The organism is Niabella digestorum, from assembly GCF_036409055.1.
Classification (GTDB): Bacteria; Bacteroidota; Bacteroidia; order Chitinophagales; family Chitinophagaceae; genus Niabella; species Niabella composti.
In genome coordinates this window covers 115343-230685 of the sequence record NZ_JAZGLY010000001.1, presented here as the reverse complement: position 1 = coordinate 230685, position 115343 = coordinate 115343, and the positions used below count along the sequence as shown (strand labels likewise).

93 protein-coding genes (2 of these 93 running past the window's edge) are annotated in these 115343 nt (G+C 40.7%); 36 read left to right on the top strand and 57 right to left on the bottom strand.

Annotated elements, in window-relative coordinates:
- The 5 genes from mutY to V2H41_RS00950 all read left to right on the top strand — a co-directional run.
- Positions 1-935, top strand: partial view of an A/G-specific adenine glycosylase gene (gene mutY / locus V2H41_RS00970; RefSeq protein ID WP_330973241.1) — the 3' portion only. Its footprint begins 121 nt before the window's first position; the window shows 935 of its 1056 coding nt (coding positions 122-1056); the start codon falls outside the window, past its left edge; the stop codon is at positions 933-935.
- A gap of 120 nt (positions 936-1055) precedes the next feature.
- Positions 1056-1484: a single-stranded DNA-binding protein gene (locus V2H41_RS00965; protein WP_330973240.1), complete on the top strand. Its 429-nt coding sequence runs from the start codon at positions 1056-1058 to the stop codon at positions 1482-1484.
- A 79-nt stretch (positions 1485-1563) separates the two neighbouring features.
- Positions 1564-2910: a gliding motility-associated protein GldE gene (gldE, locus tag V2H41_RS00960; RefSeq protein ID WP_330973239.1), complete on the top strand. Its 1347-nt coding sequence runs from the start codon at positions 1564-1566 to the stop codon at positions 2908-2910.
- Positions 2911-2954: 44 nt separating this feature from the next.
- Positions 2955-3545 carry a DUF3109 family protein gene (locus V2H41_RS00955; protein WP_330973238.1) on the top strand — a complete coding sequence of 197 codons (591 nt, stop codon included), beginning with the start codon at positions 2955-2957 and terminating at the stop codon, positions 3543-3545.
- Between the two features lie 31 nt (positions 3546-3576).
- Positions 3577-4959: a LutB/LldF family L-lactate oxidation iron-sulfur protein gene (locus V2H41_RS00950; protein ID WP_330973237.1), complete on the top strand. Its 1383-nt coding sequence runs from the start codon at positions 3577-3579 to the stop codon at positions 4957-4959.
- A gap of 2 nt (positions 4960-4961) precedes the next feature.
- On the opposite strand, the gene V2H41_RS00945 is transcribed toward V2H41_RS00950, so the two are convergent.
- Positions 4962-7151 (bottom strand): S9 family peptidase, encoded by a 2190-nt coding sequence (locus tag V2H41_RS00945; RefSeq protein ID WP_330973236.1) that lies wholly within the window; start codon positions 7149-7151, stop codon positions 4962-4964.
- A gap of 166 nt (positions 7152-7317) precedes the next feature.
- Positions 7318-7791: a DUF4920 domain-containing protein gene (locus V2H41_RS00940; protein WP_330973235.1), complete on the bottom strand. Its 474-nt coding sequence runs from the start codon at positions 7789-7791 to the stop codon at positions 7318-7320.
- A 73-nt stretch (positions 7792-7864) separates the two neighbouring features.
- Between V2H41_RS00940 and V2H41_RS00935 the strand changes: the two genes are divergently transcribed.
- From V2H41_RS00935 to V2H41_RS00925, 3 genes are all read left to right on the top strand, one after another.
- On the top strand, positions 7865-8467 hold the full coding sequence (locus V2H41_RS00935) for a DUF6580 family putative transport protein (RefSeq protein ID WP_330973234.1): 603 nt from the start codon (positions 7865-7867) through the stop codon (positions 8465-8467).
- 150 nt (positions 8468-8617) lie between these two features.
- Entirely contained in the window at positions 8618-10816 is a 2199-nt protein-coding gene (locus V2H41_RS00930; protein WP_330973233.1) for a hypothetical protein, read from the top strand.
- Positions 10817-10854: 38 nt separating this feature from the next.
- Positions 10855-12621: an ABC transporter ATP-binding protein gene (locus V2H41_RS00925; protein ID WP_330973232.1), complete on the top strand. Its 1767-nt coding sequence runs from the start codon at positions 10855-10857 to the stop codon at positions 12619-12621.
- Positions 12622-12625: 4 nt separating this feature from the next.
- Here the strand turns inward: V2H41_RS00925 and V2H41_RS00920 are convergent, their stop codons facing one another.
- From V2H41_RS00920 to V2H41_RS00910, 3 genes are all read right to left on the bottom strand, one after another.
- Complete coding sequence (locus tag V2H41_RS00920) at positions 12626-13360, bottom strand: YoaK family protein (protein ID WP_330973231.1); 735 nt, start codon at positions 13358-13360, stop codon at positions 12626-12628.
- A gap of 115 nt (positions 13361-13475) precedes the next feature.
- A complete protein-coding gene (locus V2H41_RS00915) occupies positions 13476-15161 on the bottom strand; it encodes a ribonucleoside-diphosphate reductase subunit alpha (protein WP_330973230.1) in 1686 nt (561 codons plus the stop codon).
- 117 nt (positions 15162-15278) lie between these two features.
- Positions 15279-16253, bottom strand: coding sequence for a ribonucleotide-diphosphate reductase subunit beta (locus V2H41_RS00910; protein ID WP_330973229.1), 975 nt, complete (start codon positions 16251-16253; stop codon positions 15279-15281).
- A gap of 451 nt (positions 16254-16704) precedes the next feature.
- Between V2H41_RS00910 and V2H41_RS00905 the strand changes: the two genes are divergently transcribed.
- Positions 16705-17193: a GNAT family N-acetyltransferase gene (locus V2H41_RS00905; protein ID WP_330973228.1), complete on the top strand. Its 489-nt coding sequence runs from the start codon at positions 16705-16707 to the stop codon at positions 17191-17193.
- A gap of 43 nt (positions 17194-17236) precedes the next feature.
- On the opposite strand, the gene purH is transcribed toward V2H41_RS00905, so the two are convergent.
- Together purH and V2H41_RS00895 are read right to left on the bottom strand one after the other, a co-directional pair.
- Positions 17237-18763, bottom strand: a complete 1527-nt coding sequence (gene purH, locus V2H41_RS00900; protein WP_330973227.1) for a bifunctional phosphoribosylaminoimidazolecarboxamide formyltransferase/IMP cyclohydrolase — start codon at positions 18761-18763, stop codon at positions 17237-17239.
- A 32-nt stretch (positions 18764-18795) separates the two neighbouring features.
- Entirely contained in the window at positions 18796-20868 is a 2073-nt protein-coding gene (locus V2H41_RS00895) for a ComEC/Rec2 family competence protein (protein ID WP_330973226.1), read from the bottom strand.
- Positions 20869-21121: 253 nt separating this feature from the next.
- Between V2H41_RS00895 and atpA the strand changes: the two genes are divergently transcribed.
- The 6 genes from atpA (at position 21122) to V2H41_RS00865 (ending at position 27764) form a co-directional block, all read left to right on the top strand.
- Positions 21122-22705 (top strand): F0F1 ATP synthase subunit alpha, encoded by a 1584-nt coding sequence (gene atpA / locus V2H41_RS00890; protein ID WP_330973225.1) that lies wholly within the window; start codon positions 21122-21124, stop codon positions 22703-22705.
- Positions 22706-22811: 106 nt separating this feature from the next.
- Positions 22812-23522 (top strand): LytR/AlgR family response regulator transcription factor, encoded by a 711-nt coding sequence (locus tag V2H41_RS00885; RefSeq protein ID WP_330973224.1) that lies wholly within the window; start codon positions 22812-22814, stop codon positions 23520-23522.
- Positions 23523-23524: 2 nt separating this feature from the next.
- On the top strand, positions 23525-25651 hold the full coding sequence (locus V2H41_RS00880) for an ATP-binding protein (RefSeq protein ID WP_330973223.1): 2127 nt from the start codon (positions 23525-23527) through the stop codon (positions 25649-25651).
- A gap of 59 nt (positions 25652-25710) precedes the next feature.
- Positions 25711-26118 carry a hypothetical protein gene (locus tag V2H41_RS00875; protein ID WP_330973222.1) on the top strand — a complete coding sequence of 136 codons (408 nt, stop codon included), beginning with the start codon at positions 25711-25713 and terminating at the stop codon, positions 26116-26118.
- 19 nt (positions 26119-26137) lie between these two features.
- Positions 26138-27052 carry a hypothetical protein gene (locus V2H41_RS00870; RefSeq protein WP_330973221.1) on the top strand — a complete coding sequence of 305 codons (915 nt, stop codon included), beginning with the start codon at positions 26138-26140 and terminating at the stop codon, positions 27050-27052.
- Between the two features lie 208 nt (positions 27053-27260).
- Positions 27261-27764 carry a hypothetical protein gene (locus V2H41_RS00865; RefSeq protein WP_330973220.1) on the top strand — a complete coding sequence of 168 codons (504 nt, stop codon included), beginning with the start codon at positions 27261-27263 and terminating at the stop codon, positions 27762-27764.
- Here the strand turns inward: V2H41_RS00865 and pdxA are convergent.
- Positions 27724-28815, bottom strand: a complete 1092-nt coding sequence (gene pdxA, locus V2H41_RS00860; RefSeq protein WP_330973219.1) for a 4-hydroxythreonine-4-phosphate dehydrogenase PdxA — start codon at positions 28813-28815, stop codon at positions 27724-27726. The two genes, V2H41_RS00865 and pdxA, sit on opposite strands and share 41 nt — an antisense overlap.
- A gap of 175 nt (positions 28816-28990) precedes the next feature.
- Here pdxA and rsmA point away from each other — a divergent pair, with 175 nt between their 5' ends.
- The 4 genes from rsmA to V2H41_RS00840 all read left to right on the top strand — a co-directional run bounded on the left by rsmA (position 28991) and on the right by V2H41_RS00840 (position 31757).
- Positions 28991-29743 carry a 16S rRNA (adenine(1518)-N(6)/adenine(1519)-N(6))-dimethyltransferase RsmA gene (gene rsmA / locus V2H41_RS00855; protein WP_330973218.1) on the top strand — a complete coding sequence of 251 codons (753 nt, stop codon included), beginning with the start codon at positions 28991-28993 and terminating at the stop codon, positions 29741-29743.
- A gap of 22 nt (positions 29744-29765) precedes the next feature.
- A complete protein-coding gene (locus V2H41_RS00850; RefSeq protein WP_330973217.1) occupies positions 29766-30698 on the top strand; it encodes an NAD(P)-dependent oxidoreductase in 933 nt (310 codons plus the stop codon).
- Positions 30699-30822: 124 nt separating this feature from the next.
- A complete protein-coding gene (greA, locus tag V2H41_RS00845) occupies positions 30823-31296 on the top strand; it encodes a transcription elongation factor GreA (RefSeq protein ID WP_330973216.1) in 474 nt (157 codons plus the stop codon).
- Between the two features lie 71 nt (positions 31297-31367).
- Entirely contained in the window at positions 31368-31757 is a 390-nt protein-coding gene (locus V2H41_RS00840; protein WP_330973215.1) for an HIT family protein, read from the top strand.
- 35 nt (positions 31758-31792) lie between these two features.
- Here the strand turns inward: V2H41_RS00840 and V2H41_RS00835 are convergent, their stop codons facing one another.
- Positions 31793-32959 carry an MFS transporter gene (locus V2H41_RS00835; protein WP_330973214.1) on the bottom strand — a complete coding sequence of 389 codons (1167 nt, stop codon included), beginning with the start codon at positions 32957-32959 and terminating at the stop codon, positions 31793-31795.
- Between the two features lie 134 nt (positions 32960-33093).
- Between V2H41_RS00835 and V2H41_RS00830 the strand changes: the two genes are divergently transcribed.
- Positions 33094-33687, top strand: coding sequence for a 5' nucleotidase, NT5C type (locus tag V2H41_RS00830; RefSeq protein ID WP_330973213.1), 594 nt, complete (start codon positions 33094-33096; stop codon positions 33685-33687).
- A 49-nt stretch (positions 33688-33736) separates the two neighbouring features.
- On the opposite strand, the gene V2H41_RS00825 is transcribed toward V2H41_RS00830, so the two are convergent.
- Complete coding sequence (locus V2H41_RS00825; RefSeq protein ID WP_330973212.1) at positions 33737-34381, bottom strand: MBL fold metallo-hydrolase; 645 nt, start codon at positions 34379-34381, stop codon at positions 33737-33739.
- Positions 34382-34515: 134 nt separating this feature from the next.
- Here V2H41_RS00825 and V2H41_RS00820 point away from each other — a divergent pair, with 134 nt between their 5' ends.
- On the top strand, positions 34516-36981 hold the full coding sequence (locus tag V2H41_RS00820) for a DUF5686 family protein (RefSeq protein WP_330973211.1): 2466 nt from the start codon (positions 34516-34518) through the stop codon (positions 36979-36981).
- On the opposite strand, the gene V2H41_RS00815 is transcribed toward V2H41_RS00820, so the two are convergent.
- Entirely contained in the window at positions 36982-37239 is a 258-nt protein-coding gene (locus tag V2H41_RS00815; protein WP_330973210.1) for a SemiSWEET family sugar transporter, read from the bottom strand.
- A gap of 90 nt (positions 37240-37329) precedes the next feature.
- On the opposite strand from V2H41_RS00815, the gene V2H41_RS00810 reads away from it, so the two are divergent.
- The gene (locus V2H41_RS00810; protein ID WP_330973209.1) at positions 37330-37701 is read left to right on the top strand and encodes a septal ring lytic transglycosylase RlpA family protein; all 372 of its coding nucleotides are present in this window, start codon (positions 37330-37332) and stop codon (positions 37699-37701) included.
- A 6-nt stretch (positions 37702-37707) separates the two neighbouring features.
- On the opposite strand, the gene metH is transcribed toward V2H41_RS00810, so the two are convergent.
- The 19 genes from metH to V2H41_RS00715 all read right to left on the bottom strand — a co-directional run bounded on the left by metH (position 37708) and on the right by V2H41_RS00715 (position 66093).
- Positions 37708-40389, bottom strand: coding sequence for a methionine synthase (metH, locus tag V2H41_RS00805; RefSeq protein ID WP_330973208.1), 2682 nt, complete (start codon positions 40387-40389; stop codon positions 37708-37710).
- Positions 40390-40463: 74 nt separating this feature from the next.
- Positions 40464-41486: a homocysteine S-methyltransferase family protein gene (locus V2H41_RS00800; protein WP_330973207.1), complete on the bottom strand. Its 1023-nt coding sequence runs from the start codon at positions 41484-41486 to the stop codon at positions 40464-40466.
- 521 nt (positions 41487-42007) lie between these two features.
- On the bottom strand, positions 42008-42421 hold the full coding sequence (locus tag V2H41_RS00795; RefSeq protein WP_330973206.1) for a hypothetical protein: 414 nt from the start codon (positions 42419-42421) through the stop codon (positions 42008-42010).
- A 23-nt stretch (positions 42422-42444) separates the two neighbouring features.
- Positions 42445-43230 (bottom strand): BspA family leucine-rich repeat surface protein, encoded by a 786-nt coding sequence (locus V2H41_RS00790; protein ID WP_330973205.1) that lies wholly within the window; start codon positions 43228-43230, stop codon positions 42445-42447.
- Between the two features lie 1020 nt (positions 43231-44250).
- Positions 44251-47175 carry an outer membrane beta-barrel protein gene (locus V2H41_RS00785; protein ID WP_330973204.1) on the bottom strand — a complete coding sequence of 975 codons (2925 nt, stop codon included), beginning with the start codon at positions 47173-47175 and terminating at the stop codon, positions 44251-44253.
- Complete coding sequence (locus V2H41_RS00780) at positions 47172-48416, bottom strand: 6-bladed beta-propeller (RefSeq protein WP_330973203.1); 1245 nt, start codon at positions 48414-48416, stop codon at positions 47172-47174. Before V2H41_RS00780 ends, V2H41_RS00785 begins: the two co-directional genes overlap by 4 nt.
- Positions 48417-48556: 140 nt before the next feature.
- Positions 48557-51145, bottom strand: a complete 2589-nt coding sequence (locus V2H41_RS00775) for a TonB-dependent receptor (protein WP_330973202.1) — start codon at positions 51143-51145, stop codon at positions 48557-48559.
- A 290-nt stretch (positions 51146-51435) separates the two neighbouring features.
- The gene (locus V2H41_RS00770; RefSeq protein WP_330973201.1) at positions 51436-53031 is read right to left on the bottom strand and encodes a TSUP family transporter; all 1596 of its coding nucleotides are present in this window, start codon (positions 53029-53031) and stop codon (positions 51436-51438) included.
- 3 nt (positions 53032-53034) lie between these two features.
- Positions 53035-53886 carry a serine O-acetyltransferase EpsC gene (gene epsC / locus V2H41_RS00765; protein WP_330973200.1) on the bottom strand — a complete coding sequence of 284 codons (852 nt, stop codon included), beginning with the start codon at positions 53884-53886 and terminating at the stop codon, positions 53035-53037.
- Positions 53887-53954: 68 nt separating this feature from the next.
- Positions 53955-55619 carry an assimilatory sulfite reductase (NADPH) hemoprotein subunit gene (gene cysI, locus V2H41_RS00760; protein ID WP_330973199.1) on the bottom strand — a complete coding sequence of 555 codons (1665 nt, stop codon included), beginning with the start codon at positions 55617-55619 and terminating at the stop codon, positions 53955-53957.
- A gap of 67 nt (positions 55620-55686) precedes the next feature.
- Positions 55687-57390: a diflavin oxidoreductase gene (locus V2H41_RS00755; RefSeq protein ID WP_330973198.1), complete on the bottom strand. Its 1704-nt coding sequence runs from the start codon at positions 57388-57390 to the stop codon at positions 55687-55689.
- A complete protein-coding gene (cobA, locus tag V2H41_RS00750; RefSeq protein ID WP_330973197.1) occupies positions 57380-58261 on the bottom strand; it encodes a uroporphyrinogen-III C-methyltransferase in 882 nt (293 codons plus the stop codon). The genes V2H41_RS00755 and cobA overlap by 11 nt, the downstream gene beginning before the upstream one ends.
- 44 nt (positions 58262-58305) lie before the next feature.
- Entirely contained in the window at positions 58306-59547 is a 1242-nt protein-coding gene (locus tag V2H41_RS00745) for a sulfate adenylyltransferase subunit 1 (RefSeq protein WP_330973196.1), read from the bottom strand.
- Between the two features lie 123 nt (positions 59548-59670).
- Complete coding sequence (gene cysD, locus V2H41_RS00740) at positions 59671-60579, bottom strand: sulfate adenylyltransferase subunit CysD (protein ID WP_330973195.1); 909 nt, start codon at positions 60577-60579, stop codon at positions 59671-59673.
- Positions 60580-60627: 48 nt separating this feature from the next.
- Positions 60628-61320 carry a phosphoadenylyl-sulfate reductase gene (locus V2H41_RS00735; RefSeq protein WP_330973194.1) on the bottom strand — a complete coding sequence of 231 codons (693 nt, stop codon included), beginning with the start codon at positions 61318-61320 and terminating at the stop codon, positions 60628-60630.
- A 66-nt stretch (positions 61321-61386) separates the two neighbouring features.
- Positions 61387-62022: a peroxiredoxin gene (locus V2H41_RS00730; RefSeq protein ID WP_330973193.1), complete on the bottom strand. Its 636-nt coding sequence runs from the start codon at positions 62020-62022 to the stop codon at positions 61387-61389.
- A 114-nt stretch (positions 62023-62136) separates the two neighbouring features.
- On the bottom strand, positions 62137-64398 hold the full coding sequence (locus tag V2H41_RS00725; protein WP_330973192.1) for a tetratricopeptide repeat protein: 2262 nt from the start codon (positions 64396-64398) through the stop codon (positions 62137-62139).
- A gap of 120 nt (positions 64399-64518) precedes the next feature.
- Positions 64519-65325, bottom strand: a complete 807-nt coding sequence (locus V2H41_RS00720) for a helix-turn-helix transcriptional regulator (RefSeq protein WP_330973191.1) — start codon at positions 65323-65325, stop codon at positions 64519-64521.
- Positions 65326-65364: 39 nt separating this feature from the next.
- A complete protein-coding gene (locus tag V2H41_RS00715; RefSeq protein WP_330973190.1) occupies positions 65365-66093 on the bottom strand; it encodes a LytR/AlgR family response regulator transcription factor in 729 nt (242 codons plus the stop codon).
- A 208-nt stretch (positions 66094-66301) separates the two neighbouring features.
- Here V2H41_RS00715 and V2H41_RS00710 point away from each other — a divergent pair, with 208 nt between their 5' ends.
- The 6 genes from V2H41_RS00710 (at position 66302) to V2H41_RS00685 (ending at position 70985) form a co-directional block, all read left to right on the top strand.
- Positions 66302-66955, top strand: coding sequence for a hypothetical protein (locus tag V2H41_RS00710; protein ID WP_330973189.1), 654 nt, complete (start codon positions 66302-66304; stop codon positions 66953-66955).
- Between the two features lie 228 nt (positions 66956-67183).
- Positions 67184-67528: a hypothetical protein gene (locus tag V2H41_RS00705; RefSeq protein WP_330973188.1), complete on the top strand. Its 345-nt coding sequence runs from the start codon at positions 67184-67186 to the stop codon at positions 67526-67528.
- A 137-nt stretch (positions 67529-67665) separates the two neighbouring features.
- Positions 67666-68283 carry a hypothetical protein gene (locus V2H41_RS00700; protein ID WP_330973187.1) on the top strand — a complete coding sequence of 206 codons (618 nt, stop codon included), beginning with the start codon at positions 67666-67668 and terminating at the stop codon, positions 68281-68283.
- Between the two features lie 352 nt (positions 68284-68635).
- Entirely contained in the window at positions 68636-69343 is a 708-nt protein-coding gene (locus V2H41_RS00695; RefSeq protein ID WP_330973186.1) for a hypothetical protein, read from the top strand.
- A gap of 112 nt (positions 69344-69455) precedes the next feature.
- Positions 69456-69947 (top strand): hypothetical protein, encoded by a 492-nt coding sequence (locus tag V2H41_RS00690; protein ID WP_330973185.1) that lies wholly within the window; start codon positions 69456-69458, stop codon positions 69945-69947.
- A gap of 147 nt (positions 69948-70094) precedes the next feature.
- Positions 70095-70985, top strand: coding sequence for a hypothetical protein (locus V2H41_RS00685; protein ID WP_330973184.1), 891 nt, complete (start codon positions 70095-70097; stop codon positions 70983-70985).
- Positions 70986-71342: 357 nt separating this feature from the next.
- On the opposite strand, the gene V2H41_RS00680 is transcribed toward V2H41_RS00685, so the two are convergent.
- The 3 genes from V2H41_RS00680 to V2H41_RS00670 are packed head-to-tail and all read right to left on the bottom strand — an operon-like array spanning position 71343 to position 74612.
- A complete protein-coding gene (locus tag V2H41_RS00680; RefSeq protein ID WP_330973183.1) occupies positions 71343-71750 on the bottom strand; it encodes an RrF2 family transcriptional regulator in 408 nt (135 codons plus the stop codon).
- Between the two features lie 29 nt (positions 71751-71779).
- Positions 71780-72775, bottom strand: a complete 996-nt coding sequence (locus V2H41_RS00675) for a cation diffusion facilitator family transporter (RefSeq protein ID WP_330973182.1) — start codon at positions 72773-72775, stop codon at positions 71780-71782.
- A 43-nt stretch (positions 72776-72818) separates the two neighbouring features.
- Complete coding sequence (locus V2H41_RS00670; RefSeq protein ID WP_330973181.1) at positions 72819-74612, bottom strand: LptF/LptG family permease; 1794 nt, start codon at positions 74610-74612, stop codon at positions 72819-72821.
- A gap of 23 nt (positions 74613-74635) precedes the next feature.
- On the opposite strand from V2H41_RS00670, the gene V2H41_RS00665 reads away from it, so the two are divergent.
- Positions 74636-75238, top strand: coding sequence for a hypothetical protein (locus V2H41_RS00665; RefSeq protein ID WP_330973180.1), 603 nt, complete (start codon positions 74636-74638; stop codon positions 75236-75238).
- Positions 75239-75264: 26 nt separating this feature from the next.
- Here V2H41_RS00665 and V2H41_RS00660 read toward each other — a convergent pair whose 3' ends face one another.
- Entirely contained in the window at positions 75265-75642 is a 378-nt protein-coding gene (locus V2H41_RS00660) for an START-like domain-containing protein (RefSeq protein WP_330973179.1), read from the bottom strand.
- Between the two features lie 216 nt (positions 75643-75858).
- On the opposite strand from V2H41_RS00660, the gene ffh reads away from it, so the two are divergent.
- The 3 genes from ffh (at position 75859) to V2H41_RS00645 (ending at position 86790) form a co-directional block, all read left to right on the top strand.
- The gene (gene ffh / locus V2H41_RS00655) at positions 75859-77199 is read left to right on the top strand and encodes a signal recognition particle protein (protein ID WP_330973178.1); all 1341 of its coding nucleotides are present in this window, start codon (positions 75859-75861) and stop codon (positions 77197-77199) included.
- A 379-nt stretch (positions 77200-77578) separates the two neighbouring features.
- Positions 77579-86260 carry a glycoside hydrolase family 94 protein gene (locus tag V2H41_RS00650; protein ID WP_330973177.1) on the top strand — a complete coding sequence of 2894 codons (8682 nt, stop codon included), beginning with the start codon at positions 77579-77581 and terminating at the stop codon, positions 86258-86260.
- A 41-nt stretch (positions 86261-86301) separates the two neighbouring features.
- Positions 86302-86790, top strand: coding sequence for an META domain-containing protein (locus tag V2H41_RS00645; protein WP_330973176.1), 489 nt, complete (start codon positions 86302-86304; stop codon positions 86788-86790).
- A 77-nt stretch (positions 86791-86867) separates the two neighbouring features.
- On the opposite strand, the gene V2H41_RS00640 is transcribed toward V2H41_RS00645, so the two are convergent.
- Together V2H41_RS00640 and V2H41_RS00635 are read right to left on the bottom strand one after the other, a co-directional pair.
- The gene (locus V2H41_RS00640; RefSeq protein WP_330973175.1) at positions 86868-87380 is read right to left on the bottom strand and encodes a hypothetical protein; all 513 of its coding nucleotides are present in this window, start codon (positions 87378-87380) and stop codon (positions 86868-86870) included.
- Positions 87381-87668: 288 nt separating this feature from the next.
- Positions 87669-89039 (bottom strand): M20/M25/M40 family metallo-hydrolase, encoded by a 1371-nt coding sequence (locus V2H41_RS00635; protein WP_330973174.1) that lies wholly within the window; start codon positions 89037-89039, stop codon positions 87669-87671.
- Between the two features lie 178 nt (positions 89040-89217).
- On the opposite strand from V2H41_RS00635, the gene bshA reads away from it, so the two are divergent.
- The gene (bshA, locus tag V2H41_RS00630) at positions 89218-90345 is read left to right on the top strand and encodes an N-acetyl-alpha-D-glucosaminyl L-malate synthase BshA (protein ID WP_330973173.1); all 1128 of its coding nucleotides are present in this window, start codon (positions 89218-89220) and stop codon (positions 90343-90345) included.
- Between the two features lie 45 nt (positions 90346-90390).
- On the opposite strand, the gene V2H41_RS00625 is transcribed toward bshA, so the two are convergent.
- A complete protein-coding gene (locus tag V2H41_RS00625; protein ID WP_330973172.1) occupies positions 90391-92196 on the bottom strand; it encodes an ABC transporter ATP-binding protein in 1806 nt (601 codons plus the stop codon).
- Positions 92197-92415: 219 nt separating this feature from the next.
- On the opposite strand from V2H41_RS00625, the gene hflX reads away from it, so the two are divergent.
- From hflX to V2H41_RS00610, 3 genes are all read left to right on the top strand, one after another.
- Entirely contained in the window at positions 92416-93603 is a 1188-nt protein-coding gene (hflX, locus tag V2H41_RS00620) for a GTPase HflX (RefSeq protein ID WP_330973171.1), read from the top strand.
- A 44-nt stretch (positions 93604-93647) separates the two neighbouring features.
- Entirely contained in the window at positions 93648-94862 is a 1215-nt protein-coding gene (locus V2H41_RS00615) for a DNA polymerase III subunit (RefSeq protein WP_330973170.1), read from the top strand.
- Positions 94863-95091: 229 nt separating this feature from the next.
- Positions 95092-96282, top strand: coding sequence for a PSP1 domain-containing protein (locus V2H41_RS00610; protein WP_330973169.1), 1191 nt, complete (start codon positions 95092-95094; stop codon positions 96280-96282).
- A 10-nt stretch (positions 96283-96292) separates the two neighbouring features.
- Here V2H41_RS00610 and acpS read toward each other — a convergent pair whose 3' ends face one another.
- From acpS to miaA, 20 genes are all read right to left on the bottom strand, one after another.
- Positions 96293-96667 carry a holo-ACP synthase gene (gene acpS / locus V2H41_RS00605; RefSeq protein ID WP_330973168.1) on the bottom strand — a complete coding sequence of 125 codons (375 nt, stop codon included), beginning with the start codon at positions 96665-96667 and terminating at the stop codon, positions 96293-96295.
- A gap of 29 nt (positions 96668-96696) precedes the next feature.
- Complete coding sequence (gene yidD / locus V2H41_RS00600) at positions 96697-96927, bottom strand: membrane protein insertion efficiency factor YidD (protein ID WP_330973167.1); 231 nt, start codon at positions 96925-96927, stop codon at positions 96697-96699.
- A complete protein-coding gene (gene rnpA, locus V2H41_RS00595; protein ID WP_330973166.1) occupies positions 96902-97303 on the bottom strand; it encodes a ribonuclease P protein component in 402 nt (133 codons plus the stop codon). Before rnpA ends, yidD begins: the two co-directional genes overlap by 26 nt.
- Positions 97304-97403: 100 nt before the next feature.
- The gene (gene rpmH, locus V2H41_RS00590; protein WP_330973165.1) at positions 97404-97559 is read right to left on the bottom strand and encodes a 50S ribosomal protein L34; all 156 of its coding nucleotides are present in this window, start codon (positions 97557-97559) and stop codon (positions 97404-97406) included.
- Positions 97560-97704: 145 nt separating this feature from the next.
- Positions 97705-98547 carry a glutamate racemase gene (gene murI, locus V2H41_RS00585; protein ID WP_330973164.1) on the bottom strand — a complete coding sequence of 281 codons (843 nt, stop codon included), beginning with the start codon at positions 98545-98547 and terminating at the stop codon, positions 97705-97707.
- Between the two features lie 78 nt (positions 98548-98625).
- The gene (locus V2H41_RS00580; protein WP_330973163.1) at positions 98626-99168 is read right to left on the bottom strand and encodes an OmpH/Skp family outer membrane protein; all 543 of its coding nucleotides are present in this window, start codon (positions 99166-99168) and stop codon (positions 98626-98628) included.
- Positions 99169-99294: 126 nt separating this feature from the next.
- Positions 99295-99807, bottom strand: coding sequence for an OmpH/Skp family outer membrane protein (locus V2H41_RS00575; protein WP_330973162.1), 513 nt, complete (start codon positions 99805-99807; stop codon positions 99295-99297).
- 152 nt (positions 99808-99959) lie between these two features.
- A complete protein-coding gene (locus V2H41_RS00570) occupies positions 99960-102698 on the bottom strand; it encodes a BamA/OMP85 family outer membrane protein (protein WP_330973161.1) in 2739 nt (912 codons plus the stop codon).
- A gap of 191 nt (positions 102699-102889) precedes the next feature.
- A complete protein-coding gene (locus tag V2H41_RS00565; RefSeq protein ID WP_330973160.1) occupies positions 102890-103639 on the bottom strand; it encodes an isoprenyl transferase in 750 nt (249 codons plus the stop codon).
- A gap of 56 nt (positions 103640-103695) precedes the next feature.
- Entirely contained in the window at positions 103696-105231 is a 1536-nt protein-coding gene (locus V2H41_RS00560; RefSeq protein ID WP_330973159.1) for a S10 family peptidase, read from the bottom strand.
- A gap of 18 nt (positions 105232-105249) precedes the next feature.
- Entirely contained in the window at positions 105250-106140 is an 891-nt protein-coding gene (locus tag V2H41_RS00555; RefSeq protein WP_330973158.1) for a hypothetical protein, read from the bottom strand.
- Positions 106141-106213: 73 nt separating this feature from the next.
- On the bottom strand, positions 106214-107401 hold the full coding sequence (gene kbl, locus V2H41_RS00550) for a glycine C-acetyltransferase (protein WP_330973157.1): 1188 nt from the start codon (positions 107399-107401) through the stop codon (positions 106214-106216).
- Between the two features lie 83 nt (positions 107402-107484).
- Positions 107485-108642 carry a DNA polymerase IV gene (gene dinB / locus V2H41_RS00545; protein WP_330973156.1) on the bottom strand — a complete coding sequence of 386 codons (1158 nt, stop codon included), beginning with the start codon at positions 108640-108642 and terminating at the stop codon, positions 107485-107487.
- 73 nt (positions 108643-108715) lie between these two features.
- The gene (locus V2H41_RS00540) at positions 108716-109183 is read right to left on the bottom strand and encodes a DinB family protein (RefSeq protein WP_330973155.1); all 468 of its coding nucleotides are present in this window, start codon (positions 109181-109183) and stop codon (positions 108716-108718) included.
- A gap of 19 nt (positions 109184-109202) precedes the next feature.
- Positions 109203-109736, bottom strand: coding sequence for a ribosome maturation factor RimM (gene rimM, locus V2H41_RS00535; protein WP_330973154.1), 534 nt, complete (start codon positions 109734-109736; stop codon positions 109203-109205).
- Positions 109737-109872: 136 nt separating this feature from the next.
- A complete protein-coding gene (gene rpsP / locus V2H41_RS14005) occupies positions 109873-110352 on the bottom strand; it encodes a 30S ribosomal protein S16 (protein WP_330973153.1) in 480 nt (159 codons plus the stop codon).
- Between the two features lie 214 nt (positions 110353-110566).
- Entirely contained in the window at positions 110567-113713 is a 3147-nt protein-coding gene (locus V2H41_RS00525) for an ATP-dependent helicase (protein ID WP_330973152.1), read from the bottom strand.
- 95 nt (positions 113714-113808) lie between these two features.
- Positions 113809-114246 (bottom strand): hypothetical protein, encoded by a 438-nt coding sequence (locus tag V2H41_RS00520; protein ID WP_330973151.1) that lies wholly within the window; start codon positions 114244-114246, stop codon positions 113809-113811.
- Positions 114247-114249: 3 nt separating this feature from the next.
- Complete coding sequence (locus V2H41_RS00515; RefSeq protein ID WP_330973150.1) at positions 114250-114684, bottom strand: hypothetical protein; 435 nt, start codon at positions 114682-114684, stop codon at positions 114250-114252.
- Positions 114685-114756: 72 nt separating this feature from the next.
- A protein-coding gene (gene miaA / locus V2H41_RS00510; RefSeq protein ID WP_330973149.1) for a tRNA (adenosine(37)-N6)-dimethylallyltransferase MiaA crosses the window boundary here: on the bottom strand, positions 114757-115343 show its 3' portion. Its footprint extends 322 nt past the window's final position; 587 of the gene's 909 nt are visible here — the last part of the coding sequence; its start codon lies beyond the right edge, outside the window; its stop codon occupies positions 114757-114759.

The window sequence follows — 115343 nt, the reverse complement described above, 5'->3', positions numbered from 1 at the left end:
AACAAACTAGGGTTGAACAAGGTTGGGAATACTATACCCGCTTTATTACCACATTCCCCAGTGTTAAAGAGCTAGCTTTGGCTTCCGACAAAGAGGTTTTTAAATTATGGGAAGGGTTGGGTTATTATTCCCGCTGCCGTAACCTGATAGCCACTGCACGACACATCTACCAAGAAAGAAATAGTGTTTTTCCTCAAACTTACGAAGAAATTCTTAAGCTTAAAGGTGTTGGGCCTTACACTGCTGCCGCCATTGCTTCTTTCAGCTATAACCTCCCTTATGCCGTAGTAGATGGCAACGTACAACGAGTACTGGCGCGGATATTCGGGATCGAAGACCCTATTGATAGTACATCCGGCAAAAAGAGATTTCATGCGCTGGCTCAAGAACTTCTGGATAAAAAAAATCCGGCTATATACAATCAGGCTATCATGGACTTTGGTGCCACCGTATGCAAACCCCTCCAGCCATTATGTTCCCAATGCCCTTTTGCATCGGACTGTGTGGCATTCAAAGAAAATAAAATTGCCCAATTTCCCGTGAAAAGCAAAAAACTTATTATCAAAAACCGATATTTCTATTTCTTTTTTATTCGCTGCCGTAACAAAATTGCCATCCGGGAAAGACTAACAAAAGATATATGGCAGCATCTGCACGAATTTCCCTTGATGGAACTGGAAAAGGAAGGGAGTTTAAATACAGCATTAGATGCCGCCCGCCAGGCAGGATGGTTCCATGCCAAAGATTTCATAAGTTCCATCAGTAATACCTATAAGCAAAAACTTACCCATCAGCACATACATGCCGTATTCATTACTGTTCAGGTAGGCAGAATACCCTCTACTCTTAAAAATTATGACTGGGTGGAGGCTGATAAGCTCGCACAATATTCCTTTCCGAAGGTGATTAATGATTTTCTGAAAACAGCCTTATAACCCCCTATTTTTAATAACTCCCTGATATAAAATGATTGATTTTTTCAAATAGCTAAAAAAAATTAATTTTAATGTGCATTTGGATATATACATACTACTTAAGAATTAAATGATACTTACATGAGAGGTGTTAATAGGGTAATGCTAATCGGGAATTTAGGAAAAGATCCTGAAGTACAGGTTCTGGAAGGGAATATCGCTGTAGCCAAATTTCCGCTCGCCACAACAGAGACTTTTAAAGATCGTACAGGCAAGTTAGTATCTCAAACAGAATGGCACACCGTCGTACTATGGAGAGGGTTAGCAGAGCTTGCCCAGAAGTATCTTCACAAATCCAGTCTGGTATATATCGAAGGCAGATTACGTACCCGAAGCTGGGAAGATAAAGATGGTGTAAAAAAATACATCACTGAGGTGGTAGGCGAAAATCTGATAATGCTGGATAAAAAAAGCGAAACTGCCTCTCACGAACAGGACGAAGCCAATTCCAGTACCAGCGGTCCTACTGATGCTCCCGGTGAAAACACCCCAGAACAGCCAGGCTTTTAAATTTTCATTAATAGTAATAATATTGCATCTGGATTAAGTAATAGGCATTTTTGTTTTCAGTTCATCAACAGTTAAAGTTTTGTATACCCTATTTTACGCTACTCTATATAATAGCCTGGGACAGCTACAATTAGAGGCTAGTACGCAAAGCAGCACCTTATTGGTAATAGGTCTGTTGGTGCTTGTTTTTTTATCCTTTTCCGTATCCGGATCTCAGGCAGCCATCTTTTCGCTAAGCGAAAAAGATATTGATGTTTTAAAAACCAAACAACAACAACCTGCCGCACGCAGGATTATTGATTTACTGGATGAGCCTAAGGAGATATATACTTCCATGCTCATCTCCAAAACGATTTTGAATATCTGCCTTATTATTTTAACCAATTATCTTATCAATCTATACTCACCACCTGAGTATTTTCATAACATTTACTTTATCATTCTCAAATGGCTTTTAATTGCCTTTCTGATTATTTTTCCGTTGGAAATTTTTCCGCGTGTATGGGCGCGGCAAAATAGTCTTCGATTTGCTTATGAGTGGCCAATTCTGCTCTTCACAGTAGAAGTAATGCATCTGTTATTAAGACGCATCAGTAAAAGCATTGTATTAGTAGCCGACAGCATTGGGAAAACTATAGGAACCGATAACGCCGAGCAAAATAGTTTGCAAGAATTTGACGAAGCCATTGATGTACAGACTGATGAAGAGGCCTCTCCCGAAGAGAAGAACATCATGAAAAGCATCGTGAAGTTTGGCAAAATTTCGGTGAAGAAAATCATGCGCAGCAGGCTGTACGTAAGTGGTGTTGAATATAATACTCCATTCCCCGAACTGGTTAAAAAAATTCAGGAATTACAATACTCTCGCCTTCCGGTGTACAAGGAAAACTTGGATGAAATAGAGGGTATTATCAATACCAAAGACCTGATCCCACATCTCTATGAGGAAGATTTCGACTGGCATTCCGTTATCAGGCCCCCATACTTTGTGCCCGACTCAAAACTCATCGAAGATTTGCTGCTAGAGTTTCAGAAAAAACGCCTGCACTTTGCAATAGTAGTGGATGAGTTTGGCGGTACCAGCGGTATTGTGACACTGGAAGATATTTTGGAAGAAGTTATTGGCGATATTAAAGATGAGTTTGACGAAGTAGAAGACGATAACAAAAAAGTGGATGATAACACTTATATCTTGGAAGGCAGTACCATGCTGCACGATGTATGTAAAACATTGTCAATTCCTACCAATACATTTGATAAAGTAAGAGGAGATAACGAATCGTTGGGCGGTCTTATTAACGAAATCGCCGGCGATTTGCCACAGGCAAACTCGATAGTTACTTGCGGGGATTTTGAATTCACCGTTCTGGAAACAGAAAGAAACCGTGTGAAAAAAGTAAAAGTCGTTATAAAACCCCGCGAATAGGTCTGCAAAGCATATTAAAGAATTACCTTCGCACCAAAAAGACAATGATAATTATAGACAACAAGATCATAAGTGATGATATTGTGGAGGCTCAGTTTGTCTGCGATCTTACCAAATGCAAAGGAGGCTGCTGTGAAGAAGGAGATGCGGGCGCCCCACTTACAGAGGAGGAACTAAAAGAGGTTGAAAATAATTACGACGCTATAAAACCTTATCTGACTCAGGAAGCCATTAATCATGTAGAGAAACATGGTAAGTACTACCATGATCAGGAATTTGGATGGGTGACACCTGTCCTGCCACAGGATAATGAGATATGCGCTTACGCTTTCCGCGAAAAAAACGGATTAATAAAATGCGCATTTGAACAGGCTTATAATGAAGGTAAGATCAAATGGAAAAAACCCATCAGCTGTCATCTCTATCCTATAATAGCCTATCGTGGCAAATACGGCGATTACGAACGGCTGAATTATGAGCCGCGTAAAACCCTGTGCAGTCCTGCCTGCAAACTGGGTAAACAATTGAAGGTTCCCGTATATCAATTTTTAAAAGAACCTCTGATACGTAAGTACGGCGAAGAGTTTTATTCTATATTGGAAAAAGTTGTAGCGTCGCAGGAAAAAGAAATGTAACGCTTATTTATTCACTAATAAGCTCAAAAACATGTCACAAACATCCGACATCTTTCATAAAAAAAGTAAAGAATTAGCAGCCGACCGGGCTCACCGAGAAGTAATCAATTTTAATATCGGTAAGTACAATGCAGCAGTTCCCGGAGGGAAAAAACAATATATCAACCTAGACCTAGCTCGCGAGCGCGCCAAGAACATCAAGTGGAAGGCCATTGAGACTCTGGACCAACAACTGGAGAACTTTGAGTATCACATTACCCAAAGAGGTGCCAAAGTAATCTGGTGCGAAAACGCTCAGCAGGCTGCAGAAGCAGTAGTAGCCATTTGTAAAGAAAAAAATTGCAAAACGCTCGTTAAGAGCAAAAGCATGGTAACCGAGGAAATCCACCTCAATCAGCATCTTGAAGAAAACGGTATTGAGAGTGTGGAAACCGACCTCGGAGAATATATTCAACAATTAGCAGGCGAGCCGCCCTATCATATCGTAACACCGGCAATGCATAAAAGCAAAGAAGATATTGCCAGATTGTTTGCCGAAAAACTGGGAACAGATCCTACACTGAACCCGCAACAGCTGACATTGGTAGCCCGCGAAAAACTCAGACAAAAATATGCCGAAGCCGAAGTAGGTGTGACCGGCGCCAATTTCATTATTGCAGATATAGGAGGAGTTGCCGTTACCGAAAACGAAGGCAATGCAAGGCTAAGCTGTTCCATGCCTAAAACCCATATTGTTATCGCCGGAATTGAAAAAGTAATTCCTTCGTTCAGTGATTTAGCTTTATTCTGGCCGCTACTAGCTACATATGGTACCGGTCAGCGTATTACATCGTATAACACTATCATTACGGGACCACGTCAGCCGGGAGAAGCAGATGGCCCGGAAGAAATGTATGTGATCCTGCTGGATAACGGTCGTACAAATATTCTGGCCAATGAAAAAACCAGAGAAGCCCTATACTGCATTCGTTGTGGTGCCTGTCTGAACGCTTGCCCGGTTTATAAAAATATTGGAGGACACACTTATGCCACCACGTACAGCGGCCCTATCGGTTCGGTAATTACACCCCATTTGAAACCGATGAAAGAATGGAAGCATTTAAGCCATGCGTCATCGCTTTGTGGTAATTGTACCGAAGTTTGTGCAGTAAAAATCAACCTGCACGAATTGCTCCTCGAAAACCGTCATGAAGCACAACAGCAAGGCCACACATCGTTCTCCGAAAGAATGGTGTGGAAAGTATGGAAAACCGCCATGCTGAAACGCAAGCTGATGAACAAGGGCAACGGCGGGCTGAAAAGTACACTAATAAACACTTTTGCAGGGGCTTGGACCAAAGACCGCAGCCCCCTCCGCTTTCCCCCAAAATCGTTCAATGAACTGTGGGAAGAACGACGCAAACACAATATATAATACTATCTCGCTCCGGGCGGACAGTGCTGTTTCAGATAATTAGTGTACAAGGTTGATAAATGCTCCCAAGTACCCTGTCCTTCCGATATGCTGTGCGAACGATTGGGATAACTCATCAGTTGAAACTGCTTATTATGTTTGATTAATTCATTGATGAGCATTTCGGCGTTATTGTAATGTACATTATCGTCGCCGGTACCGTGTATGTACAGCAAGTTACCTTTTAGATTTTTTGCGTGTGTAAGCGGTGATCCTTCTATATACGGACGTTCATCCATTTGAGGCACACCTGAATAACGCTCCTGATAAATATTGTCGTAGGTACGCTGGTTTACTACTGCCGCTACGGCGATACCTGTTTTATAAATTTCGGGATATTGGAATAACAGATTTAAAGTAGTAGAACCTCCTCCACTCCATCCCCAAACTGCGACACGGCTGGTATCGATATAAGGCTTCATACGAAATAAAGCCTGAGCAGCCATTGCTTGATCACGAATATTCAAAATTCCAATGTTTTTATACAGCGCCTTACGCCATGCACGGCCTTTAGGTACAGGAGTCCCCCTACTATCTATAGACACGTATATGTAACCATCGGCAGCCATATTTCCTTTGTAAAGAAAATTATACCCGGCACCAAATTTATCCTGCACAGTTTGACCTGCCGGCTCGGTGTAGACGTAAAATACAATGGGATATTTTTTAGTGCTATCAAAATTCTGAGGCTTCAGCATCCAGGCATCCATTTCCACGCCTTCCTCCGTAGTAATCCTCAAAAACTCTAGGTTTGGTTTGTTGGCTGCACTACGGGCAATAGCTTGGCTCACCTCATTGGCTCCTTTCAAACTTTTATGTGACGGAAGCTCAATCCACGCGGATATAGGGCGCACATAATAATTGGTAAACTGATGCAACGCATATTTTGCATTGGGCGAAATGTGGTAATTATTAGTCCCCGACATGTCGGCCGGCGTAATTCTCTCCGGCTTACCTTTTCCGTTCAGCAACGTACGATAAAGATATTTCTGTGTAGCATTTTCGGGCGAGGCCATAAAATAAATGTACCCTCCTTTTTCATCGATTGCGCAAATATCCATTACGTCATATGTGCCGGGTGTAATAAGGGTTTCTTTTTTGCCATCGCGACTAATACGATACAAATGACGCCAACCATCTTTTTCTGAAGCCCATAAAAATTCCTTCCCGTCGTTTAGCCAATCCCAACCTTTGTTGGCATAATCATGATCCCAAAAAGGCATAATGTCAATCCATGCTTCATCCTGCTCTTTGTATATTTCTTTGGACACCCCACTCTGCACATTACACAGCATCAGTCGGCTCTCGTTTTGCTGGCGGTTCAGCTGCTGAATGATAAGCTCGGTATTATTGGCTGCCCAGTCCATACGAGGTAGATAGGTGCCCCATGTAGGATCATCAGGAATGGACATCCATTTGGTACTAGCCGACTCAATATCTACCACACCGATTTTATATAAAGAAGGTTTTTCTCCCACTACGGGATACTCGATAGGTATCAGCTTAGGATAAATTGAATCGGTGTTGTTGACCATGTGATATACTTTGGTATCGCCTGTAATAATTTGCCAGTAAGCAATTTTTTTACTATCGGGCGACCAACGAAAACCATCGCGACAATAAAACTCTTCTTCATAAGCCCAATCAAAAGTACCGTTGATGTGCTTCCGATCTCCACCTATAGTCATCGGTTTAATGACTCCTGTGGCCAAATCTTCTACGTAGATATTATATTCCGACACATAAGCTACTTTGGTATTATCAGGAGAAAACTTGGCAAACATTAAAGATGAGGCAGGTAGTGTGCGGCCCAACCGATGCAATTTCTTATCGCTGATATGATAGACCCAGTAATCGCCGCGGGTATCATCGCGCCATACGCGTTGAGTATTGGTATATATCATTATTTTTTGCTCATCAGAGCTTACGGTGAAGCTTCTTATTGCAAGTGGCTTTGATGCCCCTGCTGGAATGAGTTTTTCCTTAGCCACAAGCACCGTAGATGTTTGCTGCGGCAACACATATTTTACAATATTTCCCTCTTCTGCTTGATAATAAGCATTGCCATCTGGAGCCCACACAATATCTTGAGCTTGGCTAAGATGTATGCTGCTTACGATAAGGATACAGATGTAAAGTATTTTTCTAAACATGGAATATAATTTTTAAAATGTCTTTGGTGTTTAGCCGCTAAGATATTTATTATTGACGTACTGTTATACTGCATGATAGTGTGGCTCTTTTAACCCATTTATCTAAAAGCAAAAGAGGAATGCATTTTTGGCTACATTCCTCTTTTCGCATTATTCGGCAGATAAATTATTTCACCACCAAAACACCGTCGGCCAAAAATCTTACCTGCTTTTCGGGCTTAGTAATAGCATCTATTTCAGCCTGACTTTTTTTGGCATCCTGTGCATAATGTTTCAGTTCAGCCACAGAAACTTCTTTTTGTGTAGCGATACCATCCAGTACTACCGTTTTTCCTACAATATCAGTAGGTACAAAAAATGCATAATCCTTGAAGCGAACAAAAACAGTACTCTTATCATCCAGCTCTACATTCATCCAGCATCCCTTTTTCGGACAGGAAGACAATACTTTACCAACTACTTTGGCATCAATAGTATCTTTTTGGGAAAGTAACTTATTAAAGTCCACGGCTTTTAAAGTTCGCTCCGCTGTAACTTTCTTTCCATAGGTATCTCCCGGATTGGCAGGACCTGCAGGAGGTTGTGCCTGAACGAGCAAGCCACACAACACTAAAACAACAGTCGTAACTATATTTTTCATAACAGATGTTTAATTATATTGTAAATTTATAAAACTATTTACTTTTGTAGCCATACAAATAAAATTCCGGCTCATGAACAAGATAAGCATGCGCACTCGTATTATCGTTGTAATGATAGTTTTAGCGGCATTAAGCAGACTACTGCCGCATCCCTATAATTTCTCACCATTAGTAGCTATGGCGCTGTTCGGTGGAGCTATGTTTCAAAACAAATGGCAGGCCTATTTAGTGCCCATTGCCGCTTATCTGGTTTCTGATATAGCCTTGCAGATGACTGGAAAAATGGGGATATATAGTTTCTCACAACCTTTTGTACTTATTTCTCAGGCTTTTGTATACGTTAGCATGCTGCTGGTTACTTTATTGGGCACCAGCCTACATCAGCCTAAAACTGTAAAAATATTAGGTTACTCACTTACTGGTTCTACAATATTTTGGGTGCTTTCTAATTTTGGAGTGTGGTTCGGAAATCATTTTGCAGCCGGTACTATTTTGTATGAACCCGGGCTTACTTTGGGTACAACCTACCTGAGAGCGCTGCCTTTTTATAATACCATGAGTAGCGAGCTGTTCCTGAACGCTTATCTAGGCGATTTATTCTACGCTGCACTGCTATTTGGTGTATTTGCCTTAATTCAGAAAAAATACCCGCAACTCAGCTATTCTCGCATTTAATAAGTCCATTGAAGACAAATATTATTGAATGTTGTAAAAAGTAGTGGATATCGACTGCTTTTACGCAACCCTATTATGTCTTCAACCATCTTTTAACTTTTTACGTTTATATATCGGGTTACCTTTGTCATTACGATTAATATTAGCATTATGAGTGGAAAGGCACTGTTGAATATATTTATTTCGTTAGGTATTGCTTCCGGAGTTTTTGCACAGGGTTCCAACGAACCTAAAATCAACATTCCCATCAACCGGCAGTTGTTTCATGATAATATTGTGAAGGAAAAACAATTGTTGCTAGGTAGCGATGGTAAGATGGATAATGAATTTACCATCGAAAGCAATCTCGATATAGCCCAACTAGCTACACAAGCCATTAATCATCAGGTAGATGCAATCAGGTTCATGATAGAAACCGATTCTAAAATTGATGCCCGTCTCAAATCGGGCTATCTGGTAGGCCTAGCTAATATTTTGCGTCACATGCGGCAGGGCTGGCTAAAAAGACAAGTAAATCCCTCACATTTTGCACAAATCTTTTCGGTTTACAAAAAGCTCATTGAAGTAAATACCGAAAAAAAATCAATCATCCCTTATGTTGAGCATTTCCCTTACGATATAGCCTATACGGCTACTTTACCGCGGATTTTTGAGGAAAACCCCAGCTATAATGAACTTAAAGACCTACTACTTGTAAAATTTGCAGCACAATATCCCGATAAAACATTTCAGGAACTTTCCAAATATCCCGACTCCAAACATGCCGATAGCCTTATAAAAGCAATCGGCAGGCAGTATCCTGAACAACTTTATTCGTATGCACAGGCAGGTAATGCTCTGAGCCGAAGAATCAAGAGTATTAAAGAGGATACCTTCGTAAAAACGGTAGTAGAATTATCAGAAATGAAAAGCGGGCAAATCTATTTTCCATTCCTAGACAACCTAGTGAAGGGTAAAATTACTATTGCCGAACTGGATGCTGCCAAAGATGATAGGCTGAAATATTATCGTCTGCTTGTAAAAACACAGATGGATTACGCACGCCGTGCCTTGAACGGGGATATCGCCATTGGTTTTAAAGAGTTGACAGCACGTCTGCAAAGAAAGGGTAATGATGAGTTCGTAAATGAAATTAATGCATTACACGAATCGCCCAACGCCATTCGCTTCAAATGTTTGCAACCTTTAACTGCTCAAGAACTATATTATCTGGCTGTATTTTCTGACGGATTGATTTATACCAGTAGCTATACGCAGGGGGTATTTCCGCTCATGATGAGCAAAATCAACAATAGAGGAGACTCTCTGCTGATGAGCGTATCATTCGATCATTACAGGAAGTTTATCCGCCAGGCTGCAGGATATAATACATTAAAAACCTTCTTTTCAACATTTCCTAATAAGAAAGATGCTAGTGATTTAATGACCGCCTTTGTAAACGGCTTGGAAAAAACCAAAGGACTGGAAGACGGCGTAGATGTAGCCGACTCTTATGCCAGCCTTTACGAAACCATGCCCGAGTTGGCTAATCAGATGCTAAAAAACGTAAAGGCTAATTACGAACGCAATCTGAAAGCCAACAACCGAAGAGGTATTGCTATTTATAATATTCTGTACAAGCTCTTCCTCTCTGCCGATCCTAAACAAAACATCGATTTGACCAAAGAGTTGGGTATCCCTCCGGTATACAATATCCCATTCCAGAGTTTCACCAACGAAAAAGGGGAAGTCATTACTCAAATGTTCTTTTATGGTGATGAGGATGGTATGATGGACTTTGACATTTTTGTGCGCACCTTTGCCAATGACCCCAAATGGAAGCTGGATCAGAGCAATAGTAAATTTGTGGTAGCTAAAACTACCAGTGGAGCACCTGTATACGTATTCGCCAATAGACCTTTACCTAATACAGAAGACCAGGATTATGTAGCGCAGAACGCTATGCAGGAATATTTGGAAAAAAATAACCTTGCACCTACCGTTACTTTCCACAGAGGGCACAGCTATCACGCGCCTACCAGTGTAAGTTATATTACACCTACATCACGCGTAGTATTCATGGGATCCTGCGGAGGCTTTTTCCTGATTGATTCTATCTTGAAAAAATCTCCCGATGCTCATATTATATCTTCCAAACAAACCGGCTATCGGGACATTAATCTTCCGTTCATCCGCATATTCTTAGAAAATCTGCGTCAGCGTAAGGATATTGATTGGATACCTTTCTGGAAAGAGTTCCGTGCCGCAGCACATATTACAGGTATGGAAGACTACATTCCTCCTTATAAAAATCTGGGAGCATTGTTTATCAAAGCGTATAAAAGGGCCACCGGAGAAGAAGAAATGTAGTAACTTGTAAACTAAACCGGCGATAGCGGTACATTTTAATGCAGAATAAAAAATCATTTTTTGATCTCAGCAAACTGCGGCGCATTTTTCAATATGCGGCACCGTACAAAGCAAGGTTTTATTGGTCGGTAGTGCTGGCAATTGTACTGGCCCTTATTACCCCCGTAAGACCCATGCTCATTCAGCTTACGGTAGATAAATACATAGCGCAGTCCTTAAAGGAAATGGTCGTATACATTACGATCATTCAGATAGGGATTATACTTATCGAAACCGTAATGCGCTTTGCGTTTACTTTTACAACAGCCTGGCTGGGGCAAGCCGTAGTAAAAGATATGCGTTTAGCAGTATACAAAAAAATTCTGGGGCTTAACCTGAGACAATTTGATAGAACACCTATTGGCACCCTTACCACACGCACGATCAACGATATTGAATCTATTAACGAAATTTTTTCCGACGGGTTGATCCCTATCATTGCCGATTTACTATCCATTGTTTGCGTGCTTACCTACATGTTTTGGGTGGATTGGAAACTCACGCTCATTGCGTTAATTCCCTTCCCCATCATGATTATTGCTACGTACTACTTTAAGGAAAGCATCAACAAATCATTCTTTAAAGTAAGAAATGCTGTAGCAAGATTAAATGCCTACGCACAAGAGCATCTCTCCGGAATGGGTGTGGTACAGGCTTTCACCGCAGAAAAGAATGAGTTTGAAAAATTCAGGGCAATTAACAAACAGCATCGTAATGCCAATATCAATGCCATATTTGCGTATTCGGTATTTTTTCCGGTAATTGAAATTGTATTGGCCCTTTCTATAGGATTAGTTGTCTGGTACACTGCTCAAGAAGCATTGCATTTGCAAAAAAGCCAGCAAGGTGTTATTGTTTCGTTTATCCTTTGTCTGAATTTATTGTTCAGACCATTAAGGATGATTGCAGATAAGTTCAACATTGTTCAGATGGGTGTGATCGCTAGTGACCGCATTTTCACAGTGTTGGATAACGATGATGAAGAAAAAGTTCCGCAAGGCGGCTACTTACAGCCGCCCACTCGTATGCAGGGAAAAATCAGCTTTCAAAACGTAAGCTTTGCTTATATAGATGAGCATTGGGTATTGAAAGATGTGAGCTTTGAAATTAAACCTGGAGAAACCGTTGCCATTGTAGGACATACCGGCAGTGGCAAGACTACCATCATCAGCCTATTGACTCGTTTCTACAATATCCAAAAAGGTCGGATAGAGATTGATGGATATGACATTAATAGGCTCTCACCGGAATATCTTCGTGAAAACATCAGTGTGGTGCTGCAGGATGTGTTTTTATTCTCAGGGTCTATCATGGACAATATCACATTGCGTAATCCCAATATCACTAGGGAACAGGTGATCGCCGCTGCAAAAATGATCGATCTGCACGATTTCATTATGCAACTACCCGGCAATTACGATTATAATGTAAAAGAACGTGGAGCTACACTGTCTTTGGGGCAAAGACAACTGCTATCGTTTATTCGTGCCATATTGTACAATCCATCCATTTTAATACTAGATGAAGCTACCTCATCCATCGATACGGAGTGTGAAATACTGATACAGAGGGCCACAGAAAAACTAATTCATGGCCGCACTTCTATTGTCATTGCACACCGTCTGAGTACGATTCGCAAAGCAGATAAAATACTGGTATTGGACAAAGGCGTATTAAAAGAAATGGGCACCCACGAAGAATTATTGGCCAAAGGCGGTTACTACGCCCGTTTACACAAAATGCAGTTTGAAAAAGAAGCAGTATAAAAATTTACGCCTTATCCTTGGCGTCGTATCGGCGTTTCCATTTAATCAATTGAAGTTTTACACTGTCGTAATATAATCCCGCCAGCAGTATTAGCGCCGGTATTACCAACGCATAAATCCTCATATACGAATAGAGTATGCCACCCGCTATGCCACCGATAAAGAAAAATAAAATGATGCGCCATCTCAAGCGGATTACCGAAAACAGCCGCTCTTTTTGTTCTTTCTTTTTATAGAAGAATAACTGCGACATTTCAATTCCCAGATCGGTAAAAAGTCCGGTGAGGTGAGTGGTTCTTACTAATGCACCGGAAATTCGCGTCACCAGTGCATTCTGCAAGCCCATTGCAAAAAGCAGCCAACAGGCAATAAAATTAGGATGCTGCATCGTAAAGGTGGGACCACATAGGGCAACCATTAACAAAATAGCACTTTCACATAAACCGGGTAACACATAAATATAACGATCGCCGCGCTTCATCATGCTTTCCATCATAAAGCTGGAAACAAAGGCACCCAGAAAAAAACAAAATACATAAAAAAAATAAACAAAGCCTTTTGAAAACTCAAGCCTAAATACTTCATCAACAAAAAAGGCAAAATGACCTGTAACATTGGTAGTAAGACGTTGTACAGATAAAAATCCAGTAACGTTTACCACACCTGCAACAAAAGATAGCAGGGAAGCTATCTTTTTGTTATGACTGATTGTTCTGCTTTTTCCCCGATGTCTGAACATGTGTTACTCAAAGGCCCTCGCGTTTTACAGGCATCGCAAAGTTACAAGTTAAGAGGGTTTCATCTTTTGTAAGCAGCAATAAAAAACCCGGCTTAAGGCCGGGTTGTTAAATGTTTTAGGCTTCGCAACTTGTACAACTTACCAAACTTGTAACCAACTCTTTCGAAACGCTTTGGCTACGCTGATAATAAAGCGTTTTGATTCCCAATTTCCAGGCTTCAATAATCAGCATATTCACGTCCTTAACCGGAAGGTTACTAGGAATGTTAAGATTCAAGCTTTGTCCCTGATCTATATATTTCTGGCGAATAGCAGCCTGTTGAATAATCTCTAACTGACTAATCTCTCTGAAGGTTTTAAACACGGCTTTCTCTTCAGTAGTCAGTTGGGGCAGATGCTGCACACTTCCGTGATTCAGCATAATACTGCGCCATGTATCTTCATTATCGATTCCTTTTTCGGCCAGCAGTTTTTTCAAATATTTATTCTGACGCATAAAGTTACCTTTAGCGAGACCAGCCTTGTAATAGTTACTGTTGAAGGGTTCGATACCGGGTGAGGTCTGTCCTAAAATAGCCGAAGAAGAAGTAGTAGGAGCTATAGCCAGCAAGGTAGTGTTACGGCGCCCATAACCCTTCAGTAATTCGGGTTCTCCGTAAATGCGTGCCAGATCAGCCGTAGCCTTTTCAGCCTTTTCTCTAATATCAGAAAAAATCTGTGCCGTAAGCTGTTTCGCACGCATACCTTCAAAGGGAATCATGTTGCGCTGTAAATAGGAATGCCACCCTAACACACCTAATCCTAAGGCTCTGTGGCGTTTTGCAAATCTATTGGCGCTGGCCAGATAATAATTATTTTCGGTTTTGTTGATAAACTCCTGCAGCACGGCATCGAGGAAGAAGATGGCCAAACGCACAGCATCGGTATCTTTCCACTCGTCGTAGAGTTCCAGGTTTAATGAAGATAAGCAGCATATAAAGGACTCATCAACTGTTGAAGGCAGCATAATCTCGGAGCAAAGATTGCTGGCCTTAATGATGTAATTCTGATCTTTATATACCTGCGGCTTATTACGGTTAACGTTATCAGTAAAGAATATATAAGGCAGCCCTTTCTCCTGACGGCTTTCCAGTACTTTAGCCCAAATGGTTCTTTTTTGTCTGTCGCCGTCGATCATATCTTGCATCCAATAATCAGGTACGCACACACCAAAGAAAAGATTCTGAATTGGATGGCCGATACTTTTAATCTGCAGAAACTCTTCAATATCCGGATGATCGATATCCAGATATGCGGCAAAAGCCCCGCGGCGTACACCTCCCTGAGAGATGGTGTCCATCGCCGTATCAAACAATCGCATAAAGCTTACCGCTCCACTACTCTTGCCATTATCAGTAACAGAGCTACCACGGCCACGCAGCTCACCAAAATAGGCTGATGTACCGCCCCCGATTTTGGTCTGCATGATTACTTCACCCAATTTATGTGTAATGCCTTCGATATTATCAGGCACATGCACGTTGAAGCAGGATATGGGTAGCCCACGCTCGGTACCCATATTGGCCCAAATCGGAGAGCTCAGGCTCATCCAACCACGCTCCACCATTTCCATGAATGCCTCTTTCAGCTCGGGCTTATACAAACGTTGCGCTGCAGCCGTACATACACGTTCAATAGCTCCTTCTACGGTTTCACCCTTCAGCAGATATCCACGGTTCAGAATCTGTTCACTTTCTTCATTTTTCCACCACATCTTCTCTGTAACCGGTGCATTCTGTATTATTGGTTCCAATACTTCCATTTTCTTAAGATTTTAACACGTTTGTATAATGAGTTTATATGGCAAGCAGCTCTTTCAGTATTCATCTCTCCCATCCGATAAATTACCGGCATTTCCACCTTTCTGAATACAATGGCATTAGAACAGATCGTCTGCTGTAATGCTTTTATCGTGCTTCGTATAATCCACGGGACGTTTTGCAAAGAAATCGTCCAGACTATTGGCAAATACTTCCTCCTCGAACCAACGCATCGGGCGATACTGCTCAGGGCTGATAAAGTAGATGGAGGACATGCCTATTTTATTCAAACTATCATCTACACGATATTTGATAAAATTGATGAGATCTTTCTTATTGAGAATATCCACGTCACCTTCTTCAAAGATCCATTCTATAATTTCTTCCTCAATTTCGATAGACTCTTTTACCATGTCGGTAATGCGAGACAGCGTTTCGTCGTTCAGTACTTCAGGATATTCTTCTTTTATTTTATTAATAAGATAAATACCCGCATTAGCATGAATTTGTTCATCCACCGAAGTCCATGCAATAATGTTGCTTACATTCTTCATCCAGCCTTTGAATCGGGTAAAGGAAAGTATAATAGCAAACTGGCTGAACAAGGATACGTTTTCTATCAAAATGGTAAACAAAATCAGAGCGAGGCTGTACTCCTGCTTATCGTTGGATTTGGTGTTTCGCAACACGTTCGACAAATAGTCGATACGACGTTTGATACTCGGAACCTTAATGAGTTCTTCAAATTCATCGTTATACCCCAGCACTTCCAGCAGACGAGAATACGCCTCACTATGACGAAACTCACACTCGGCAAAGGTGCTACCCAGTCCATTCAGTTCCGGTTTGGGAAAATGATTGTACAGATTGCCCCAGAATGTTTTTACGGCTACTTCTATTTGGGCGATAGCCAGCAAAGCCCGTTTTACCGCATTGCGCTCCGGATAGGTAAGGTGACTGTGGAAATCCTGCGTATCGGCAGTAAAATCCACCTCGGAATGTACCCAGAACGACTTATTAATTGCCTCGGTAAATTGCAGTACTTCCGGGTATTCAAAAGGCTTGTAATTAACACGTTTATCAAACAGTCCCATATCTAAATCATTTATGCCTTTCGGCAGTTTTTTAAAATATATTAGGGCGACGAAGTACCTTAAGCCTTACAGGCTTTCAAAAAAAAACCAAGCTTTACAGCCGATCCCTTCTTATTAGATTCTTATTTTTTACAGTAAGATTTGTACTCTCTTTCTCATCGGCATCCACCCTTGTGCACCGCATATTACAGCATCGGAGAACCAATTGCACTCGGGTAGCAAATCCCTAATGTGTATACAAATTAATCGCATAAAAAAGAGAAATTCTAAAGTTGTTATACACATGATGTGAGAAACTTTGGTTGTTTTTTTGCAATCTTGGCATGCATGCGGATTACAGCCCATACATATAATTTTTTTATAAATTCTGCTGCATTTACTGTCATACATGCGTTATAGATTGGTAATAAAAACATAACCTTCTAAACTTTTAAATTGTTATACTGATAAGATGATAATCAGAAAGATCAAAGAATCTGACAACCCTATACTCGCCCAAATAATACGTGACACATTTGACGAGTATAATGCTCCTCGACCAGGTACCGTTTATACAGATCCAAGAACAGACAACCTGTATGATTTGTTTAAAACCCCTCGCTCCGTATTATGGGTTGCGGAAGTAGATAATGAGGTTGTAGGAAGTTGCGGCATTTTCCCTACCGAAGGCTTACCGGCAGACTGTGCAGAACTAGTAAAGTTCTATCTGAAAAAAGAAGCCCGAGGTGTGGGTGTAGGAAGAGCACTTATGGAAAAAAGTGTTCAATCCGCCATCGAGATGGGATACAAACAGCTTTATCTGGAAAGCCTTCCTCAATTTTCGGGGGCCGTTAAAATGTATGAAAAGCTTGGGTTTACGCATCTCGACCACCCTATGGGGCAATCGGGACATGTGACCTGCAATATATGGATGATAAAAAATTTAGCCCCTATCTCCTAAGAAAAAGGGGCTATTTATTTTCAATGAGATTATCAGTAACGATTTAATGCTTGAAATGTCTCATACCGGTAAGTACCATGGCTAGGTTATTTTCCTTACAATAATCGATTGAGTCCTTATCGCGGATGGAACCGCCCGGTTGAATGAAAGCTGTTACTCCTGCCTTGTGCGCAATCTGCACACTATCATTAAAGGGGAAGAATGCATCACTAGCCAGTACAGCGCCGTTCAGATCAAATCCGAATTGCTTTGCTTTTTCAATGGCATGACGCACGGCATCTACCCTGCTCGTTTGTCCGGCACCTTTACCTACTAGCTGTTTATTTTTTACTAATGCAATAGCATTCGACTTCAGATGCTTACAAATGATGTTGGCAAACTCCAGATCAGCTTTTTCCTGCTCAGTAGTAGCTCTGCCTCCCTCCTCTTTCCAATCGGTATAATTACCTTGGTCGGTTGCCTGTACCAGTACTCCGTTAAGTACTGATTTGAACTGTTCTTTGGATTGAGGCAATTGCTTTAATTGAAGTAATATTCTGTTTTTCTTTGACTTTAGAATATTAAGAGCAGCCTCTTCAAAGCCTGGAGCTATCAGCACTTCAAAAAAGATTTCATTAATGGCATTAGCCGTATGCTCATCCACAACACCGTTGGTCACCAACACGCCGCCAAATGCGCTTTCCGGGTCGCCCAGTAAAGCGGTACTCCAAGCGTCGGCAGTAGTTTTGCGAGCAGCAACCCCACATACATTGGTATGTTTAATGATGGCAAATACCACATCTCCACCCTGCGGGAACTCAGCAATTAACTGCACGGCAGCATCTACATCCACCAAGTTATTATACGAGAGTTCCTTTCCGTTCAGCTGAGTAAACAATTGTTCCAAATCGCCGTAAAACACGCCAGGCTGGTGCGGATTTTCGCCATAGCGCATGGTTTTAGGCTTAGGCTCTGAATGGAGGAAATATTCCGCTTCCAGATTATTAGTATTAAAATATTTAGAAATAGCTACATCATAGTGGGCTACTATCTCAAATGCTTTTGCAGCAAAGGCTTTACGTTGTTCTAAGGTAGTTTCGCCGTTTTGGGTTTGCAGCAGTTCGGTTACAGCGGCATAATCTTTTTTAGCAGCCACTACCAACACATCTTTAAAGTTTTTCGCAGCCGCACGAATCATGGATGGTCCACCTATATCTATCTTTTCGATGATTTGCTTCTCATCATTTGTAGAAGCTACCGTTTCTTCGAAAGGATACAAATCCACAATCACTAGGTCAATCTCAGGAATTTTGTATTGAGCCATTTCCTGCACATCGGTTTCCACATCACGTCTGCCTAAAATACCTCCGAACACAGAGGGATGTAAGGTTTTTACACGGCCGCCCAGAATGGAAGGATAGGTGGTAAGACTTTCCACCGGCACCACCTGAACTCCCAAATCTTCAATAAACTTTTGCGTTCCTCCGGTGGAGTAGATGGTAATTCCCAGACGGGCTAACTCTTTTACAATAGGCTCCAGACCGTCTTTATAAAATACTGAAATGAGTGCTGATTGAATTTTTTTATTCATGATTTTGAGAAATGAGCCGCAAAAGTACGCTATTAAAAATTCATGACAAAAGCCCCATCCGCAACTGTATAATGAAAAGGCACCTGTAATGAATCGCAAACGCGCTTCCAATAGCGTGCTTTCCCCGCCGGCACAGAGCCATCGGCTACAATATGCTTTGGAGTTAGCTGGTTAAAAAATTTATCAGTTGTTATGCGAGTATTGCCCGAAAACACTACAATATCAACTGGTATAGTGCCACTTAGATTGGTTTCATTAAGTGCTTCATTTATCCATAAAACCTTCTTGCCCTGAAAAATGATGGCATTTCCATGGCGAGAAAATCCTGCCATCACCTCCGAACGACGCACGCGCTGAAAAGTGCGGGCCGGATGCAGGGTAAATGTTTGCACCGCAAAATCCTGAAAGGCTGCATTATCACCGACTGCATAAAAATTTCTTCCACCAATAAAGTCCATCACACCATAGCGGGGAATATGATATACTACTATTTTACGTTGCCTGTCTACCTCATAAATAGCCCAGGCTCTTATGGCCCAAAAAAGAAATATGGCGGCTAGCGCTGTCCATAAGCCCGCCTTATTTTTTTCTCTCAGCCAAAAAAACATTGCTGCTATAACAATATATAATAATACTGTTTGCCCGACACCTATCTGTATTCCCGACCATACGGCCAAAGGAAAGGTGCCCATTATTTCAATAAATGAATTCAGCCACCATATTAATCCTTCAAGAATCTTACCCATCTCTACTGCCAACAGCCGAACGGGTGCTATTACTGTGAGCAACAGTGTGCCCACGAGTACCATGCTGGATGCCGGCACCACTACCAGATTGGCCAGTAAAAAATAAATGGGGAACTGATGAAAGTTGTAAAGCGCCAGAGGCGTAGTAAGTATTTGTGCAGCCATACTTACTGATGCTAGTTGCCATACTTTATTTAAAATTTCGTTTCGTACATACAGTAAATTATAAATCGGTTTATAAAACACTACAATACTCAACACCGCCATATAGGAAAGCTGAAAGCCTGCATTCCACAGCCAGTAAGGATTATAACAAAGCTGAAAAAAGGCCGCAGCTGCAAGGATATTATAAATAGAGGTATTGCGATTAATTTGTCTGCCTATCGTAATAAAGGTAAACATTACAGCTGCTCGTACCACAGAAGCCGCTCCCCCAGCTACAAACGCAAAACTCCACAAAATGAGCAGTACAAGTAGGGTGTGCAGCCATCGGGTAGTACTTTTTCTTAATAAAGGCTGCAATACGATATTGATAACCCAATACAGCATCGCTAGGTGCATCCCTGATACAGCAATTACATGCACCACGCCGGTATTGGTATAAGCCTGCAATAGTTCCTTATCTAAATCTTCTCTGTATCCAATAAGCATCGCTTCGGCCAAACCTTGCTCCTTCGGATCTTTGATATATTGGCGGATGGTCTGCAGCACATAGCTTCTCATCTTGAAAATCAGCTTCTTCCAAGCCGAAATATTGTTTTCGGAGAGCTTTACATATTCCGTATCTGTCAGATAAATGGTATGGGTAATTTCATTGAAAAGTGCATACCTTTTATAATCAAATGCTCCGGGGTTACCTGTATTACGAATTTCCTGCAACGACTTTTGAAAAAGTAGTTGGTCGCCTGCCTTTAAATGAGCATTGCAGCTGTCTTTGCTGAAATAAATAATAATACGCCCTCTTACTTTTTGTTTACTATCCTCCACAATACAGTATTGCACTTGAGCTTCAGCTTTATAAGAGCGTTCCTTCTCTACAGGAAACTCCTGTAAGACGGCCACAATAGCCTGCTCTGCGCTGTAGTGATGCCCCATCCATAAAGGGTGATTGCGGACATCTTTGATATATGCCAATAACATCCCTACTGCGAGCATAGCAGCACCTAGTCCGGCACCGCTCAGCCAACTATACTTCCATCTCGCAAACCCTTTTAATAAAGAAAAAAAGCTATAAAGTGTTCCCCCAATTAATAGAATCAAGACTCCTATCTTGCCCGGCGGCTGCAGGTACCACTGAATGAGAATGCCCGATGCAAAAGGAATGAGCAGCTTTACAAATGGATTTTGCCTCAAAAACATTTCATCCCTCCATTTTTGATGGTATTTTCCTTAGGTTAAAAATCAGGCTCCACTTGGCAAATCTCCCATCGCTCCGAAATTTTTCATAAACCTACTAAAAATGAGCAACTTATCATATTAAATAAAAAAATACTTTCATCCCGCTTGAATGCCTGTACATTTTTTTGTTATAAACTTCCGATTGCCTACTTTTGCAGCCTGAAAAAACGCTGTATTGCAGCAACCACAATAAATTTTTAAAACAAGAATATATATGCCTGAAATTAAACCCGACGAAATTAGTGCCATACTAAGGGAGCAGTTAAGCAATTTTAATGCTCATGCCGATTTAGAAGAAATAGGAACTGTACTTCAAGTGGGCGATGGCATAGCCCGTGTATATGGACTTGGAAACGTTCGCTATGGTGAGCTAGTTGAATTTGAAAATGGGGTACGCGCCATTGCGTTAAACCTTGAAGAGGATAACGTAGGTGTGGTACTGATGGGTGAAGGCAAGGATATTAAAGAAGGTTCCAAAGTACGTCGTACCGGTCAAATCGCTTCTATCAAAGTAGGCGAAGGCATGGTAGGACGTGTAGTAAATACGCTGGGACAGCCCATCGATGGTAAAGGCCCTATTACCGGAGAACTATATGAAATGCCATTGGAACGTAAAGCCCCTGGCGTAATCTTCCGTGAACCGGTAAAAGAACCGCTGCAAACCGGTATCAAAGCTATCGATGCCATGATTCCTATTGGTCGCGGACAGCGTGAGCTCATCATCGGTGACCGCCAAACCGGTAAAACAGCTATTGCAATAGATACAATTATCAATCAAAAAGAATTTTATCAGGCAGGCAAACCTGTATACTGTATATACGTAGCCATTGGGCAGAAAGCATCTACCATTGCCGGAGTAATGAAAACACTCCAAGACCATGGCGCCATGGATTATACCATTATCGTAGCTGCTTCTGCTTCTGACCCTGCTCCATTGCAGTTCTACGCACCTTTTGCCGGTGCTGCTATAGGAGAATATTTCCGCGATACCGGACGTCCTGCTCTTATCGTTTACGACGACCTTTCTAAACAAGCGGTAGCATACCGTGAGGTGTCTCTGCTGTTACGTCGTCCTCCAGGACGTGAGGCATATCCTGGTGATGTATTCTACCTGCATAGCCGTCTGCTGGAAAGAGCTGCGAAAATTATCAACAACGACGAAATCGTTAAAAACATGAACGACCTGCCGGATTCTATCAAACATCTGGTGAAAGGAGGCGGTTCCTTGACTGCTCTTCCCATCATCGAAACTCAGGCAGGTGACGTTTCTGCATACATTCCTACAAACGTAATCTCCATTACCGATGGTCAGATATTCCTAGAATCAGGCTTGTTCCTATCCGGTATCCGCCCTGCGATCAACGTAGGTATCTCCGTAAGCCGTGTAGGTGGTAATGCGCAGATTAAATCGATGAAAAAAGTGGCCGGTACACTGAAACTTGACCAAGCGCTTTATCGCGAGTTGGAAGCTTTTGCTAAATTCGGTGGAGACCTCGATGCAGCAACCAAGAACGTAATTGACAAAGGTGCTCGCAACGTGGAAATTCTGAAACAGGCACAGTATTCTCCGTTCCCAGTAGAAAAGCAAATTGCTATCATTTACTTGGGTACACAAGGACTGCTGAAAGAAGTTCCGGTAAACAAAGTGAAAGAGTTTGAAGAACACTTCTTAATGGAAATGGAAAACAAACTCCCAGATGTACTGACTGAATTCAAGAAAGGCAATCTTCCTGAAGAGGGTATCCAAAAAATGGTAGAACTTGCCAACACATTGATACCTCAGTACAAAGCAAAGTAATTTAGCTTCAACAATACTTTTGACATATTACGAAAGGTCCTGTAAATATACAGGGCCTTTTAATTTTATATTGTAACCACGAATACTTAAATTAGCAGAAAAAGCGATGGAGCAACGCCCTTTAAATTGTCTTATTATCGATGACAATCAGGTGGCAAGGGTCCTACTTAAACAAATTCTATCCAAAATCGAAGGCATTCATATTTTGGCGGAATTTGACAATGGCCTAAGCGCGAAGAGTTATATCGAAAGCAACCTCGTCGATATATTATTTCTAGATATTGAAATGCCCGATATCAGTGGGTTGGAGCTATTGAGAATGCTGAACGAAAGACCCCTCACAATCCTCACTACTGCCAAACAAGGCTACGCTGTCGAAGCTTTCGAGCTAAATGTAGTCGACTACATTGTAAAACCATTCTCCTTAGCTAGAGTGATGTTGTCCATTGAAAGGGCGAAGGAGCTTCTCAGTCATAAAAATGTTGAGATTAGCAAAGAAACCTCTAGCGATTTCATTTTCGTAAAAGACAATAAGATCATTCGTAAGATAGATATGAACGATATCCTTTGGGTTGAAGCCAAAGGAGATTACATCAAAATTTATGTGCCAGAGAAGAGCTATGTAGTACATGGAAGCCTAAAGTCTATCGAAGATAAATTCCCTTCAAACAAATTTATTCGCACCCACAGGAGTTATATCATAGCTTTAAATAAGATCGATTACATAGAAGACAGGGTCGTGTACATACATGATCATCCCATTCCTATTTCTGAATCCTACCGCGATGCTCTACTGAAGACCCTACAGTTATTATAAGTATGGCAAAAAATAAGGAATATTCTTTCTTTTCGATTGTTGTCTTGGCGCTTGCCTTAATAGCCCTCTTTGTAGTTACACAATTTTTTACAAACAAATCCACAAAAGCGCTGAATGAAGGAAACAAACAAGCTGTTGCAACTTTTCTCATTAACAATAGTATACAGGAACTTGTAAACCTGTCTTTCGACCTACAGAGCAAATTCAAAGATCGCAATTTAAAGGTAAATAGTACCAGAATAAGCCAGCTGAAAGACTCGCTCACTATGCTGGGTTATAATACCGATATTATTACATCTTACACTTCATCTAATAGTCATGAGATTTCAAATATCATTAGAAATATTATTGAAGAACAATTGAATATTTCAGAGTCTATTTTAAATACACATATTAGTGGCAATGTGCAGGAAAAAAATAAGCTAATCGATTCTTTATACAAAGTAAGTCCTGGAGATAAGGTATACGCCAATTGTCTTACACTACAGGCTTTTCTAAGAAAGAATCTTCAAGAAACGCTCACGCGAAACTCGGAGCAAGCCGGTCAGCTTTCACTCTATAATAAGATTCTTGCATTGTTTGCCATTATTACCATACTGGTAATGTCCACCATCATTATTAAAAGACAATCCCAACAATTAAAACTGATTGCGGAACTACAAGCTGCAGAACAAGCAGCTCTAAAAAGTAAGAATGCTAAAGATGAGTTTCTGGCCAATATGAGCCATGAATTAAGGACCCCTCTGAATGCCCTTATCGGTTTCGGGAATCTTTTAAAAGATACCCCTTTAAATAAACAGCAGAGAGAATATGTAGACATGGTACGGTCCGGAGCACAAAACTTACTCAACATTGTAAACGACGTACTGGATCTATCAAAAATTGAGGCAGGCAAACTTAAAATGGTACATAAGCCTTTCAATCTGTATCATTTGTTTAACAGGCTGGAGAGAATGTTTTCAAATGCCATTAATGAAAAAGAGCTGCATTATTCCTCTTACATCGAATCCAAAGTACCGGAGCATGTCATTGGCGATAGCGAAAGATTACAGCAAATCTTCGTGAATCTAATTGGGAATGCCATAAAATTCACCAATGAAGGAGAGATAAAAGTCACCGCCAATGTGGTATGGATAGATGAAGATGATAAATATTATAAACTAGGATTTACGGTAAAAGATACCGGTATCGGCATTCCTAAAGATAAAGTAGCTGCCATTTTTGAGCGCTTTGAACAACTGGAACAAGGTGTGCAAAGACAATACGGAGGAACAGGCCTCGGACTTACGATTGCCAAAAATCTGGTGGAAAGAATGGGTGGCACTATCTCGATTTTTAGTGAAGTAAATGAAGGCTCCGAATTTAATTTCACTTGTATTCTGGAGAAAAATACCAATCCCGTATCAGAAGAACAATCCTTCATAACAATCGATAAATTACCTGAAGGAAAGGTGCTGATTGTTGAGGACAATAAAGCCAATCAGATTCTGTTAAAACATATGTTTGGCAAATACGGATTAAAACCGAAAATCATTGACAATGGCCTGGAAGCAGTAAATCTGTTGGAAAAAGAAACATTCGATTTAATTTTTATGGATATACAAATGCCAGAAATGGATGGATATACTGCCATTGGCATTCTCCGTAACGAAAAACAGATCTCTACTCCTATAATTGCAATGACAGCATATGTATCGGAAACCGAAATTATAAAATGCAAAAATGCCGGGTTTACCGATTATATTTCAAAACCAGTTGATGAGCAATTGCTTATTAAAACCACAGCAAGCTATTTGGAGAATATTCAGAATAACAACCACCATACTCTTAACTATTTGTATGAATTAGTAGGCAATGACCCTGATACTGTTGGAGAAGTAGTACAGGCAATGAAAAACCAGTGGGAACTGGATAAGGCAGAACTTATAGAGGCTTTCTCGCAGCAGGATATTGGAAAAGTTAAAAAGATATTACACAGATTAAAATCAACTTTTTCGCCTTTAGGCGCAGAACACCCTGTTTATAAAGCTATAGGGAAGTGCAATTTCACCACTATGGAAAATAAAACACTCGACTTACAGCAATGCACTTCATTTATAGATGACATAGAAAAAGAGATTAATGTATAAAAATTGCCATTAAAATAATTATCCTTTCATCTCACTCTTAGCCATTCCAATTTTATCTTATGAAAAGAATAATTACGTATCAGCAGACTAGTAAAATATCACTTATCATATTATGGACAGGAGGAATATTACTTTGCTTCGCTATGTTATATGCGTGGCATCAACAAGATAGAAATAGTTCGAAAAAATACACTAACTTCGTACAAAACACTGATATACATGTATACGAATTATTACTTACGTATAAAGATTTTCAATTAGATGAAAATGTCAATCTTATTAATATAAATCTTAATGCAGACCCTTCTGCAATAGTTCCAGAAAATATTAATGACTCTACTACATCAGTTAGTACTACTAACACCAGAAAGCTGATTTATTCCAAAATACTCGAACAAAAAATTAAGAAAATATCATCTCGGGAAACAGACTCGCCGGGATTTACAATTAAACCATTACCACAATAAATTCTCGAATTAAAAAATTATGAAGAAATATCATTTAGGTATATTATTTATCTTAATAACCTTTCTTATAAGTTGCGGAGTTAGTAAAAAAGCAGCTCTTACACATGAAAAAATTAGCTTAGCCCGACGAACCATTAGCCAGGACTCTGTATTACTGGACTCTCTGGAGTCAAAAATGGAACGACAGGTTGCTAATAGAAGTATGGACTCGTCTGTAGCAAACAACATTCAAACGATTATTGAAAAGCTGCAAAACGATCTCAAGAATATTGAAGAAATCGTTAATGCAGCCGACCTTATTGCTCAAAATAAAGCCAACCTGAGAGGGAAGAAATATTACCACTATGCCAACAACTATCTGAGCAAAATCGACTCTTTTCACTTAAAAGAAAGCTACAGGGAGCGTGTATATGAGCTATTGAACGAAGCAGTAAGTGTGGATGCCTTTCGTAAATATCAGATGGGGGCATTTTTTAAACCGGGTGCATACAAAATCCCCTATTCAGCTTCAAAAGTGGTAGAAGAGCACTTCAAGCCGGTAATTGATTCCATCATCAATCGATCCAACAAATACGCGGATATTACGCGTAGAGTTCACATTGTATTAGTAGGTTATGCTGATGCACTATCCTTCAGTCCCAACACACCCCTTTATGCACTACTAAAGTCCTATACACGCGAAGAAAATCCAGAAAAAGGTCTACTTAATCTTGTTCTTTCCAATTTAAGAGCTAACGAACTACTCTACCATATCAAGATGTTGGTAAAAGAAAATGCTACCCGATTTAATTCGTATAACAACCTCAATATAGGATATGTGGCTTATGGCCGTGGGGAAGCACTCCCCTTTCCTAATATAACCGATTATCAGGTCGATGATGAACGACGCAGAGTCGTGGTTTTTTACTGGTCAGTATTACCCGATTTGGGATAACGCCAATTAGCTTCCATCGAAAAAATTCGGTAATTTATCTCCATAAATTACCTAGTTCATCGAAAATATCTTCACACGATATTGATATCGCTGTACCTTCACGGCGGTTTAGAGGGCTTAGAGTGGGCAACGGCGTCTTTCTAGACAATACGTATGCCCCTCTTTCTTTTTTAAACCCTAAGCCTCTATAAACTATAAAATAAAAAAGATGGAACTTTCTGTACCAGTAGATGAAAGACTTATTGAGTTGGCACTTTATTCAATAGGTCAACCAATCCACAAAAGCCAAATAGAACTTGCCATCAATAATATCGTCAAAACTACCCTATCCGAGCTAAACAATCGGTGTAAAAATCCTGAAAAGTCAGTAGAATTTATTCGTATAGCCAGAGAGTGTGCTTCCTTATCAGGCCCCATAAAACTATCATCCTATCAGGATATTCTGGCTAAAGGGCGCAGTTTGAATTCTGAAATCTTTGGTATTGAGCTGATAAATATTATCGATCAAATAGCAGAAGAAACGCAACTAAAAAGAAAAATGATAAACACCCTTATGGCCATTACGACACCCCTCACCTTATACAAGGTGTACGATAGTAGCAAGAGTGTCGCCGAAAACAATATTGTTCAGGAATTCTATAATTACCTTTCCCAAATAGTCAGCAGCAACATTAATCTGACTGCTCCTCCAATTCTTCGTCAGGCAATTTAGCGGTTACTTCAGGCATCACTTTCTTTATAGGGTTAGCCCGCTGTTGCTGGTATTCCAACCGTTGTTTGATAATATCTATACAATAATAGATGGCACTTGAAAAAGACTGATGATCCGCTACACCCTTACCGGCAATATCAAAAGCCACTCCGTGATCAGGTGAAGTACGCACTATATTCAATCCTGCGGTATAATTTACCCCCGCCCCTATAGCTAGTGATTTGAAAGGAATCAATCCCTGATCATGATACATAGCCAGCACGGCATCGAATTTCTCATACTGCCCTCGGGCAAAAAATGCATCGGCACTATAAGGACCGAATGCAAGGATATTCTCATTTTTAGCTTCCCTGATGGCAGGCTTGATAATAGCTTGCTCTTCATTGCCAATCAACCCCTCGTCTCCTGCGTGCGGGTTAAGGCCGAGTACAGCTATTCTGGGACGACTGATACCGAAATCCTTTTGCAATGAATCGTTCACGATTCTAAGCTTTTTAAGAATAATATCGGTATTCAAATGAGCCGCTATATCCTTTACCGGCACATGCTCGGTAACCAAAGCCACCCGCATATTTTCGGCACACATAATCATTACCACTTCCTCTGCTTCAAAGGCACTCTTTAAATAAGGGGTGTGCCCTGTATAATTAAACGCCTCTGACTGAATATTACTTTTATGAATTGGGGCCGTAACCAGTCCCTGTATATGTCCTTCCTTCAACGCTTGAACGGCCGTCTGAAGAGATATTAAAGCATATTTTCCACCTACTTCGTTCAGCACCCCAGGTGTTATGTTAACGTCCTCTTCCCAACAACTAAAAACATTTATTTGCTTATGATTAATCCTCGAAAAATCTCTTAAGGAGCTAAAGTTGAAATTATTTTCCGATAAGGTTTTGCGGTAAAAGCTAATGGTTTTATTATTAGCAAATATCACCGGAGTACAGATATCCATTATGCGATTATCGGAAAGAGACTTTATAATCAGTTCAATTCCAATTCCATTTAAATCTCCACAAGAAATTCCAATAACGGGTTTATTACTACTCATAATTTATTAATAATCAAATTACTCCTGAATTTCAAAGTTTTCCTCACAGGAGGCACAGCATCAAAAGTCATTCGGCACTTCTATGGAAAATTCGTATGCAGGGTTGTAAAAATAAAGAAATTCTTTTTAGGCACTGTTTTATTCAATTTTAAGTTACACATTTACCTTTGCACCCATGTATTCACTAAAAAAATCCTTAGGGCAACATTTTCTGAAAGACGAAAATATATGCCGTAAGATAGTGAATGCGCTGGAACAGGAACCATTGACCCATTTATTAGAAGTGGGACCCGGTGGTGGCGCACTCACTAAATATTTAATACAACTCCCCGGAGTTGATTTTAAAGCCATAGAGGTAGACGAAGAGAAGGTTGTATTCCTCAAAAATACCTATCCGCAACTTCAGGATAAGATTGTACACCTAAGCTTTTTGGATGCCACACCTCCTTTTACTGACGAGTTTACCATTGTTGGCAATTTCCCCTACAACATTTCCACCCAGATACTTTTTAAAATTCTAGAATGGAAAGAACAGGTGCCGGTGGTTGTGGGCATGTTTCAAAAAGAAGTAGCGCAGCGCGTTGCAGCTCCTGCTGGCAACAAGGTTTACGGCATTCTCAGTGTACTGATACAGGCTTTTTATGATGTGAAATACCTTTTCGATGTGCACGAAAACTGCTTTATGCCTCCACCTAAAGTAAAAAGCGGAGTAATTAAGCTATACAGAAAAAAAGAAACAGCACTTATGCGCAGCGAACGCGATTTTTTTACATTGGTCAAAACGGCATTCAACCAGCGTAGAAAAACCATGCGCAATGCCACTAGGGCATTATTCGATGATACCATTCTGGTGGATGACCAGTTCAATAAACGCGCCGAACAACTCACAGTAAACGATTTTGCTGCACTTACATTTAAAATGAAATAATGTTTATTTTCTATTAACATATATGAAGAAGAAAAAAGCAATCATTACCGGAAACGCACATCCTTATTTACAACAAAGACTGTCAGAAAAGGGTTACGAAGTGTTATACGAACCCAAAATCACCTACGAAGAACTGAAGGCTAAAGGCGAAGATGTGACAGGTCTCATTCTCACCACACGCATTAAGGTGGATAAAGAACTGCTGGATGCCATGCCCAATCTAGAATGGATCGGAAGACTGGGAAGCGGCATGGAGCTCATAGATGTAGCATATGCAGAAAGCAAAGGAATACTTTGCGTTAGCAGTCCCGAAGGCAACCGCAATGCGGTGGCCGAACATTCCTTAGGTATGCTGCTAATGCTCATGAATAAAATGAATGTGGCCATCCCTCAGGTAAAACAGGGCATATGGCTGCGCAATGAAAACCGGGGTATCGAGCTGAGCGGAAAAACGGTAGGAATTATCGGCTATGGTAATACCGGGAGTAGCTTTGCGCGCTTATTACAACCCTTCGACGTTACGGTATTAGCTTACGATAAATATAAAAGCGGGTTTGCTAGCGGCTTTATTAAAGAGGCCTCGCTGGAACAAGTATGTCGCTATGCCAACGTTATCAGCTTCAACGTGCCCCTAACCTCCGAAACACATTATATGCTTAATGAGGAATTGATAGGACTCATGAAGCAAAAGCCCATTATATTAAGTGCCTGTCGGGGAAAAGTAATCAATACAGCTGCTTTGATTAATGGACTGAAGCAGGAGCAAATTTCAGGCGCCTGCCTTGATGTGCTGGAAAACGAAAAGCTGGATACCTATACCGAAGCCGAAAAACAGCAATTGAATGAACTATTATCATTTGATAATGTGATAGTTACACCACATATTGCCGGTTATAGTCACGAGGCTTTCCTGAAAATGGTAACAGTAACGCTTCAGAAATTGGGACTTGACTAGTCTTTAACATTTCATTATTTGGTTTAAGACAAACGATTTATTATATTTGCTTAAATAGCAACGCTCTGGAATATTATGTGCCGGAGCGTTGTTATTTTTTTGTTGAATGTAAAATGAAAAAATTATGAATGCGATTCAGTATGTTACCAAGGAAACGCTGGAGCAAATGAAGGAAGAATTGCAGCGCTTAAAGAGTGTGGAACGTCCTGCTGCCAGCAAGGCCATTGCAGAGGCCCGTGAAAAAGGAGATTTAAGAGAAAATGCGGAGTACGATGCAGCCAAAGAGGCCCAGGGCTTACTGGAAGCAAAAATTGCTGCCTTAGAAACCGCTTTGGCTAATGCCAGGGTAGTGGACGAAAGCACTATTGACACCAGTAAGGTATCTATTCTGACAAAAGTAAAATTGACTAATCTTAAAACTAATAAACAAGTTACATATCAGCTGGTTAGCGAACAAGAAGCAGATCTGAAGGCTGGAAAAATATCCGTTAACTCCCCCATCGGAAAAGGTATTCTTGGTAAATCGGTAGGTGAAATAGCTGATGTGCAAGCTCCAGCGGGCTTGTTAAAGTTTAGAGTTGACGAAATCTTTATTTAGAAAAATTATCATCTTATCCAGAAACCGGCATACGCCGGTTTTTTTATTATAATTGCGAAAAAATAGCTGCCATGACCATATTCTCCAAAATAATTTCAGGTGAACTGCCTTCTTATAAGATTGCTGAAAATGATAAGTTTATAGCATTTCTCGATATCATGCCGCTGCGCAAAGGGCATGTGCTGGTAGTGCCTAAGGTGGAAATTGATAAGGTTTTCGACCTCCCTGATGAGTATCTCTCCGAAATTCTCGTTTTCGCCAAACCCATTGCAAAAGCTATTGAAAAATCTTTTGACTGTAACCGTTGCGGTATCAGCGTAGTAGGTATTGAAGTACCGCACGCACATGTACATCTAATCCCCATTAACGAAGCCAACGATCTCAATTTTACTCAGGGCAAACTAAAGCTAAGTGAGGCGGAAATGAAGGAAATTCAACAATTGATTATCAGCAACTTATAAATATGCTGTACTTCTTCTAAAAGCTGGTGACATGCTTAACGCAATGCCCAGCTTTTAGATTTTATGCCATATCGAAACATAAAAGTTACAGTAAGTAGCAGACCCATCATAGCCATTAGAGCCCCCACAAAAGCCGGGTACTGGAATCCCAGCCCCCACGTAATGGGCAATCCGCCCAAATAGGCTCCTATAGAATTGGCAATGTTAAACGCCGCCTGCATAAAAGCGGCCCCCATCATAGCCGACCGATCGGCTGATTTAATCATTAAAATATTGATAGGCGACCCTACCGCCATGGCCAATAAACCACAAATAAAGGTAAGAATTACCGAAATTACCTGATTTTCAGAGAACAAAAACACAGCCGATAAAGCCACTGTTAACAACAAGAATAATATTATAGCAGCTTTTTCGGGAGCCATTTTATCGGCCATAACACCTCCCAACAAATTGCCGGCAACCATACCCGCTCCAGCTACCAACATCAGGTAGGACACCGCTTTTAGTGAAAAGCCCGAAACATGCGTCATCAAAGGAGATATATAGCTAATCCATGCAAACAGTCCTCCAAACCCGATGGAAGTAATCAGCAAAATCAACCAAGCTTTACCAGTAGTAAAAAACTGAAGTTCTTCTCTTACATTAGTTTTTTCTATCCGAATGTCGGGTAGCCACATTTTTAAAAACACAATGGTCAGTATCCCAATGAGAGCTACAATTACAAAAGCATATCTCCAGCTTGTTACATGTCCTAAATACGTAACCAGCGGCACCATTACTAGATTGGCTATGGTGAGCCCGGCAAACATCATCGATATCGCCTGGGCTTGCTTGCCCTCCTGTGCCATTCTTGAAGCCACCACGGCTCCTATTCCAAAGAAAGCACCATGGGGCAAACCCGACATAAATCGGGCCACCAACAAAGTATAATAACCGGGGGCGGCAGCCGATAAACCATTAAAGATGGTAAACAAAACCATCAGCACCATGAGCACTTTCTTGGGATTGTGCTTTACCGATGCGGCTACCAGCAACGGGGCCCCTACAATAACGCCCAACGCATATGCCGAGATCAGATATCCTGCCGTAGGAATACTAATTTGTAATGAAGTAGCCACATCCTGCATAAGTCCCATAATCACAAACTCCGTAGTACCGATGCCCAATCCTCCTAACGCAAGTGGAAATAGATTCCTATTCATAAACAACTGTCTTTCAATATAATATACAAAAAATAGTCGTGTAAAAAATACACAAAGGTAGGAAGTTCTCCGCACCCTTTTCTACAAACTTTGTAATTTTGCGCTCTTCCTTTAACACCTAAATTCAAAAAAAGATGAAAACAATAGCGGTAGATATGGATGGTGTGCTGGCAAATTGTATACAACAGTTCATCAATTATGAGTTTGCAGAAACGGGAATAAAAAGGCCTATAGCCGAAACCATTGGCAAGCGCGAATCAGAAGCATTTCCTAACGGAAGAGCTTACCTATACCAGCCGGGATTTTTCAGAACCATGCCTGTAATAGAAGATAGCCGAGAAGCTTTATATAAACTGTGTCAAGAATATGAGGTGCTTATTGTAAGTGCCGCCACTGAGTTCCCGCAGTCACTTAGCGAGAAACAAGAATGGTTGAATGAGCATTTTCCTTTTATCAGCTGGAAGCAAATGGTCTTCTGTGGTACTAAAACTATGATTAAAGCTGATATCATGATTGATGACCATTTTAAAAATTTAGACCCTTTTAAAGGTCGCACCATATTGTTTACTCAACCCCATAATCAGCTGGCCGATGCAGGAAGACATACACGTGTGCATTCGTGGAAAGAAATCGAAAGATTGTTATTACGTAAATCGCAGCTGGAAGCTATTTGGGATATGGAGCGGGCTTCCGCTCCAGTAACACCAGTCATCAGCCAATACGCCTAATATCGAAAGATAGTAGTAATTAAATCTTGTATTTATTACGAAGGTCCGTTTAATCAGCACGCACAAAAGGATTGTGTTGTTTTTCAAAGCCGATACTGGTGCCGCCACCGTGCCCGGGGTATACTTTTACGGTATCGGGTAGGGTATATAATTGTGTTTTAATAGCATGCTCTAAAGTAGCAAAATCTCCCCCGGGTAAATCGGTTCTTCCTATGCTTCCTGCAAATAGTGCGTCTCCACTGATCACAAAACCATCTTCTTCGTTATAAAAACTAATACTACCCGGAGAATGGCCGGGAGTAAATAATACTTTAAGCTCGCTGCCGGCAATAGTGATAATATCACCCGGCTCTAAAAATTTCTTTTCACCGGTATAGTTTTCAAAAGGCAATCCGTACATCAACCCTGTTTGGGGTGCAACACTCAGCACCACTTGCTCGTCTTCATGCATATATAGTGGAAGTTCCCAGGTTTCACTTACATATTTATTCCCAAACACATGATCTAAATGACAATGGGTATTAAGCAAATAAACCGGATTCAGATTATTGGAAACTATAAACTCTTTCAAGGTTTTTCTCTCTTCTTCAAAATAACACCCCGGGTCAATAATGCAACAATCGCCATTGTCCGCAAATAAAATATAGGTATTTTCTTCAAGAGGATTAAACGTAAATTTTTGTATATGCAGCATGTTTATATTTGAAGTTTTATTAAGCAAATGTAATCAGTATCCTAAAGGAAAGGGGTAATTAAAATTACTGATGCCCCATTTTAGGGGCAATATTAACAAATGAGGATTTAGAAACAACCTTACTTTTGCAGCCGATGAACCCTATCTGGAAAATTGTATTTCTTTTTTTCCTGGCATTAAATTGTACCCCGCTTTTCTCTCAGAAGACAATACGCGGACAAGTAAAAGATGCACATAGCGAAGAAAGAATACCTTTTGCAACTATAACATTTAAAGGCACGCACACGGGAATCATTACCGATTCGGCCGGGAGCTTTGCTTTTCAAATGCACCACTGGCCATCCGATACGCTGGAAATTACATATGTGGGTTACGTGCCTTATTATTTACCCCTCCCTATTGATCAAAATGAAATGGAAGTACTAATACCGCTGGAGCGTGCCACGACGGATACCGTAGTAGTAAAAGCCAAGATTGATAAAGGTATATGGCTCTGGAAAAAAATTGTTGCGCATAAACCCCAAAACAACCGCTATAAATTCGACAATTTTTCCTACCAGCTCTACAATAAATTGGAAATTGATTTAAAAAACTTCAATAGCCTGGAGAAACTCACTCGACTCAAGCCATTACGACCTATCAACGAACTAATTGCCAAAAACACTGACACATCAGAAGGCATCAAAATATTGCCAACCTATCTTACCGAAGCGCTTTCACATTATTACTATCAAAAAAAACCCTTGCGTCGCCGTGAGGAAATTATTGCAGCCAATACCAATGGCATCAAAAACGAGAGTATGGTGAAGTATCTGGGGGGGATGGATCAGGTATTTAATATTTACAACAACTTTATCAATGTATTCAACAAAAGCTTCGTAAGTCCCCTTAGCGATAATGGTGATTTTTATTATAAATATTCCGTAACCGATACCCAGTATATAGGCAATGAACGATTTTACAGACTAGTGTTTCAGCCACGACGTAAAGGCACGAATACTTTTGAAGGAGATTGCTGGGTACACTTCGGCACTTATGCCATTCAAAAAATCAATCTTGCCCTGGACAAAAATGCTGACATCAACTTTTTGGAACGGTTTAGTTATGTGCAGGAGTTTACAAAACTTGCAGATAGCAACTGGTTTATTAGTCGAGAAAAAATGATTGTAGATTTTGCGCCTATGGGCAACAAAACAGTAGGGCTTATAGGACGTAAAACCACTACTTATAGAAACATTGTTGTTAACGACAGCTCTGTTGTTGCCAAACTGAGGGAAAACAAAGTTCAAGAAGAAATAATCACACTTCCGGGGGCACAGGATAAACACAGAAGTTATTGGGATACCACCCGACACGAAGCCCTCACCAAAACCGAACAGGGTATTATCAATATGATTGATACCATATTAAATACCCCTGTTTATCAACGGTTCACCAAACAGGTGATATTCCTTGGTTCCGGTTATTTTGATGTAGGTAATGTGCGTTTGGGCTCTGCCTATAACTGGTTTTCTGCTAACCAACATGAAGGTTTCAGAATGCGTTTTGATGTAGCCAGCAACAAACATTTTAATACTAAATTCATGTACCATACCTATTTGGCTTACGGATTCAGAGACAAAAAGCTAAAGGGAATGGGGGAATTGTTTTATTTACCTCGAAAGCATCCGCGCCAATACTGGTCTTTAGCTTACAAAAATGATCTGGATTTCGGACAGAAATATTATGGGGAAATCTCTTCAGATAATATTTTTTCATTTGCTGTACGCAAGCCTAATATTCCGGTTAAGTTCATTAACCTAGAAGAAGGCAGTTTTGAATTCTTCAACGAATTCCCCAGTGGTTTGTCTGTGAGAGCCACGGCGGCCAATAAAGCCTATACGCCCTTGTCTAATCTGTTACCGGCAGATTCGTTTGGTGTATCGAAGCGTCTGGTCAGCACCGAATTTTCCATAAGACTGCGTTATGCCTTCGCCGAAAAATTCATCGAAACTACTTTTTACCGCGCCAGCCTAGGTAGTCCCTATCCCATTGTGGAAGCTAGTTTCACAAAAGGAGTTTCAGGAATATTAAGAAGTGGTTATAATTATAGCAAGCTCTTATTCTCCGTATCAGATTATATGAAGGTTCCGCCGGTGGGTACTATTAATTATCAGGTATATGCCGGAAGAACCTTTGGAACGGTTCCTTATACTTTTCTGGATGTAGCACCAGGCAATGAGCTGTATTATTATAACAAGTATGCATTTAATACTATGATACGGTATCAGTATATCCACGACCGCTTTGCCGGACTTAATTATGAATATAATATTGGCAATGGCATATTTAAACTGATACCTAAGCTAAAATTTAGGCAGTTTTATACTGTAAAAGCATTATGGGGTTCACTGTCTGATGCAAATAAAGCTCTTAACTTTAAAGACAATGCTAACTTTCAGTCACTCGACGGAAAAACCTATTTGGAGCTCGGAACAGGCGTAGACAATATCTTACGTGTACTTCGAGTAGATTTTATATGGCGCGTACTTCCTAAAGATCAGACGACACTGCCGGGTAGTAAATTTGGTGTTTTCGGAAGTGTGCGCATCGATTTCTAGCTATCTCCCGTACTTGAGTTTCAGAAAGATCATCGTAAGCGATAATACCAGTATTGTAGCGTTAGTAAAAATAATAGCATTATCACGTTGCAATACGTCATAAAAAATCCACAAAATCTGATTAGTGGCAGCTATTAAAAACATAGCCAGTGATACATCTTTTGCTGATTTCTCTTTAAGAGTTTTGATTACCTGCGGCAGAAAGGTAAGCGTGGTAAGTGTGCCGGCGGTATATCCTAATATTTCTACACCACTCATAACAATTGATTTAATGAGGTGATTGGATACACAAACCTACGTGAAATAGTTGTTGTAACAAGAAGTCTTAAGATTAATTACTTTTGATAAATGCCTTGTATACGTAAAAAAATAAGTTATCTCTTATTCGTTGTCTTACTGTTAGGAACAGCTTGCAGCCAAAAAGTAACAGAAGCGGGTAAGGCATCTTATTATGCGGATAAATTTGCAGGACGCAAAACCGCTAACGGCGAAACTTTCAGCCAACGTAAACTTACCGCCGCGCATAAAACACTCTCTTTTGGTACCAAAGTAAAAGTGAAAAATCTTTCCAATGGTAAAAAAGTAAAAGTACGTATTAATGACCGTGGCCCCTTCGTTGAAGGCCGCATTATTGACCTCAGCAAAAGAGCAGCTAAACGGCTCGACATGATTAATGCCGGCGTAGTGAATGTTGAAATAAAATATAGAAAAAAGAAATAAACTTTTTTATTCCAGTACCGGCCTTAACCATTTTTCGGCTTCTTCAAGGCTCATACCTTTGCGTGCTGCATAATCTTCAAGCTGATCCCTATTGATTTTTCCTACACCAAAATAATGGCTTTTCGGATGTGCAAAATACCATCCGCATACAGATGCGGGAGGATCCATTGCCAAACTTTCCGTGAGTTGAATGCCTATGTTTTCCGTCACATTCAACAGATCAAAAAGTTTAATTTTCTCAGTATGATCGGGACAAGCTGGATAACCGGGGGCAGGACGAATGCCCTGATATTTTTCTTTAATTAATTCTTCATTTGACAGATTTTCATTTTTAGCATACCCCCAATATTCCTTACGTGTTTTTGCATGTAAGCATTCGGCAAAAGCCTCCACAAATCTATCGCCTAGTACTTGTACCAAGATTTTATTGTAATCATCCAGCTCAGTGGCAAATTGGGCAACCTTATCTGTTACGTCATGAATAGTAACTGCGAATGCGCCCATATAATCCGTACCCTCTCCTACTTCTGAAGGCTTTACAAAATCTGCCAATGAGAAGTTATAATATCCTTGTGCCTTTTTGGATTGTTGACGTAGAAACTCCAGCCTTACCTCACCCTTGTTTGTTGCAAGTGTTACAGTATCTGCATTATTACTTAGTGCCGGCCAGAAACCTACCACACCGTTGGCCGTAAACCATTTTTCTTTTACAATACGATCGACCATCCTAAGGGCATCATTATACAGTTTAGTCGCCTCGCTCCCAAAATTTTTATCTGATAATACTTCCGGGAAACGACCTGGCATCTCCCAGGCGATGAAAAAAGGTCCCCAATCGATGTACTCAGCAATTTCAGCCAAGTCGTAATCTTTCAACACCAACACATCATTGATGGCAGGTCGTACCGGCTGATAATCGTTCCAGTTTAGTACTTCTCTATTTGCCAGCGCCTCACTGTATGTAACCAGCTCTTTCTGATGCTTATTAGCAAACTGCTGACGTAGCGCTTCGTATTCCTGCCGGGTTTTCTCTAGCAATTCCTCTTTTTCTTTGCTTAGCAAAGCGCTTACGACTGTGACACTTCTGGATGCATCCAGTACATGTAGTACACCGTTATCGTATTGAGGAGCTATTTTTACGGCAGTATGCATGCGCGATGTAGTAGCACCACCTATCAGTAAAGGTTGCTTCATATTACGGCGCTTCATTTCCTGTGCCACGTGCACCATTTCATCGAGAGAGGGTGTAATCAGTCCGCTCAGTCCTATAACATCGGCATTCACTTTTTCAGCCGTATCCAGAATTTTATCAGCCGGAACCATCACCCCTAAATCAATCACTTCATAACCATTGCATCCTAACACCACACCCACAATATTTTTTCCAATATCATGCACGTCTCCTTTTACAGTAGCCATTACAATCTTACCTGCATTGCCCGATGTGGCTGCCGGATTATCCAGCTTTTCTTGTTCAATAAATGGCAGCAACCATGCAACCGCTTTTTTCATAACTCGGGCGCTTTTTACAACCTGAGGAAGAAACATTTTTCCGGCGCCAAATAAATCACCCACCACGTTCATACCGTCCATTAACGGCCCTTCAATTACTTCAAGCGGACGTGCATATTTGAGGCGTGCTTCTTCCGTATCCTGATCTATATACTCGGTGATGCCATTTATTAAAGCATACTTCAATCTCTCTTCCACTGTGGTTTGTCGCCAGGCATCATCTTTCTTTTCTGATTTTCCTTTGGCTTTTACAGTTTCTGCAAAGGCCAATAGCTTTTCGGTAGCTTCGTTGTTTTCGTTATTTCTATTCAATATCACATCTTCACAAAGCTGACGAAGCTGCGGATCAATTTCATCATACACCACCAATTGTCCTGCATTTACAATGCCCATGTTCATGCCGGCCTTAATGGCATGATACAAGAACACAGAATGCATAGCTTCACGAACCGTATCATTACCTCTGAAGGAGAAAGACAGATTACTTACACCACCACTTACAGCTACCAAAGGCATCAGTTGTTTAATACGTCGGGTAGCATTGATAAAGTCTACCGCATAACTATTATGCTCCTCCAATCCTGTAGCAATGGCAAAAATGTTAGGATCGAATATGATATCCTGCGGTTTAAATCCTACTTTTTCTGTGAGTATTTTATAAGCCCTATGGCATATTTCTACTTTACGATCTTCGGTATCGGCCTGTCCTTTTTCATCAAAAGCCATTACCACTACGGCGGCTCCATAGTTCTGACAGATAATTGCTTGTTCAATAAATTTTTCTTCTCCTTCCTTTAAGGAAATAGAGTTGACAATACATTTTCCCTGTACACATTTCAGCCCGGCTTCAATAATTTCAAATTTGGAGGAATCGATCATCAACGGTACGCGACAGATATCTGGCTCGCTTTGTAGCAAATTAATAAAGGTCGTCATAGCCTTAACACCATCCAGCAGCGCATCATCCATATTGATATCGATGATCTGCGCACCATTTTCCACCTGTTGGCGGGCTACACTTAATGCTTCTTCAAATTTGTTTTCTCTGATAAGTCTTGCAAACTTCTTCGACCCGGTTACATTGGTACGCTCTCCTATATTGATAAAATTCGTTTCTGGTCTTACCACCAGCGGCTCTAAACCCGAAAGACGCAGATATGGTTGTATTTTGGTCAACTTATAAAAGTTTTAATTAAATGTTTACTTATTCTCTAATTATCCTACAAAGAATTTGTCCATCACCGTACGCTTTACGCTATATCTTCCAGTACGGGCAAAGGTCTTGGTCGAATACCCTTTACGGCTTGAGCAATTTCCCGAATATGGTCGGGAGTCGTGCCACAACAGCCACCCACTATATTAACAAATCCCTTCTCGGCCCATTCTTTCAGAAAAGCTGCCGTTTCTGCAGGCTGTTCATCATACTCGCCCATGGCATTAGGCAGACCTGCATTGGGATAGGCCGAAACATAGCAGGCTGCTATTTGAGAGAGCTCTTCGATATGCGCACGCATATCTTTCGCACCCAAAGCACAGTTTAGCCCTACACTCAACGGCTCGGCATGCGCGATGGAAATATAAAAAGCTTCAACAGTCTGTCCGCTTAATGTACGACCCGAAGCATCGGTAATCGTGCCACTAATCATTATTTCACGCTTAGCATCAGGATGTTTACGGAAGTAGTTCTTCGCAGCGAAAATAGCCGCTTTGGCATTGAGCGTATCGAAGATAGTTTCAATGAGCAGAAAATCTGCCCCTGCATCAATTAGTCCTCTGATTTGCTCTGTATAAGCTTCTACCACCTCGTCAAAAGTAATGGCCCGATAACCCGGATTGTTTACATCGGGAGAAAGACTCAGGGTTTTATTCAAGGGACCTATAGCGCCTGCTACGAACAGTGGCCCACGGTCCTTGCCTTCGGGAGTAGTCTGAAACACCTCAATAGCTTCGCGTGCACATTTCACGGAAGCCACGTTAAGCTCATAGGCCAACGACTGCATATCGTAATCGGCCTGAGCGATGCTGGTGCTACTGAATGTATTGGTTTCAATAATATCTGCACCGGCCTTCAGATACTCAGTATGAATAGCCTTTATAATATCCGGGCGGGTAATGCTTAATAAATCGTTATTACCTTTTACATCGGTATGCCAATCTTTAAAGCGGTCCCCCCGGTAATCTTTTTCGGTTAGCTTATACTTTTGAATCATTGTACCCATGGCGCCATCCAGCACTAAAATGCGCTGATTTAATAAATCTCTAATACAGCTCATACTAAAATTGTAAGCTTTAAAAAATAAATACCGGAGATTGAACTATATGTAAACGCGGGAACTTGGGGGGAAGGGTTCATAACGTTTATTAGTTCAATTTTTTTATACAGGCTGAACAATAAACAAATCCGCCTGATTGCACGCAAATATAAGCAGAAAAGCTCAAATAGATAGAGAACGAACTTCATGCCGATTGCAAAAACAGTTATCTGTTGATTTTCAGCCAAATATCAAAACAAGTAGCCTACTTCAATGGTGTGCTTTTAGTAGGTGCCATCATACTCTTTTCTATATCTCTTTCTTCACTATTTAACACACATCTATTAAGTCTCCTGAGCATTTTCTTTTCATAAAATATCTGCTTTCTGTATTACATATTTTTTGACCAAAAGCTAATAAACATACAATATCGCCTTTGATTGTTTTTGCTTATGGAGCGAAACTCACATCTTATAGCTGATATATCCTAAAATGAAAAGGTCAGCAATGCCGACCTTTTCACATACTATTTAAAAGCGAAATTAATTCTCAACAATCACCTTCACCACCTTACTGTATTTGTAGCTACCATCCTTATCTACTTGCTTGATGCGAACATATATATCCTTACCTTCCGCTAAGGGCACGCTATCTTTTTTGCTACAAGATACCGATACTCCTCCCAATAACAAACATGCCCACAACAGCATAGCTCCCAATTTGCGGCGACCTGCTACAAAACTACCTACCGCTAAGGCCAATGCAGCTACACCCAGCAACAAGGCATTTTTAGAAACAGCTTTACTAAAGGTATACTCCAATGGTTGATCAGAATTACCATCTTTGGCCAGACTGGATACTTTTCCTATCGAAGTAAAGATTTTACCGTCAGTGGATACTTCTACCTCAAAATAATCATTGTTGAACTCTGTAAGGGTAGCCCAGTTAACTATCAAACTACCTCCTTTTAATATTGCCTTCACATCTCCAAAGACAACAGGAAGGGCTGCATTACACTCCTCATCATACTATCATTCAGAATTGTCCATCCATTGGCTATCAACAGCGCACGTACGGAATCTGCAGCAGGACCATAGGTAAGACCGCTGGCACTCACCCTAGCAGGGCTACTACCGTTTGTAGCCCAACCTAACAAGGAATAATGATAATTCTGACAACTTATACCGGAATTGCCTAGACCAAGATTTAGTGTCAATGCATTATCTAGATGTAACTCCCAGCTCCCCAGATTCTGATCGAAAGAACTTGCATTACTAAACATTACCACCATAGCCTGCACATTATGCACCTTCCATTGATCCAAGGGTTGATTAAAAGAAGACGCATAATAAAACATCCATTCCATATCAGTCACATTACTCACATCCCAATCATTCAAAGGCTGGTTAAAAAGTAATGCGGCTTGAAACATCGCTCGCATATTAGTAACATTACTCACATCCCTGTCATTAATATTATTAGGACCGGTTAACTTTTCACACTGGGAAAACATAAAGCTCATGTCGGTTACCTGCGCCAAATTAGGAATATCCGTTGCTGTTATATCCATTTCAGGTGAGCCTTCAAATGCGGAAGCCATCGATGACCACACTACATCGCCCCATTGCGATACTTCTTGAAGATTAGGGCCAAACATATTAACCGCATTCAAGTTCTGCGGCCCTAAACGCAATTCGACATCACCCCCTACAGGAAGACCGTATATAGATACATAGTTCGGCGACGGCATATTAATAAGTCCCATAATACTATCCTCACCACTACCCGTACTAAACTTTGCCGTATAGGTGACATCTCCAGCAGTTTGGGCTTTAAATGAAATCTGACCAAATATATTAGCTTACCATTTAGTAATAAAAGGACGGTCTTGAGATAAAGAGAGCTGGGGTAAATAAAAGGGCTACGAACAGTCCTAAAGTAAGCTTTCTCATTTTTTAGGAGTAGTTGCTTAATTAAACAATAGATATTATTAAAATAAATGTCTTATACTAGTACAAATGTATATATACATATATTATGTAAATAAAATTCGAAACAATAAATCCATCTTCATACTTTACCCCCTCTTCACTGCATCTATACACAAAGCAAAGGCTATACAGTGATTCTATATTAATTATACATTGAATAATGTTTTAACATTTAAATTTTATTTTCCCTGCACATTGCATTAATAATTATTCATTTTATCCACTTGCTCGATGCAACTACGACATACAGATATATTTATTTCATCACATCCTCAAGCAACAAACAATTTCCCACCTTGCCGCTCGATTCCAATTTAGCATGTTTTGTATCCCCTTAAAGCAACTGCTACAAACGTTGAAGTCTTTAAACTCTTAATATAAAACCGTAGATTGCTTCCCCGATCAATTTCGATATTACCCTAATCTAAAATTTGAGTACAATATCATCAGGAACATGTACTCTATTAGGATCATCTTTTAGTTTCAATCGCTACGAAACAAAGCAAGTGCTTGCTTAATCTTATAGACATTGGGCTGCTTTAGTTAGTTAGTTTTAGTTATTAAACAGGTATTTGCTCATTACCGCCGTTATTCACTAACATAGCACTACGTCATTTTCCCTCATCGCATGAGCATTAAAAAGTAAAAGACATTTCTTAGATAAAAAACCTCCTTAATATCTCATCTAAAGAAAGCAAGTCGAGGCGTAATAAAAATGAATATATTATTTACAATGTCAGTACAAAAAATAAACGCGATAAAAACACCATCTCAAGAGTTCTTAAAAATCTTTCTTAACGCCTTCTAATATTGCTACTACGCGAAGGCTCTGGTCTTCTCATCTCCGGCCTGCGTTCACGCAATTCACTTCCTCCTTCCACACGCACACCACGGCTTCTGCCACCTCCAAAGCGGCGAGGATAATAAGAAAGCGTAACCATGAAAAACTGCCTTAAACCGTTAGAAACAGTAGTACTTAGGTTGTTGACCCCTGCCGTTGTTACAATGTTTTTATTCTGTTTTAGAATATCCATGGCAGAGAATTTTACTTCGGCTTGTTTGGTTGACAAAAAGCGGTAGGTAACAAAGGCATTCCAGAGTGTAGAAGATTGTCCTGTAGTACTATTCTTTACATAGTCAATCGAGTTACTTATGGTAAGATCTTTAATAGGATTGAGGTTAATATTAGCATTGGTAATATAGTTAACGGCTTTCAGAGAGCGCAGGTTATTACCTGTTTGTACACTACTGTTGGTACTGATAGTTTGAGACAGGTCAATTGTACCATAGTCCCCCAATGTATAGAATACACCAATATTATTACGAATATTATTTGCCTTACTAACGGTATAAATAGCATCTACATAGTTAGGAGAAGTAGTATTGGAAATGTTGAAAGCATAACTAAACTGTAGTACTTTGTTATTCTTCAGTTTAATAGAAGTTCTAGCATTCAATCCCCCACTATATACACGACGGCCGCTCATATTAATAAGATAAGTAGTTCTGCGACCGCTATTGTCGTAATAACTACTATCCGTAATAGCATTATCAATACTATTCATACCGGCGTTGACTGTTAAGTGATAATCGGCCTTGCGAGCAGACTGTTCGCGGCGATAGTTGAAAGTGAAGTCCAGCGCATTCGTTTGGTATGGTCTTAAGTTAGGATTACCGAGATTGATGGCATAAGTATTGACACTACTATCGATAATAGGGCGCAACTGATCAATGGAAGGAATACCGGAAGATCTATTTCCCGACAAATTCATCTCAACAGTATATCGGTTAAATCTCTGATAGTTGTACGAAACGGAAGCCGATGGTGTAAAGAAGCGGAAAGAACGGTCCAAGTTTCGATAAATAATATCTGACTCCGTTTTTTCAGAAAGGAACTGTCCCTGAATATTTGCAGCCAGATTGATATACCGCTGAAAACGATCGGACAATCGCTTAGTAAAATTCTTAGATAAACGCAGAGCCGGCCTATCAACCACCCTAACTACCTGCAGATAGTTAGTCAAAGAATCATTTGTAATATATGTCGAGGATAAGGAATCATAGTCGCTTACATTTTTAGAGTCGTTGGAGCGAGAGAAACTAATATTATTAGTCACAACCATATTAATACCCCACAGGTTAAAGTTTCCAAACAGCAAACGTTTCAGGGCGTTGTAATTAGCTCCAAGACTGGTGGTAAAGCTTGAAGAATTATTAAGGTTAAGCCTGTTGAAATATCTATTCTGGGAAGGATCTTCGAAAGACACAAAGTCAGTAATCGTATTACTTTCTCCTTTTGATTCGCTGTAGGATAAGTTATAATTCAGACCGAAGCTACGCAGATTTCGGTCATCATCATCCTTATTACGAAACGAAGTTGAAAAGTTGAGGCTGTTGCTGCTACTATTTGCCTGAGTAGCCGAAGCACTACGGCTCACCAAACCTGCATCCTCTTCCGATTTGGAAGATAGGCTTCTGGAGGTTCGGTCATTCTCAGAAGCATTAAAACTCGCACTGATGTTCAAATCCTTCTCTGCATCACGTTTATTATATCCCACATTCGCTCTATGACTAGAACCGCGTGAGTTACTTTCCTGCTCAGATTCCTGCAAAAACACTCTCGAGCTAGCGCTATTTCTGGAATCTGTATTAGAAGTAACAAAATTGTTATTAGTTCTGAAATTATAGCTGGCCGTCAAAAGATTACTAAACCTGCTATTGGCATCATCCATAAAGTTGTATTGCATGTTCCCACCCAGCGTTAGCACTTTGTTGATACCGGCACTTCCGAAATTTGCCACATAACGGTTGTTCGGATTATAATTTCTATAAGTGCTCTGTCGGAACATTTCCTGCATCTCTGCGGTCTTATTAATATTATTGATACTCCCTGCCAATCCCCCACGCAGCTTATTGGTATACCCTAATACCGATGCATCAGCCTCATACCTTCTGTCCGTACCGATACCCGCTCCGGCTTTCCCAAAATAGCCTTTTCGTTTATCTGCGCGCAGTTTAATATTCATTGTAAGGAGAGAGTCTGCCGGGTTATCATCAAAATTATCCTTCGAGTAATCTTCTTCACGGTATACCTGTATTTTGTCAATGGCGTTTTTAGGTAGATTTTGTGTAGCTAAGGCCGGATCATTACCAAAAAATGGTTTACCGTCTACATATACATTATTCACCACTTTTCCATTTACGGTAATCGTACCGTCGCCCCACATAGTAATACCGGGCACACGCCGCAACATATCTTCCACTACTGCATTGGAATCGAGCTTAAAAGCACCCGGATTAATCTCTAAGGTATCCCCATTCATGGTAATAGGAATGACGGCTTTAACTACCACTTCTTCCATTTCGCCTTGACGTCGGGACAACAGCACATTTTTTAAGTCGTAATTTTTATTAGCACTGTCCAACGTAATCTTCTTAGAAAGCGTATTATAACCGGTAAAAGAAAAATTCAGATACAAAGGTGTTAATAATGGCAGATCAGTGAAATGAAATGCTCCATCATCGCCAGTAATCTTATAATTCAGCAGCGTTGAGTCAGGTGCTTTGTACAAAGTAATGGTTACCGCCTGTAATGCATAATCATCTGCCGAATCCTTCACAATACCCATAATAGAACCTATCTGCGTAGTGTCCTTTTGCGCATGCAACCATGTAGGTATTATCACAAACATGAAAGCTACCAGTAGTACTCGCATCATCCAATTTTATTTTTAAGTTTTAACTGAATGATGACAGGGTTATCCGTACGATCACCTTTGTCAAAATATTCTTTTATCTCGGGAGTGTATTGGGGAGAGCGACGCTGAGTATTGTCCCTCGTTTGAAACATAGTGGATGAGGAGATACTGGTGTATAAATACTCGTTATCACAGTACTGAATACCATTTTGTAATAAAGGCAGATAGGCAGTGCTACTGTCAGTACTTACGCGCCCCATATTGTAAAAGCGCTTTGTACCCTCATCATACATGAAATGCTTTTCTCTGTAGCTCTTGTTATAATCGAGCGAAAAGAACAAATAATTCCCCATTTTATATACGTTTCGTAACTCCCAGACCAAGCTTCCGTTTTTGTATTTATACTCATCGAAATCATTCTTAGAACGAAAAGGCATTTCAAAAAATGATTTGGGCAATGAGTTTTCTAACGGTAATATGAACTTATACAGAAGACTCACAGAGTCCTTTGTCAGTGTATAGATGCAGTAATCATACGGACGCGTAAACAACAACATCTCGTTGTCTTCTACAGGAAAAAAAGAAATCTTTCCTGGGTTATAATAGATGGCTCCGCTTTTTTTATTGTAAGGGAAATATTGTTTAATAGTTTTAGTGCCATCATATATTTTCAATTCATAATCAGTATCCTCGTTCCACCGTCTGTTGGCATAAATAAAGCTGTAAGCCCACCAGTTATCAAAAATGGTTGGGGTTACGAGAGCCAAACTAAAATCTTTAATAACCTCTACTTTTTCTTTATGGATATCACTCAAATCATAGTAACCCGACCAGGTATAACGTGCAAAGGATTTATTCGTGGGATCGGACATCATTTTTTCCACCTCGGCCCGGGAAAAATTGAAATGCTTATTAAAGCCGGAGATGAAAAGTGCATTCCGCTTTCTATCAAGCTGAATGGTTTTGATGATACATTTATGAGGACGAAATTTTTTTACAAATTTTCCATTTTTATCAAAAAAATAGATAGAGTTAGTGTCGGTGTCCCATATAATAAAATACGCATCCGAGACGATCAGTTCGCGTATACGACCAAAAAGACTTTTTTTGGTAGTCTGCAGTGGAATATATTTTACTTCCTCAAACATTTTTGAAGCCGAAGCTCCTTGTGCAAATGAGGGCTGAAAATATAATTCCTTACCGTTCTGGCTGGCAGCTGAAATATATAAAAACAGGCAAAAAATCGCTATCCATTTTCCCATATCCTTGCTTTGACGTTCAAAAATTAGGTTTTTTGTTGAAAAAACCTATAAAAAATCAGTATACTCCCTCTTACTAAAAATAAATATGGCCTGCTGTAAAAACAGCAGGCCTTTAATTGACTGCCAGAATAGGAAAAAGTTTAATGCTTACCGTTAAAAGAATAGCTTAAGGTAAGTCCGTAAGTGCGTGGATCTCCCAACACACCAGCATAATGTCCGGCGTTTCCTCCTGCGGGCAACAACTGCTCGAAGTAATCTTTGTTCAGCAGATTGCGTGCCCATACAAAGGCCGACAGTCCGCGTGTGGCTTTAAAGCCCAGCCGTGCATTTACGATGGCGTAACCCGGAACATTTAAAAACGCTGATGGAGAAGGACTAGAAGAAAAAGAGGAACGAGCAAAGACATCAGCGCCTATAAAGAACCTATTGGGGCGCCCAAACAATGCTGAGGGTGTAGAATATTCACCGCCGGCTGAGCCAGCCCATTTTGAAATACCAGGTAGCGGACCACCTGAAACATCTTTGAATGCCACTTGAACACCTTCTTCATTGGTGGCTCCAGTCTCCTCAAGTGGTAAAGGAGCATTGATAAATTTCACATATTTCCCTTCGGAATAGGTAAGGGCTCCGTAAAAATTAAAATGATGATTGAGCCTATAAGAAGCATCAGCCTCAATACCTCTTATACGTACTTTATTTGCATTTGCAATATAGCCTCTATTAACACCTAATTCAGGCGACTGTACATTGGTCTGATAATCTTTAATATTAGAGTTATATGCAGATATATTGAACGTTAGATCTGCTGTAGGCTGTGTTTTAATACCTATTTCAAAATGCTTAGTGTACTCTGGCTTAATGACAGCTAAATCGGTTGCTGGCTGACCGTTGATAGTAGGTAATCCTGCCACGTTTACCCCCACCGGCTTATAAGCTGTAGCAAAGGTTCCGTAGGCATTGATTTTAGTAGAAGGACGATATGCAAGCGTAACATTGTAAGTAACGTTGCGTTCATAGGCGTCCGATTCATAGTACTGACTGGTATACACACTATTCTTTAAAGCGAGCAGCGCAGGATCGTCTGTCTGCAAACCTCCATAAGCTTTACGATCATATACTACCACTTTTTCATCGTAGTTAAGGCGGATACCGGGTTGCAAATGCAGGTGCTTAATAAGCTCCCAATCTACGTTGGCAAATACCGCCGCACTTTTGGAGCGAATGGAAGAATTGGTGTTTATACCATAGCCATCAAACAAGCCAGGAGTCTTCCATAAATCGCTATTAGAACTTTGAGAGAATCGCCATTGATCTCTACCCGACTCTTCTGTACCGGTTATTTTTACCTGTTGTCCTAGATAAAATAAACCAATCACACCACTCAAGCGATCTGATAATTCCCCAGCATATCTTATTTCCTGCGAGATATTTTTATGCTTGGCTGGGTTTTGCGATTTAGCCAATGCTTGAAGGCCCGTAAAGTCGCGGTCGTTGGAGGGTTCCCAAATCCAGTATCTCCACGCGGTAGTGGCTGTAAGTGTTCCGGGGCCAATTTTACTATCGATATTCAATGATGCGCCACCAATTTCATTTCCGGAGTTCCATGGAGTATCATGATCAATTACGCGCATAAAGGCATCGATCTTACCGTTCTTATTTATATTGGGTAATGTATAACCCAAATCGGCAATTATGGCATCAAATTGTCTATATGTCGGACGTTTTGTAGTTACTACACCGGCAACAACCTGAGCGTAGCCATCAGGCCTTTGCTTGTTGTACTCTCCGGCCAGCGTAACCGATGTATTGTCCGAAACATTATATAGGAATTGCGTTCTTAAACCCAGGTTATTGATGTCATTAGTGTATTTATCTGTGGCAATGTTATGAATGGTTCCATCTCGCTGGGTACCTGAGAACGAAACGCGTGCAGCAAGATTTCGAGTGAGAGGTCCAGTTACAGAAGCTTTGGCTTGTATAAAACCATAGTTACCATAACTTACTTCCAGGGTACCTCCAGGTACAAAGCTGGGCTTGCGAGAAGTAATGTTAATGGCACCCGAAGCTGTGTTTTTTCCAAATAGTGTTCCCTGTGGACCTCTCAAGACTTCAATTCGCTCGATATCTATCAAATCTAGGGTAGCAACGGCCGGTCTTGCATAATACACCCCATCGACATAGTAACCCACACCGGGATCTAAACCATCATTGGTAAGCCCGAAGGGAGAACCTATGCCGCGGATGTTAATACCCGTGTTTCTGGGATTGGAGGTATACATCTGCAAGGAAGGAACCATTTCTTTAACGCGTGTGATGTTGAAAGCTCCAGCTTCATCAATTTGTTTACCACTTACTACCGAAACTGCAATCGGTACTTCCTGCAGTAATTCGCGTCTTCTTCGAGAAGTGATTACCAAAGTATCTACTTGATACAAAATCTGAAGCCTTACAGTGAGGGTATCTTCCAGCTCTCTAACTGATATATTTCTTGTAGTATAATTTACAGAAGATACGGTTATCGTAAAGGGAATTTTAGGAACAGACGATAAGGTAAATACGCCATTCGCATCGGTTTGTGTACCTTGAGTGGTTCCTTTGATCACTACACTGGCTCCTTCAATAGGATTATTGTTTTCATTAATTACTTTGCCTGTCAATTGAGCATGCAATACTCCGTACAAAAAACTTCCTAGCAGTAAAAACAGACTCTTCAAATGTTTAATTCGCATTGTTATATAGTTATTGATGATTCTTATTTTTTGGATCGTTTTATGACAAAGAAGCCCTGTACCGACCTCTTTCATCCGGTAAAATCTACAAAATCAGTAGACTAATAAACTAAATAAAAAGCTTAGTTATTCAGGAACACATACAACATCGCCATTCGTGTTTCCTATTCATAGGATAAAGCCTATTGCTTGCATGTTGAAATGAAGACATGATATTGAAATTTTGAAGGACAAAAATAAAGAAATATTATTAGTCTACAAAATTAGTAGGATAATAATTTAAAAAATTTTTATAGGAATAAGGCTCGATAAATAGTAATAATACTCATAATGATCACCACTATGCCCACAACAAAAAACATTTTTCTTGCTGGCAGCTTGGAGGTAAGCATCGCAGAAAAAGGAGCCGTAATGATTCCTCCTATCAGCAGTCCTGCAACAATATTCCAGTGCTGAACACCGATGGTAAATATAAAAGTGATAGCACTCGTAACGGTAAGAATAAACTTGGCCACCGTAGAGCTTCCTACTACATATCGAGGGGTTCTTCCATTTTTCATTAAGGTACCGGTAACCAAAGGCCCCCAACCACCTCCTCCAAATGAATCAATAAAACCTCCTACAAAACCCAGCAACGAAACTTTTGAGGTTTTGTTCTTTTTGATTACTTCTTTTTTAGGTTTTAAAACATTCATGAGAATACGCACACCCAGATACAAAGTATAGGCCGCAATAAATGGTTTGATAATTACAGCATATTTTTCTCCCAGGTAAGTGAGCAATATGGCACCAATAACGGCACCAATAACCGCGGGAATAGCCAAAGCCTTAACCAATTTCTTATTGACGTTACCCAATTTGATATGACTGATACTTCCTGCTGCGGTAGTAAAAGACTCTGCAGAATGAATACTGGCGCTAACAACAGGCGGTGGAACATTCAGCATCAGCAATATAGTAGTGCATATGACTCCATAACCCATACCCATGGATCCTGCAACAATTTCGGCCAAAAAGCCGGTTAGCAGCATCCAGTAAAACATATGGTTATCCTTATTCAATGCTTGCAGAATGGGTAGCATCAAATCAAAAGAATACAAGGCATAGACGCTTAAAGCAATTAATAAGGCCACACCCATTATAATCAGGTACCAGTTGGTACTCTTTTGCGCTTTAGCCACAATTGCTGTAGAACTTACCACATCGGTAGCTACATTGTCATCCGATTCCAAGGCGTCCAATGCTTCCTGAGGCTTTGATACTAAAGAACGGGTTACATTATTTAAGACTTTCACCTTATGGTTAAGATCGCCAGATAATCGATTGCGTAGCTGCTGCATATTATCCAACACCTCGTCAATCTCTTCGGGAATTGCCTCATTTAGGGTTTCTTTCAGCCGCTTTGCAATTGTAGGAGATTTCCCGTTGGTGGATATGGCGATTTTCAAATTACCTTTCTTTACGATGGAGCCTAGATAAAAATCACAGAGCTCGGGCTTATCAGCAATGTTTATCAGCTTTCCGCAATCAGCCGCATCTTCTCGAATTTGAGCCGCAACATCCAGATCGTTTACAGCTGCAATTACCAAATCTGTTTGTTGTATATCCTCTTTAAGGTAAGGTCGCTGCTCTAGAACTATATTAGGGAATGATGCAGCAAACTCGCGTACCATAGGAGCAATATCGATAGCTACTAGTCTTATGCGCGTTGCGGGAGCATTTTGAAGAACTGCCTGTAACTTTTCAAGCGCTACATTTCCTCCACCGATAATTAGCAGATTTAATGTTTCCAGTTTTAAAAACACGGGAAAAAGGGTATTCTGCGAAGCACGATGCTCCGCTTGTTCTGCTTGTGCAGCAGGGGTATTTTCTTTTTCCCTATTCAATTATCAGCTGCGCTTTTTAGCTGTTTTTAGAATTTTATTTACCGAATCCTTATGTGAAAAATCTACCTTATTGGTAACTTCACTTTGGTTGTATACTAAAGAATTTGGAGGAACTGAAAATGTTATCCAGGCATTTCCACCGATAACACTGTCATGCCCGATAATTGTATCACCTCCCAAAATAGTAGCACCCGAGTAAATGATAACATTATCTTCGATGGTGGGATGACGTTTTACTTTCTTTTTACTCTTGGCTGAGTTAAGGGCTCCAATGGTAACACCTTGATAGATTTTTACATCATTACCAATAATAGTAGTTTCACCAATTACCACACCGGTGCCGTGATCGATAAAGAAATTCTCACCTATAGTAGCTCCGGGATGAATATCCACGCCGGTACGACTATGTGCATACTCCGTAAAAATTCTGGGCAATGCTCTTATACCCTGTTTCCATAGCTGATGAGAGATACGGTACACCGCTATGGCATAAAAGCCCGGATAGGCTTGAAATACCTCACTTATATCTAAGGCTGCAGGATCGTTGGCGATAAATGCGGCTGCATCTTTTTGTAAGGCTGCATAAATATCTGGCAGTGCATCGAAAAAGCAATCAGCCGCTGCCTGCGATTTAGCACCATCATTTACTACATCGTAAATCAAGGTAGCCAAATGGCTTTTCAATGCATATAGACCTTTTTGCAAATCCTTTTCCTTTTGATTTACCCCAGTTTTGGGGATAAAAAGAAAAGCAAAAATGTCATCCACAAACTGGTGGGCCAGATCCTTATCGGGCAGATTGCCGATTCTGGTATTATTCTGTAATAAAAGCTTTATAAAAGTCTTATTGCTCATTTTATCAAGGTTTTTCATGTATTGCTAATTGGTGTTTTTCTACAAATCTAAGCAATACATGAGTCCAATTAAAGAATCCATTTACGATAAGAAAAATCGCCGAAGTTTTCATTTTCCTTCTTCTCTTTTTGGTACACTGCAAACAGCTCATCTAAAGTTTCGAGTATTTGCGCTTCATCCAGATTCTCTTTGAACTTAGTATTCAGCCTCAATCCTTCGCGATCTCCACCAATATGCAGGTTGTATTTACCATATGCAGTGCCCACAAAACCAATCTCAGCATTGGGCGAACGACCACAACCATTAGGACAACCAGTCATTCGCAGAATAATATCCTCACTCTTCATGTTGTGCTTTTCGAGCAACGGCTCAATCTTTGAAAGAAGAGTGGGCAGATAACGTTGTGCTTCGGCCAATGCAAGACCACACGTATTCAGTGCTACGCAAGCGATAGCGTTTTTTCGTATAGCACTGGCGTTCTCCGTGTGCTCAATAATTTTATATTTCTTCAGAAGTTTTTCTATTGCGGCCTTGTCTTTGGGGGCAATATCAGAAAGAATAACATTCTGATTAGTTGTAAAATGAAAGTTACATTTTCCAAGCTCTGCAATTTCGTACAGTCCCTCTTTGAGTTTTATTTTTTCATCATCCAGTACCCTTCCATTTTCCACAAAAACTGTGTAGTGCCATTTACCCTTATAGTCCTGCACCCATCCGTATCGGTCTTGGCGCATGGTAAACTGATAAGGTCTTGCAGGCTCCAATTTAAAACCACAACGTTTCTCTACTTCTTCCCGATATCTGTCTACCCCCAGCTTATCGATCGTATATTTTAAGCGTGCCTGTTTTCTATCGCTTCGATTTCCAAAGTCGCGTTGCACAGTAATAATCTCATATACCACTTTTAGGATTTTCTCCTCATCATTTTCAACAAATCCTAATATAGAAGCCAGACGTGCATACGTATTCGGATTGCCATGAGTAGTACCCAATCCGCCACCTGCACCTACATTAAAACCTACCAGCTTATCATTCTCAATAATGGCAATTAATACCACATCATTAATAAATACATCCACATCATTATTCGGAGGAATTGCAATACCCACTTTTAGTTTTCTAGGTAGATATTTATCCTTATACAAAGGATCTTCCTCTGTTTTTTCTGTCAGTCTTTCTTCATCCAGCCAAATCTCGTACCAGGCACGGGTTTTAGGTTTAGCCATCTCGCTAATCTTAGCGGCATACTGGAATACTTCATCATACACAGGCGATTCAGACGGGTTGGCCGTGCAGCACACATTACGGTTCACGTCGCCACAAGTAGCAATAGAATCCAGTCCGGCAAGATTAAATGCCTTCATGGTGGGTTTGATATGCGATTTCAGAATGCCGTGTAGCTGAATGGTTTGACGAGTTGTAATTTTTATAACCCCGGTGGAGTGTTTCCCCGCTACATCGTTAATGGCTATCCATTGCTCTGGCTTTAATAAACCTCCGGGTATACGCAACCGCACCATGAAAGAATACAGCCACTCCAGTTTTTTCATGCTGCGTTCTTCCCTACGATCACGGTCATCCTGCTGATACATGCCGTGAAACTTGGTAATATTGGTATCGTCTTCGCGTACTGCACCTGTATAATCATCAGACAGGCTTTCCTTTAATGTGCCGCGAAGGCCATCACTGGCAATTTTAATTTTTTCTACCGCCGACAAATTTTGCTCGCTCATTTATACTCCTGTGTTGAATGTGTTATAATTTGATGATTGAAGATTGCGTTTTATAATACTCTATTGATTAATAAACGTCTTTTTCCCATCTACCTTCTTCTGCCAGCTGATGCAGATATTTCTCAGCTTCTTCCTGTGTCTTATTTCCATGCTCCATAAATATCTCCACTAGTGCACGTTCTACATCTTTACTGGTTGGCTCGCGCTTACCGCTGATATACATATATGCACCATTCTGTAACCACTCATACAGCTCTGCACCTTTTTGCTTCATACGGTGCTGTACATAAATTTTCTCTTCCTGATCGCGGGAGAATGCAAGATCCAGACGGGATAAAGTGCCGGTTTGCAGGTAGGCTTGCCATTCTACCTGATACAAAAAGTCGGTTAAGAAATGTTGTTCGCCAAAGAACAACCAGTTCCGTCCGCTTGCGCCAATAGCATCTCTTTCGGCTATAAAGGAACGGAAAGGTGCGATACCTGTACCCGGACCAATCATAATAACGTCTTTATCCGGATCAGGTAGGCGGAAATGTTTCTGTTTCTGAATAAAAAACTCTATTTCGGCACCTACAGGTACGGTTGAAAAGAATTCACTGCATACTCCGGTACGTTTTTCATCTCCCACATAATATTCATCCTTGCTCACAGTAATATGCACTTCGGTTAAGCCATGACTTGAAGGAGAAGATGAAATAGAATACATACGAGGCGCCTGAGAAGTTAATATTTTAATTACTTCCTCAAACATGGCCGCATCCTTTACCGGATAAATTTTCAATAAATCCAGCAAGCCAATTCTTGCCTCCTGCGGTACATCATGACCTGTAATTTCAGCATATTGCTTGATGGTACTTTTAAGTGGGTACATGATATTGAGATGCTTCTTTAAAAGCTCTCTTACCGAAGCTGTAACTTTTGCGGTCGCTATTTCTTTGTTCTCATCAATACCGGTAAGTTGAATAATTTCATCCACTACTTTGTCGTTGTTGGGAGGTATAATACCCAATGCATCACCAGGCACATAATCGATATCTTCTTCAGTACTGATTTCTATATGATAAGTTTCTTTGTTGCTACCCCGATCATTGAGATTGATATTCGTAACAACAGTTCCTTTATAACTTTTCTTACCGGCAGGTTTCTTATCTTCTACAGCCGGGCGTGCTATTACAGGCACGCTGCCTACATTTGTTTGTAGGGCGGCTATTACATTCTCAATCCAGTGTAATGCATCCTCTTCATAATCCACATCACATTTCTTAAGCGGTAGGATGCGATGCCCCCCTAATGCCTCCAATCTGGCATCAACATCTTCTCCTGTTTTACAGAATTGCGCATAGGAAGAGTCGCCCAATGCCAGCACTCCGAATTTCATTTTTTTCAGATCCAGTAGGGCTTCATGAATATGATCATAGAATTTCTTTGCCAATAGAGGAGGCTCTCCTTCTCCCTGGGTACTAATTACCACAAAGAAATATTCTTCTTTTGTAAGATCACTCAATCTGTATTGATCCAGTCCGGCTAGTTTAACTGTAACGCCTTTCTTTTTGGCAATTCCGGCCAATTGGGTGGCCAGCTTTTTAGCGTTACCGGTTTCGGTACCGTATACTAAAGTAATTTTTTTATTAAGAGGGGCTGGGGCAGCAGCAATAGCTCCCTGCAAAGCACCTGCCTGTCCGGCAATATAACCGTTCAACCATATAAGTTCTTCTCGTGAAAGTGTTGCTGTAAATTCCTTAATCTTCTGCAGCTTGTCTTCAGATAACATGCTTTATTGGTTTATTAATTTCATTGATGTTTTGAATACCCTCTCCTACCGATGCAAAATATTGTTCTGTATAATCACTGTTTTGCAGCCACCTGAACTGCTGATGCAGTGCTACTACTTTGCCTATTATTACCAACGAAGGCGAGGTAAAAGCCTTATTGCTCAGTTTTTGCTCATACTCGTAAATATTGCATTCATAGACCCGCTGGTAACAGGTGGTTGCCTGTTCGGCTATTGCAACATGCACATCTTTACTAATGCCATACTGAATCAGCTTTTCTACCACTTTCGGCAATGTCGAAGAAGACATATAAAACACAAGCGTATCGTTAGTTTTAGCAAGCTCGTTCCAGTAATCTTCCGTCACTACATCCGATTTATAGTAGGTAAGAAAGCGTACCGAGGTGGCGTAACCTCTTGCCGTCAGTGGAATGCCCGCATAAGCAGCGGCTCCCAACGCAGCCGTAACACCCGGTATAATCTCGTAAGGGATTTGATGCTCAATCAAAGAGTGTAATTCATCCAGAATATTAGAAAACACCGAAACGTCACCACCCTTTAAACGCACTACTTTTTTACCTTGAAGGGCATACTTCACCAACAGCTCATTAATTACCTGCTGCGGGGTGGAAACATTATTCCTGCACTCTTTTCCCACACGAATGATTTCGGCACCCGGAGCCACATAACGATGTAATATTACTTCACTAACCAGCCGATCTATCAATACTACATCTGCTTCTTTTAAAGCATTAGCAGCTTTTATGGTAATCAGGTCGGGATCGCCAGGACCGGCAGCCGCCAATACCACAGTACCTACCTCGGCTGGCCGACTGTAGGAAAAATTCTTAGTATGGTGAGGAATAATCATTTCATATGTTCTAACTCTCCATGGGAGGAGAATATATCAAAGTATTAATTGAGCAATACCGCAGCCACCGTACTGTTGCTGGTTTCATCCACCAAGATGGCATTCCCGTAATCACTTATTTTATCAAATGGATCGTATACCAAAGGTTGGGCTGTTTTTATCTTTGCCTTCACTACCTCATTCAGTTTTACGTTATCCGTTACTTCTGTTCGCTCCAGCGTATTTACATCTACTTTATATTCTATTTCTCTTACAATCGTTCTAAGCAGTCTTCCTCTATGTTGTAAAAGATATTTATTGCCCTGAACAAGCGGCTTATTATCCAACCAGCACAACACTACCTCTATTTCGCTTTCTACTTTAGGTAAATTATCGCTTCGCACAAAAGTATCGCCGCGGCTGATGTCAATATCATCTGCCAAGTGCAATACTGCGGCCTGTGGCGCAAAAGCCTCTTCCACCTCTTCACCCGCAATCTCAATTTTGGTGAGCGTGGTTTCGATACCTGCAGGCAACACAGTTATTTTATCGCCTTTTTTATATACGCCACTGATGATTTGACCGGCATAACCGCGATAGTCATGCAATTCCTTTGTTTGAGGACGAATTACATATTGTACTTGGAAGCGAGGGTCGGTATGATTGATGTCCTCATACACTTCAACCTCTTCCAGAAATTGCAATAAAGGCTTACCCTGATACCAGGGCATATTGGCTGAAGCCTCTACAATATTATCCCCATGTAAAGCAGCGATAGGAATATAGGTTACCTGAGGCAATCCTAATTGTGCAGCTACTTTTTCATAGTCTGCCTTTATTTCATTAAAACGCTGTTCGGAGAAATCCACCAAATCCATCTTATTAATAGCCACCACTACGTGAGGCATTCTCAGCAGTGAAGCAATAATGGAGTGACGGCGGGTTTGTTCTATGACACCGTTACGCGCATCAATGAGAATGATAATCAAACTAGAGTTGGACGCACCCGTAATCATGTTGCGTGTATACTGCACATGCCCCGGCGCATCGGCGATGATGAACTTGCGTTTGGGTGTATTAAAGTAACGATAGGCTACGTCAATGGTGATCCCCTGTTCACGTTCTGCACGCAAACCGTCTGTCAATAATGCCAGATCGATACCGTCGACATTTTTATTTTTAGATTGCTTTTCCAGTGCTTCTAACTGATCCACTAGAATGCTTTTACTGTCGTACAGTAACCGGCCTATTAAAGTGCTTTTACCATCATCAACACTGCCTGCAGTTATAAAACGTAGAATATCCATTTATTAAAATCTGATAATTTTTTAAAGTCTGTTATAAACTATAAAAGTCCGGGAACCGGAAAGAACAAATTGTTGTAGATACCGCGTGCTCTTCCCGACTTCCAGACTAACAACCTGTCTTTATTAAAAATATCCGTTCTTCTTTCGGTCTTCCATGGCCGCCTCGGTCACTCTATCATCAATGCGAGTTTCGCCTCTTTCGGAAATACGGGTAGACATAATTTCATTTACCACTTCGTCCAACGTTGTGGCGTTTGACTCTACCGCGGCGGTACAGGTCATATCGCCTACAGTACGATAGCGCACACGTTTTCTTTCAATTACATCACCCTCTTCAATAGTGATAAAATCAGAAACGGCTATCAGTTGTCCCTCATGTACCAATACATCACGTTCATGCGCGAAGTATATAGAAGGTAATTGAATATTTTCCTTCTTGATATAATTCCACACGTCTAACTCTGTCCAGTTACTAATGGGGAACACACGCACGTTTTCTCCTTTATGAATGCGCCCGTTGTAAATGTTCCACAACTCGGGCCGTTGCAACTTAGGTTCCCACTGTCCAAATTCATCACGTACTGAGAAGATTCTTTCCTTGGCTCTGGCTTTTTCCTCATCTCTGCGTGCCCCGCCAATACATGCGTCGAATTGAAACTCTTCGATAGTATCCAGCAGGGTATAAGTTTGCAGCCAGTTGCGGCTGGCGAACTTGCCTTTAGGTTCGGTCAGATTTCTGGCTTTAATGGTATCTTCTACTTTACGCACGATCAGCTCAACTCCTAATTCCTTAGCGAGATTATCGCGATAGGCCAACGCCTCTGGGAAGTTATGACCGGTATCGATGTGTACTAAAGGAAAAGGAATCTTTGCTGGAGCAAAAGCCTTTTTAGCCAGCTGTACTAATGTTATGGAATCTTTTCCTCCGCTAAATAGCAGAGCAGGCCTTTCGAATTGCGCCGCCACTTCGCGCATAATAAAAATACTCTCAGCCTCTAATTGCTCTAAATAGTCTAATTCGTATCTTTTCATTGTATATCTCAAATGCTAAACGCACAAAGCTGAATAATTACACTATGCTTAGTTAACATGAAGTCCGCATTCTTTATGCGATACTTCCCACCACCAACGGCCGGCACGGGCATCTTCCCCGGGCTCGATAGCCCTGGTACAGGGTGCACAGCCAATACTGATGAATCCCTTGTCGTGTAAGGGGTTGTAGGGGATGTTGTTTGCCTTTATATAATCAATCATTTGATCGTAGGACCAATGTATGAGTGGATTGAATTTGTATAACTGGCGGGCATCGTCCCATTCTAGCATTTTCATTCCTTTGCGATTTTCAGACTGCTCTGCACGCAGACCTGTAATCCAAACTTTAGCGCCTTGAAGAGCGCGATTCAGTGGTTTTACTTTCCTGATAAAGCAACACTCTTTACGATTATCTACAGATTCGTAAAAAGCATTAACCCCTTTTTCATTTACGTATTTTTCCACATCGGCAGTCTCGGGAAAATAAACCTGAATATTGGTTCTGTAACGGGCGTTGGTTTTTTCGAGTAACTCGTAGTGTTCGTTAAACAGTCGGCCCGTATCGAGCGTAAATATTTTTACAGGAAGTTGATTTCTGGCTATAGCGTGAGTAATCACCTGATCTTCCTGCCCCAGAGAGGTGGAGAACACCACTCCTTCAGGAAACAGTTGCGTTATTAAAGTAAGAGCTTCATTCAGTGAAGCGTTTTCTATATCCTGTATTTGTTGTTCTGTCAGCATTTCATTTTAACAATAGTTCATGGTTCATAGTTCACAAAAAATCATGAACTATGAACCCTTGCTGAACTATAAATTGGGTTGAGGAGTATAACGTAAGTAAGGTTTGATTTCTTTTACTCCTTTAGGGAATTTTTTAATAGCATCTTCAGTGCTGATAGAAGGCAACACAATTACATCCTGACCATGCTGCCAGTCTGCTGGTGTAGCCACGCTTTCGTATGCTGTTAACTGCAGTGAATCCAACACACGAAGTATTTCATTAAAGTTTCTACCAGTAGAAGCAGGATAAGTGATGATCAATTTAATTTTCTTATCCGGCCCAATGATGAACAAGGAACGTACTGTTGCCTTTTCAGAAGCATTGGGATGAATCATATCATACAAAGTAGCGATTTCCCTGTTCGGATCAGCCAGAATCGGGAAGTCTACACTACAGTTTTGAGTTTCGTTGATATCATTTTTCCAGCCATGGTGGCTTTCCAGCGGGTCTACACTCACAGCGAGAACTTTGGTATTACGCTTCGCAAATTCTTCTTTCAATTGAGCAGTTCTACCTAACTCTGTAGTACATACAGGAGTATAGTCCGCAGGGTGAGAGAAAAGAATACCCCAGCCATCTCCTAGGTATTCATGAAATTTAATTTCCCCCTCTGTAGATTGTGCGGTAAAGTCAGGGGCAATGTCGCCTAATCTTAATGCCATAGTAGTATAATTTTAAAAGTGGACTGCAAATATAATTCATTTTTCAAAACCCACCAAGTTAGTAGAGTATTATGGCAAAAAGACGGCTCGTTTGGACATATTTTTTAACCTTCTTTACATAATTATTTGAAAAACAGATCCTTTTTCGATGCCTGATTGATAATGTACTCTACAATTAATAGCCTTGGCTAGATCACGAATAAGATGTAAACCGAGTCCGTGGCGTGTGCTTACTACAGCATTCTCGTTATATAAGGCCTCCAATTGTTCCTCGTGCACGCCCGGACCATTGTCGGTAATACTTAATTCTACTTTATTGCCATTTGTATGGCTTTTCCAAACAATTTGTGGATTCTTGGTATTGGCCAATGCCTTTACTGCGTTGGAAGTTAGATTGTACATAATGGTTTTGAGATAATCTTCATCCGAACGTACCACTAACTGACCGGGGTTATGAAATTGAAAATTTATGTTCGGCTGGTGAAATTGTTTTTGAAGAAATTCAAATAAATCCTGCACGGGAATAGTCTTTTGTTGAGGGGCAAACCGCTCCATTTGGCTCTTACTCCACAAAAGCATTGCTTCCATCGTTTCCAATAAATTTTCTGCGGATTCGGTTAATTGTTTTTGGTGATGCGCTTCACGTTCTTTGTCAAAAATATCCGGCATTTCTTTTTGCAGATGCAAAAAGTTAATCAGGTTCACGATAGGACCACGGAGATCGTGGCTAAGGATGCCAAAAAATTTGGTCTTAATTTTATTGGCTTCATCCAATTCGTTATTCAAGGTTAACAAAGTAGTATTTGTTTTACGGCGTACTTGATTCTGGTGAAAAAGAAGGCCTCCTACAACTGCGATGAGTAACAATCCGGCCAAAGAAAGATTTCGCAGGTTCTTTTCAGATTGTATTTTTATTTTATTAGCGGCTTCCTGCTTTTGTTGATGGGCTAATAGCTGCGCCTGTTCCTGCTCGCTTCTTAATTGAGCCATTTTAAACTCTGTCGCTATTGCTTGTCGTTTTAAAGTTTCTTCCTGCTGCAATTTCTGCCGCTCGGCTTCTGATTTTGCCCTTGCTTGTTTTGTTTCATACTCATGACGCAACGATGCCAATTGCATTTCTTTTTGCAAAGCCAATTGCTGCTGCTGATGAACGAATTTCACGGAATCGGCCTTCCGCTCATTAATATATTGCAATTCTAAAGTAGCTGCCTTTTTGATGTTTTTTTCATTAAAGACTTTCTCTTTATATACTATGTGTTGTTTATAATTATAGAGAGCCCTCTCATAATTACCGGCCAAACTATCAGCCACTGATAGATTTTGATACACGTCGGCATACACTACATCCGAATTGAGCTCTTTTGCTATAGCCAATGCCTTCTCCAACCAGGGACGAGCCTTCGATGGCTGCTGTAGCTTGTTGTACATACTGGCGATATACTGGTAGTTTCCCACCTTTAGCCACGGTAAGGTAGCGTTGCTATTCATCATTTCATCCGCCGCAAGATAAGTTGCTAAAGCCTTTTCATCATCTCCTTCTTCCTCATATATACGTCCAAGGTTCATCTGCGCAGCTTGTAAAGAGGAATAATCTTTCAGCTCCTCAAAAATGGGAATTGCCAATGCCAACTGCCTCCTAGCTTCAGTAAATTTATGTTGACTTTTAAGCACCAACGACATGTTAAGGTGAGAGATTGCCATAGCTGGTTTATCTCCTATCTCCCCAGAAATGCTCAATGATTTTCTCAAATTCTCCAGCGCACGATCCAGTTCATTTATGTGTAAATTAGCTGCACTTAAATTCAAATAGTTATAAGCCATCATTTTTTTGTTTCCCAATGCTTCGGCCATCTTTAATGATGCTAAATAATTTTCTATGGCCATCGGATAATTTCCATCGCGAGAATCATTGGTGCCTAGGTTCAAATAAGCGGTGAGTAGGGCGTTCTTATCATCTAAGTTGGTAAAAGTATGAATAGCTTGTCGAAGTATATCGCGAGATGCAGCGTGATTCCCTTGATCCATATAAATAGCACCTAACGATGTTTGCACTACAGCAATTTCTTTAGCAGCTCCCAGCTGTTTCCAAATCTTAATAGCTTCTTCCAATGCAGACAGCGCAGCATTATATTGCTTCTGGTAATAAAATGCATCCCCTATTCCTTTTAAAGTTGTGGCAATATTTCGTTTATCATCCGCCTTTCTATACTCATGGAGGACTTTTTCATAGTAATATAAAGCAGAGTCGTAACGGAAGGCCGCAAAATATTGCTGGGCTGTGCTCAACAATGAGTCGGTGATAGCTTTTTTTACAGACTGTGTCCAAGAAAACAGGCACGTAAAAAGCAGTCCCACTGTAATAAAGTACCTCATCATGCCGATTGGTTTAAAATATACGCTATCTCCTTATTGTCCCGGTATAAAGTTATAAACAGAGAAAGTGTATAAGAGCTGGAGAGAAAAAAATCTCCATTTTTTACAATACGACTTACAGGCCTATATTACCTTATTAATATCATTTACTTGACTAATAAAATCCTGCGGTGTTATGGCCAGATAACGAGTAAAATCTTTGTATAAATGTGAAGCATCGTAATAACTATACTGCGCAATTTTCTTATCCAGCACCTTGGGGTTAAGGATGTAGTCCTTAACTAAACTGTTAAATCGTACCATAGAAGCTAGTTGTTTTGGTGAAGCTCCTACATATTGTCGAAAGCTGTCTAACAAATTGCGCTGGCTCGTGCAAGACTCTCGCGCTAGGGCTTCAATACTGATCACCCCTGATGTTCTTCTGATAAGGTTTATGGCTCTTTGTACATAAGAAAAATTATAAGGTATCTTCTTTAAAAGTTTGTTAGTAAGAAAAAGATGGATATGCTGCCATTTTTCCTCTATAGTACGGGCTTCCTGTATCCTTTCATTTAAAATACGAAATGACTGACCGTTGTAGCTGATATTACCCGCTCTATTAAAAAAATGAACAGCGTCTTCCTGCCAAAAAACACCTGTAGCCTGCGGATAGAGTAATACAAGTATAACATCCATTTTGGCCGGTATCGTAAACAAACTGGGTAATATGCCTTCCCCACCAAAATATATATTACAGGGTTGAAATATTAATTCAATTCCAGCAAATTGGTTGGTTATATTGAGTGTGTTTTCTAGCGAAAAAATAAAAGCAGGATGAAAACGTGGAAGTATTTTAAAGCTAAAACTTTCCTGAGCATTGCGCTTGAGCCATAAAGCGCTTTTTATATAGGGACTTAAGTGCAACGGTATGGGCAGCGAACGAGCTTGCATCAGCAGGCTGAATTTTTAATTGTGATATAAAAGTTATTATCAATCTTCAGATGCATTGAAATATAATTGTTGCAGCCCTTCCTTATAACTTCTCCCTACCGGTATTTTTACATCATTAACCCATACATGCTGGGGTGTTATTCTATCAATAAAATGCTTTTGCACTGCGTAACTTCTGTGTACTCGCACAAAACTTTTAAAAGAAGGGTTTGTAAGTAAGTTTCCTAAAGATATCAATACACAATGCTTCTTTCTTCTCGTTACAATACGGGTATAATCCTTCAATGCCTCCAAGTAAAGAATCTCATGTAACTTTATCTTGATATGGTTATGACCGTCTTTAACAAAGATTGTATCGCCATTTAGACTATAATCGAACAACTCTGATTTATACTTTAACTCCAGGTACGCTTGCAATCTCATCATGGCTCTGTCAAACCTTTCTGCCTTCAATGGCTTCACTAAAAAGTCGAGTGCAGCCACTTCGAAACTTTCAATAGCATAATCGGGGTAGGAACTAATAAATATACAGGCATCTATACTCATAAGTTGCCGACGCAGCTGAAGACCACTTTTTTCTCCCATATCAATGTCCAACAGTAGAACCTGTGGTTTGAGTTGATTCACTTCCGCCAACGCTGCTTCTGCATTTTCATAAACACCCACAATATTTAGAAACGCATATTTTTTTGCAAAGGCCAACGTGGTCAATCTATCTATTTCATGATCATCGGCAATAATGCAGTCGTATATATTGTTAAAAGCCACATAACAAATTTAAACTATTTCTGCTGTTCATCGATTCAAAATGTAGTTGGTCGATTAGCTTTTTTATACCCTTCATCTGGAGCGTAATTTTACCATGCATCAAGGAACACACACAGAAATAACATAAAAATATGTTTACCAAATTTTAAAAAACAAACGAACTATCATTAATCGCATTGACAATTTACTAAACGTTAAAGCTATAATTATGAAAAAAACAATTCTTATTCCAATGTTACTACTAGCCTTAGCTGCTTGTAAAAAAGACGGTGCTGATACATCGAAAGAACCTGACACGCCCAAACAACCATATATAGTTTTAAAAACGGAAAAAAATGCGAACACCGCAACAATAACATTACTCACCGATGCCGAACCCTCTGATCGTGCAGATGTATGGATAGACTTAAATAATAACAAGATAAAAGATCCTGGAGAAGAAGTAACCAAATTTGACAACTTTAATGAATATGCAACATATGAATTAAAGGGTAGCCAAACCATTACCTTGTACGGAAAGGTTACGGTATTTGGTTGCGGTAAACAAGAAATCAGTAGCTTGGACGTATCAAAAAACCCGGCTTTAGTGACACTTTATTGTGAAGATAACAAGCTCAGCAGTTTAGACTTATCGAAAAACACAGCCCTACTTAATTTGCTGTGCATTAATAATCAAATAGCAGGCAATCATATGAAGCAACTCATCAATAGCCTGCCTGCTAATAACGAAGAGAAAATGGCTTTGATAAAGGAAAATGGTGATGGCAATAGTCTACCTGCACAAGCCGAACTACAAGCAGCTAAAGCTAAAAACTGGAAGTTGTACCAATTGACGGGTATCTATGTAGAGTTACTAAACTAACTATCACAAATTTCGGAGCTAATCTGTTAATATCATTATAGGCAATCTTTTATATAATGAATGAGTAGACTCAGAATTAGCAAAAGAAGAAGAAAGATAATGATACTCATGTTACCTCTTAAAACATACTTTCTCCGCAATTCCTCCTAAAGGAAGATATCCTGTAAAGGAATATTTATGATATATCTCCCTGACGGTAGACATGGCGTGAAATAAAAATCAAACACCATGAATTATAATAAACAAATAACCCGCTATTACTGGAGCATTAACCCCATATTCCGTATGTATTCCACCATCTTCTTATATGGGCCCATAAATGGGAGTGAACTTATTGGTCGCTTATACTTTGAAGACGACAATGCGCCTACCCTTACACCTCACCGCTTTGAAAACAATTGTCTTGTTCTTTTTTTCAGATGGAGAGATATGCCATATATTATTGATATGCTACGCAATGAGTCGCCACTATGGCTATGGGCTTATATCAATGGCGATAAAATTGAAAACGCCACCATTTCCACCGATGCAGAGCCTGTGGGTGAAGGAGAATTATTAAAATACGAACAATAATATAGACCCTTTACAGGGCAATTTTATCCAATTATAAAAAGCATCAAAAATCTCTCCGCATCAAGGTTGCCCAAGTTTGCTCTTGCTTAGAATAAATTCCCAATCCACAACAATTCTCTCACTTATCATTCTTAATCATGAAAAATCAAACACCACACATCGAGGCCAGTATGCTTCAAAAGAAGATTACCGAAATTTACCAGCGTTTCAAGCCCGCACCCGATAATGACGATGAAGCTTCATCGCCCTGGTCATTAATTATGCAGATGGCGCTAGAACGCACCACGCATCATCTCTCAAGACTGGAAATACTGGGACGATTCAACCCCTACATATGGGAAGTGATTGGAGATCGTATGCATCGCATCAATACCGACTTTGGGTATCTCAATCCCCAACCCATACCGCCCCGTCAGCTCTTAGCACGTGTGTTGGCACAAGTTGTTGTAGAACGCACCCAACTAATATCAGATATTTCGGAAGGGCTGCAAGAAGGAAGTGCCGAAAAAACTGCAGGCAATTTTATGGCTCAGTTCGTCGATGAAATTTGTGGCACCCGACCCAAGATAAAAATACCTCCGGGTTGGCCTTGGATCTGGCCCCAACCCGAACCCGAGCCCGATCCTCGTTGGCAAATTTTAGAATTGACCACAATTGCTGAGGTACTTATTGCCGCATCCTTGCATAGCAACCTAAAAGACACCTATCAAAAGGCTGCTTCAAAAATTATTGATACCGCATTAAGCAAAACGTAACGAGATATACTATAAAAAAGCTTGTCTCTATGGACGATTTCCACATCAAAAGATGTCCTATTGCTGAGAATGGTGGAGATCTTAGAAGTATCGAACAATACAGGAATTGTAATTATTTCAAATTATAAACTGGAGTTATGTTCTAGTAAATACAAAAGGATATTTGAGTAAAAATTGCTTACATCTTATACTAGAAGCTTCTAACACTTATAGCTTCAAAAAAACATTGCATACTAATGAAACAAGTAGGGATTTAAAAAGCTAGTCAGCTATACAAGGTAATATATTAGGTATCTAGACATTCTTACTCCTTCGCGTTTTAATAATATTTCCAACCATCAATAAAATAAATATGAAACAAAAAACAATAATAATCATAACAGGCATACTGTTATCAGTAACCTGTTGCGCACAGAACCAGTATTTTCAACGATATGACGATAGCATATTACTGAAAAAAGATAACGACGCGCTGATTGATGATTTTGAAGTCATGATAAAACAAGTATCTCCGACTTTTAGTTTTAATGGCCTCTCAACAGAAATACCTGACAGATTTATGCCCGGCATGTATTTACATAGAACTAATAAAATATATCACATTACATGGCAAACAGGATGGCCGCCAATGCAAAACTTTTTGACTAAAATAACCGGCACTACCGACAGCGCGCAATTAATGGGAATGTTGTTTTTTCACGGTTTTTATTTTCCACACGAAGTAGGGCATGCTTTGCAGTACCACACCCAAATGGTTCCTGACAATAAATATGATGAAGAGTATGAAGCTAACGTTATGGCAGTCTTATACTGGCGCAGCAAAGGCAGATATCAAGAGTTGCAACAATGTCTTACTCTGGCCCGGAACGTGTTGGCACATTTGAAGAATCCGGTTCCTGAAAATGAAGATCAGAAAACTTATATAACCCAACATTACGACGAGTTGCTTAAGGATCCTTTTCAATATGGATATATACAATTCTCTCAAATAGCTCAAATATTGGAAGACACAACATTACCAGATTTCAAAACCTATGTAAAAAGATATTTTGACAAATAGAGTGCGGTAGATGTAGCATACCTATTATCATATTATCAGGTAATATGGGTTTACAACTTTTGCAAACCTAACCTGAGTTTTAACTGAAGCATTTAATCTTCCCTTTTCAACAATGAATCTATTAAAAACTATACAACTGATATTGTCTTTAGTCATTGTTTTACATATCTCAGGACAAGTAGCGGTTAAAAAACGTGGGCCGGTAACGGGTTTATACAGGATAACAGAAGTAGCAGATACAAATTTTCATTTGCTTAAAGTAGGTGATATAATAGAGATTTCCTCAACCAAAGGGTTTGTTCACCATAGAAAAGGGAAGCTGCTTCACCATTACAAAATGAAACCCATAACAATAATCACCAAACGTGTAGCGCCTTGTATTCTTCCTCCCTGTCCAGAGTTTAAAGATACCATACCGGCTTTTTATGTTGAAGCCATGAAGCGCATTATAATGATTAGCGACCTCTCATCCAAAAGTTATTTAAATATAACGGAAGCAAGACATGATGTACATACAGCGCAAATACCCCAAGCTGTCCCCATACATCTCGGGTGTGTGATGAAAAAAATTAAAATAAAAAAGAATCCAACAAATACTCATTAGCTACTTCATGCGAGCAGTAGCAAGTGTAAAAGAGCATAGTGGATGTAGTTTATGAATTTAAAATATCGTTGAGATAGGAATAGTTTTCACAATGTCACCACGTTTTTAGTTTTATTCTAAATATAAATTTTCTTAAATCTCCAAAAAATGAAATCGTCTATTCAACTTATCAACCTCTTGTTTATCATTTGCATATTTCAGCAGCAAATGCATGGCCAATCATCATCTAATAAAGTGCGTAAAGATGTCCTAGATCGCCATAATGCCATCAATGAAAACTTTAAATTGCTAAACCCTGCAGAAAAAACCGATATCAGCAAACCTTTCAAAATTTCCGGTTACGGCCTACCCGGTGCCACAGTTGAAGTTCAGGTGCGGCCGATATCAAAGGGCGGAGATAGTGGCCCTGTTCTCGTTTCAGGTGGTGTAAATACTAGAGAACCTCAATATTTTACGGCAACTGTAGATGCCAATGGTGCCTGGTCCTTACCAAAGGCGGTAAGTGTATCATTTAAAAAAAATGCAACCGATCGCCGCATTCATGTAATAGCCGGACAATACAAAGGTGCCTTGAAAATGCAACAACCTGTGGTGCGGGAAATAAAATTGGACAATGCCTTTAAAGTAGTTACCGGTACTATCAACACTCCTTTAAAAATCACATCGCATAAAGATGGCGACCGAGCTGTGGGACCTATCCAAATATTAGGTACTGGTCAACCGGGATTAAAAATACAAGTTAGCCTCTATGCCTATGCATCCGTTACGAGAAAAAAATCAGACTGGGAAAAATTCCATAACCTAATTATTACACCTAGTACACTGGAAAAAGCTCAAATTAAACAACGCCACTATCAAACCTATCATGTTACTATAGATCAAAATGGCAAATGGTATATTCCCGTGTTTCAGCATTTTGGTCATACGGACTGGATGAAAAACGCCTTTATCCCCTTTGCATGGTTGGTAATTGCACAATCGGAAGACCCCAATTATCGCAACGGGCACTCTATCTCTATTAAACTAAGAAGTGAATAAACACTAGTTATGGCAAATCATAAAAGAAAAAAAGTAAATAAAAAAACAGCCAAGCCAAAGCCTGTGATTACTATTTTGAAAGCATTGCCACAGCCTGTAAAATCAACACAACGGAAAAGCAAAAAATAAAACTCATCAAAACACAATGCCTTTAATGCCCTTTTGGTTTTTATTATACCTAGTAAACCGCAAAAAACGACGCCTGTTTTGTTCGGCATTATAAGCGTCCAAAGATGAGGCAGGAGCTGGCAGTGCTAATAAGTAACGATTGCGAATTCCATGATTGCAAAAATGAAAACGCAATATTAAATAGTATTATTTCATTCTACCGCACATCAAAATTGCTTGCGAATAGATTTAATCTTTCAAATCGGCTAATGTTCTATTTTCAAGAATGGCTAAAGTAGCATCACGCACCTGCTTCATAATATCATGCAACCCGCAATGCTTTTCATCGCAATTTTTACATCGCTCATAAAAGTTGAGACTAACACAAGGTAGCATTGCAATAGGACCATCAATCAAACGAATGATCCTCGTCATCTTAACTGAGGCGGGATCTACTTTAAAAAAATATCCCCCTCCTTTCCCTTTTTTACTATCGAGAATATCCGCTCTTTTTAACTCCAGCAGGATGTTTTCTAGAAACTTTAACGGTATTTTCTTCTTTTCAGCAATTTCCGAAATCAAAACAGGCCCTTTCTGTTGCCTTTCAGCAAGATAAGTAAGTGCCTTGAATGCATATTGAGATTTTTTGGTAAGCATATTTTCAACACTACGAATTTACTACACTTTTAACTATAATGCTTTTTATTATTCAGCACATTGTCCAGTGTCCACGCCACCTTTTTCTCAAAAGGTTGTTTGCGTACTGGGCAGTCTTTTTTCAGGCATATAGGACACTGCACCCCTTCTACACAACCATCTGAATGTACAAAAAGTTCTACAGATGCCCCATATGCTTCTTTTATAATGTTCGAAAAAATATCTATCTCCTCATGTGCCTCCCGCACGTTAAAGTACCAGGGTACTGTTAAATGGGCATCTATATGAAAAATACTCCCGTACTTGATAATGCGTAAGTTATGTAAATCAATCCAATTTTCCCTACGATATCCGTTGATATACTGAATCATTTCTTCCTGCAGTACCTTATCTGCCTCATCCATTATTCCTGCTATGGAGCGCCGAATGATATTATATGAAGTATAAAGAATAAATCCCGCCAATATTACGGCCACCATTGCATCTATCCAGTAAATACGGATAAAATAGATGACAATTAACCCTGCAATTACAGCCAGCGTGGAATAAGTATCGGTTTGTAGATGTCTGCCGCTAGCCTCTAGCGCCAGAGACCGGTTCTTTTTCCCCTTTTGGATGCATACAGCACCTAGCGCGTAATTGATAATTGCGGTGATGGCAATAAGTATAATGCCTAAATCGACTCTTTCGACAGGTACAGGATTGATAAGCTTCCGAATCGCTTCATATAATATAAAAATTCCTGTCGCCCCGATTAAGATACCCTCCACAGCCGCCGACAGAAACTCGGCCTTGCCATGACCATAAGGGTGATTGCGATCGCGAGGCTGTGCAGCTATGAACAAACTGTAAACCCCCACAAAACCCGCTACTACATTTACGATGCTTTCCATGGCATCGGTAAGAATGGCCACCGAAGCCGTAAAGTAGTATGCTGCAAACTTCAGAACTACCAGTACAAGCGATACCGATGCAACCCATTTTTGCATTCTTAAGTTTTGCAATGGAACAGAAGGTTGCATCATGTGCTACAATTTGATGTAAAACGAATAATCCCTAATGCTTTTATTATGAACGCTGCCTTTTTATCAGTTGTACCAGGCTGCGCTTCAGTCGTAAATAAAACTCCTTATTAAACAGATTGGAATCATGCATTGCCTTATAAATCAAAAATACACCTATTGGCACTAATACAAAAGTAGCCAACCACATACCTGTAAAGGCGCTCATCTCCAGCTCTTTCGCCAGCTTTTCCCCTCGGGTAGACACAAAGTAAAAAATCATAAAAAAGATAATGGCAAAAATCATGGGCGTACCCAATCCTCCCTTACGGATAATAGAACCCAGTGGCGCTCCAATCATAAACAACACAATGCAGGCCAACGCTAGGGATACTTTGCGATGCCATTCGATTTTATACTTCTGTAACGTTTTTTGTTGATCTTCTATGATGCTAGTATTGAGTTCTATATTGCTCTTTAAATTACGAATAACCGTCATAGCTCTGGTGCTCACATCATCGCGGGCACTGTCTGGAAGCAAAGCATCAAAACTATTGGGATCTTTCTTCACCGCTGCAGTAGCAGTATGTATACTATCCTTGTGCTTATCAGCTGTATCAGTAGCCTCTTTGGCCACCACAGCATTACTATCAGGGGATGTAATACTGTCTTTCCGTACAGAATCTGCACGGTTCTGTACCATATTCTTTTCTTTTTCGTTGTTTTCGCGGTCCCTTATATCAAGAGCTTTGGGAATTGTAGGGCGCCCTTCTTTGATATTATTTTTCCGCTTGGCAATGGCAGTTGCTGCGGTAGATGTATCATGGGTTTTGCTTCGTGCCGTGTCTTTTATAGCACTACTCGTATCCTTGCTGGGTGTAGCGGCTTTACCACTCAAGTAGGCTTTGATGTTGGCATCGAAATTCAGAATAGAATCGGGAATCTTGGTGTCCTTCAACACACTATCCTTATAAATAAGGACCTGTAGCCCCATATACAAATTATCCTTAAAATTTTTTAAGGTGATAGAGTTGTGTTTGTTCATAGAGTCGATGGCCACATCCAGCTGACGCATGTTATACATCCGCTCGTTGATGTTTGTGCTATCCTCGCTTTTTTTAAAGCTGAAAGCACTGATATCCATCTGCATTTTATATTCCTTAAATCCCAGTCTGATGTATTCGGTAACAGAGTCGTTTTTATTGCCTCGCTCCTGATAACGCCACCCGTTTTTAAATACAATATCCAGAAAACGCTTATCGGGCGAGGGTTTCATTACTCCGTCATTAGCAACAAGAAAATTATCCTGCAATCCGTAATCATCATCCTGAAATACGATGACATCTCGAATGATACTATCGTTGGGTTCTTTTTTCCCAATTTTAATCGCAAACCTGTCAATGCCGTCAAAAAATACCCCCTCTTTAATGGCAAACGCGGGTTTAGCTAACACGATATCAGCAAGCAGGGTTCGCGACTTCAGATTGGCTACTGGAATGACATAGTTTGAGAACAAAAAAGCACCTGCACTGATCATACCGGCCACCACAAATAACGGCATCATAAAACGCAGCAATGAAATTCCAGCCGATTTAATCGCCACCAGCTCGAAACTTTCACCCAGATTTCCGAAAGTCATCAGAGAGGATAACAGAATGGAGAGGGGTAACGCTAAAGGAATTAATACCGCGCTTTGGTACCAGATGAATTGAAGAATGGTTTGTGCATCCAGCCCCTTCCCTACAAAATCGTCAATCCACAGCCAGAAGAACTGCATAATCAGCACAAACAGCGTAATGAAAAAAGTGGCCACAAACGGGCCAATAAACGCTTTTATTATAAGTTTATCGAGTTTCTTCACCTTTGCAATTAATATCTTTACAAATGCAGTTAGCAAAAATACACCTTTCCTCCCAGCAGATGAAGCTTGTTAGCAATCCTGAATGGATTTTAACAAAGAACGCCATCCTACAACATATCCAATCAGCATTTGGGGACCTTTTTGCGGAGCAGCAACAATGTATTTCAACAGTCGTTTTACCGGAGGCTATTCGAAAGACCGGGGGAAAAATATCCAAAGGAGAAAACTACCTAGGTTTGCCGTGGATTGTACTGGATCATCCTCGCTTTTTCACCCGAACAGACATTTTTGCCATACGTACTATGTTTTGGTGGGGAAAATGCTTTAGTACGACGCTGCATCTTTCGGGGCAATGGCAGCAACACTTTTCCGAAAAACTCCTAGCGGCTTTTGAAATACTTCAAAAGCACGATTTCCGGATAGCATACCAAGGCCATGAATGGGTGCACGATGTTAATGATAGCAGCTATCTTTCATTACAGCAAATAAAGCAGGAAGAATTCGGACGCATTTTGAAGCAAGCCTCTTTTGTAAAAATTGCTGCCTGTACTGCCATCACCAATGCGAACACGGCAACAAGAATACTTATGAATCAGTTCGACATACTGGTTAGCGCAATAAAATAGATGAACATGTCGTATCAGCATGCTTATTAATTACCCAGTCGGTGAAACAGATCCTTAACCTGATAATCCCACAATTGCGATTGATCCTTAATATCTTTCTTTTCAGCGAAATCGGTAATAACTAAAATGGTCTGATTGGTAATTTCCGATTTATCAATCCTGAACTCAAAATACTCGTCTTTTGGAGCTCCTACCCACCTGAAGCGTATAAAGCTCTCCTCCTCCTTTTCGAGCACTTCGGCTTCCTCTACACTACCATTCCAACCGAAGTAAAATTTACCGTCGCGTTCATCAACAGTCTCGGCAAACCACTCTCCCAGCCCGTTAGAAGTAGCCAAAAACTCGTATAAAATTGTGGGGGAGCAACGCACAGGATACTCCAGTGTGAACTTCTGTTTACTCATCTTCACATAAATTAGTACTCAATAAGTCGCAATTATATAAAATTTATGATACCAACAAAATTTATTTTTAATACCTCCAGAATACCTCATTCTTTACAGGATATCAGTACATTTTATATTAAAGGACTTACTTATAAACGTTTCTCGTTTTAAAGATGCCTCTTCACGCTATGCGAACTAATAGCTATCTTTGCACCCCATTTATATCAGGAAATTATGTTTAGTAACCTTCAGGATAAATTAGAAAGTGCCTTTAAAAACCTTAAAGGGCAAGCTAGAATTACCGAACTTAACATTGCATCCACGGTAAAGGAAATTCGTCGTGCATTGGTGGATGCTGATGTAAACTATAAAATAGCAAAAGAGTTTACGGACAAAATAAAGGAAAAGGCCATTGGGGAGAAAGTAATCAACTCCATCAGCCCCGGACAGCTCATGGTAAAAATCGTAAAAGATGAGTTGGCCGAGCTGATGGGTGGCGAGGAAGTCCCTTTGAATGCCAAAGGCAATCCGGCTGTTATTCTTATTGCAGGATTACAAGGTAGCGGTAAAACTACTTTCAGCGGTAAACTGGCTCATTACCTGAAGACCAAAAAGGGGCTCAACCCTTTACTGGTTGCAGCCGATATTTATCGTCCGGCAGCTATTGAACAATTGCGCGTGTTGGGAGAGCAGATTGGTGTAGAAGTGCATATGGAACCTGAAAACAAGGATGCCGTAAGCATTGCTCGCGCTGCTGTAGCCGGTGCCAAAAGCAAAAACAAAAATGTAGTTATTATAGATACTGCCGGTCGTTTGGCTATTGACGAGGAAATGATGACCGAGGTGGCTAACATTAAACATGCTGTAAACCCACAGGAAATTCTTTTTGTGGTGGACAGTATGACCGGTCAGGATGCCGTAAATACGGCCAAAGCGTTTAACGAACGCTTGGATTTTACCGGTGTGGTACTTACCAAATTAGATGGTGATACCCGCGGGGGGGCGGCCCTTTCTATCAAATACACAGTAAACAAACCCATTAAGTTTATCAGCAATGGTGAAAAAATGGACGCCTTGGATGTGTTCTACCCCGAAAGGATGGCACAACGTATCCTAGGTATGGGCGATATCACCTCGCTGGTAGAACGCGCCCAACAGCAGTTCGATGAAGAACAGGCCAAAAAAATCGAAAGCAAAATCAGAAAAAATAAATTCGATTTTGCCGATTTCAAAGCTCAGCTGGAAATGATTAAGAAAATGGGCAACATGAAAGATCTTTTGAGTATGATCCCCGGTGTAGGCAAGCATGTAAAAGATCTGGACATCAGCGATGATAGTTTTAAAGGCATTGAAGCGATCATCGATTCCATGACGCCGGAAGAACGCTCTAATCCCGATATCATCAATGGCAGCCGCCGCAAGCGCATTGCTTTAGGTGCCGGAAAAGATATTGCCGAGGTGAATGCTTTCATGAAGCAGTTCGAACAAATGCGCGAGATGATGAAAAATATGAATAAAATGGGTGCCTTTGGACGTATGATGCCGGGAGGTTTCGGCGGACTTAAAAGAAGATAATTTCCGGATTTTTCGAAAATATATACATTAAAAAAATAAAACCGTGTTTCTCACGGATTTATTAATCTTTTTTCGTTTTTATTTGTTATTACTACAGTAATTATTATTCCGACTGTAAAAAAGCTTTATAGTACCTCATCTTACCGACGAGGTCTTATAAGCTATTATTCTCATACATATGAGAAATCGATATGAAACGATTGGATTTCATATGATTACCAGCATGTTTTTATACGCAGAGACCCTAACTGTATAGACAGGGGTTGCAGTTTTAATTTTTTTACCGAACTCTAAGGTTGTTGCACAACAGGGCGTCATACTTGAAATATAAAAGTGCTGACGAAAGGAACCCTGCCCAAAAATCGTTATATTGTTTACTATGAAAATCAACAAACCCGTTGATATTGTTATGAAAATGCGTGAATACTTTAGCTCAGGACAAAGTCATGACTTTAAAGATGAAGCGCCTTTCAGACTCGATTTACTGAGTAATGCTCAGATGAGGTCATTAGGCGAACGCATCGCATTAGAACATACAATATTAAAAAACCAACAATCCGATAAAGTCCTTAGAAGACTTAATGAAAACGAAGAGGTTATTATAAAAGTACAACAACTACTAACAGAGGCTGTAAAAGACAAGTATACAATAGCGCCAGCAAGTGAATGGTTTCTGGATAACCTCTATCTGATAAAAGAACAAATTAGCATTGCCAAAAAACACCTACCAAAAGGGTATAGCAAAACCCTTCCTATTCTAGCTTCAGGGAAATCGGCAGGAATGCCGCGCGTATACGATATAGCGTTGGAGATTATTTCGCATAGTGACGGAAGAATCGATATCGCAAACCTTACCGCTTTCATCGAAGGATATCAAAGCAATAATATACTTACTATCGGGGAGCTGTGGGCCATTCCCATTATGCTGCGATTTGCAATTATCGAAAACATTCGGCGCATAGCATCCCGCATAGCCATAGATAGACTTGATAAAAACGAAGCCATTTATTGGGCAGAAAAGTTTATTACGATTGCTCAAAAAGAACCTAAAAAAATTATCATTGCTACCGCCGACATGGCCAAAAGCAATGTATTGCTGAGTAGTGCATTTGTAGCCGAATTTACTAGGAGATTACAAAGCAAAGGACAGGGTTTGTCGATGCCACTTTCCTGGCTGGAAGAACAACTGACAGACTCCGGACATTCCATTGCCGAAATGGTAAACCTGCACAGCCAGAATCAAGCTGCAGATCAGGTTTCCATGCGCAATAGCATCGAAAGTATTCGCTTGCTTAAAACAACCGAATGGAAAAAATTTGTAGAGAACGTTAGCATTGTTGACAAAATACTCAGTGAAGATATTACGGGTATCTATCCTAAAATGGATTTTGAAACCCGCGACTATTATAGACATGAAATTGAATGGCTGAGTAAAAAAGCGCAAAAACCCGAGCACGAAATTGCCACCACTGCTATTGCTTTAGCTAAAGCAAAACAAGCTGCTGGCAAACCCTTACGTCAGCAACACGTAGGATATTTTTTTATAGATAAAGGGCGTGATGAACTTATTAGCGCTTGTGGTGCTAAACTTTCTTTTATAGAGCAGTTAACCCGGATACTGGACAAAAAGCGATTCTTCTTATACGCAGGATCCATTTTACTGCTCGCACTGCTAATAGGCGCCTTCATTGGTTCTGTAATTTATAAATACGGTCACCCCATATGGTTGGCAATATTTACAGGAGTACTAGGATGTATCCTCGGTGGCAACTTTGCTACTGTATTTGTAAACTGGATAGCCACCTCCCTCGTAAAACCCAAGTTTTTACCAAAGCTGGATTTCTCCAAAGCCATTCCGGCCGAGTACAGCGCGATAGTAGCAGTACCTTGCCTTATTACCAGTAAGGATAGTATTGCAGAACTCGTAAGCGATTTGGAAGTAAGATATCTTTCCAATCCACAACGCAATCTTTTTTACTGCCTGCTTACAGATTTTGCCGATGCTCCTGAGGAGCACATGCCTAACGATGAAGAACTCCTGAACTATGCAGTTGAAGAAATTGAGCTATTAAATCTTAAATACAGAAAGGAGAATGAGCCTGATCGCTTTTTTCTGATGCATCGACCTCGCAAGTGGAATCCACGGGAAAAAGTATGGATGGGCTACGAACGCAAACGCGGTAAATTGGGCGAACTCAATAGTCTGTTAAGAAACACAGGTCACCACGATTTTTCGAAGATCGTAGGCGATATTCAGCACCTCTCCAATATAAAATATGTAATCACCTTGGATGCTGATACCGTATTACCCCGTGAGTCGGCATGGAAGATGATCGCCACTATGGCGCATCCACTCAATCAGCCAGTGGTGGATCCCCAAAAACGTAGAGTGGTAGAAGGATATGGCATATTGCAACCGCGTACAGCAGTTAATATGCCCGGCAACACCGCTTCTCTATATGCTAGAATGCATAGCAATGATTCTGGCATTGACCCCTACACCATGCTGGTATCAGATGTATATCAAGATCTTTTTGGTGAAGGCTCTTTCATCGGAAAAGGAATTTATGATATTGACGTTTTCGAAGAAATATTAGGTCACGCTTTCCCTGAAAACCGCATACTGAGCCACGACCTTCTCGAAGGTTGCTATGTACGCTCGGGATTACTTACCGATGTACAAGTTTTTGAAGACTATCCCGAAACCTATTGGACAGATGCCAGCAGGCGTCATAGATGGATTCGTGGCGACTGGCAGATTGCATCTTGGGGAATGCCTTTCGCACCCGATGCCAATAATAAACTTAAAAGAAATTACATCTCTGCTTTATCCAAATGGAAAATATGGGATAATATAAAGCGTAGTCTGGTAACACCGGCCTTATTAGTGCTCATTGCGCTTATATGGCTTATATTTCCTCATCCTGCATTATGGATGATAGGCGTATTGGTATTCTGGTTTTTCATGCCGGTATTTACAACGCTAATACAGCTGGCTCGCAAACCCAAAGATCTGGATATAAGATATCATATAGCCGATACGGCAACCACTTTCAAGTACAACTTATATCAGGTGCTTTTTAACATAGCCTGCATTCCTTTCGAAGCGTATCACAATGCCGATGCCATAATTCGCGCTAACTGGCGAATATTGATCTCAAAACGCAAGTTACTTCAATGGACGCCTTTCGCTGCACAGCGCACAAAATCAAAGAAAACTATAGCAGAAGCATATGCTTACATGTGGCCTGCTGTTTTTATTACTATAGGCCTTACAGCACTCATCATTCTCTACAACGCATCTGTACTTCCCTTTGCCTTACCGCTGTTATTATTATGGTTGTTAGCTCCGGTAATTGCTTGGCGAGTAAGCAAACCTAAAACCAGAAAAGCTTTTAGTCTTTCAGCAACCGACCGAGATTTCCTGCATATCATCAGTCGCAAAACTTGGGCTTACTTTGAAGACTTTGTGGGTGAAGAAGATCACTATCTAGCGCCGGATAATTATCAGGAAAAACCTATCGCCGTAATCGCACATCGTACTTCACCAACAAATATTGGTCTTGCTTGTTTAGCGAGCCTTTCGGCTTATGACTTTGGTTATATATCATTGTGTAAACTGGTTGAGCGTATTCAAAACACATTTTACTCGCTCAATCAGCTAGAACGATACAGAGGTCACTTTTACAATTGGTACGAAACAACTACGCTACAACCGCTATATCCCAAGTACGTATCCATGGTAGACAGCGGAAATTTTGTAGCAAACATGATGGTATTACGGCAAGGGTTATTTGAAATACTCCATGACAAGTTAATCTCTAATAAATTTTATCAAGGATTATACGATACACTCCTTACTGCTAAAAGTACCATTAGCGAAAAAGCACAGCTAGCAGCATTTGCTACAGTGGAGAATTATTTACTGCAATTGTGTAAGTCGCCGGTAACCAGACTGGATATCCAACACACTTATTTCGACAAACTGCACCAGCAAGTACAAGAGCTTCAGGAACAAGTTGGCATCAAGGAAAACGAAGAGTGTGTGATGTGGTTGCAGAAATTTGAACAGCAAATACAGGACATGAGGAACACATTAGCCCTCTTAGTACCATGGAGAGGGCTACTGCCTATACCACAGGAGCTAGAAGAGCTGAAGGTTCTGGAACAGATACCTTCTCTAATAGATATTCATCAATATAAACAATCCGTATTGCCGATTATTGAGCAATACCTCAATGATCCCTCAAAAGCAGCATATAAGGAACAACTGATACAACTATCTCAAACGTTACAAGAGGCACTAAGCAACGTATTACAAAAGTTCAGTAAGATTGAAAAACTGGCTAATGAGTGCTCCGGATTTGCTGATGTAGATTTTGAATTTTTGTACGACAAATCCAAACATTTATTCCATATAGGTTATAATGTTAGCGAAGATGTAAAAGATAAGAGTTATTACGACATGCTTGCCTCTGAAGCAAGATTAGGTATCTACACAGCTATCGCACAAGGAAAGGTACCTCAAGATACATGGTTTTCATTAGGCCGCTTGATTACCAACGAAGGCATCTCTCCCGTGTTACTTTCTTGGAGTGGCTCCATGTTTGAATATCTTATGCCTGATTTGCTCATGCCTTCTTATGAAAATACCTTATTGGAAAAAACTGCAAGAGGGGTAGTGCAAAATCAGATTGATTATGCAAAACGCAAAAATATTCCTTGGGGTATTTCCGAATCAGGATTTAATTTGGTTGATGCACATCTGAACTATCAATATCAGGCTTTTGGTGTACCAGGGCTGGGATTGAAAAGAGGATTAGGACAAGATCTGGTCATAGCACCATATGCAACTATGATGGCTTTAATGGTAGAACCCCAGAAAGCATTAGACAATCTGAAACTAATGGCTAAAAACGGTTTTGTGGGAAGATACGGATTTTATGAGGCCATAGATTATACACCGTCTAGAATGCCGCGAGGAGAGTCGCATGCTATAGTACGCTCTTTCATGGTGCATCATCAGGGTATGGGCTTCCTAGCACTAGCGCAATTATTGCTGGGCGAAAAGATGCACCAACGTTTCGAAAGAGACCCGCAATTCCAGTCTGCACTATTGTTGTTAAAAGAACGTCCGCCCAAAACTTCTACATACTTTACACAGGAAGAAAGTACGGATAATATGATTGTAAGCAGTTACGAATCGCATATCCGTATTATTAAAACACCGGATACACCGGTACCTGAAGTACAACTACTTTCAAACGGACGTTATCATATGGCCATCAGTAATGCTGGTGGTGGTTACAGCAGATGGCACAAGCTATCGGTAACAAGATGGCGTGAAGATGTCACCAAAGATAATTGGGGAACCTTCTGCTATATCAAAGACCTTGCAACAGGTGAAATCTGGTCCAATACTTATCAGCCTACGCTGAAAAAATTAAAGGTAGATGAAACCATTTTCTCACAAGGACATGTAGAGTTTAGGCGCATGAATGATGCCTTTGAAACAAAAACGGATATTGTAGTATCACCTGAAGATGACATTGAAATTCGACGAATAAAAATCACCAACCGCACCAATAATGTAAAAACCTTAGAGGTAACGGGTTATACCGAAGTAGTAATAGCACCTCAGGCTGCTGATGAAGCGCATCCGGCATTTAGCAATTTATTTGTACAAACAAAAATTATGGACGAAGCCGGTGCAATAATGTGCACACGACGTGCCAGATCCAGAAACGAACAACAGCCCTGGATGTTCTTCATGATGCATGTATCCCAAGCAGAAAAAGAAGAAGTTTCTTATGAATGCGACCGCATGAAATTCATCGGTAGAACGCGTACGCTGGAAGCTCCTGCAAGTGTTGTAACTGATGGTATGCTGAGTGGCTCCAGCGGATCGGTATTAGACCCCGTTGCTGCCATAAAACATAAAATCACACTTAAACCTCGACAAACCGCCGTTGTTGAAATTATTATCGGTATCTCCGAAACTGAAGAAAGAAGCAAAGAGCTAATTTATAAATATCACGATGTACACATCAAAAATAGGGCGTTTGAACTGGCATGGACACACAGTCAGGTATTGCTGCGGCAGATCAACGCTAGCGAATCAGAAGCGCAATTGTTCAACGCCATGGCGGGTCATATCTTGTATGCCAATGCTACACACAGAGCCGATGCATCCATTATTGCCAGCAATAAAAAAGGACAATCAGGTCTTTGGGGATATGCTATTTCGGGAGATTTACCGATTGTATTGCTACGAGTGCAGGACAGCGAAAATATCACACTTGTAAAACAACTGATAAAAGCGCATTCCTATTGGCGCCTGAAAGGGCTGGCCGTAGACTTGGTAATTTGGAACGACGACTTTGGCACTTACCGTCAATTGTTACACGATCAAATTGTAGACTTTGTAGCAGCAATTGGAGGCTCGGTAATGGACCAGCCCGGAGGTATTTTTGTTCGACAAGGCGATCAGTTCACAACCGAAGACAGAGTGCTGCTTCAAACCACAGCCAGACTTATCTTTTATGACAACGGTGGTACGCTGCAAGAACAAATGAGCAGACAAAAACCGCTTAAGAAACTGCCGCCGTTACTAAATATTGCAGGCACCGAAGAAAAATATTCTAATATCGTGCTGGAACTGCCACCAGATTTAATCTTTAACAATGGCATTGGTGGATTTACCAAGGATGGTAAGGAATACTTCATTCTCACAGATGCGCTTCATACCTCACCTGCCCCTTGGGTAAATATTATAGCCAACGAGCAGTTTGGCACTATGATTACTGAAAGCGGATCATCCTACACCTGGGCCGAAAATGCACACTCCTACAGGCTTTCACCTTGGAAGAATGATCCGGTATCCGATACTACCGGCGAAGCTTATTACATACGCGACGAACAAAGCGGCCGATATTGGTCGCCTTCGCCTCTCCCTGCAAAAAGCGGAGAACGATATATTACGCGCAATGGGTTTGGATATACGGTTTATCAGCATGCCACCAATGGTATTTATTCCGAAATGTGGGTGTATGTGGATGTAGACGATCCTATAAAGTTTGTAGTAATTAAACTCAGAAATCTGAGTCCCAAACCAAGAAAACTCTCTGTAACCGGTTATGTGGAATGGATTTTGGGCGATACTGCTACCAACACACGCATGCATGTGGTTACGGAGAAAGATCTGGAAACCGGCGTACTCTTTGCAAGAAATGCATATAACAGTGTTTTTGCCGAAAGAGTTTCTTTCTTCGATGCAGACGGTCCTAACAAATCTTACACCTGCGACCGAACCGAATTCATTGGAAGAAACGGACTGCTTTCTCATCCAGAAGCACTCCGTCGCGAGCGCTTGTCGAATCGCTATGGAGCTGCACTCGATCCGTGTACAGCCATTCAGATTAGCGTAGAATTACAACCTGAAGAGGAAAAAGAAGTCATCTTTAAACTAGGTAGCGGCAAAAACGAACAGGAAGCCCGCAACCTTGTTGTAAAATATAAATCATCCGAGAAAGTGCATGAAGCTCAATCCAAGGTCCATGATAAATGGAACCATATTCTAGGAGCGGTTTATGTAAAGACTCCGGATGAAGCCTTTAATGTATTGGTAAATGGATGGCTGGTGTATCAAGTATTGGCCTGTCGTGTATGGGGACGCAGTGGCTTCTATCAGTCAGGTGGTGCTTTTGGTTTCCGCGATCAGCTGCAAGATGTACTGGCATTGATGCACACCCGTCCTGATATCACCCGTGCTCAAATTCTGCTGGCAGCTTCCCGACAATTTAAAGAGGGTGATGTGCAACACTGGTGGCATCCACCAACAGGACGGGGTGTACGCACTACATGCTCCGACGATTATCTGTGGTTGCCTTATGTAACGACACGATACATCGAAACTACAGGCGACCTAGGAGTATTAGAAGAATACGTCTCTTATATAGAAGGAAGACCGCTAAGACCCGATGAAGAAAGTTATTACGACCTACCTGTTTTCCTCAATGATTGGGAAACTTTATACAATCATTGCAAACGAGCCATTAATTACGGACTGAAATTTGGTGAGCATGGATTACCGCTTATCGGTTCTGGCGACTGGAACGATGGTATGGATAAAGTAGGTGAACATGGAAAAGGTGAAAGCGTGTGGTTAGGTTTCTTCTTATATTATGTATTGATCAAATTTGCAGAGTTGGCCCAAGCCCAAGGAGATGAAGCATTCCATCAAAAATGCATCTCCGAAGCTGAGAAGTTAAAAGATAATATCAACAAATATGCTTGGGATGGTGCTTGGTATCGGAGAGCTTACTTCGACGATGGTACACCGTTGGGATCTGCACAAAACGAAGAGTGCAAGATTGACTCCATCTCCCAAAGCTGGTCTGTAATTTCCGGTGCCGGTCATGTGGAAAAAACCGGTATAGCCATGACTTCACTCAATGAGCATCTGGTTGACAGAAAAAATGGTATTATTAAACTTTTGACCCCCGCATTTGACAAATCAGATCTATACCCAGGTTATATAAAAGGTTATCTGCCGGGTGTAAGAGAAAACGGCGGACAATATACCCACGCAGCCATATGGGCTATTATGGCATTTGCTCAGATTAAGGATAAAGAACGAGTGTGGGAATTGTTCTCTATGGTAAATCCGGTAAACCATACAAAAACTCCAGACGATATCCAGCAGTATAAAGTGGAACCTTATGTGATGGCTGCCGATGTGTACGGAGTAGCGCCACACGAAGGCCGTGGCGGATGGACCTGGTACACCGGTTCTGCCGGATGGACTTACCAGTTGGCCATAGATTATATCCTCGGATTAAAAAGAAAAGGTCAGCAACTTCAGCTTACTCCCTGCATACCCGATAACTGGCCCGGATTTGAAGTAAATTACCGCTTTGGTAATACTTTCTATCATATACGGGTAAATAACGAACATAAAAACGGAAGCATCCAATATACCCTCGATGGCGTCTTATTACAGGAACAGTTTATCCCTTTGCAGGACGATGGAGGCGTGCATGAAGTTGTCATCGATATTTAGCATATATTAGTAAAAGATTTTATTACATTTAAAAAAACTATATGAAAAAAAATGTTTTCCACATAGCAATACTGCTCTTAGCATTGACAGCATTTCATTGCAGTTCTCCATCCAGAAGTACCACTTCGGGAAAAACCGAAATTATAACAGAGACCATCATTCCTAATACCGCTACCAAATCTTTTCAGAAGGAGCTAGCAGGCACGTGGAATGTATTATCCATGCGGCGGCAGGCAAAAGCGAAGCAAGAAACACTTAGCGGTGTTTCGCTTACATTCAACGAACAGGATAATAAATTCAACGGCAAAGCTCCCTGTAACTCTATTTTCGGAACAGTACAATTAAATGGCTACAGCATTCGTTTTCAGGAAGTGGGCGCCACTAAGATGGCCTGTGATAAAATGGAGCAGGAGACAGCTTACCTAGAACTTCTACAAAATAGAATCAGCTCTTTTAGCATAGAAGGCAGCAAACTATATTTAAAAGATGTTGCCTCCAATATTGTCCTAGAATGCGAAAGAGCTAAATAATTCTCGGTATACTTCTAATAAGATGGCTCATGATACTAAGTACCATGAGCCATCTTATTTTCGATTTTACGTACTACTTAAAATTCGTCAAGACTAAATCCATTATCGGCAGCGAATTTTATCTGGGCGTTATTGAGATTGGTCATAATATCTTCCTGAGCATTGATAAGATCAGCCATTTTCTTAACGGCACCCTCACGTTGCTCCTCATCTTTTGCTTCACCAATGTCTTTGTACGCTGTGTAAATACTTTTAATGTACTCAAAATAACGCACAGCCATTGTTTTAAAATCTTCTGCACCATTTCCCACAGCCGGAATATTCTTTAGTGCCTTGATTTTTACATCAAGAGTGTCCTCCATCACTTTTGCCGATGCTGCGATTCCGGCAAAATTATTCTTATCGCTACGGGCTTTTATTTCAGCTTCCGCTTTTAGTAAGGGCTCTGAAATACTTTCTTCAATTTCAAGTACCTTTTGGTAATATTCTTTTGCTGTTGCAGGTTGATCCCCACTATTAGTATCTTTTGATTTACAGGAAATGGCCGCCACCATCACCACGGATAAGAAAAATACGGCAATTGATTTCATATCGATTTGCTTTTCAATAAATAAACTAATAAAAATAAACTACTGCAAATACAGTGCTTAAAATGTAAAAGTAACAGAAAACTACCTTAAAAAAAGCTCTATTGTAGAAAACACCCGTTTCATCGAATTATTAGGGCTGTTCATCGAATTTCAAAGGAAAGCACCATGTAATTTATGCAACTTTGCACTGTCAACCACGAAATAAATCCGTACCCTAATAAAAATCTAGAACAACCCGTATCCTATTGAAAATTAGAAGCCGTCTATGAAAGGTGGCTTTTTTTCTTTTTAAAACCCGTATTGATCGATCAGATATATTAAAGCGACCATATTCACAGCGCCCAACTCTAATTCTCTCTTGTTCACAGCTTCAAATACATCGTTGGAGGAGTGATGCACATCAAAATAGCGCTGAGAATCGGGCAAGAGTTCACACAACGGTGTGCCCAACAATGGCTTCAGTGGTGAAATATCAGCACCCCCGCCACCCGCGATAAACTCATTACATCCGTAGGGAGCGATGAGCGGTAACCATCGTTTGGCTTTATCCAATTGTTCTTTACTACAATCAAAGCTAAATGCTCTTGGCGTAAAACCTCCAGCATCACTTTCTACGGCAAATATGTGCTTTTCTCCTTTGGCTTTGGCTTCCTCTGCATATTTCCTCCCTCCTCTTAGGCCGTTTTCCTCATTAGCAAAGAGCACAAATCGAATAGTACGTTTAGGGGTATAGTTCAAAGCCTTCAAAGCTCTTAAAACTTCAATAGTCTGGGTCACACCAGCACCATCGTCATGAGCACCTTCACAATTATCCCAGCTATCCAAATGTCCTCCGATGGTAATGTACTCATCAGGGTACTCATTTCCCTTAAGCTCTCCGATAATATTATGCCCTTGCACATCGGGCAAAAAATGTCCATTAGTCTTTAGAACCACTTTAAGTGCAGCTCCCTGTTCCAATGATGCAGCCAACCAATCCGCATCTTGTAATCCTATAGCCACTGCCGGTATCTTCGCATAAGCACTGTCATAGAAAAGCGCACCAGTATGAGGTACATTATCGATACTATGGCTCATGCTACGTACAATAACTCCCACGGCCCCGTATTTTGCTGCCAGTGAGGGCCCTCTACTCCGATACTTTACAGCATCACCATATGCATCAAATGTTCTGACAAATTTGGGATTGAATTTATAATTGTAGAATACAATTTTGCCTTTAAGCTGATCTTTTTTCATCTCTAATTCGTCAAAATCCCGAATGAGCACCACCGGAGCTTCTAATGGCTTTCCTCCTGTACCTATAGTATTACCCAATGCTATCACCGCGAGCTCTTTTTCTTCCTTATTCGGTAATATAGCCCGCACTTCGTCCGTACCACCACGAACCCAGCGAGGTACCATTACCGGCTGTTTATAGGTTTTGTCACTCCCAGCTTCTTGTAACAAACGATAACCCCATTCCTCTGCTTGATACATTTGCTTGGAACCGGCCAGACGGGCGCCGATGTTTTTGGTTAGGTCGCGAAGATGATCATAGGCTTTTCCATTGGTTAGTATTTCATCCGCAAGTTTCCTGATAAATGCAGCGTCTTTATCCTGCGCATGAGTTATATCGCCTAAAAATAACAGCGATATGAAAAACAATTTTCTTAGCATACTGTTATGATAGTTTAAATTTTTATAAAGATAAGACAAAGGGCATAGCATGCTGGATGTTTAAAATATAAACAGTAGAGATACGAAGCCTATCACATATAAAAAATCTTATTATTCATTACACGATAAAAACAAGCTTAAAAAGAATTAATAGCAACAGAACGTTTATCTTTATCTTATGCGAATAGGAATTGTTTGTTACCCGACATTTGGTGGTAGTGGCGTTTTGGCTACAGAATTAGGAAAAGCATTAGCGGAAAAAGGACATCTTGTGCATTTTATTACCTATCAGCAGCCGGTAAGACTCAGCATGTTCATGCCTAATATCTTCTATCATGAGGTACAAGTGCCCACCTATCCCTTATTTGATTTTCCTCCGTACGAAACGGCATTAGCTAGCACCATGGTAAATGTAATTAAAACAAACAATCTGGACCTCCTTCATGTGCACTATGCCATTCCGCATGCCTCAGCAGCCTTTATGGCAAAAATGATCTTACAACAGGAAGGGAAAGATATCCCTGTAATCACCACGCTGCATGGCACTGATATTACGTTGGTAGGAAAAGACAAGATGTTTGCCCCCGTTGTATCATTTTCGATTAACCAAAGTGATGTCATTACCGCAGTATCGGAAAACCTTAAAGAAGAAACCTATGCCACTTTTGACATTCAGAAAGAGATCGAAGTAGTATACAACTTCGTAGATGTAGAACGGTTTAACCGTAAACCATTAGATGCATTTAAAAAAGTACTAGCCCCTAACGGAGAAAGAGTAATACTCCATGCTTCTAACTTTCGACAAGTGAAGCGTATTGCCGACGTGGTGCAGGTTTTTAACGAGATACAAAAACAAATTCCTGCTAAACTATTATTTGTAGGAGACGGACCCGAAAGACAAAACGCAGAAGAACAGGGACGCGCTCTGGGCATTTTTGATAAGATGATTTTTGTAGGGAAGCAGGAGCAAATTGAGGATGTATTTGCTATTGCCGACTTATTTTTACTTCCTTCCGAATACGAAAGCTTTGGGTTGGCAGCATTGGAAGCTATGGCCTCCAAGGTGCCTGTAGTGTCTACCAACGCAGGGGGATTAAAAGAAGTAAATATTGATGGCGTTTCGGGTTATACAGCGGAGATAGGAGATATTGAGACAATGAGTGCAAGGGCATTGGATATTCTTCGTGATGAAGCCACTCTTCAAGGTTTCAGAGAGCGCGCCTTTCATCACGCACAGCAATATCATATCAGCAATATTATTCCGCAATACGAAGCCATCTACCGTAGGTTCTGTAAAGATTGTTAGCCAATAGAGGATAGAACATTTAATTAATACATGCAGGAATTGGCATTACACCATTTCCTGCATATCTACTAGCTTACGATAAATACCGTTTTCTATCTGCATCAGTTCATGATGCTTACCACGTTCTACAATTTCACCTTTATTCAATACTACTATCTCATCAGCATTCCGAACGGTACTCAGTCTGTGTGCAATCACGAGCGAAGTGCGGTTCTTCATCATTTTGTTGATGGCGTCCTGTACCAGACGTTCACTTTCAGTATCCAGCGATGATGTAGCCTCATCGAGTATCAGAATAGGTGGATTCTTCAACACCGCACGAGCAATGGTCAAACGCTGTTTCTCTCCCCCACTTAATTTAGTACCTCTGTCGCCAATATTGGTATCGAATTTTTCGGGTTTGTTTTCAATAAACTTCAACGCATTCGCTACCTTGGCAGCATTTATTATTTCTTCCATGGTAGCATTGGGGTGCGCCAGAGTGATATTATTGGCAATAGTATCATTAAACAAAATCGGCTCCTGGCTTACAATGCCAATTTTATCACGTATCGATTGTATACTATATTCCTTAATGTTGATGCCATCCACTAAGATCTCACCTTCTGTTACATCATGAAAGCGGGGTACCAAGTCCGCCAATGTACTTTTTCCGGCACCACTACTACCCACCAATGCAATGGTTTTACCTTTAGGAATCACCAAATTGATATTCTTAAGCACTGGCGTATCGTTGTAAGCAAAAGATACATTACGGAATTCGATGGAATGTTCAAAAGACTGTAGCTTTTGCGTTCCTGTATCTTCGATCTTAACTGGAGTGTTTAACAGATCTTCGATGCGCTCAACAGCTGCAGCTCCGGCCTGTACATTAAAGAACGAAGAAGACAATGCCTTGGCCGGATTGATCATCATGGCAAACATGGCAATAAATGCAATTAGATCCCCCGGGTTCAACGCATCGCGGTTAATCAGATTAGCACCAAAATAAATCACAATACACAAAACAATTACACCCAACAACTCTGTAAGTGGTGAGGCCAAATCGCGCCTGCGCGACATTTTTTTAGTAATACCTAGCACCATATTATTGAGTGAAGTGAACCGCTTATTTACAATTTCCTCTGCACCAAATCCCTTAATAATTCTTATACCTCCTAGTGTTTCTTCCAGAATGGAAAGTGTTTCACCTACTTTTACGGCTGCCGCATTACTCTGACGCTTAAGGGCACGACTGATACGACCTATAACAAAAGCCGTCAGCGGCAGCAATACTAATAGAAACACGGATAAGCTGGGACTAAGCCATATCATCGCCACCAGATAACTGATTACCATGATAGGGTCTTTAATCAATCCTTCCAGAGCATTCACAATAGAGCTTTCCACCAGGCCTACATCGTTGGTCATACGACTCATGATATCGCCCTTGCGCTGCTCAGAAAAATAACCTACGGGTAAAGACAGTACCTTAGCATACATATCATTCTTCAAATGAATGATAATGGAGCTTCTTACCGGTACCGAAATCAGTGAAGACAGATATATAAATAGATTCTTTAAAAAGATAGCTAGTATAATAAATCCGCAGCAAAGTAATACGGCAGCCATCTGCTGGCCCTGATCTACCAGCTCAATTAATTTATTTCCTAAAATATGTCCTCCAGGAATTTTCCTTAAAATGGTTTCGCCCCCAAATCCATCAACCTTAAAAATAATAGACATTAAAGGAGCCAGAAGGGTCAACGAGAACACAGATAAAAGGGAAGCCAATATGGTCATCGATACGTACAAAAAAATCTTCCCTTTGTACAATCCGATATACTTAAGAATCCGCTTAAATTTTTTCAATTTCCTTACTAATTTTAAAACGCACAAAGGTAATTATTTACAACCGGTTTTTGCTATTTCCGTTCATTAATACGTTATCAATATACAATACTCCTCGGCGCATGCGAACATAATAGGGCCAATCTTAAAATTATATTAAAAGTTTTCCATATACAGCTGCATGATAAAGGACTTTCCACTCAATCATGATCGATACTCGTTAACTTTGCGAATACAATTATGATAGAAAACAAGAACATTATTCAGGATAACGAGCGGGCTGTTATTGTAGGCGTAGTACAGAAGAATCAGACCGAAAGACAGGTAAACGATTATTTGGATGAGTTAGCATTTCTGGCAGAAACCGCCGGTGCCGAAACCAAAAAACGTTTTATTCAGAAACTCCAACATCCCGATTCCCGTACTTTTATCGGAAAAGGTAAGCTGGAAGAGATCCGCCAATATGCGGTAAACAATAATATTAATCTCGTAATTTTCGACGATGAATTATCGGGGGCTCAAATCAATAATATACAAAAAGAGCTGAAAATAAAGGTTATTGACCGTTCCGACCTGATATTGGACATTTTTGCCCGTAGAGCCAAAACCGCACAAGCCCGTACACAGGTAGAGTTGGCACAATATCAATATATCTTACCCCGCTTACGCGGTATGTGGAGCCACTTGGAACGTCAAGGAGGTGGTATTGGATCCCGTGGACCCGGTGAAACCGAGATCGAAACCGACCGTCGTATCGTAAGGGATAAAATCACTTTGCTGAGAAAAAAGCTGGCCGAAATAGAAAAACAGGCGTACACCCAGCGCAAAGATCGTGGTGAATTTATCCGTGTAGCACTGGTGGGCTATACCAATGTAGGTAAAAGTACAATTATGAACCTATTAAGCAAACGCGAAGTATTTGCCGAAAATAAACTATTTGCCACGTTGGATACAACTACCAGTAAAGTAGTATTTGAAAACACTCCATTTTTATTAAGTGATACGGTAGGATTTATCAGAAAACTCCCTCACCACCTTATCGAAAGCTTTAAAAGCACACTGGATGAAGTGAGAGAAGCGGATATTTTACTGCATGTAGTGGATATTTCTCATCCCAATTATGAAGATCAATTAGCTGTAGTAAATAAAACATTGCAAGAGTTGGATGCGGCCGATAAGCCCACCATTACCATCTTCAATAAAATGGACCTGTACGAAGCTCAAACATTCGACGAGTGGCTGAGCGATGAAACAAAAGAAGAAATCTTGCGCGATCTGTACGAACGCTGGCAGCACGAATTACAAGGCAATGTAGTGTTTGTTTCCGCTACAGAGCGCCGCAATCTAGATGGTCTTAGGTCCACCATCTTGAATAAAGTAAAAGAACTGTATCAGATAAGATATCCTTACAAAACCACTTTTTACTAAGCCTTCTGCAGTGTTAATTACATCAATTCCCCTTACCTTGCAGTATGCAGTTTAAAGATGTCATAGGACAACCTGTGTTAAAAACTGAGCTTACACAGCTAATGCAAGAAAACCGGCTGGCGCACGCTATGCTCTTTCTGGGTAAAGAAGGAAGCGGAGCCCTGCCACTAGCTATTGCATTTGCCCAATATATAGTTTGTGAAAAAAATACTCCAAAACCCGCAGTCCCTGTAGGGCCTAGTCTTTTCGGAGAGGAGCTGCCCGCTGAGTCGGAAATTGCTACCGAGTGGCAGACCGACGCCTGTGGTGTTTGTGCTTCCTGTCTTAAAGCCGCTGAGTTGCAACATCCGGATATCCATTTCAGTTATCCAGTAGTAACCAAAAAATCGGGAACACCGCCTATCAGTACCGATTACATTGCGGAATGGAGGTCTTTTATCAAAACCTCTCCATACGGTAATGTATACGACTGGCTACAATTCATAGGCGCCGAAAACAAGCAGGGTAATATTACCGCTCATGAGTGTAATGACATCACCCGAAAACTCAACCTGAAAAGCTTTGAGGGCGGATATAAAGTATTGATTATGTGGATGCCCGAGTATTTGGGCAACGAAGGGAATAAATTGTTGAAACTCATTGAAGAGCCTCCGGAACGCACCGTTTTTTTATTGGTAGCCGAAAATGAAAGTCAGATACTGCCCACCATTCTGAGCCGATGTCAGCTCATAAAGGTACCACAGCTTAGCAACGACGACATAAGGCAGGCTTTAATAAGCCGTAATAATACCGATGAACAAACGGCAGCACGTGTGGCTGCTATCAGCGAAGGTAACTACAGAGAAGCCCTGCATATGGTGCAGTATACTAATGAAGACTGGCACAATTTGTTGAGGGAATGGCTAAATAGTATATTGAAAAATGGCCCCCTGGCTCAGGTAAAATGGGTAGAAGAAATTGGACAGCTAGGGCGAGAAGAGCAAAAACAATTCCTTCGGTATTTCAATCATTTAATACATCTGGCCATACGCATACAGGTGCTACCTCACTTGGCAGAGCAATATCCAGAAAAAGAAAAAGATTTTGCCGTGCGCTTGAACAAATTTACAGGCATTGAACAACAGCAAGCTATCGTCGAAGAATTGGATAAGGCTTCCTATTATATCGAAAGAAACGCCCATGGCAAAATGTTATTCATGGCACTTACACTAAAAATTTATCATATCATTCAGGACAAAGTTGTACTTTTGGGCGATTGAGATACATTGGTAAGTGAGTTTGGATAACAAAATTTTTGAGGAAAAGGCAACGGAGAGAAAGAGCGAATTACGTGTTAATCATACCGTTAAGGTTTGCATATTTGAATAATAATAAGCTGTATTTCAGCTTTTTATACATATAAATTGCAGCAACAACTAGCTGTCTATATTGTATTTTACGCCACGATTTCGCATACTTCCTCCCGTTATTTTTAATAAGATTGCAAACATGGGCTGTACTAACTGTGGTACTGCTAACGGCAGTAAACCAAAAGGTTGTAAAAGCAACGGGGGTTGTAGTACCGGTGGCTGCAATCGTATGAATACATACGATTGGCTGCGTAATTTGCCCATAGCCGATGCTGACGATTACTGCAATGTAGTAGAAGTCAGCTTTAACAAAGGTTCCCGAAAAGATTTTTTTAGAAATACCACATTACAATATTTTGAAAAAGGCGACCTGGTAACCGTAGAAGGGGTTGGTGGTTTTGACGTGGGCGAAGTTTCTCTTACGGGAGAGATTGTGCGCTTGCAAATGAAGAAGTACGGCGTTAGTGAAATCAATACCGACATGAAAAAAATTCTGCGACCGGCAACTGAGCGCGACCTAGAACTTCGACGCATCAACAAGGCTCGAGAGCCAGAAGCGCTGATTCGAAGCAGAGCCATCGCACGCCAAATGAACCTGGACATGAAAGTAAGCCAGGTAGAAATACAGGCCGACGGCAGAAAAGCCACCTTCTACTATATTGCCGACGGAAGGGTAGATTTCAGAGAGCTGATTAAAGTGTATGCTGCCGAGTTTAAAGTGAAGGTTGAAATGCGCCAAATTGGTGCACGACAGGAAGCCGGAAAAGTGGGTGGTATCGGAAGTTGTGGCCGCGAACTTTGCTGCGCCACTTGGCTCACCGATTTTAAATCTGTCAACACCTCAATAGCCCGCTACCAAAACTTGTCCATTAATCAGACCAAACTGAGCGGTCAGTGTGGGCGTCTGAAATGTTGCCTCAACTACGAACTGGATACCTATCTGGACGCATTACAAGCATTTCCTAACGACTGCGATCAGCTGGAGGTAGCCAAAGGCAAAGCCTACCTGATCAAAAAAGATATTTTCAAAAACCTGATGTGGTACGCGCTACCCGATAGTACCAAACAATATCCACTTACCATAGAGCGCGTTAAAAAAATAAAAGAGCTCAATGACCAGAATATTATTCCGGAAGATTTGGAAGCCGTGGAGCTTGCTGTTGCTCAGCCCAAAGAAGTAGAACCGGAATTTGTGGATGTGGTAGGACAAACCTCACTACGTGCCTTGGAAAGAGCCGAGAAAAAAAGAAAACATAAAAAGGGCGGCCACTCGCAACATAAAGCCTCCGGCAATAAACATCAATCCGGAAAGAAAAAAGACCGACGCTAATCTTCAACTTTTAAGCTTCAATTACCACCACAGCAGCGGCTATATTTTTCAGATGGCTGAGAGAGACTTTAACCTTGGATAGATCCAGATTTTCTAATGTTACGGCGGTGGTACCTTTGAGAGCGATCTCGGGTTTACCTGCATCATCCCCCAAAATCAATATTTCATTATAAGCAGTACCATTGGCCCAGCCAGTTCCCAAGGCTTTAAAAAAAGCTTCCTTGGCTGCAAAACGAGCAGCATAATGTTCGTATTTATGGGTCTTAGGCTCGCAATAGGCTATTTCTTCTTCATTAAATACCAACTCTCTGAAGCCCTGCTCTTTTTCGATTTTTTCCCGTACTCGGTCTACTTCTATTACATCCAGCCCGATTCCAGAAATCATGTGGAAAGTTTTAAGGTTATTTAATACGATCAGGGGACGGGATCATACCCACTTCCTCCCCATGGATGGCATCTTGAAATTCTTTTTATAGAAAGCCAAAGTCCTTTAAAAATACCGTACTTCCTAAGCGCTTCTACTGCATACTGCGAACAGGTAGGGGTATAACGACATTTTGGTCCTAACCAAGGAGATATCACCCATTGATAAAGCTTTATCAATGCAATAAAGGGAAGACTACATATTTTGAGTATCCATCGCATTTTGTGAAGAGAATACTTTCTTTAGGAGGTTACCTACACATTCAAAAACCTGTGCGTATGTGGGCATTTCTTTACCTGTATATAAAAAAAACAGCGCTATGGCTTTATTGTTAGCGGCAGCAAAATTTTTTATCTCGTGCTGTTGCAGGCGGTAGGCTTCGCGCATCAATCGCCGAATGCGATTGCGCTGCACCGCTTTTTTAAAATATTTGCTACTCACTCCTACACTGCACTTTACCTCTCCGGAGGAATAAGGTTCTACAAGATACACCAACCGTATTGGATATACACGCACACTTTTCCCTTGTGAAAAAAGCTGCTGCAGCTTTTTTCGACTCTTTAGACGCTGCGATTTAGGAAAAGCGTTGGGTTTCATGCGCTGAAATTACGGTTTACAATTCATCCCTGGATAACAAAAATAGCCCCGAAATCGGAGCTATTCAATGATTTTGTGCTGACTGTATGCTATATGGGAGTTATTTCAATCTTCTTTCGTCAGAAACAGTCAATTTCTTACGGCCTTTTGCACGACGTCTTGCCAATACTTTACGACCATTAGCGCTTTGCATGCGCTTACGAAAACCATGTACAGTTTTACGACGGCGACGATGCGGTTGATAAGTACGTTTCATAATATCTTCTATTTTTCACTTTTACTGAATGAATAGCATGGGAGAACATGCTGAAATTATTCTTAATACCAGGAGACCACCACATCTCCTGTTTGTGAAAGGATGGCAAAGGTAGGGAAAAGTTCAGAAGTTTAAGCCCCCAAATTTAAAACTTTGTGGGTTCGCCTAGGTTTGCACGCTGACTTTTTACCGTTTCTCCAAAAAATAAAGAGCCTTTACGGTCAAAATCCTCGGTAGAATCGGTCGTAAAAAACTGAATTTGGCCATTTTTACTACATTTTTCCTCTATCTCCGGATGCCGCTGTAAGTAATTCTCCAGACTTTGGGCCACTATTTCTCCCTGACTGAGAAGTTTTACAGATACAGGCAAATATTCCTGTATCTTATTGCGCATCAATGGATAATGTGTGCATGCCAATAATACGACATCGATGTTTGGGCCTTTCTGAAGTAAATTATGAATATGCTTTTTTATGAAGTGCACCGTACCGGGATTATCGATTTCGTCGTTCTCGATAATGGGTACCCACATGGGACATGCTTCCTGAAAGGTTTTCACTTCTGGAAAAAACTTCTGAATTTCAATAGGATATGATTCTGAAGCTACGGTTCCCGAGGTGGCGAGAATTCCTACTTCTCCAGATTGAGAATACTCACCAATAATTTCCGTCGTAGGACGTATAACACCCAACACTCTTTTCTGGGGAGCTATTCGCGGCAAATCTTTTTGCTGAATATTACGTAAGGCTTTAGCAGATGCCGTATTGCAGGCAAGTATAACCAGATGACACCCCCGAGCAAAAAACCAATTTACCGCTTCAAGTGTATAGTGGTAGACGGTTTCAAAAGAACGGGTTCCATAAGGAGCTCGAGCATTATCACCTAAATAGATGTAATCATACAGCGGTAGTTGACGAACAAGTTCTCTGAGAACGGTAAGGCCTCCGTAACCAGAATCAAAAACCCCTATGGGCGCCGCCTGCTGCATGTATAAGAAGATTTTGGTCAAAAATAAAAAACCGCTCTTATTTGAGCGGTTTTTATATCGTTATATATCCGAATTCTGTTATTTCTGATTCGAATTATTAGCCGGAGCGTTGTTGGTAGGTATCTTAATACCTAATTTCTGTGCTACAGCCAGAGTAATATCATCTCCGGGAGGTGCTACGATCAGCGCATCTGGGCTCAATACATAAGCATACCCTTTTTCTTTAGCCACGGCGTTTATAGCATCCATCACTTTTTTGTTTAAAGGCTGCATTAATTGAGCTTGCTTAATTTGGTTCATTTGGCCAGCAATCTGGGGCCAGTTTTGTAATTGCATAGACAGATCAGCCAAATCTTTTTCCAGAAGATTCTTTACGGAAGCAGCAGTTTTTGTGTCGCGGTAAATACTGTCTTTTTCTTTGTACTCAGAAGACAATTGTTCGAATCTTGGTCCAATAGAGTCATTCTGATATTTCTGAAGCTCTTGCTGTACCTGCTGAATCTCCGGAAGAGAGAATACCAGGCCTTCTGCATCAACATAACCAATTTTCTGCGCATTGGCGCCGAACACACTTGCAACAACCAATCCTAATGTCAGTGCAAGAAATTTTACTTGTTTCATTTAGTATACTTTTTAATTTTCTAAACTCTGGACAGAACACATCTATACAACGCGTAAGTTAGCTGTACATTGCAGTTCTATCACTTTTGTGTTAATAATAGTTTTTTTAAAATTTTAATTTTAAAATTATTTACGCCGTAGTTCTTTAAGCAGTTCGTCGCTTTTATCCAACTTTGGGTCGGCAAATATAATGGATTTGCCTTCACTTTTATCCAAAATTAAATCGTAACCATTGGCTGCTGCAAGTCTTTTTACAGCTTCGTTGAGTTTTTTCTGCAAAGGCTCCATGAGTTCTAGGCGTTTTTGGAATAAATCGCCCTCAAAACCAAAGCGTTTTTTCTGCAAATCTCGCAACTCCTTTTCTTTGTTAAATAATTCCTCTTCCCTCTTTTTCCTAAGCTCGGTACTCATCATGTCTTCTTCTGCATCGTAAGCCTTATACATTCTGTCCAGTTCTGCTTGTTTGGCATCAATTTCCTTTTGCCAAGTTGCGGCCTGTTCTTCTATCTTCTGCTGCACTTCTTTGTACTCGGGCATCTTTTCAAAAATATAGCGCGTATCAATAATAGCATATCTCTGTGCCGAACTGTATTGTACAGCCAAAAGCGATACCACTAATACAAGTAAAATTCTTTTCATCGTTTTATATTTTAAAACATTCGCTCAGACAGATACGACTGAACTTTTAGGATTTAGTTCAATAAAATTGTCCTTTATTTGACGGCATAAGCCATACCAAAGTTGCTTATCCTTAGAAAGTCTTTCTTTAACAAAGAACCGTAAAATAAAGATTATTCCGGCTCAAAGCCCAGCATGAAGGTAAATTTACCGGAGTCTTTCAAGCCACCGCCAGGTCTCAGTCTGTCTAATCCGACACCGTAGTCAAATCCTAACAGACCAAACATAGGCAGATAGAAACGCATACCCAAACCTACGCTCCTGCGCAACTTGAACGGGTTATAATCCTTGTAATCCCTCCAACCGTTAGCAGCTTCGAAAAAGGCAAGTCCAAAAATCGTACTGCTGGGATTAATCACTAAAGGATAACGAAGTTCTGCCTGATATTTGTTAAATATCGTGAATAGATTATTAAAATCACCGGTATTGGCATTATCGGGGTTAATAGTAGGATCAGAAGTAGCAAAAATCGGATAACCTCTTAGCGCTACTACATCAAATCCGGTAAGTGAGTAGGTATTTTGCAAACCGGCATCACCCAACTGGAAACGTTCGAACGGAGAGTAGCCCATCTTGGAGTTGTAGCGCCCCATGAAACCGTACTTGGCAGCAAACTTCAGCACAAACTGTCTGTCCTTATTTTCCCCTTTAGGACGCCCCAATGGTACATACCAAGTGGAGCTGAAACGCCACTTATGGTATTCCACATTTTTATATTGATCTTCACTGGTTGGCGTCTTCCATAAAGAGTAAGGCGGGGTTGCTTGCACACTCGCCATAATATCGCTACCACTGCGAGGGAAGATAGGATCCGATACTGAGTTGCGTTGTACCGCAATTTTAAAGCTCAGGTTGTTGGAAATACCTGTATTGAACGGCAATCCATATACATCCCCCATATTTTTTACATTATATCGGGTAAGTGCTGCGGTATAAGTGATGTAGAAATAGTCATCGGGCCATCTCAGCTGTTTACCCAATCCAATGGAAAATCCGTTTACAGTAAGCGATTTGTTTCTGTCGTACTCGTATCTTCCTGTAGTATAATAATTCGAGAAATCGATATTGTAGAATTTACTGTTGTTGTAAGACAGTATCAGTGAGTTTCTCTTCTTACCGCCTAACCAGGGTTCAGTAAAGGCAAAGTTGTACGAACGATAGGCACGTCCGTTAGACTGCACACGAATACTTAATTTTTGTCCATCACCTACAGGTAGCGGATCCCATGCCTCTTTTTTCCAAATATTTCTGATAGAAAAGTTATTGAAGGTTACCCCCAAAGTTCCGGTAAGGCCGATACCTCCACCCCATCCGGCAGAAAGCTCAAGCTGGTCAGAAGATTTTTCTTTAAGATTCCAGTTGATATCTACTGTTCCGTCGCTTTGGTTAGGCACCGGCTGCGGGTTGATGGACTCTTGTTCGAAATAATTCAGTGCATTCAATTCTCTGATGGTACGCATTAGTGCAGTCTGGCTGTACAGATCGCCCGGATAAATACGCATCTCTCTGCGAATTACATGCTCTTTAGTACGATCGTTACCACGAATGTTAATGTTCTTGATGCGGGCTTGAGGCCCTTCCACAATTCTAATTTCGTGGTCGATGGTATCGTTATAGATTTTTGTTTCAACAGGTATGATGGACACGAACAAATATCCTCTATCGCGATAAGCCGTGGCGATATCCTGAACATCCTGGCTCGGCTCCAGCCCCAGCGCCTTATTAAGTACGCTAGCATCGTAAATATCACCTTTGTGAATATTGAGGATCTGATTCAGCAGAGTATCGCTATACACAGAGTTACCTTTCCAAACAACATCACCGAAATAATACTGGCGCCCTTCTTTCACCTTAATATCCACATACATCTTGTTGTTCTGAATTACTTGGGTATCGGCAAGAATCTGAGCATCTCTGTATCCTTTAGAGTTGAAGTATTTTAATACTTTTTCCTTATCCTCTACGTATTTTTTCTGATTGAATTTGGAAGAAGAGAAGAATTTAAACCGGAAATAAGGATCCAATACTTCCAAAGTTTTACTTCCTGAAAGGAATCCCCACTCTTTAGAATATTCATGAAGTCCGTAGTGTTTTTTAGGACCATAGCTGCTTACATATTGCGAAGGGAACAGCGTCATTTTCGTCATTTCTTTAGTTCCCTTCATTTGCTTTTTCAGCTTAATGCTGCGCACATTTTCGTTTCCGAAAAAGTTGATCTCATCAATCTTAACTCTTTTGCCTCTGTCAATTTTTATGGTAAGTGCATTGGAATTTCTGAATACCGGGTCGGGTCTTTCAATCAGATCTACTTTTACACCATAAAACCCTTTTTCTTCATAGAAACCTTTTGTAACATCGATAATATTACGGCGGGTATTTTCAGAGAGGATGGTAGTTTGTTTAGCAATCCCTGTTTTTTTAATCAGCTCTTCCTGCTCACTTTTCTTGGCTCCTTCAAATTTAAAATCGCCCAAACGTGGCATTTCCCGTACGGCCACTTCCAAGTCCACCTGATCGCCGATGACACGGGTAAGATAAATCTGTATATCGGACACCAGTTTTTGCCTCCACAAATTCTGAATAGCTCTGGCGAAAAGATCGGTGCCTGGATAAGTAAAAGTTTGTCCCTTATGTAAACCGGCTACAGATAATAAAATAGAGGAGTCAAGATAAGTAGCACCGGTAACAGTAACGTTCCGTATGGTATATTCCTTGGGCGTATGCGAAGAGAGCCATTGTTCCAGCTGAGGATCAACAGGGGATACGGGTACCGTATCGTTTTGAGCAAAAACAAAGTTTACCGTGGTTATTAAAATAATCGAAACACAAAACCTGAATAAAAAAAAACGCATATGGGGTTTAAATATCGGTAATCAATTTAAGTTTTTGCAAAAGCAGGAAGTTAATAAAACTCACAATACCATCCCACATTTTTCCTCTTGCGGCGGCAAATTAAAGGGAAAAATTGGAAAACCTTGTTAAAATAATACCTTCGCCATACCTCCACAACACGGAATGGGATCTTTTCTATTGCCCACACAGTTTATTGTTCCTGAATTTGTTTTGAAGTTTTTCCAAATCTGCGTTCCCTTATCTGATAGTTCAGCAGGGCCTCATAAAGATTTTTCTTCCGAAACTCGGGCCAACGCACATTCGTAAAATACAATTCGGAATAGGCCAGCTGATACAATAAAAAGTTACTAATCCGGTATTCTCCACTGGTGCGAATCATCAGCTCAGGATCGGGAAACTCACTGGTGCACAAGTACTTCTGAAACACTTCCTGATTTATATTCGCTGCTTGCAGCTTATTATTTTCTACATCGCAGGCTATTTGCTTTACAGCATTTAAAATTTCCCATCTACCACTATAACTTAGCGCCATAATCAGGTTCAACCCCGTATTGCTGGCTGTCAGATTTAAAGCCTCTTGTAACTCTTTCTGCGCATGGGGCGGTAGCATGGTTAAATCGCCTATCACATGCAGTTTTATATTATTTTTATGAAGTGTAACGATTTCCTTCCTGATAGTGGCCACCAGTAGCTCCATCAAACCAGACACTTCATATTCAGGACGCTCCCAGTTTTCCGTACTAAACGCATACAATGTAAGATATTGAATACCGATCTCTGCACAGCCCTCCACTATATCCCTAACGCTTTCCACGCCATGATAGTGGCCGTACAGGCGATCTTCCCCCTGCTCTTCTGCCCAACGGCCATTACCATCCATAATAATGGCAATATGCCGGGGTAGCTTTGAGCGATCTATCTTACTTAGTAGTGCGTCCATACAAAACGGCGACAAAAGTAATTAATAATTAATATAGACAAAGTTTAAAATAAATATCAATATTTTGCTGGTTGAGAGGCGGCCCTAACAGCCTTGCTGATAAAACTACGCAAACTTTCGTTGCTAGTTCTTAAATCTTCTTTCCGAAGATACATCATATGTCCGCTACGATATCCTTCCCAAAACATCCTGTCTTTTAATTTTCCGGAAGGATCCATTTGCCACATATTGTATTTTGCATTGAAATAATCACAGGCACCATCATAATAGCCTGATTGAACCAGTAAATGTAAATAAGGATTTATTGCCATGGCCTTTCGCAGATTTTCTCCGGTCTGATTGTTTTTATTATCCCAAGGCCACACGTTTCCAAACATATTATAAGTAAGGTCCGTCTTGTAATTAAGCTGGTTCCTCAAATACATATTAATGGGAGGGGTAAAAGCATGCAGCCATGCTGTGAGCTCCGCATTAAAGTCGGGACTTTCGCCTGCTACGCGCTTATCGATGCCTTTATAGCGAGAGTCGAGACGCCCAACCGTAAAACCTTCGTCTCTCAGTAGTTCTTTCCAGAATAAATTCGTGCTGATGGAAAGATTATTTTGCAGAATGGTTTTCTCCGAAAGTCCCGAATATCGCGCCATCTTAGCTGCAAGACTTTGCTTCACTCCCGACTCCAAAAATCCGCCTCTATGCATAGCAGGCAGTAATTCGTTCAGTGTGAAATTTTCTACCTCGGGTAATACCTCTATCAGATCTTTTTGCAACAAATCTGCAGGCAGCTTTTTATGGTACCAAGCCGTGGCTGCATAATAGGGCAAGCGTAATGCACTGGCAGTAACGGAACCTCGCTCTATTCCGAGATCGGTAGGAGAAACCTGAATTACCCCGTTTAGATACATCCAATAGTTGTCCTGTAACTCTAAGGCCAATCCCGAAACACGGGTAGTTCCATAACTTTCCCCAATCAAAAATTTGGGGGAGGCCCAGCGGTTGTACCGCGTCACAAATGTATTAATCCATCCTGCCAGATATTTGATATCGGCATTAATGCCAAAAAATTTTTCTTTGGGTACATCTTTGCGGGTGACCCTAGAATAACCGGTATTAACAGGATCTACATACACAATATCCGTAACATCTAGTATGGAATATGGGTTTTCCTTAAAACCGTATGGCTGTACAGGATACCCTTCATCATCTATATTCAGCAATACAGGACCGGTGTAACCAATGTGCATCCATACAGATGCGGAACCCGGGCCACCGTTAAAAGAAATAGTTATGGGGCGGGTGCTTTTATCTTTGATATCGGTACGTTCGTAATAAACAAAGAACAAACCGGCAATGGTTTTACCATCTTCATCCCAAACAGGCATTGTTCCTGCCACAGCTTTATAGGGGATCACTTTGCCATTAATTGTTGCTGTATGATGTGTGACTACAGTAGCATCGGGATCAAACCTCAAATCGCTGGATGCTCCTTTTTTATCATTATCAGAAGATATCTGATTGCCATTGGGGAATTGTGCCCAACCTGCACAGACAAATAAGGCTGTTGCGACCATACTTAAAAAAATGCTTTTCATCATAATAATACTATGCACTGATTATAACCGGTTCAAAAAGTAATATAAATTATGAAAATGATCCACATGATCCGGAGCTGAATTACCAGCAAAGCCCATCACCGTACAATTACCTTTAGAGGCTTCACTTATCTGTTGCATGCCGCCGGGGCCCCATTTCAATACAGGTCTAATTTCAATATGCAACTGACGTAATAAATAATTAGCAGCTTCGGTGGTACTTACAAAAGTACCGGGAAAGATTTCGGAATGGGTAAATAAAAATTTCTTCCCGGAATGAAGATTTGCTGCTTCGGCGGCAAATTGCACAAAGGGACGCAAACTTATGGAGTCGATCGAGCCACCTTCAGCAAGCACTTTACGTTCGGGAATATAACTAGCGTGCAAGCCATCCAGCAACAGTACGGCATGAACTTTATTAAAAAGCCGCTCTTCCTGTAAAATACTTCTAATGGCTCCGTAACCCGCACTAAAGCCGCTCAATAACAGCCTTTGTCTTTGAAATAGATGGCCATAATGTTTCGAGAGGGCCGTTACGATAGCTCTCTCCAGTTGTTCAAGCAAGGCTGCATTTTTGAACTCATTAGCATACACACCCGATCCTGAGCCCAAATTGATTACGGCTGCAACTACGTTGCCTTTGTATTGCTCTGCTGCGTAGGCTACAACATAAGGCAAGCCATGAAAGTGAATTAACAGGTCTGCCGAAGAAGTTTGCTGCAACTTCTTCGGCACATATACCGTAACCGGCTTGGATAAAATGCTGTCTAGCGTAATTACGGTTCCTGTTGTTATATCGAAAGTAATGCGGTCGTGTTTACGCACCTCTTCCTTCATGGGAGAAGGATATTGAGCCATAGGAGGCGCACTTTGTCCTGCACAGCATGCATAAGCTATGATGCAAATCGCCATGAGCGTGTATTTTGATAAAGCACGCATAGCTTTAACTGTTGTTAGAGGGACAAAATTTATGATTAATCGAAATTTATTTTAACACGCCTAACTCTTTACCCACTTTTGTAAAAGCCGCAATAGCCTTGTCCAGATGCTCCTGTTCATGCGCGGCACTCAGTTGCACGCGAATGCGCGCCTGCCCTTTAGGCACTACGGGATAAAAGAAGCCGATCACATATACTCCTTCATTAAGCAATTGGTCGGCAAACTTAGCTGCCAGCACTGCATCATAAAGCATAATGGGCACAATAGGGTGGTCGCCGGGCTTAATGTCGAAACCGGCCTGGGTCATTTTTTCACGGAAATACTTGGTATTATACTCTAACTTATCACGCAAATGTGTAGAAGCCGAAAGCATGTCCAGCACAGCAATCGATGCACCCACAATTGCCGGGGCCAGAGTGTTACTAAACAAATATGGACGTGATTTCTGCCGAAGCATATCGATAATTTCCTTACGCCCCGAAGTAAATCCTCCGGATGCCCCTCCCAGTGCTTTACCAAGTGTGCCTGTAATAATATCTATTTTCCCCATCACACCACGATACTCATGCGTACCACGACCAGTTTTGCCTAGAAATCCGGAAGAGTGACTTTCATCCACCATAATCACTGCATCGTATTTCTCAGCCAGCTCAACGATTTTATCCAACTGTGCAATGGTTCCATCCATACTGAAAGAACCGTCCGTAACAATAATGCGACTACGACAACCTGCAGCTTCTCGCAATTTGGCCTCGAGATCGGCCATATTGTTGTGCTCATAACGGAAGCGTTGTGCTTTACACAGTCTTACCCCATCGATAATACTCGCATGGTTTAATGCATCGGAAATGATGGCATCCTGATCATTGAACAATGGCTCAAACACACCGCCATTGGCATCAAAAGCAGCTGCATAAAGAATGGTATCTTCTGTTCCCAAGAACTCGGACAATTTTCGCTCCAGCTCTTTATGAATATCCTGTGTACCGCAGATAAAGCGTACACTACTCATGCCATATCCTCGTGAATCGATTGTGGCATGGGCTGCTTTTATAACATCGGGATGAGAAGATAAGCCCAAGTAGTTATTCGCGCAGAAATTGAGTACTTTTCTTCCGTTTACTTCAATCTCTGCTCCCTGCGGACCGGTAATGATACGTTCCGTCTTATATAAGCCGGAAGCTTTAATTTCTTCCAGCTCATTAGCGATGCGTTGTACAAATTTTTCGTTCATATAGTATGGAATAAATAATGACTTTTGCGAAGTTATGTTTTATGTGAGTATAATAATTATTTACCGCTGATACCTAAAACACTCTATGGCTTTCTGGCTACCACAGCTTTTGTAATACTGGCATTACCAAACTTATTTTTAATATCATCTACCGCTTTGTACAAATTGAGCTTACTATCCTGATTGTTAAACAAATTCATCTGCATGCCATTACTCGCCAGCTGACTCAACCGCACTCCTACCAATCGCAGGGGGCGCCCTTTTTGATAAAACTTGTTAAAAATTTCCTTTGCCTTTTCAATCAATTCATCGTCTAGAGAAGTGTAAGGAATCGTTTCCTGCCTAGTAATGGTTTCAAAATCGCTATACCGGATTTTCACGGCAATGCATCCGGTAAGTTTTTCTTCCTGTCTGAGGTCGTAGGCACATTTCTCCGTAAGTCGCACCAATTGAGTATGCAAAAAGTCAATATTGGTTTGATTTTCATGAAAAGTGGTTTCATGGCTGATGCTTTTCTGCTCCCATTCGGTTTCCAATGGGCTGTTGTCGATGCCATTGGCTTTATACCATAGGCTACGGCCCCATTTACCTAATTGCTGCTCCAATACTTCAATAGGTGTGTGTGCAATGTCCTTTATAGTATGTAAGCCCATTGCGCGCAGACGCGGTTCGGTTTGTTTGCCTACACCGTTGATTTTTTCTATCCCCAATGGCCATAAAAATTCTTTTTCCTTACCATGGGGTACTTCGAGAAAGCCATTGGGTTTGGCCTCGTTAGTGGCAATTTTACTGATAAATTTAGAAGAAGCAAGGCCGCAAGAAATAGGCAGGCCTGTTTTTTCAATAATTTCTTCTCTCAATTTACGGGTGTATTCGCTGACGTTGAAAAATCGATCCATTCCCGTTAGATCGCAGTAAAACTCATCTATAGAGGCCTTCTGAAACAAAGGAACTCGCGACGCAATAATTTCCGTAACAATATTGGAATAATGCTGATAGTACTGAGGATTGCCTTTCAACACTATAGCCTGTGGACACAGCTTGAGGGCACGCGCCATGGGCATTGCCGAATGTACCCCATATTTTCTCGCCTCATAACTACAAGTAGAAACTACGCCACGGTTGACAGAACCGCCAACAATTACCGGCTTCCCTTTCAGTGCGGGTTGGAGCAATAACTCCACCGAAACGAAAAAAGAATCCAGATCAAAATGGGCAATATAGGGTTTCGGTGCACTCAAGGTGGCAAAATTAGGTGTAAAAATCGGTGTAGCGCTATACCTATTGCAGACCTTATTATCTCTCCTATAGCAATTATTTACGATTGCGGATATATTTTTTCAGCATCACCATCTGACCTAGATGATAGTGCACATGTTCTACCTGGCCTTGAAAAGTTTTGTAAGCACTTGACTTCCCAGGCAATATAGGAGCAAACAATCCGCTATCATCATATCCTTCGATTACCGTGGCTAGTTCTTCGGCCGAATAAAGATTATCGCGCTTCAGTGCTTCCCACTCGGCTTCACTATTGATGGTAACTTTCATTCCGTTGTCCTTAGCAATGGGAGGATTAGAGTTACGGCCACGCATAGTTAGAATACGGTTCCAGTACGTAATATGATGTAGCAGCATGGCAATACTATTGGGAGAGAAGGGGGTAATGCTGCAGGCTTCTACCCAGCTGACGTCTTTTAAAACCTCGGCAATACTTACTTCTGTCCAATTACCACCACGATGCACATCAATTAAATGCTGTGCAATGTGTTGTTTGATATTCATAACAGAAAGATAAGCATCTTTAGGATAAATAAATGTCCAGTAGACCCTCAGGCAGGCTTACATACACTTTTTGGGCTTTATTATCTACCTTAATAAGGGTTTCTTCGTGTAAAGGAATCAATACTTCCTTACCATTGATTTCAAGACGACACAAAACCTGGTGGGGCTGTTCGATAATTTCTTGTATGGCACCTAGCTCTTCATCGTCGTTAATGATAGTGTAATGTAATAAACTAATGGGGGCGTTTTTAGCCGTATGCGCTCGAAAATCGGCCTCGGTAAGCCATACTTCTTTTTGTACCAGAGGGCGTGCGGCTTCCATAGTATTGATACCTTCCAGCTTGATGTAAGATTCCGAATCGGTTTTTACCTTGCTGGATTCGAGAAACCAGGGAATGAAACTTCCGGTTTTATCTTTGATAAAAACCGCTTTTAATCCTTTTAGTGTAGTTTTTTTACCTAGCACATGCTTCAGCACTAGAAATCCCTGTAAGCCATGTGTGGCTGCAAATCTACCTATACTTATGTAGCCGTTTACATTTTCAGTAGCCATACTGACACGTAAATATTTTACAAATAGCTTATTATCAGATTAATATTAGTATAAGGCAGTGCCTCTGATGATTTTAATAAAAAAGGCGGCCGGGAATACCGTTACCGCCTTAATGTCTTTGCTTCATAAGCATCTACTAAGCCTCTCCACCTTCAGCATTTTCTTCAGGGGCAGGAGTTTCTGCTTTGGCCTCAGACACTTTACGTGGAGCTGCGCTAGCTGCTGCTTTACGTTTAGCTTTTCTTTCTTCGATAGCTTTTTGCTGGCGTTTTTTGATAAGCTCTTCGTGTTCAGCACTCCAAGTTGTGAATTTTTGCATCGCTACGTTTTCATCAAAGAGGCCTAGCTTTACGCCGCGCAATAGGTGCTTTAAGTACAATACACCTTTAAAGCTCAGAATACGGCGAACAGTATCGGTTGGTTTAGCACCTTTGTTCAACCATTCTAAAGCTTTCTGACGGTCCAGTTCGATTGTAGCTGGGATGGTCAAAGGATTGTAGGTTCCAATTTTTTGGATGAATTTACCATCACGTGGGCTCCTTGCATCAGCAACTACAATGAAGTAAAAGGGCCTTTTTTTTGAGCCGTGTCTTTGCAATCTGATCTTTGCTGCCATTTTAAATAGAAATTTAAGGCGTTAAATAATAATTGTTTGCTTCCCTTACTATACATAAATGTACACGGGGGCTCAAAGGTATATAAACTTTTATGTTTTTTCAATAATGGAAAAATAAAAAATACACAAAAATTATTATTTTTTTAATATGGAAATGTAGCCTAAAGAGCCACCCATTTAAATATTATAAAAATACAACAATTGTAAATCGCAACTATTCTACTTCCTCATCTTCGGTTATTTCCTCCAAATGGCTATACAAATAGTTGTCCTTCACAAAATTGCACCAGTGACAATCGCTCTTCCCACAACCTTTGTAGAAATCTTTGTTCTGAATTCGCTCCCACACAGTTTTTATCTGGCCTTTTACAATATCCACATCCTCCGGTGATATAACAATCTTCAGCTTCTTAAATTCATCTTTTGTGTTGGGCTCGATGAAATCAAACTCGGTACTTACTACTCTCCAATCCTTGAGCTCGTAATTGTCCAATAAGATTTTATAAAAGACTGCCTGTCTCCAGTAATCACCTCCATCAGGGTTTTTCTCATCGGGAGGGTTGGTTTTGACTTTGGCATTATCGGGATTACCGGTTTTGTAATCCACCACATTTACATTCTTTCCGTCAAATTCCAACTTGTCGATTTTACCTTTTAACGGAATACCCTCTACAACCACCCCTTTTACATTCAGCTCCAGTACCACTACCTTATTCCATTCTTGTACATATTTTTCATAGTAGGCGGGTAAAATAATAGAGCCTTGTTCCATTCTTCTTTCGAAAGCCTCTCTGGTAAAACTTTCCCGATGCCGCTCCATATACCACTTGAAATCACCCAAAACGACTTCTATAGTAGGGAAAGCTTTATTTGGATCCTCTTTCATTCTTTTAAACAACCGCTCTAGGGCAAAATGTACAGCGCTACCGAATTCCGTAGCCTCATTCTTACCAGCAGGAATGCGCAAAAGATTTTGATAATAAAACTTCAAAGGACAACTAAGATAGGCGTTCAATGCCGTTACGTTCATCGCAAAGCGAGATAGCAAGCCGTCCACAAAATCATCTTCCAAACTATCCAATACCGGCTGCGAAGCGGCAAATAACAAATGCTGGAAAGTGAGCATCTGGTCATTACTGAATTGTGGTTTCTGAATTTCCAAAGGATGGGCGTCCTGTATTTCGGCGATAAACATAGATGGCTCCAATTCCCTGCCACCCTTATCCAATCTTGCATAAGAGATGTATAAATATTTCTCGGCTCGTGTAAGCGCAACATAAAATACACGTCGCAACTCTTCGGCTTCCTTTTCATCACCCACAGATGTAAACACATTGGGTGGGAGCTTGAAGTCTTGATTTCTTTTTCTTTTCTCTTCCCAGATAGAAGCATTACAACCGGCCAAGAAAACATACTCAAACTCCAGGCCCTTACTACCATGTGCCGTAAGCAGGTTGACGCCTTTATCGCTTCCGGTGACCTGCATCATGGGCAATGGTAGGTTTTCTTTCTGCATAATATCTATCAGTTCGACCAAACCGCTCAAACTCATATCAGGATTGCGGCGGTTTTCTTCCTTCACAAAATCATAAAAAGCCGTCAAGTATTGCATCAGCTCTATCTTCCGTTCGCTATTCATGATGTATTGCAAAACACCCGCATCACGAATGATTTTATCAAGCAATTGCTGAATGGTACTATTACTTACATCAGCAATCAGCTGCTCAAAAACTTCGGAACACTGACGCAGACTTTCGTTGAATGCTTCATCAAATAAAGTAGCTGCAGGTGTATTTGCTCTTTGATATAAGAGCTGACGCAATGAAATAAGCTCACCGCTAAACTTTCTTTGATTTACCTCCACATTCAGTTTGGCTATTTCTATAGGCGGATTTTTATAAAAATCGAAGTGTAGGATTTCAAATAGCAATTCATCGCCACTAAAAGGAATGTGATGCTCTGCATCTAGGTAGTAAAGAATATCCAGAACCTTTCTTATAAATGGCTCTTTAAGTAGATTAATACTACGCTTGGTATAATAAGGTATGCCTTTGTGCCGGAAATAATTCGCCAATTCCTCACCGTACTTATTCTCTCGATAAATCACGGCAATGCGGCCTGGCTCTACGCCTTGCTGTATCAGTGCCTCTATCTTGAATACAATGCCTGCCATTTCATCGGCCTGAGTATTGTACTCCAGAATTTCGGGATAATGTTGTAGGTGATTAATGGATTTATTGGCGGCAACCAAATCTTTACTAAGACCGGGCAATTGATTTACCAGCCGCTCAGTATTTTTTTCAATAATGGTTTTGGAAATATCCAGTATGGGTTGTGTGCTTCGATAGTTATTGGTAAGTACAATAGTTTTTAAATCGTGTACATACTGATTGGCAAAATCCAGCATGTTTTCCACGTTCGCTCCTTGAAAGCGGTAAATACTCTGGTCATCATCCCCTACTACAAATATGTTGGGGGAGTCCCAATACTCAATCAGTAGCTGTACTATTTTATTTTGCGAACCGCTTGTATCCTGAAACTCATCTACCAGTATATACTGATAGCGCTCCTGATAATCGGCCAGCAGGTTTTTATTTTCTGAGAAGGCGGTGATTACCCAGCCGATCATATCATCAAAGTCGTAACGCTTGCGTTGTGCTAAAATTTGCTGATAGTTGTCAAACTCATTTACTGCCGCACGCAGCTTTTCCATTTTTTCCACTTCGGCATAATATTGAGGTCTTAGATCCCCCTTTTTATGCTTTCCTCGATTTTGCTTATAAATATATTTTTCGTCATTAGGTAATGATACCAGATATTCATCAATTTTTTGAGAAAGAAACGCCGTTGTCCACCCCTCACGCTTCATCGCAGAAAAGAGATTACTCAACTTATTGGCTTCATAATATACATCACCTCTGTAGCGTTTCAAAGGATGATCTTTGGGGAATTGATCTATCAATTGTCTTAAGCACTCCACGCGTTCCAGATCCGAAATCGGATCGAGGGTATTTTTTTCAAAATAATCCAGATTATCCTGTATAACATCGTTACAGAAGGCGTGGAACGTGTAAATATTAATTTTATACGCATCGGCACCGATAAACTGCTGTAACCTTTTTCGCATGGCCACTACACCGGCATCGGTATATGTAAGACATAATATGTTTTGAGGCAGTGCATCGGTTTCTAGGAGAATTTTTCCGATACGGGCTGCCAGTATCTGCGTTTTACCGGTTCCGGGTCCGGCAATTACCATCACAGGACCTTCGAGCGTATTCACAGCATCGCGCTGCTGCTCATTGAGGTTACGATAGATTTCAATAAACTTTTGTTCCAGTTTTTGTTTTAATACCGACATACCAGCAAGTTAATTGAAAAGATGCAAAAACAGGCCATGCTACCTACCCTCTCAGCGAAGGATACACATAGCTATAAACGGAGCTGTACAGATTGTTAACTAAACAATGAAGTGAGGATGCCAGCAATGAATGCCATCGAGAAAAATATGGCCACTGTAAACATGATCACTCCCCATATTCTAAAATATCCAGCCAAGCTATATAACGCTTTAACCAGCTGGGTGCGATCGTTATGTTTAAAGGAGTTTTTTGTAAGAAAAGAAAAACGATATAAAAAATAAAAGGCCAGCATACTTATAATTAATGATATAAATACCGACATGGACGAAGCGCTGTTGACAACCTGCGAAGCCGCATTATCCTCAAGCCCCTCTTCGCCCGCCGTAACCGGAGCTGGAGGAGAGGTTAAAAAAGCAATAACGCCTGTAATGGTTGCTAGTAAAGAAACAATGGCGGATATACCCGCTACCTTAGCAGTGGTTAAAATACTGTCTCCTAAAGGTGCCTGACGCGTTTCGTTCAACGGTTCCATCTGCTATATTGAGCTTAATAAGTTTGTAAGATTAATCAACAACTGAACCAGACTTAAAATAGCTGTCGCTATAAAAAATTTTTTCAGGAAATGGAAGCCCTGAGCCAATACAACACTGTTGCGCTCTTTTACTCCCTGAGTCAATAGGTGTGCTGCCTTATACAGATAATACAGGATTAACGCCGTTATAAAAAACAGCATAAAGAATCCTGTAACCAAAGCACCATAAATACCGTCTGTCTTTATAGGGAGTGCTGCAGCCAGCTGCCGCAAAATTTGAGCACCACTGGTCAGCATTACCACTACAATAAAAGTACCTATTGCAAATCCCACCGAGGTAATCAGCTTTACCCACCTACTGATTTGCAATACAGCAGAGCTCTCTTCTTCTAGGGGTTCCTGTTCTAAAATGTTATCGGATTGTTCTTGTTGTTCCATGCTTATAATATGGCCTGCGAAGATACTGCTATTTACCAGTTTTTAAACAGAGGCCTGTGAAATAACAAGTAATTATTGGGATAGTTCTGCAATTACCGGAGATATAGAATCGGTTTGACTAAGATTAATCCATTTCATACCCTGTTGTTTTTTAAACCAGGTCATCTGGCGCTTGGCATAACGTCGGGTATTTTGCTTGATTAAAGCCACAGCCTCATCGAGAGAGCATTTATTGTCGAAATAGTCAAAAAGTTCCTTATAACCTACAGTGTGCAGTGCATTTAAATGTCTATATGGATAGAGTTCCCGCGCTTCGGCTTCCAAACCTGCCGCCATCATCACATCTACTCTTTGATTGATACGCTCATAGAGTTCTTCGCGAGGACGTTCCAAACCAATCTGATAGATATTAAAATTACGGGGTATCCTGCCCGTGTTTCTGTAACTAATGATTGATCTACCGGTAGCTAATACTACTTCAAGAGCTCGCATCATGCGCTGCGGATTCTTCATCTCTCCTTCTTTTACAAACCAAGGATCGAGCTGTTGTAACTGCTCCTGCAACCAGCCTATACCATGAGTTTCATAATGGCTGATGACGTGCTGACGGATATGGTTCTCCACCGGCGGAATGAGATCCAGTCCCTCTACAAGAGCCT

Excerpts from the sequence above, each read along its gene's own strand:
- V2H41_RS00965 (WP_330973240.1), top strand. The coding sequence starts at position 1,056 with ATGAGAGGTGTTAATAGGGTAATGCTAATCGGGAATTTAGGAAAAGAT.
- V2H41_RS00955 (WP_330973238.1), top strand. The coding sequence starts at position 2,955 with ATGATAATTATAGACAACAAGATCATAAGTGATGATATTGTGGAGGCT.
- V2H41_RS00950 (WP_330973237.1), top strand. The coding sequence starts at position 3,577 with ATGTCACAAACATCCGACATCTTTCATAAAAAAAGTAAAGAATTAGCA.
- V2H41_RS00945 (WP_330973236.1), bottom strand. The coding sequence starts at position 7,151 with ATGTTTAGAAAAATACTTTACATCTGTATCCTTATCGTAAGCAGCATA.
- V2H41_RS00940 (WP_330973235.1), bottom strand. The coding sequence starts at position 7,791 with ATGAAAAATATAGTTACGACTGTTGTTTTAGTGTTGTGTGGCTTGCTC.
- V2H41_RS00935 (WP_330973234.1), top strand. The coding sequence starts at position 7,865 with ATGAACAAGATAAGCATGCGCACTCGTATTATCGTTGTAATGATAGTT.
- V2H41_RS00930 (WP_330973233.1), top strand. The coding sequence starts at position 8,618 with ATGAGTGGAAAGGCACTGTTGAATATATTTATTTCGTTAGGTATTGCT.
- V2H41_RS00925 (WP_330973232.1), top strand. The coding sequence starts at position 10,855 with ATGCAGAATAAAAAATCATTTTTTGATCTCAGCAAACTGCGGCGCATT.
- V2H41_RS00920 (WP_330973231.1), bottom strand. The coding sequence starts at position 13,360 with ATGTTCAGACATCGGGGAAAAAGCAGAACAATCAGTCATAACAAAAAG.
- V2H41_RS00915 (WP_330973230.1), bottom strand. The coding sequence starts at position 15,161 with ATGGAAGTATTGGAACCAATAATACAGAATGCACCGGTTACAGAGAAG.
- V2H41_RS00910 (WP_330973229.1), bottom strand. The coding sequence starts at position 16,253 with ATGGGACTGTTTGATAAACGTGTTAATTACAAGCCTTTTGAATACCCG.
- V2H41_RS00905 (WP_330973228.1), top strand. The coding sequence starts at position 16,705 with ATGATAATCAGAAAGATCAAAGAATCTGACAACCCTATACTCGCCCAA.
- purH (WP_330973227.1), bottom strand. The coding sequence starts at position 18,763 with ATGAATAAAAAAATTCAATCAGCACTCATTTCAGTATTTTATAAAGAC.
- V2H41_RS00895 (WP_330973226.1), bottom strand. The coding sequence starts at position 20,868 with ATGTTTTTGAGGCAAAATCCATTTGTAAAGCTGCTCATTCCTTTTGCA.
- atpA (WP_330973225.1), top strand. The coding sequence starts at position 21,122 with ATGCCTGAAATTAAACCCGACGAAATTAGTGCCATACTAAGGGAGCAG.
- V2H41_RS00885 (WP_330973224.1), top strand. The coding sequence starts at position 22,812 with ATGGAGCAACGCCCTTTAAATTGTCTTATTATCGATGACAATCAGGTG.
- V2H41_RS00880 (WP_330973223.1), top strand. The coding sequence starts at position 23,525 with ATGGCAAAAAATAAGGAATATTCTTTCTTTTCGATTGTTGTCTTGGCG.
- V2H41_RS00875 (WP_330973222.1), top strand. The coding sequence starts at position 25,711 with ATGAAAAGAATAATTACGTATCAGCAGACTAGTAAAATATCACTTATC.
- V2H41_RS00870 (WP_330973221.1), top strand. The coding sequence starts at position 26,138 with ATGAAGAAATATCATTTAGGTATATTATTTATCTTAATAACCTTTCTT.
- V2H41_RS00865 (WP_330973220.1), top strand. The coding sequence starts at position 27,261 with ATGGAACTTTCTGTACCAGTAGATGAAAGACTTATTGAGTTGGCACTT.
- pdxA (WP_330973219.1), bottom strand. The coding sequence starts at position 28,815 with ATGAGTAGTAATAAACCCGTTATTGGAATTTCTTGTGGAGATTTAAAT.
- rsmA (WP_330973218.1), top strand. The coding sequence starts at position 28,991 with ATGTATTCACTAAAAAAATCCTTAGGGCAACATTTTCTGAAAGACGAA.
- V2H41_RS00850 (WP_330973217.1), top strand. The coding sequence starts at position 29,766 with ATGAAGAAGAAAAAAGCAATCATTACCGGAAACGCACATCCTTATTTA.
- greA (WP_330973216.1), top strand. The coding sequence starts at position 30,823 with ATGAATGCGATTCAGTATGTTACCAAGGAAACGCTGGAGCAAATGAAG.
- V2H41_RS00840 (WP_330973215.1), top strand. The coding sequence starts at position 31,368 with ATGACCATATTCTCCAAAATAATTTCAGGTGAACTGCCTTCTTATAAG.
- V2H41_RS00835 (WP_330973214.1), bottom strand. The coding sequence starts at position 32,959 with ATGAATAGGAATCTATTTCCACTTGCGTTAGGAGGATTGGGCATCGGT.
- V2H41_RS00830 (WP_330973213.1), top strand. The coding sequence starts at position 33,094 with ATGAAAACAATAGCGGTAGATATGGATGGTGTGCTGGCAAATTGTATA.
- V2H41_RS00825 (WP_330973212.1), bottom strand. The coding sequence starts at position 34,381 with ATGCTGCATATACAAAAATTTACGTTTAATCCTCTTGAAGAAAATACC.
- V2H41_RS00820 (WP_330973211.1), top strand. The coding sequence starts at position 34,516 with ATGAACCCTATCTGGAAAATTGTATTTCTTTTTTTCCTGGCATTAAAT.
- V2H41_RS00815 (WP_330973210.1), bottom strand. The coding sequence starts at position 37,239 with ATGAGTGGTGTAGAAATATTAGGATATACCGCCGGCACACTTACCACG.
- V2H41_RS00810 (WP_330973209.1), top strand. The coding sequence starts at position 37,330 with ATGCCTTGTATACGTAAAAAAATAAGTTATCTCTTATTCGTTGTCTTA.
- V2H41_RS00800 (WP_330973207.1), bottom strand. The coding sequence starts at position 41,486 with ATGAGCTGTATTAGAGATTTATTAAATCAGCGCATTTTAGTGCTGGAT.
- V2H41_RS00790 (WP_330973205.1), bottom strand. The coding sequence starts at position 43,230 with ATGGGACTTATTAATATGCCGTCGCCGAACTATGTATCTATATACGGT.
- V2H41_RS00785 (WP_330973204.1), bottom strand. The coding sequence starts at position 47,175 with ATGATGCGAGTACTACTGGTAGCTTTCATGTTTGTGATAATACCTACA.
- V2H41_RS00780 (WP_330973203.1), bottom strand. The coding sequence starts at position 48,416 with ATGGGAAAATGGATAGCGATTTTTTGCCTGTTTTTATATATTTCAGCT.
- V2H41_RS00775 (WP_330973202.1), bottom strand. The coding sequence starts at position 51,145 with ATGCGAATTAAACATTTGAAGAGTCTGTTTTTACTGCTAGGAAGTTTT.
- epsC (WP_330973200.1), bottom strand. The coding sequence starts at position 53,886 with ATGAGCAATAAGACTTTTATAAAGCTTTTATTACAGAATAATACCAGA.
- cysI (WP_330973199.1), bottom strand. The coding sequence starts at position 55,619 with ATGAGCGAGCAAAATTTGTCGGCGGTAGAAAAAATTAAAATTGCCAGT.
- V2H41_RS00755 (WP_330973198.1), bottom strand. The coding sequence starts at position 57,390 with ATGTTATCTGAAGACAAGCTGCAGAAGATTAAGGAATTTACAGCAACA.
- cobA (WP_330973197.1), bottom strand. The coding sequence starts at position 58,261 with ATGATTATTCCTCACCATACTAAGAATTTTTCCTACAGTCGGCCAGCC.
- V2H41_RS00745 (WP_330973196.1), bottom strand. The coding sequence starts at position 59,547 with ATGGATATTCTACGTTTTATAACTGCAGGCAGTGTTGATGATGGTAAA.
- cysD (WP_330973195.1), bottom strand. The coding sequence starts at position 60,579 with ATGAAAAGATACGAATTAGACTATTTAGAGCAATTAGAGGCTGAGAGT.
- V2H41_RS00735 (WP_330973194.1), bottom strand. The coding sequence starts at position 61,320 with ATGCTGACAGAACAACAAATACAGGATATAGAAAACGCTTCACTGAAT.
- V2H41_RS00730 (WP_330973193.1), bottom strand. The coding sequence starts at position 62,022 with ATGGCATTAAGATTAGGCGACATTGCCCCTGACTTTACCGCACAATCT.
- V2H41_RS00725 (WP_330973192.1), bottom strand. The coding sequence starts at position 64,398 with ATGATGAGGTACTTTATTACAGTGGGACTGCTTTTTACGTGCCTGTTT.
- V2H41_RS00720 (WP_330973191.1), bottom strand. The coding sequence starts at position 65,325 with ATGCAAGCTCGTTCGCTGCCCATACCGTTGCACTTAAGTCCCTATATA.
- V2H41_RS00710 (WP_330973189.1), top strand. The coding sequence starts at position 66,302 with ATGAAAAAAACAATTCTTATTCCAATGTTACTACTAGCCTTAGCTGCT.
- V2H41_RS00705 (WP_330973188.1), top strand. The coding sequence starts at position 67,184 with ATGAATTATAATAAACAAATAACCCGCTATTACTGGAGCATTAACCCC.
- V2H41_RS00700 (WP_330973187.1), top strand. The coding sequence starts at position 67,666 with ATGAAAAATCAAACACCACACATCGAGGCCAGTATGCTTCAAAAGAAG.
- V2H41_RS00695 (WP_330973186.1), top strand. The coding sequence starts at position 68,636 with ATGAAACAAAAAACAATAATAATCATAACAGGCATACTGTTATCAGTA.
- V2H41_RS00690 (WP_330973185.1), top strand. The coding sequence starts at position 69,456 with ATGAATCTATTAAAAACTATACAACTGATATTGTCTTTAGTCATTGTT.
- V2H41_RS00685 (WP_330973184.1), top strand. The coding sequence starts at position 70,095 with ATGAAATCGTCTATTCAACTTATCAACCTCTTGTTTATCATTTGCATA.
- V2H41_RS00680 (WP_330973183.1), bottom strand. The coding sequence starts at position 71,750 with ATGCTTACCAAAAAATCTCAATATGCATTCAAGGCACTTACTTATCTT.
- V2H41_RS00675 (WP_330973182.1), bottom strand. The coding sequence starts at position 72,775 with ATGATGCAACCTTCTGTTCCATTGCAAAACTTAAGAATGCAAAAATGG.
- V2H41_RS00665 (WP_330973180.1), top strand. The coding sequence starts at position 74,636 with ATGCAGTTAGCAAAAATACACCTTTCCTCCCAGCAGATGAAGCTTGTT.
- V2H41_RS00660 (WP_330973179.1), bottom strand. The coding sequence starts at position 75,642 with ATGAGTAAACAGAAGTTCACACTGGAGTATCCTGTGCGTTGCTCCCCC.
- ffh (WP_330973178.1), top strand. The coding sequence starts at position 75,859 with ATGTTTAGTAACCTTCAGGATAAATTAGAAAGTGCCTTTAAAAACCTT.
- V2H41_RS00650 (WP_330973177.1), top strand. The coding sequence starts at position 77,579 with ATGAAAATCAACAAACCCGTTGATATTGTTATGAAAATGCGTGAATAC.
- V2H41_RS00645 (WP_330973176.1), top strand. The coding sequence starts at position 86,302 with ATGAAAAAAAATGTTTTCCACATAGCAATACTGCTCTTAGCATTGACA.
- V2H41_RS00640 (WP_330973175.1), bottom strand. The coding sequence starts at position 87,380 with ATGAAATCAATTGCCGTATTTTTCTTATCCGTGGTGATGGTGGCGGCC.
- V2H41_RS00635 (WP_330973174.1), bottom strand. The coding sequence starts at position 89,039 with ATGCTAAGAAAATTGTTTTTCATATCGCTGTTATTTTTAGGCGATATA.
- bshA (WP_330973173.1), top strand. The coding sequence starts at position 89,218 with ATGCGAATAGGAATTGTTTGTTACCCGACATTTGGTGGTAGTGGCGTT.
- hflX (WP_330973171.1), top strand. The coding sequence starts at position 92,416 with ATGATAGAAAACAAGAACATTATTCAGGATAACGAGCGGGCTGTTATT.
- V2H41_RS00615 (WP_330973170.1), top strand. The coding sequence starts at position 93,648 with ATGCAGTTTAAAGATGTCATAGGACAACCTGTGTTAAAAACTGAGCTT.
- V2H41_RS00610 (WP_330973169.1), top strand. The coding sequence starts at position 95,092 with ATGGGCTGTACTAACTGTGGTACTGCTAACGGCAGTAAACCAAAAGGT.
- acpS (WP_330973168.1), bottom strand. The coding sequence starts at position 96,667 with ATGATTTCTGGAATCGGGCTGGATGTAATAGAAGTAGACCGAGTACGG.
- yidD (WP_330973167.1), bottom strand. The coding sequence starts at position 96,927 with ATGCGATGGATACTCAAAATATGTAGTCTTCCCTTTATTGCATTGATA.
- rnpA (WP_330973166.1), bottom strand. The coding sequence starts at position 97,303 with ATGAAACCCAACGCTTTTCCTAAATCGCAGCGTCTAAAGAGTCGAAAA.
- rpmH (WP_330973165.1), bottom strand. The coding sequence starts at position 97,559 with ATGAAACGTACTTATCAACCGCATCGTCGCCGTCGTAAAACTGTACAT.
- murI (WP_330973164.1), bottom strand. The coding sequence starts at position 98,547 with ATGCAGCAGGCGGCGCCCATAGGGGTTTTTGATTCTGGTTACGGAGGC.
- V2H41_RS00580 (WP_330973163.1), bottom strand. The coding sequence starts at position 99,168 with ATGAAACAAGTAAAATTTCTTGCACTGACATTAGGATTGGTTGTTGCA.
- V2H41_RS00575 (WP_330973162.1), bottom strand. The coding sequence starts at position 99,807 with ATGAAAAGAATTTTACTTGTATTAGTGGTATCGCTTTTGGCTGTACAA.
- V2H41_RS00570 (WP_330973161.1), bottom strand. The coding sequence starts at position 102,698 with ATGCGTTTTTTTTTATTCAGGTTTTGTGTTTCGATTATTTTAATAACC.
- V2H41_RS00565 (WP_330973160.1), bottom strand. The coding sequence starts at position 103,639 with ATGGACGCACTACTAAGTAAGATAGATCGCTCAAAGCTACCCCGGCAT.
- V2H41_RS00560 (WP_330973159.1), bottom strand. The coding sequence starts at position 105,231 with ATGATGAAAAGCATTTTTTTAAGTATGGTCGCAACAGCCTTATTTGTC.
- V2H41_RS00555 (WP_330973158.1), bottom strand. The coding sequence starts at position 106,140 with ATGGCGATTTGCATCATAGCTTATGCATGCTGTGCAGGACAAAGTGCG.
- kbl (WP_330973157.1), bottom strand. The coding sequence starts at position 107,401 with ATGAACGAAAAATTTGTACAACGCATCGCTAATGAGCTGGAAGAAATT.
- V2H41_RS00540 (WP_330973155.1), bottom strand. The coding sequence starts at position 109,183 with ATGAATATCAAACAACACATTGCACAGCATTTAATTGATGTGCATCGT.
- rimM (WP_330973154.1), bottom strand. The coding sequence starts at position 109,736 with ATGGCTACTGAAAATGTAAACGGCTACATAAGTATAGGTAGATTTGCA.
- rpsP (WP_330973153.1), bottom strand. The coding sequence starts at position 110,352 with ATGGCAGCAAAGATCAGATTGCAAAGACACGGCTCAAAAAAAAGGCCC.
- V2H41_RS00525 (WP_330973152.1), bottom strand. The coding sequence starts at position 113,713 with ATGTCGGTATTAAAACAAAAACTGGAACAAAAGTTTATTGAAATCTAT.
- V2H41_RS00520 (WP_330973151.1), bottom strand. The coding sequence starts at position 114,246 with ATGGAACCGTTGAACGAAACGCGTCAGGCACCTTTAGGAGACAGTATT.
- V2H41_RS00515 (WP_330973150.1), bottom strand. The coding sequence starts at position 114,684 with ATGGAACAACAAGAACAATCCGATAACATTTTAGAACAGGAACCCCTA.